The sequence below is a fragment of the Nonomuraea sp. NPDC003214 genome (assembly GCF_053590035.1).
Window position 1 is genome coordinate 111,819 of record NZ_JBSFSX010000011.1, and the last position, 108,584, is coordinate 220,402.

General features: G+C 72.8%; 115 protein-coding genes (2 of these 115 cut by a window edge). 61 read left to right on the top strand and 54 right to left on the bottom strand.

All coding sequences use genetic code 11. The features are described from left to right. Both ACWDXC_RS32770 and ACWDXC_RS32775 read left to right on the top strand, forming a co-directional pair. Positions 1-321 carry the end of an FAD-dependent monooxygenase gene (locus ACWDXC_RS32770; protein ID WP_449988350.1) on the top strand. 1,080 nt of this gene lie to the left of the window's left edge, so the window shows 321 of its 1,401 coding nt (coding positions 1,081-1,401); its start codon lies off the left edge, out of view; it ends in the stop codon at positions 319-321. Between the two features lie 358 nt (positions 322-679). Next, positions 680-1,519: an NAD(P)-binding domain-containing protein gene (locus ACWDXC_RS32775; RefSeq protein WP_449988353.1), complete on the top strand. Its 840-nt coding sequence runs from the start codon at positions 680-682 to the stop codon at positions 1,517-1,519. Here the strand turns inward: ACWDXC_RS32775 and ACWDXC_RS32780 are convergent. The 3 genes from ACWDXC_RS32780 to ACWDXC_RS32790 are packed head-to-tail and all read right to left on the bottom strand — an operon-like array spanning position 1,469 to position 3,609. Then, positions 1,469-2,071 (bottom strand): cadmium resistance transporter, encoded by a 603-nt coding sequence (locus ACWDXC_RS32780; RefSeq protein WP_449988356.1) that lies wholly within the window; start codon positions 2,069-2,071, stop codon positions 1,469-1,471. The genes ACWDXC_RS32775 and ACWDXC_RS32780 overlap by 51 nt on opposite strands. A 49-nt stretch (positions 2,072-2,120) precedes the next feature. Further along, positions 2,121-2,669, bottom strand: a complete 549-nt coding sequence (locus tag ACWDXC_RS32785; RefSeq protein ID WP_449988359.1) for a VOC family protein — start codon at positions 2,667-2,669, stop codon at positions 2,121-2,123. Positions 2,670-2,694: 25 nt separating this feature from the next. Next, the gene (locus ACWDXC_RS32790; protein WP_449988362.1) at positions 2,695-3,609 is read right to left on the bottom strand and encodes an NmrA/HSCARG family protein; all 915 of its coding nucleotides are present in this window, start codon (positions 3,607-3,609) and stop codon (positions 2,695-2,697) included. A gap of 94 nt (positions 3,610-3,703) precedes the next feature. Between ACWDXC_RS32790 and ACWDXC_RS32795 the strand changes: the two genes are divergently transcribed. Next, positions 3,704-4,261 (top strand): TetR/AcrR family transcriptional regulator, encoded by a 558-nt coding sequence (locus tag ACWDXC_RS32795; RefSeq protein WP_449988365.1) that lies wholly within the window; start codon positions 3,704-3,706, stop codon positions 4,259-4,261. A 56-nt stretch (positions 4,262-4,317) separates the two neighbouring features. On the opposite strand, the gene ACWDXC_RS32800 is transcribed toward ACWDXC_RS32795, so the two are convergent. Beyond that, positions 4,318-5,223 (bottom strand): oxidoreductase, encoded by a 906-nt coding sequence (locus ACWDXC_RS32800; RefSeq protein ID WP_449988368.1) that lies wholly within the window; start codon positions 5,221-5,223, stop codon positions 4,318-4,320. A gap of 159 nt (positions 5,224-5,382) precedes the next feature. Between ACWDXC_RS32800 and ACWDXC_RS32805 the strand changes: the two genes are divergently transcribed. After that, positions 5,383-6,258: a helix-turn-helix transcriptional regulator gene (locus ACWDXC_RS32805; protein ID WP_449988371.1), complete on the top strand. Its 876-nt coding sequence runs from the start codon at positions 5,383-5,385 to the stop codon at positions 6,256-6,258. A 93-nt stretch (positions 6,259-6,351) separates the two neighbouring features. Beyond that, entirely contained in the window at positions 6,352-7,362 is a 1,011-nt protein-coding gene (locus ACWDXC_RS32810) for an RNA polymerase subunit sigma-70 (protein WP_449988374.1), read from the top strand. A 49-nt stretch (positions 7,363-7,411) separates the two neighbouring features. Here the strand turns inward: ACWDXC_RS32810 and ACWDXC_RS32815 are convergent, their stop codons facing one another. The 3 genes from ACWDXC_RS32815 to ACWDXC_RS32825 all read right to left on the bottom strand — a co-directional run bounded on the left by ACWDXC_RS32815 (position 7,412) and on the right by ACWDXC_RS32825 (position 10,383). Then, a complete protein-coding gene (locus ACWDXC_RS32815) occupies positions 7,412-7,978 on the bottom strand; it encodes a dihydrofolate reductase family protein (protein ID WP_449988376.1) in 567 nt (188 codons plus the stop codon). Positions 7,979-8,137: 159 nt separating this feature from the next. After that, positions 8,138-8,947, bottom strand: coding sequence for an SDR family NAD(P)-dependent oxidoreductase (locus ACWDXC_RS32820; RefSeq protein WP_449988379.1), 810 nt, complete (start codon positions 8,945-8,947; stop codon positions 8,138-8,140). Further along, on the bottom strand, positions 8,944-10,383 hold the full coding sequence (locus ACWDXC_RS32825; protein ID WP_449988381.1) for a DHA2 family efflux MFS transporter permease subunit: 1,440 nt from the start codon (positions 10,381-10,383) through the stop codon (positions 8,944-8,946). The genes ACWDXC_RS32820 and ACWDXC_RS32825 overlap by 4 nt, the downstream gene beginning before the upstream one ends. Positions 10,384-10,460: 77 nt before the next feature. Between ACWDXC_RS32825 and ACWDXC_RS32830 the strand changes: the two genes are divergently transcribed. Both ACWDXC_RS32830 and ACWDXC_RS32835 read left to right on the top strand, forming a co-directional pair. Beyond that, entirely contained in the window at positions 10,461-11,075 is a 615-nt protein-coding gene (locus ACWDXC_RS32830) for a TetR/AcrR family transcriptional regulator (RefSeq protein WP_449988383.1), read from the top strand. Between the two features lie 69 nt (positions 11,076-11,144). Next, positions 11,145-11,342, top strand: coding sequence for a hypothetical protein (locus tag ACWDXC_RS32835; RefSeq protein ID WP_219509169.1), 198 nt, complete (start codon positions 11,145-11,147; stop codon positions 11,340-11,342). Positions 11,343-11,351: 9 nt separating this feature from the next. Here the strand turns inward: ACWDXC_RS32835 and ACWDXC_RS32840 are convergent, their stop codons facing one another. Together ACWDXC_RS32840 and ACWDXC_RS32845 are read right to left on the bottom strand one after the other, a co-directional pair. Next, complete coding sequence (locus ACWDXC_RS32840) at positions 11,352-12,128, bottom strand: endonuclease/exonuclease/phosphatase family protein (protein WP_449988386.1); 777 nt, start codon at positions 12,126-12,128, stop codon at positions 11,352-11,354. Next, positions 12,125-13,021, bottom strand: a complete 897-nt coding sequence (locus tag ACWDXC_RS32845; RefSeq protein ID WP_449988388.1) for a LysR family transcriptional regulator — start codon at positions 13,019-13,021, stop codon at positions 12,125-12,127. Before ACWDXC_RS32845 ends, ACWDXC_RS32840 begins: the two co-directional genes overlap by 4 nt. 312 nt (positions 13,022-13,333) lie before the next feature. On the opposite strand from ACWDXC_RS32845, the gene ACWDXC_RS32850 reads away from it, so the two are divergent. Both ACWDXC_RS32850 and ACWDXC_RS32855 read left to right on the top strand, forming a co-directional pair. Beyond that, the gene (locus ACWDXC_RS32850) at positions 13,334-14,908 is read left to right on the top strand and encodes an FAD-dependent monooxygenase (RefSeq protein WP_449988391.1); all 1,575 of its coding nucleotides are present in this window, start codon (positions 13,334-13,336) and stop codon (positions 14,906-14,908) included. Between the two features lie 15 nt (positions 14,909-14,923). Next, the gene (locus ACWDXC_RS32855) at positions 14,924-15,322 is read left to right on the top strand and encodes a VOC family protein (RefSeq protein ID WP_449988393.1); all 399 of its coding nucleotides are present in this window, start codon (positions 14,924-14,926) and stop codon (positions 15,320-15,322) included. Between the two features lie 67 nt (positions 15,323-15,389). Here ACWDXC_RS32855 and ACWDXC_RS32860 read toward each other — a convergent pair whose 3' ends face one another. Continuing rightward, positions 15,390-16,142, bottom strand: a complete 753-nt coding sequence (locus ACWDXC_RS32860; RefSeq protein ID WP_449988396.1) for an SDR family oxidoreductase — start codon at positions 16,140-16,142, stop codon at positions 15,390-15,392. 121 nt (positions 16,143-16,263) lie between these two features. Here ACWDXC_RS32860 and ACWDXC_RS32865 point away from each other — a divergent pair, with 121 nt between their 5' ends. Further along, positions 16,264-17,127: a LysR family transcriptional regulator gene (locus ACWDXC_RS32865; protein WP_449988399.1), complete on the top strand. Its 864-nt coding sequence runs from the start codon at positions 16,264-16,266 to the stop codon at positions 17,125-17,127. Between the two features lie 90 nt (positions 17,128-17,217). On the opposite strand, the gene ACWDXC_RS32870 is transcribed toward ACWDXC_RS32865, so the two are convergent. From ACWDXC_RS32870 to ACWDXC_RS32880, 3 genes are all read right to left on the bottom strand, one after another. Further along, positions 17,218-17,727, bottom strand: a complete 510-nt coding sequence (locus tag ACWDXC_RS32870) for a GNAT family N-acetyltransferase (RefSeq protein WP_449988400.1) — start codon at positions 17,725-17,727, stop codon at positions 17,218-17,220. A 44-nt stretch (positions 17,728-17,771) separates the two neighbouring features. After that, entirely contained in the window at positions 17,772-18,968 is a 1,197-nt protein-coding gene (locus ACWDXC_RS32875) for an MFS transporter (protein ID WP_449988403.1), read from the bottom strand. 67 nt (positions 18,969-19,035) lie between these two features. Further along, positions 19,036-19,818 carry a DUF899 domain-containing protein gene (locus ACWDXC_RS32880; RefSeq protein ID WP_449988406.1) on the bottom strand — a complete coding sequence of 261 codons (783 nt, stop codon included), beginning with the start codon at positions 19,816-19,818 and terminating at the stop codon, positions 19,036-19,038. Positions 19,819-19,915: 97 nt separating this feature from the next. On the opposite strand from ACWDXC_RS32880, the gene ACWDXC_RS32885 reads away from it, so the two are divergent. Together ACWDXC_RS32885 and fxlM are read left to right on the top strand one after the other, a co-directional pair. After that, on the top strand, positions 19,916-20,428 hold the full coding sequence (locus tag ACWDXC_RS32885) for a winged helix-turn-helix transcriptional regulator (RefSeq protein WP_449988409.1): 513 nt from the start codon (positions 19,916-19,918) through the stop codon (positions 20,426-20,428). 70 nt (positions 20,429-20,498) lie between these two features. Next, positions 20,499-21,728 (top strand): methyltransferase, FxLD system, encoded by a 1,230-nt coding sequence (gene fxlM / locus ACWDXC_RS32890; protein ID WP_449988412.1) that lies wholly within the window; start codon positions 20,499-20,501, stop codon positions 21,726-21,728. Positions 21,729-21,976: 248 nt separating this feature from the next. Here the strand turns inward: fxlM and ACWDXC_RS32895 are convergent, their stop codons facing one another. Beyond that, positions 21,977-22,630 carry a TetR/AcrR family transcriptional regulator gene (locus ACWDXC_RS32895; protein ID WP_449988415.1) on the bottom strand — a complete coding sequence of 218 codons (654 nt, stop codon included), beginning with the start codon at positions 22,628-22,630 and terminating at the stop codon, positions 21,977-21,979. 87 nt (positions 22,631-22,717) lie between these two features. On the opposite strand from ACWDXC_RS32895, the gene ACWDXC_RS32900 reads away from it, so the two are divergent. The 5 genes from ACWDXC_RS32900 (at position 22,718) to ACWDXC_RS32920 (ending at position 27,299) form a co-directional block, all read left to right on the top strand. After that, on the top strand, positions 22,718-23,554 hold the full coding sequence (locus tag ACWDXC_RS32900) for an NmrA/HSCARG family protein (protein WP_449988418.1): 837 nt from the start codon (positions 22,718-22,720) through the stop codon (positions 23,552-23,554). A 767-nt stretch (positions 23,555-24,321) separates the two neighbouring features. Continuing rightward, complete coding sequence (locus ACWDXC_RS32905) at positions 24,322-24,642, top strand: ArsR/SmtB family transcription factor (RefSeq protein ID WP_219509198.1); 321 nt, start codon at positions 24,322-24,324, stop codon at positions 24,640-24,642. Next, positions 24,639-25,823, top strand: a complete 1,185-nt coding sequence (locus ACWDXC_RS32910) for an MFS transporter (RefSeq protein WP_449988421.1) — start codon at positions 24,639-24,641, stop codon at positions 25,821-25,823. The genes ACWDXC_RS32905 and ACWDXC_RS32910 overlap by 4 nt, the downstream gene beginning before the upstream one ends. Positions 25,824-25,909: 86 nt before the next feature. After that, positions 25,910-26,485: a TetR/AcrR family transcriptional regulator gene (locus tag ACWDXC_RS32915; protein WP_449988423.1), complete on the top strand. Its 576-nt coding sequence runs from the start codon at positions 25,910-25,912 to the stop codon at positions 26,483-26,485. Between the two features lie 25 nt (positions 26,486-26,510). Next, positions 26,511-27,299, top strand: coding sequence for an SDR family oxidoreductase (locus ACWDXC_RS32920; protein ID WP_449988426.1), 789 nt, complete (start codon positions 26,511-26,513; stop codon positions 27,297-27,299). A 28-nt stretch (positions 27,300-27,327) separates the two neighbouring features. Here the strand turns inward: ACWDXC_RS32920 and ACWDXC_RS32925 are convergent, their stop codons facing one another. The 8 genes from ACWDXC_RS32925 to ACWDXC_RS32960 all read right to left on the bottom strand — a co-directional run bounded on the left by ACWDXC_RS32925 (position 27,328) and on the right by ACWDXC_RS32960 (position 35,552). Continuing rightward, positions 27,328-28,503 carry an FAD-dependent monooxygenase gene (locus tag ACWDXC_RS32925; protein WP_449988429.1) on the bottom strand — a complete coding sequence of 392 codons (1,176 nt, stop codon included), beginning with the start codon at positions 28,501-28,503 and terminating at the stop codon, positions 27,328-27,330. A 1-nt stretch (position 28,504) separates the two neighbouring features. Further along, entirely contained in the window at positions 28,505-29,077 is a 573-nt protein-coding gene (locus tag ACWDXC_RS32930) for a TetR/AcrR family transcriptional regulator (RefSeq protein ID WP_449988432.1), read from the bottom strand. A gap of 78 nt (positions 29,078-29,155) precedes the next feature. Next, the gene (locus ACWDXC_RS32935; protein ID WP_449988434.1) at positions 29,156-30,109 is read right to left on the bottom strand and encodes an endonuclease/exonuclease/phosphatase family protein; all 954 of its coding nucleotides are present in this window, start codon (positions 30,107-30,109) and stop codon (positions 29,156-29,158) included. Between the two features lie 32 nt (positions 30,110-30,141). Further along, positions 30,142-31,383 (bottom strand): Gfo/Idh/MocA family protein, encoded by a 1,242-nt coding sequence (locus ACWDXC_RS32940; RefSeq protein WP_449988437.1) that lies wholly within the window; start codon positions 31,381-31,383, stop codon positions 30,142-30,144. A 10-nt stretch (positions 31,384-31,393) separates the two neighbouring features. Beyond that, positions 31,394-32,581 (bottom strand): ROK family transcriptional regulator, encoded by a 1,188-nt coding sequence (locus ACWDXC_RS32945; RefSeq protein WP_364177729.1) that lies wholly within the window; start codon positions 32,579-32,581, stop codon positions 31,394-31,396. A 48-nt stretch (positions 32,582-32,629) separates the two neighbouring features. Next, positions 32,630-33,448, bottom strand: a complete 819-nt coding sequence (locus ACWDXC_RS32950) for a carbohydrate ABC transporter permease (protein ID WP_449988440.1) — start codon at positions 33,446-33,448, stop codon at positions 32,630-32,632. Beyond that, positions 33,445-34,287 carry a carbohydrate ABC transporter permease gene (locus tag ACWDXC_RS32955; protein ID WP_219509373.1) on the bottom strand — a complete coding sequence of 281 codons (843 nt, stop codon included), beginning with the start codon at positions 34,285-34,287 and terminating at the stop codon, positions 33,445-33,447. Before ACWDXC_RS32955 ends, ACWDXC_RS32950 begins: the two co-directional genes overlap by 4 nt. Continuing rightward, on the bottom strand, positions 34,284-35,552 hold the full coding sequence (locus ACWDXC_RS32960; protein WP_449988443.1) for an extracellular solute-binding protein: 1,269 nt from the start codon (positions 35,550-35,552) through the stop codon (positions 34,284-34,286). The genes ACWDXC_RS32955 and ACWDXC_RS32960 overlap by 4 nt, the downstream gene beginning before the upstream one ends. 145 nt (positions 35,553-35,697) lie before the next feature. On the opposite strand from ACWDXC_RS32960, the gene ACWDXC_RS32965 reads away from it, so the two are divergent. After that, on the top strand, positions 35,698-37,209 hold the full coding sequence (locus tag ACWDXC_RS32965; protein WP_449988446.1) for a phosphodiester glycosidase family protein: 1,512 nt from the start codon (positions 35,698-35,700) through the stop codon (positions 37,207-37,209). Between the two features lie 15 nt (positions 37,210-37,224). On the opposite strand, the gene ACWDXC_RS32970 is transcribed toward ACWDXC_RS32965, so the two are convergent. Then, a complete protein-coding gene (locus ACWDXC_RS32970; protein ID WP_449988449.1) occupies positions 37,225-38,448 on the bottom strand; it encodes a serine hydrolase domain-containing protein in 1,224 nt (407 codons plus the stop codon). Between the two features lie 122 nt (positions 38,449-38,570). On the opposite strand from ACWDXC_RS32970, the gene ACWDXC_RS32975 reads away from it, so the two are divergent. Next, positions 38,571-39,347 carry a MerR family transcriptional regulator gene (locus ACWDXC_RS32975; protein WP_449988452.1) on the top strand — a complete coding sequence of 259 codons (777 nt, stop codon included), beginning with the start codon at positions 38,571-38,573 and terminating at the stop codon, positions 39,345-39,347. 40 nt (positions 39,348-39,387) lie between these two features. Here ACWDXC_RS32975 and ACWDXC_RS32980 read toward each other — a convergent pair whose 3' ends face one another. Further along, the gene (locus ACWDXC_RS32980) at positions 39,388-40,233 is read right to left on the bottom strand and encodes an MBL fold metallo-hydrolase (RefSeq protein ID WP_449988455.1); all 846 of its coding nucleotides are present in this window, start codon (positions 40,231-40,233) and stop codon (positions 39,388-39,390) included. Positions 40,234-40,282: 49 nt separating this feature from the next. Then, positions 40,283-40,957 carry a winged helix-turn-helix transcriptional regulator gene (locus tag ACWDXC_RS32985; protein WP_449988458.1) on the bottom strand — a complete coding sequence of 225 codons (675 nt, stop codon included), beginning with the start codon at positions 40,955-40,957 and terminating at the stop codon, positions 40,283-40,285. 107 nt (positions 40,958-41,064) lie between these two features. On the opposite strand from ACWDXC_RS32985, the gene ACWDXC_RS32990 reads away from it, so the two are divergent. After that, complete coding sequence (locus ACWDXC_RS32990) at positions 41,065-41,472, top strand: tautomerase family protein (RefSeq protein ID WP_219509367.1); 408 nt, start codon at positions 41,065-41,067, stop codon at positions 41,470-41,472. Positions 41,473-41,623: 151 nt separating this feature from the next. Here the strand turns inward: ACWDXC_RS32990 and ACWDXC_RS32995 are convergent, their stop codons facing one another. The 3 genes from ACWDXC_RS32995 to ACWDXC_RS33005 are packed head-to-tail and all read right to left on the bottom strand — an operon-like array spanning position 41,624 to position 43,525. Further along, positions 41,624-41,971: a hypothetical protein gene (locus ACWDXC_RS32995; protein ID WP_449988461.1), complete on the bottom strand. Its 348-nt coding sequence runs from the start codon at positions 41,969-41,971 to the stop codon at positions 41,624-41,626. Positions 41,972-42,026: 55 nt separating this feature from the next. Beyond that, positions 42,027-42,962: a CU044_5270 family protein gene (locus ACWDXC_RS33000; protein ID WP_449988464.1), complete on the bottom strand. Its 936-nt coding sequence runs from the start codon at positions 42,960-42,962 to the stop codon at positions 42,027-42,029. After that, a complete protein-coding gene (locus ACWDXC_RS33005; RefSeq protein ID WP_357589234.1) occupies positions 42,962-43,525 on the bottom strand; it encodes an RNA polymerase sigma factor in 564 nt (187 codons plus the stop codon). Before ACWDXC_RS33005 ends, ACWDXC_RS33000 begins: the two co-directional genes overlap by 1 nt. Before the next feature lie 223 nt (positions 43,526-43,748). Between ACWDXC_RS33005 and ACWDXC_RS33010 the strand changes: the two genes are divergently transcribed. After that, positions 43,749-44,825, top strand: a complete 1,077-nt coding sequence (locus ACWDXC_RS33010) for a right-handed parallel beta-helix repeat-containing protein (RefSeq protein WP_449988468.1) — start codon at positions 43,749-43,751, stop codon at positions 44,823-44,825. 70 nt (positions 44,826-44,895) lie between these two features. Then, on the top strand, positions 44,896-45,486 hold the full coding sequence (locus tag ACWDXC_RS33015) for a hypothetical protein (protein ID WP_449988471.1): 591 nt from the start codon (positions 44,896-44,898) through the stop codon (positions 45,484-45,486). 9 nt (positions 45,487-45,495) lie between these two features. On the opposite strand, the gene ACWDXC_RS33020 is transcribed toward ACWDXC_RS33015, so the two are convergent. Beyond that, entirely contained in the window at positions 45,496-46,932 is a 1,437-nt protein-coding gene (locus ACWDXC_RS33020; RefSeq protein ID WP_449988474.1) for an aminotransferase-like domain-containing protein, read from the bottom strand. A gap of 97 nt (positions 46,933-47,029) precedes the next feature. Between ACWDXC_RS33020 and ACWDXC_RS33025 the strand changes: the two genes are divergently transcribed. After that, positions 47,030-47,899 carry a PhzF family phenazine biosynthesis protein gene (locus tag ACWDXC_RS33025; RefSeq protein ID WP_449988477.1) on the top strand — a complete coding sequence of 290 codons (870 nt, stop codon included), beginning with the start codon at positions 47,030-47,032 and terminating at the stop codon, positions 47,897-47,899. Between the two features lie 225 nt (positions 47,900-48,124). Beyond that, on the top strand, positions 48,125-48,571 hold the full coding sequence (locus ACWDXC_RS33030) for a hypothetical protein (RefSeq protein ID WP_449988480.1): 447 nt from the start codon (positions 48,125-48,127) through the stop codon (positions 48,569-48,571). Between the two features lie 34 nt (positions 48,572-48,605). Here the strand turns inward: ACWDXC_RS33030 and dnaE are convergent, their stop codons facing one another. Continuing rightward, positions 48,606-52,148 carry a DNA polymerase III subunit alpha gene (dnaE, locus tag ACWDXC_RS33035; protein ID WP_449988483.1) on the bottom strand — a complete coding sequence of 1,181 codons (3,543 nt, stop codon included), beginning with the start codon at positions 52,146-52,148 and terminating at the stop codon, positions 48,606-48,608. A 106-nt stretch (positions 52,149-52,254) separates the two neighbouring features. On the opposite strand from dnaE, the gene ACWDXC_RS33040 reads away from it, so the two are divergent. Both ACWDXC_RS33040 and ACWDXC_RS33045 read left to right on the top strand, forming a co-directional pair. Further along, entirely contained in the window at positions 52,255-53,199 is a 945-nt protein-coding gene (locus ACWDXC_RS33040) for a LysR family transcriptional regulator (RefSeq protein ID WP_449988485.1), read from the top strand. A gap of 74 nt (positions 53,200-53,273) precedes the next feature. Further along, positions 53,274-54,476 (top strand): cytochrome P450, encoded by a 1,203-nt coding sequence (locus tag ACWDXC_RS33045; protein ID WP_449988488.1) that lies wholly within the window; start codon positions 53,274-53,276, stop codon positions 54,474-54,476. A gap of 32 nt (positions 54,477-54,508) precedes the next feature. Here the strand turns inward: ACWDXC_RS33045 and ACWDXC_RS33050 are convergent, their stop codons facing one another. Continuing rightward, on the bottom strand, positions 54,509-54,925 hold the full coding sequence (locus ACWDXC_RS33050; RefSeq protein ID WP_449988490.1) for a RidA family protein: 417 nt from the start codon (positions 54,923-54,925) through the stop codon (positions 54,509-54,511). Positions 54,926-55,010: 85 nt separating this feature from the next. On the opposite strand from ACWDXC_RS33050, the gene ACWDXC_RS33055 reads away from it, so the two are divergent. From ACWDXC_RS33055 to ACWDXC_RS33070, 4 genes are all read left to right on the top strand, one after another. After that, positions 55,011-55,391 carry a winged helix-turn-helix transcriptional regulator gene (locus ACWDXC_RS33055; protein WP_449988493.1) on the top strand — a complete coding sequence of 127 codons (381 nt, stop codon included), beginning with the start codon at positions 55,011-55,013 and terminating at the stop codon, positions 55,389-55,391. 123 nt (positions 55,392-55,514) lie between these two features. After that, positions 55,515-55,847 carry an ArsR/SmtB family transcription factor gene (locus tag ACWDXC_RS33060; protein WP_357589253.1) on the top strand — a complete coding sequence of 111 codons (333 nt, stop codon included), beginning with the start codon at positions 55,515-55,517 and terminating at the stop codon, positions 55,845-55,847. Next, entirely contained in the window at positions 55,844-56,092 is a 249-nt protein-coding gene (locus tag ACWDXC_RS33065) for a hypothetical protein (protein ID WP_449988497.1), read from the top strand. The genes ACWDXC_RS33060 and ACWDXC_RS33065 overlap by 4 nt, the downstream gene beginning before the upstream one ends. 122 nt (positions 56,093-56,214) lie before the next feature. Continuing rightward, entirely contained in the window at positions 56,215-58,119 is a 1,905-nt protein-coding gene (locus ACWDXC_RS33070) for a serine hydrolase domain-containing protein (RefSeq protein ID WP_449988499.1), read from the top strand. Positions 58,120-58,156: 37 nt separating this feature from the next. On the opposite strand, the gene ACWDXC_RS33075 is transcribed toward ACWDXC_RS33070, so the two are convergent. Beyond that, on the bottom strand, positions 58,157-58,681 hold the full coding sequence (locus tag ACWDXC_RS33075; protein ID WP_449988502.1) for a hypothetical protein: 525 nt from the start codon (positions 58,679-58,681) through the stop codon (positions 58,157-58,159). A 170-nt stretch (positions 58,682-58,851) separates the two neighbouring features. Then, positions 58,852-60,279, bottom strand: a complete 1,428-nt coding sequence (locus ACWDXC_RS33080; protein WP_449988505.1) for an MFS transporter — start codon at positions 60,277-60,279, stop codon at positions 58,852-58,854. 72 nt (positions 60,280-60,351) lie between these two features. Between ACWDXC_RS33080 and ACWDXC_RS33085 the strand changes: the two genes are divergently transcribed. Further along, positions 60,352-61,107, top strand: a complete 756-nt coding sequence (locus ACWDXC_RS33085) for a TetR/AcrR family transcriptional regulator (RefSeq protein WP_449988507.1) — start codon at positions 60,352-60,354, stop codon at positions 61,105-61,107. 21 nt (positions 61,108-61,128) lie between these two features. On the opposite strand, the gene ACWDXC_RS33090 is transcribed toward ACWDXC_RS33085, so the two are convergent. The 3 genes from ACWDXC_RS33090 to ACWDXC_RS33100 all read right to left on the bottom strand — a co-directional run bounded on the left by ACWDXC_RS33090 (position 61,129) and on the right by ACWDXC_RS33100 (position 63,273). Continuing rightward, positions 61,129-62,067 carry a CU044_5270 family protein gene (locus ACWDXC_RS33090; protein ID WP_449988717.1) on the bottom strand — a complete coding sequence of 313 codons (939 nt, stop codon included), beginning with the start codon at positions 62,065-62,067 and terminating at the stop codon, positions 61,129-61,131. Further along, positions 62,067-62,600, bottom strand: coding sequence for an RNA polymerase sigma factor (locus tag ACWDXC_RS33095; RefSeq protein WP_449988509.1), 534 nt, complete (start codon positions 62,598-62,600; stop codon positions 62,067-62,069). The genes ACWDXC_RS33090 and ACWDXC_RS33095 overlap by 1 nt, the downstream gene beginning before the upstream one ends. 91 nt (positions 62,601-62,691) lie before the next feature. Next, positions 62,692-63,273 carry a TetR/AcrR family transcriptional regulator gene (locus ACWDXC_RS33100; protein WP_449988512.1) on the bottom strand — a complete coding sequence of 194 codons (582 nt, stop codon included), beginning with the start codon at positions 63,271-63,273 and terminating at the stop codon, positions 62,692-62,694. A 60-nt stretch (positions 63,274-63,333) separates the two neighbouring features. Here ACWDXC_RS33100 and ACWDXC_RS33105 point away from each other — a divergent pair, with 60 nt between their 5' ends. The 6 genes from ACWDXC_RS33105 to ACWDXC_RS33130 all read left to right on the top strand — a co-directional run bounded on the left by ACWDXC_RS33105 (position 63,334) and on the right by ACWDXC_RS33130 (position 66,136). Beyond that, positions 63,334-63,741 carry a nuclear transport factor 2 family protein gene (locus ACWDXC_RS33105; protein ID WP_449988515.1) on the top strand — a complete coding sequence of 136 codons (408 nt, stop codon included), beginning with the start codon at positions 63,334-63,336 and terminating at the stop codon, positions 63,739-63,741. 76 nt (positions 63,742-63,817) lie between these two features. Continuing rightward, entirely contained in the window at positions 63,818-64,252 is a 435-nt protein-coding gene (locus tag ACWDXC_RS33110) for an SRPBCC domain-containing protein (RefSeq protein ID WP_449988518.1), read from the top strand. 1 nt (position 64,253) lies between these two features. Next, positions 64,254-64,601 carry an ArsR/SmtB family transcription factor gene (locus tag ACWDXC_RS33115; protein ID WP_449988521.1) on the top strand — a complete coding sequence of 116 codons (348 nt, stop codon included), beginning with the start codon at positions 64,254-64,256 and terminating at the stop codon, positions 64,599-64,601. Further along, positions 64,598-64,981, top strand: coding sequence for a VOC family protein (locus ACWDXC_RS33120; protein WP_364177639.1), 384 nt, complete (start codon positions 64,598-64,600; stop codon positions 64,979-64,981). The genes ACWDXC_RS33115 and ACWDXC_RS33120 overlap by 4 nt, the downstream gene beginning before the upstream one ends. A 32-nt stretch (positions 64,982-65,013) precedes the next feature. After that, positions 65,014-65,778, top strand: a complete 765-nt coding sequence (locus ACWDXC_RS33125; protein WP_449988524.1) for a metalloregulator ArsR/SmtB family transcription factor — start codon at positions 65,014-65,016, stop codon at positions 65,776-65,778. Positions 65,779-65,842: 64 nt separating this feature from the next. After that, a complete protein-coding gene (locus ACWDXC_RS33130; protein WP_449988527.1) occupies positions 65,843-66,136 on the top strand; it encodes a hypothetical protein in 294 nt (97 codons plus the stop codon). Positions 66,137-66,148: 12 nt separating this feature from the next. Here ACWDXC_RS33130 and ACWDXC_RS33135 read toward each other — a convergent pair whose 3' ends face one another. Together ACWDXC_RS33135 and ACWDXC_RS33140 are read right to left on the bottom strand one after the other, a co-directional pair. Further along, positions 66,149-67,027 (bottom strand): M56 family metallopeptidase, encoded by an 879-nt coding sequence (locus ACWDXC_RS33135; RefSeq protein WP_449988530.1) that lies wholly within the window; start codon positions 67,025-67,027, stop codon positions 66,149-66,151. A 93-nt stretch (positions 67,028-67,120) separates the two neighbouring features. Beyond that, on the bottom strand, positions 67,121-67,504 hold the full coding sequence (locus ACWDXC_RS33140) for a BlaI/MecI/CopY family transcriptional regulator (RefSeq protein WP_449988532.1): 384 nt from the start codon (positions 67,502-67,504) through the stop codon (positions 67,121-67,123). 143 nt (positions 67,505-67,647) lie between these two features. On the opposite strand from ACWDXC_RS33140, the gene ACWDXC_RS33145 reads away from it, so the two are divergent. Further along, positions 67,648-68,418 (top strand): DsbA family protein, encoded by a 771-nt coding sequence (locus ACWDXC_RS33145; RefSeq protein WP_449988535.1) that lies wholly within the window; start codon positions 67,648-67,650, stop codon positions 68,416-68,418. Positions 68,419-68,424: 6 nt separating this feature from the next. Beyond that, positions 68,425-69,231 carry a cytochrome c biogenesis CcdA family protein gene (locus ACWDXC_RS33150; RefSeq protein WP_449988538.1) on the top strand — a complete coding sequence of 269 codons (807 nt, stop codon included), beginning with the start codon at positions 68,425-68,427 and terminating at the stop codon, positions 69,229-69,231. Here ACWDXC_RS33150 and ACWDXC_RS33155 read toward each other — a convergent pair. Both ACWDXC_RS33155 and ACWDXC_RS33160 read right to left on the bottom strand, forming a co-directional pair. Then, positions 69,221-69,598 (bottom strand): hypothetical protein, encoded by a 378-nt coding sequence (locus ACWDXC_RS33155; RefSeq protein WP_449988540.1) that lies wholly within the window; start codon positions 69,596-69,598, stop codon positions 69,221-69,223. The two genes, ACWDXC_RS33150 and ACWDXC_RS33155, sit on opposite strands and share 11 nt — an antisense overlap. A 68-nt stretch (positions 69,599-69,666) precedes the next feature. Then, the gene (locus tag ACWDXC_RS33160) at positions 69,667-71,607 is read right to left on the bottom strand and encodes a protein kinase domain-containing protein (protein WP_449988543.1); all 1,941 of its coding nucleotides are present in this window, start codon (positions 71,605-71,607) and stop codon (positions 69,667-69,669) included. Positions 71,608-71,714: 107 nt separating this feature from the next. Between ACWDXC_RS33160 and ACWDXC_RS33165 the strand changes: the two genes are divergently transcribed. After that, positions 71,715-72,542, top strand: a complete 828-nt coding sequence (locus tag ACWDXC_RS33165; RefSeq protein WP_449988545.1) for a hypothetical protein — start codon at positions 71,715-71,717, stop codon at positions 72,540-72,542. Here the strand turns inward: ACWDXC_RS33165 and ACWDXC_RS33170 are convergent. Further along, positions 72,460-72,888, bottom strand: a complete 429-nt coding sequence (locus ACWDXC_RS33170) for a DoxX family protein (RefSeq protein WP_449988548.1) — start codon at positions 72,886-72,888, stop codon at positions 72,460-72,462. The genes ACWDXC_RS33165 and ACWDXC_RS33170 overlap by 83 nt on opposite strands. Positions 72,889-72,978: 90 nt before the next feature. On the opposite strand from ACWDXC_RS33170, the gene ACWDXC_RS33175 reads away from it, so the two are divergent. Beyond that, positions 72,979-73,845, top strand: a complete 867-nt coding sequence (locus tag ACWDXC_RS33175; protein WP_449988550.1) for a sigma-70 family RNA polymerase sigma factor — start codon at positions 72,979-72,981, stop codon at positions 73,843-73,845. Between the two features lie 7 nt (positions 73,846-73,852). On the opposite strand, the gene ACWDXC_RS33180 is transcribed toward ACWDXC_RS33175, so the two are convergent. Genes ACWDXC_RS33180 through ACWDXC_RS33195 form a run of 4 tightly spaced genes read right to left on the bottom strand, consistent with a single transcriptional unit; the run spans position 73,853 to position 78,842 of the window. Beyond that, on the bottom strand, positions 73,853-75,748 hold the full coding sequence (locus tag ACWDXC_RS33180) for a CocE/NonD family hydrolase (protein ID WP_449988553.1): 1,896 nt from the start codon (positions 75,746-75,748) through the stop codon (positions 73,853-73,855). 3 nt (positions 75,749-75,751) lie between these two features. Next, the gene (locus tag ACWDXC_RS33185) at positions 75,752-77,329 is read right to left on the bottom strand and encodes an AMP-binding protein (protein ID WP_449988556.1); all 1,578 of its coding nucleotides are present in this window, start codon (positions 77,327-77,329) and stop codon (positions 75,752-75,754) included. Continuing rightward, positions 77,326-78,195 (bottom strand): amidohydrolase family protein, encoded by an 870-nt coding sequence (locus ACWDXC_RS33190; protein ID WP_449988559.1) that lies wholly within the window; start codon positions 78,193-78,195, stop codon positions 77,326-77,328. The genes ACWDXC_RS33185 and ACWDXC_RS33190 overlap by 4 nt, the downstream gene beginning before the upstream one ends. Then, a complete protein-coding gene (locus ACWDXC_RS33195; protein WP_449988561.1) occupies positions 78,192-78,842 on the bottom strand; it encodes a TetR/AcrR family transcriptional regulator in 651 nt (216 codons plus the stop codon). The genes ACWDXC_RS33190 and ACWDXC_RS33195 overlap by 4 nt, the downstream gene beginning before the upstream one ends. A gap of 241 nt (positions 78,843-79,083) precedes the next feature. Between ACWDXC_RS33195 and ACWDXC_RS33200 the strand changes: the two genes are divergently transcribed. From ACWDXC_RS33200 to ACWDXC_RS33210, 3 genes are read left to right on the top strand one after another with little or no spacing between them, the layout of a single operon-like run. Beyond that, positions 79,084-80,232, top strand: coding sequence for a cupin domain-containing protein (locus ACWDXC_RS33200; RefSeq protein ID WP_449988564.1), 1,149 nt, complete (start codon positions 79,084-79,086; stop codon positions 80,230-80,232). Positions 80,233-80,266: 34 nt separating this feature from the next. Continuing rightward, positions 80,267-80,986: a maleylpyruvate isomerase family mycothiol-dependent enzyme gene (locus ACWDXC_RS33205; protein ID WP_449988566.1), complete on the top strand. Its 720-nt coding sequence runs from the start codon at positions 80,267-80,269 to the stop codon at positions 80,984-80,986. 33 nt (positions 80,987-81,019) lie between these two features. After that, positions 81,020-82,255, top strand: coding sequence for an FAD-dependent monooxygenase (locus ACWDXC_RS33210; RefSeq protein ID WP_449988569.1), 1,236 nt, complete (start codon positions 81,020-81,022; stop codon positions 82,253-82,255). A 6-nt stretch (positions 82,256-82,261) separates the two neighbouring features. On the opposite strand, the gene ACWDXC_RS33215 is transcribed toward ACWDXC_RS33210, so the two are convergent. From ACWDXC_RS33215 to ACWDXC_RS33230, 4 genes are all read right to left on the bottom strand, one after another. Next, positions 82,262-83,854: an ABC transporter permease gene (locus ACWDXC_RS33215; RefSeq protein ID WP_449988571.1), complete on the bottom strand. Its 1,593-nt coding sequence runs from the start codon at positions 83,852-83,854 to the stop codon at positions 82,262-82,264. Next, the gene (locus ACWDXC_RS33220) at positions 83,851-84,780 is read right to left on the bottom strand and encodes an ATP-binding cassette domain-containing protein (RefSeq protein WP_449988574.1); all 930 of its coding nucleotides are present in this window, start codon (positions 84,778-84,780) and stop codon (positions 83,851-83,853) included. Before ACWDXC_RS33220 ends, ACWDXC_RS33215 begins: the two co-directional genes overlap by 4 nt. Before the next feature lie 91 nt (positions 84,781-84,871). Further along, positions 84,872-85,516: a TetR/AcrR family transcriptional regulator gene (locus ACWDXC_RS33225; RefSeq protein WP_449988577.1), complete on the bottom strand. Its 645-nt coding sequence runs from the start codon at positions 85,514-85,516 to the stop codon at positions 84,872-84,874. A 103-nt stretch (positions 85,517-85,619) separates the two neighbouring features. Continuing rightward, entirely contained in the window at positions 85,620-86,996 is a 1,377-nt protein-coding gene (locus tag ACWDXC_RS33230; protein ID WP_449988580.1) for a serine hydrolase domain-containing protein, read from the bottom strand. A gap of 179 nt (positions 86,997-87,175) precedes the next feature. Here ACWDXC_RS33230 and ACWDXC_RS33235 point away from each other — a divergent pair, with 179 nt between their 5' ends. The 5 genes from ACWDXC_RS33235 to ACWDXC_RS33255 are packed head-to-tail and all read left to right on the top strand — an operon-like array spanning position 87,176 to position 91,444. After that, the gene (locus ACWDXC_RS33235; RefSeq protein ID WP_449988583.1) at positions 87,176-87,568 is read left to right on the top strand and encodes a DUF1048 domain-containing protein; all 393 of its coding nucleotides are present in this window, start codon (positions 87,176-87,178) and stop codon (positions 87,566-87,568) included. Further along, positions 87,565-88,329 carry an ABC transporter ATP-binding protein gene (locus ACWDXC_RS33240; protein ID WP_449988586.1) on the top strand — a complete coding sequence of 255 codons (765 nt, stop codon included), beginning with the start codon at positions 87,565-87,567 and terminating at the stop codon, positions 88,327-88,329. Before ACWDXC_RS33235 ends, ACWDXC_RS33240 begins: the two co-directional genes overlap by 4 nt. Before the next feature lie 11 nt (positions 88,330-88,340). Further along, positions 88,341-89,102, top strand: coding sequence for an ABC transporter permease (locus ACWDXC_RS33245; protein ID WP_449988589.1), 762 nt, complete (start codon positions 88,341-88,343; stop codon positions 89,100-89,102). A gap of 10 nt (positions 89,103-89,112) precedes the next feature. Then, positions 89,113-90,243 carry a cytochrome P450 gene (locus tag ACWDXC_RS33250; protein ID WP_449988592.1) on the top strand — a complete coding sequence of 377 codons (1,131 nt, stop codon included), beginning with the start codon at positions 89,113-89,115 and terminating at the stop codon, positions 90,241-90,243. Positions 90,244-90,298: 55 nt separating this feature from the next. Beyond that, positions 90,299-91,444 (top strand): DUF418 domain-containing protein, encoded by a 1,146-nt coding sequence (locus ACWDXC_RS33255; protein ID WP_449988594.1) that lies wholly within the window; start codon positions 90,299-90,301, stop codon positions 91,442-91,444. Between the two features lie 88 nt (positions 91,445-91,532). On the opposite strand, the gene ACWDXC_RS33260 is transcribed toward ACWDXC_RS33255, so the two are convergent. Together ACWDXC_RS33260 and ACWDXC_RS33265 are read right to left on the bottom strand one after the other, a co-directional pair. Further along, a complete protein-coding gene (locus tag ACWDXC_RS33260; protein WP_449988596.1) occupies positions 91,533-91,976 on the bottom strand; it encodes a hypothetical protein in 444 nt (147 codons plus the stop codon). Positions 91,977-92,115: 139 nt separating this feature from the next. After that, a complete protein-coding gene (locus ACWDXC_RS33265; protein WP_449988599.1) occupies positions 92,116-92,319 on the bottom strand; it encodes a hypothetical protein in 204 nt (67 codons plus the stop codon). A gap of 158 nt (positions 92,320-92,477) precedes the next feature. Between ACWDXC_RS33265 and ACWDXC_RS33270 the strand changes: the two genes are divergently transcribed. The 4 genes from ACWDXC_RS33270 to ACWDXC_RS33285 all read left to right on the top strand — a co-directional run bounded on the left by ACWDXC_RS33270 (position 92,478) and on the right by ACWDXC_RS33285 (position 97,261). Further along, positions 92,478-94,073 (top strand): FAD-dependent oxidoreductase, encoded by a 1,596-nt coding sequence (locus ACWDXC_RS33270; RefSeq protein ID WP_449988601.1) that lies wholly within the window; start codon positions 92,478-92,480, stop codon positions 94,071-94,073. 20 nt (positions 94,074-94,093) lie between these two features. Continuing rightward, complete coding sequence (locus ACWDXC_RS33275; protein WP_449988604.1) at positions 94,094-95,329, top strand: cytochrome P450; 1,236 nt, start codon at positions 94,094-94,096, stop codon at positions 95,327-95,329. A 44-nt stretch (positions 95,330-95,373) separates the two neighbouring features. Further along, entirely contained in the window at positions 95,374-95,976 is a 603-nt protein-coding gene (locus ACWDXC_RS33280; RefSeq protein ID WP_449988607.1) for a TetR/AcrR family transcriptional regulator, read from the top strand. Between the two features lie 73 nt (positions 95,977-96,049). Further along, on the top strand, positions 96,050-97,261 hold the full coding sequence (locus ACWDXC_RS33285) for an MFS transporter (RefSeq protein ID WP_449988610.1): 1,212 nt from the start codon (positions 96,050-96,052) through the stop codon (positions 97,259-97,261). Positions 97,262-97,319: 58 nt separating this feature from the next. Here the strand turns inward: ACWDXC_RS33285 and ACWDXC_RS33290 are convergent, their stop codons facing one another. Beyond that, on the bottom strand, positions 97,320-98,672 hold the full coding sequence (locus ACWDXC_RS33290) for an MFS transporter (RefSeq protein WP_449988613.1): 1,353 nt from the start codon (positions 98,670-98,672) through the stop codon (positions 97,320-97,322). Between the two features lie 113 nt (positions 98,673-98,785). On the opposite strand from ACWDXC_RS33290, the gene ACWDXC_RS33295 reads away from it, so the two are divergent. Then, positions 98,786-101,422 carry an ATP-binding protein gene (locus ACWDXC_RS33295; RefSeq protein ID WP_449988616.1) on the top strand — a complete coding sequence of 879 codons (2,637 nt, stop codon included), beginning with the start codon at positions 98,786-98,788 and terminating at the stop codon, positions 101,420-101,422. Between the two features lie 25 nt (positions 101,423-101,447). On the opposite strand, the gene ACWDXC_RS33300 is transcribed toward ACWDXC_RS33295, so the two are convergent. Beyond that, positions 101,448-101,888, bottom strand: coding sequence for a DUF3592 domain-containing protein (locus ACWDXC_RS33300; RefSeq protein ID WP_449988720.1), 441 nt, complete (start codon positions 101,886-101,888; stop codon positions 101,448-101,450). Positions 101,889-101,957: 69 nt separating this feature from the next. Next, a complete protein-coding gene (locus ACWDXC_RS33305) occupies positions 101,958-102,854 on the bottom strand; it encodes an NAD(P)H-binding protein (RefSeq protein WP_449988619.1) in 897 nt (298 codons plus the stop codon). 104 nt (positions 102,855-102,958) lie between these two features. On the opposite strand from ACWDXC_RS33305, the gene ACWDXC_RS33310 reads away from it, so the two are divergent. From ACWDXC_RS33310 to chrA, 7 genes are all read left to right on the top strand, one after another. Further along, entirely contained in the window at positions 102,959-103,783 is an 825-nt protein-coding gene (locus ACWDXC_RS33310) for an alpha/beta fold hydrolase (RefSeq protein WP_449988622.1), read from the top strand. 23 nt (positions 103,784-103,806) lie between these two features. Then, positions 103,807-104,574, top strand: a complete 768-nt coding sequence (locus tag ACWDXC_RS33315; RefSeq protein WP_449988625.1) for a MerR family transcriptional regulator — start codon at positions 103,807-103,809, stop codon at positions 104,572-104,574. Positions 104,575-104,636: 62 nt separating this feature from the next. Then, entirely contained in the window at positions 104,637-106,067 is a 1,431-nt protein-coding gene (locus ACWDXC_RS33320) for an FAD-dependent monooxygenase (protein WP_449988627.1), read from the top strand. Then, on the top strand, positions 106,054-106,617 hold the full coding sequence (locus ACWDXC_RS33325) for a TetR/AcrR family transcriptional regulator (RefSeq protein ID WP_449988630.1): 564 nt from the start codon (positions 106,054-106,056) through the stop codon (positions 106,615-106,617). Before ACWDXC_RS33320 ends, ACWDXC_RS33325 begins: the two co-directional genes overlap by 14 nt. A gap of 71 nt (positions 106,618-106,688) precedes the next feature. Continuing rightward, positions 106,689-107,186, top strand: a complete 498-nt coding sequence (locus tag ACWDXC_RS33330; RefSeq protein ID WP_449988633.1) for a Chromate resistance protein ChrB — start codon at positions 106,689-106,691, stop codon at positions 107,184-107,186. Next, positions 107,183-107,614 (top strand): chromate resistance protein ChrB domain-containing protein, encoded by a 432-nt coding sequence (locus ACWDXC_RS33335; protein ID WP_375072720.1) that lies wholly within the window; start codon positions 107,183-107,185, stop codon positions 107,612-107,614. Before ACWDXC_RS33330 ends, ACWDXC_RS33335 begins: the two co-directional genes overlap by 4 nt. Then, positions 107,611-108,584: the 5' portion of a chromate efflux transporter gene (chrA, locus tag ACWDXC_RS33340; protein ID WP_449988636.1), read on the top strand. It continues 397 nt past the right edge of the window; 974 of the gene's 1,371 nt are visible here — the first part of the coding sequence; it begins with the start codon at positions 107,611-107,613; its stop codon lies off the right edge, out of view. Before ACWDXC_RS33335 ends, chrA begins: the two co-directional genes overlap by 4 nt.

Below are 108,584 nucleotides of genomic sequence, written 5' to 3' on the forward strand. Positions count from 1 at the left end.
CCCGGCGTGGCGGCCGAGCTGGCCGGCACGCTGACCGCGCTGGACGTCCGCTACCCGGGCGCCCATCCTCTGGCAGGGCGGCGCCTCCCGGCCACCCGCGAGCAGCTGCGCCTGCTGCGCGAGGGCCGCCCGGTGCTGCTGGCCCAGGAAGCCACCCCGGCGCTGAAGGACCTTGCCGTGAGCGCGGACCTCCAGCTGTACGAGACCGAGCTGCCCTGGCCCACGGCCGCCGTGCTGATGCGCCCCGACGGGCACGTGTGGGCCGCCGGAGACACTGCCGGGCAGCTGGCGGACGCCATGACAGAACTCCCCCTGGCCTGACGGGAAGCGGCACGGACGTACGCGGGAGGTGGGCGACCAGCCCGGCCTTGACCGCCCGCTCCGCCCGGGTGACGATGCCGATCGACTCCCCCGGGATGCCGGGCAGCTCCCGCGGCCAGGCGTCCTGGATGTCGTCGGCGACGTCCCGCGGCGTGCCGGCCCGGCCGGTGCCGGTCTGCGCGCCTCGCCCGGCCTCGGTTCAGCGCGCAAGATTCTTGCGTTGCGGGGCGGAAATTCTCCATCGGTTCGATCGGGGGTTCGACTAGCGTCGGCCGGGTCCGGATGCCTCCGACGAACAGGAGCAGGGTCATGCCGGTTTCAGTGTCCGCCGCTGACCCGTACGGAAGAAGGAGGCACGATGAGGCGCGTCGGCGTCATCGGGGTGGGTGAGATCGGCCGGGCGATCGTGACGGGCCTGTGCGAGGGGGCCGGCGACGCTCCCGAGGTGTTCCTCTCCCCTCGGGGAGCTCGCACGGCCGCCGAGCTGTCCGGGCGCTACGAGAGCGTACGGGTGTGCGCGGGCAACCAGGAGGTACTGGACCGCTCCGACATCGTGATCATCGCCGTGCGCCGCGACGATCGGCACGAAGCGCTGGCCGGCCTGACCGTGGGCGACGACAGGGTCGTGGTCAACGTGATGGCCGGGGTCGGCAACGACGACCTGCGCCGGACACTGGCCACCGGCGCCCCGCTGGTACGGGCCATCCCCCTGCCCGCCGTCCGCGAGCGCCGTTCCGTCACCGTGACGCACCCCGCGCACCCGGTCGTCGACGACCTGTTCGCGCGGCTGGGCGGGGTGCTCCCGGTCGAGGACGAGGCGGCCTTCAACGTCTTCTCCGCACTGACGGGAACGCTGACCGCCCACTACTCCTACCTCGCCACGATCGCGTCGTGGGCCACCGGCCACGGCATCGCCCCCGAGGACGCCGACAGCTACGTGCGCGGCCTCTTCCAGGGCGTCGGCCGCTCCCTGAGCGACCGGACCCGCTCCCTGAGCCAGCTCGCGGCCGACCACGAGACCCCGAACGGCAGCAACGAACGCGTCCGCACCACCTGGTTCACCCCGGCCAACGCCCATGCCCTCGGCCAGGCCCTCGACGACCTCCTCACCCGGCTCGACGGGCCATGGGACGGCGGCGCGCGGGACCTACAGGCCGAAGGCGCCGCCCTCGACGAGGATCGCCACGCCGATGCCTGACAGCACGAGCGGCAGCAGTACGTGACCCCACCGGCTCAGCGTCCGGGCGACGACCGGCCGGGTGGCGAAGAGCCGGCCGGCGGCACACCATACGGCGACCAGGGCCAGGAACACGACGATGTGGACGGTCGTCGAGCCGGCCCCGGCGGTGGTGAACACCGGCACGTACACGCCGATGTTGTCGCCGCCGTTGGCGAAGGTGACCGCGGCCACCTCCCATGCCCTCGGCCCGCCGGCCGGCGCCTCCCCGGGCCCCTCGTCCTCGCCGTCGCGGTGGCTCCGCCACGCCTGCCAGGCCGCCTTCAGGCCCAGGAGCAGCGGCAGCAGACCCAGATACGGCAGCACCGGCTCGGGCAGAAGGGCGGCGCCGAAGGCCGCGATCACGGCCACGACCAGGATGCCCAGGAACCCGAGATACTGGCCGGCCACCACCCGCGCCGCCGCACCCGGGCTCCCGGCGCCCCGGGCGAAGAACAACGCCAGGATCACGAGGTCGTCGACGTTCGTGATGGCGAACAGCCCGGCCGCCTGACCGACGACACCCACGTTCACGCCGGTTCTTCCCCTTCACCCGTGATGCGCCCCCGGCGACCCTACAAGGTCACTCCCCCGCCGACGAACGCCGGCCGGCTCGCGCTGGAGCGGCCAGCGTGGCCATCGCCTCGAGCAGCGTCGCGTACACGGGGCCGGGTTCGGCGGGCTCCTCCCAGCTCGGCTCCTCCCCGTCCGCCGGGCCGGTCTCCGCCGCCGGGAAGAACAGCCACCACAGGTTGTGCCAGGGGTCGAGGAACCGGGCGATGCCGTATCCGCCGTAGAAGGGGGAAACCGGCGTGACGACGGTCGCGCCGCGTGCGACCGCTCTGCGCAGCGTCTCCTCGGGGTCGGCGACGTACACCTGGGTCAGGGCCGGGGTGAACGGCCAGTCGGCCTTGCGGTCAGCGACCATGATCAACGAGTTGCCGATCTTGACTTCGGCGTGGATCAGCGTTCCGTCCGCGGCGTGGAAGTCAGGGGTGCGGGCCTCCTTCCGCTCCGTCGCGTCGAAGACCGCGACGAGGAAGTCGATGAAGGATTCGGCTCCGTCGACGACGACGAATCCGTTGACAGTGTTCTCGCCCCGGGGTTCGGGACCTTGCTCGGTCATCTCCATGCCCGGAGGCTAGGGACGATTGCGGTCAGGCTCCTGCCGCGATGACGGACCGCGCCCACTGGTGGAAGCCGGTCAGCGGAATCCCCAGGCCGGCGGCGAACTCAGGGCGCGCCGGTGCGGGATGTGCGCTCATGTACTGCTGCGCCTGGAAGAGCCCGGTCGCCAGGCCGTCCGCGAGGGCCTGCTCCGGGCCGGCCGGAAGCTCGATCGTGGTGTCGAGGGCCTCGGACAAGACCCGGGCGGCGGTGCGGAAGCTCAGCACGTCACCGGCGAGTTCGAGTTCGACGCCGTGAAACCGCCCGGGTTCCGCGAACGCCGCGGCGGCGGCCGCCCCGATGTCGCCGACCGCGACGAAGGGAAGCGGGACGTCGGGATCGACCCCGACGAGGAGCCGGTCCGAGGTCAGGTCCGCGAAATAGGACGACGGCCGGACGAAGTTCTCCATGAACGTGGCCGGGCGCAGGATCGTCCACCGGGGGAAGCCCGCGCCGCGTACGAGATCCTCGACCGCGGCCTTGCTGCGCAAGTAGTGCCGCATGTGCGCGCCCCAGCGCCGCTCGTCGAAGCGTTCGACGTCGACGGTGCCCGCGCCCGACACCGAGGTGTGCACCACGTGCTCGGCACCCGCCGCCCGGGCGGCCTCGACGAGGTTGCGCCCGTGCCGGACCTCGGCGTCACCCATCGGGTCGGCGGGATCATAGGTCTGCACCGAGAACACGGCGCGGGCGCCGTCGAGCGCCGCTTCCAGCGAGGCGACGTCGTCGAGGTCACCGCGCACGAGGACGGCGCCCAGAGCGCCGAGGGCGGTGGCACGCTCGGAGCCGGGGTCCCGCACCAGGGCGTGAACGGGGACGCCGTCGCGAAGCAGCGCGCGGGCCACGGCGCCTCCTTGCTTGCCGGTCGCTCCGGTGACCAGCACGAACGATGACGATTCAGGCACGGCACTCCTCCAGAGAGCGATATGGGGTGGCACCCCACTTCGCAATCCAACATATGGGGTGGCCCTCCGGTTGTCCAGATGAAAGGGTGTCCTCATGGCGAACCCCAAGGCCACGCCGCAGCGATCGGACTGGCAGCGCAACCACGAGCGGCTCGTCGCGACGGCCGCGGCTCTCGTCGCCCGCGAGGGGGCGCAGGTCTCCCTGGAGGAGATCGCCCGTGAGGCCGGTGTGGGCTCCGCGACCCTGCACCGGCACTTCGCCTCCCGCCAGGCGCTGCTCGAGGAGGTCTTCCGCGACGAGGTCGAGCGGCTTCGCCTGCGCGCCCGCGAGCTGGCCGCCGGCGACCCCCGGACGGGACTCGTGACCTGGCTGGAAGAGCTGACGATCTCCGCCGTGAACACCCGCGGCCTGCCCGCTTCGCTGGCCGCCGGGGCGGGCGCCGGCCCGTCGGCCGGCGACACCTGCCACGCCGTCATGCGCGAGGCGACCGTGACGCTGACGGATCACGCCCTCGCCGCAGCCGGCGTCCGCCCCGGAGTCTCCCCGGACGACCTGCTCGCCCTGGTGGAGGCGGTCGCCCAGGCCACCGAGGGCGATCCGCCGGCGGCACTCCGCCTGCTCCGCCTCGCCCTCGACGGCATCCGGCCCTGACCGTCCCCCACGACGCCCCGGCCTCGCGGGGCGCATTCGCCCGCGTATCGGCTGGTTCAGAGGTACGTGACACCCGTCAGCCGCCCGGCCGCCTCCCAGAGCCACCTGCCGACGGCCGGATCGGCCGCCTCGCGGCTGAGCCGGGCCTCGGCGACCGGGCCGCGGGTCTCCCAGGGCCCGGACGGCCCGAAGAACTGGCCGCCCCGCACCCCGGGGTCGGTCGCGGCGCGCAGTTGCGGCAGCGCGCCGCGTTCCACCGGCTGGGTGACCACCAGGCCGAGCCGCGCGATCACCTGCCCGAGCCGGCCGCGGTGCTCCCAGGCGCGCGGAGTGAGGTTGGTGCGGGTCAGGCCGGGGTGGGCCAGCGTGCTGATGATCGGCGATCCGGCGGCGCGCAGGCGGCGGTCCAGCTCGACGGCGAAGATCGTGGTGGCGAGCTTGGACCGGCCGTAGGCGGGAGCGGCTCGATAGTCACGTTCGAACATCAGGTCGTCGAGGTCGAGGTGGGCGTTCCTGTGGGTGATCGAGCTGAGGCTGACCACCCGCGGCCTTCCGGCCGCGGCCAGGTTGCCGAGGAGCAGGCCGGTCAGCGCGAAGTGGCCCAGCATGTTGGTGCCGAGGTGCAGCTCGAAGCCGTCGGCGGTGGTACGGCGCGGGCCGAGCAGCACCACGCCGGCGTTGTTGACCAGCAGGTCGATCGCCGGGTGGTCGGCGGCCAGCTTCGCGGCGAACGCGCGTACCGAGTCGAGGCGGGCCAGGTCCAGCTCGCGCACCTCGACGTCGCCGCCGATGCGGCGGGCGGCCTCCTGGCCGGCGGCGGTGTTACGGACGGCGAGCACGACACGGGCGCCGCGGCGGGCCAGCTCGGTGGCGGTGACCAGGCCGAGGCCCGAGTTGGCGCCGGTCACGACGGCGATCCGGCCGTGCTGGTCGGGGATGCGATCAGCGGTCCATCCGGTCATCTGCTGCTCCTGGAGGTCTCGGTGCGGTCGACCGCCGACGTCAGGCTCGGTGCGGTCGACCGCCGACGTTAGGGGCGACGCGGGCCGCCTCCGTCGTTCCCGGTTGCCTAGGACCGCGGGACCTACCTTGGGTGGCCGGTCAGGCGGCAGACTTGCGGCATGACCAACCTGTACGCCCGTGAGCTCGGGGACTTCCTGCGGGCCCGCCGCAACCGGCTGAGTCCGTACGACGTGGGCCTGGAGCCGGGCGGACGCCGCAAGGTCACCGGGCTGCGGCGCGAGGAGCTGGCCCTGCTGGCCGGGTTGAGCACCGACTACTACCAGCGGATGGAGCAGGGCCGCGAGGTGCGCCCGTCCGACGACGTCCTGGACGCGCTGGCCGGGGCGCTCGGCCTCGCCGACGAGGAGCGCCGGCACCTGTTCACCCTGGCCCGCGCCGCCCGCCGGCCCGCGCCCGCGCGGGTGGACCGGGGGCCGGAAAGGGTGCCGGACAGCACCCGGCGGCTGCTGCGGGTGATGGACACCCCGGCGGTCGTGCTCGGCCGGCACCTCGACCTGCTCGACTGGAACCCGATGGCCCAGGCGCTGCTCGGCGACCCGGGCGACTGCCCGCGCGACCGGCTCAACATGCTCCTGCTGATGTTCGACGACACGCTGACCGGCGGGCGGAGCTGCCCCGACTGGGAGCGGCAGGCCCTGGACTACATCGGCATGATGCGCGCCGCCGTCGCCACCGACCCCACCCATCCGCGCGCCACCGCGATCGTCGGTGAGCTGAGCATCCGCAGCGCCGAGTTCCGGCGGCTGTGGGTCCGGCACGACGTGCGCGAGTCGGTCAGCGGCGCCAAGACCTTCCGGGTCCCGGAGGTCGGCGACATCGTCCTGGACTGGGACACCTACCCGCTGCCCGGCAGCCCCGGCCCGGTCATGCTGGTCTACACCGCCGAGCCGGGCAGCGCCGACGCCGACCGGCTGCGGCTCCTGGCCTCGTTGCACGCGACCCGCTCGGCGCGCGCCGGCGAGCGCTCCGGCTAGGCGAGGGCCCGGCGGACGGCGACCGATCAGGAATCCGCCGCCACGTCGTCAGTCCTGGTAGCCCCTATCGCACCGGTGGAAGGATTGACGACCATGACCGACGCCAGACCGCTGGGCGCCGACGAGGCCGCGTTCATCGCGGCGGCCCGCTCAGGCGACACGACACGGTTCGCCCATGTCACGGAGCGCCACCGGCGTGAGCTGCAGGTGCACTGCTACCGGATGCTCGCGAACTACGAGGACGCCCAGGACCTGACGCAGGAGACGTTCCTGCGGGCGTGGCGCAAGCGGGAGTCGTTCAAGGGCGACGCCGCGCTGCGGACCTGGCTGTACCGGATCGCGACGAACGCCTGCCTCGACTTCCTCGACAGGCGCAACGCCCGCGTGCCCGTGCCGTCCGAGCTGCCGGACCCCGACTCCGAGGTGCTGTGCCTGCAGCCGTACCCGGACCGGATGCTCCCGGAGGACCCGCAGGAAGCGGTGGTGGCGCGGGAGACGATCGAGCTGGCGTTCATCGTCGCCGTCCAGCACCTGCCGCCGCGGCAGCGGGCGGTGTTCATCCTGCGCGACGTCCTCGGCCGGCCGGCGTCGGAGGCCGCCGGCGCCCTCGGGGTGACCGTCGCGTCGGTGACCAGCGCGCTGCAGCGGGCCCGCGTGACGATGCGCGAGCGGCTGCCCGGCCGCCGCCTCGACTGGCGGAGCCCCGCCACCCACGAGCTGTCGGACGACGAGCGCGGCGTGGTGAGGTCGTACCTGGACGCCCATGAGCGCAACGACCTGGACGGGCTGACGTCGCTGCTCCGTGACGACCTGCGCTTCGCGATGCTGCCCGACCCGGGCACCGTGGTCAGGTCGGCCAAGGAGGCGGTGGACGGCTGGGTCTCCAGCGGGCTCTTCCTGCGCGGCCACGACGACTGGCGCGGCATCGCCACGACGGTCAACCGCATGCCTGCCGCCGCGCTGTACCTGCGCGCCCCCGGCGACCCGGAGCACCGCTTGTTCGCCATCGCGGTCCTGCGCGTCGTCGACGGGAAGATCGCCGAGCTCACCGGATTCGACGCCACCGGCAAGCCGTGGCTGGGCCTGCCCCCGGCGCTGTCATAGGACGCGGGCCCAGCACACACCGTTCACGGGCCGAGGATCCGGCCCGTGCTCATCGCCTCGTCTCGTACCGGGTCAGCGTCACGCCGCCGGGGTACGTCCGGGTCTCCACCAGGTTCAGGTTCACCCAGCTGTCCAGCGCCGTGAAGAACGGCGTGCCGCCGCCCACCAGGACCGGGTAGGTGACCAGGACGTACTCGTCGATGAGCCCGGCCCGCATGGCCGCCCCGGCGAGCGTCGCGCCGCCGATGCCCATCTGGCCGCCGTCCTCGGCCCTGAGCCGGGCGATCTCGGTGACCGCGTCGCCGGTGACCAGGCGGGTGTTCCAGTCGACCTTGTCGATCGTCGAGGAGAACACCACCTTCGGCGTGTCCCGCCAGTTCCGCGCGTACTCGATCCGCGCCGGGGTGGCGTCGGGCTGCTGGTCGCCGGTCGGCCAGGCGGCGCTCATCGTCTCCCACAGCTTGCGCCCGTACAGCACCAGGTCGTTGGCCCGCTCGTGGTCGAGCCAGAACTGGAACAGCTCGTCGCTCGGCGGCCCGCTCCAGCCGATGTCGTCGCCGGTCGCGGCGATGTAGCCGTCCAGGCTCAGGTTCATGCCGAAGATCAGTTTCCGCATCGTGTCAGCCTCCTGTGAGTCGGTCTCACACGTACAGACGGGCGCGGCGCGGAAGCCTAATCGGCATGGGTCTCGGCCTCCGGCGGGCCCGTCAGAGCGCGCTCGGCTTCGTCGCGCCGGGTGTGCGGGTCCCAGAAGAGCTGGCAGACCTCCTCGGGGTCAGGTCTCCAGGGAGGCCAGCAGGCGACGGGTCAGGTCGTGCAGCCGGGCCGCGGCGTGGTGGTCGAAGGCGGGGCCGTCCAGGCTGATGGGGTCGAAGCGCGCGAACGCGGTCACCGGCGCCGCCGGCGGGGCGTCGACGCGGGCGATGATCGGCTGGATGCCGTCGCCGACCGGCCGGCCGTGCCTTTTGAGCTGGGCGACCTGGGCGGCGATGGGCGGGTCGTACTCCCCGGCGAAGCTGGAGGCCACCGGGCCGGGATTGATCAGCACGTACCGGGCGCCGCCGGTCGCGTGGCGGGCGGCGTAGGCGACCGCGAGCAGGTCGTTGGCCCGGCCCGCCTGCATCTGGGCGGCCATCCCGTCGTAGCCGCGTTCGAGCATGAGGTCGTCCCAGTGGATGCGGCCGATCGGGACGCCGGGCCCGGAGACGTTGACGATCACGCGCGGGGCGGCGGCTCGCGCGGTCAGGCCGTGGCTGAGGATGAACCGGCTCAGGTACTCCAGGGCGAAGACGCCCTCGACGCCCTCGGCGGTGACGAACCGGGTCGACCGGAAGTAGCGGGCGCACAGCACCAGCGCGTCCACGGCGGGGTGGCGGGCGTCGATCTCTTCGAGGACTCGCCTGTTCTCGCTGACCAGGCTCAGGTCCGCGGCGATGACGTGGGCTCCGGGGAGTGCGGCCGCCTTGGCGGCGTCGCGGCCGATGACCACGACGGTGTCGCCTCGTTCCAGGTAGGCGGCGGCCAGGGCGCGGCCCATGCCGTCGGTGCCGCCGCTGATCACGATGGTCTTCGGGGTGCTGGTCATGAGGACGCCTTCGCTGGGGTGACGGGTTCCGGGTGGGCGGTGGGGGCGGGATCGTGGCCGGGCAGCAGCAGGGTCGCGGCGAGCACGGCCGCGATAAGCGCGCTGACGAGCCAGAAGAGGCTGTGGAAGCCGGTGATCACGTCGCCGGAGGTCTGCAGGACGAGGGTGACCAGGGCGATGCCGAGTGCGGCGCCGAGCTGGTTGAGCATGTAGAGGACCGAGCTGCCCTGCGCGACGAGCGGTCCGGGCAGGGTCCGGTACAGCGAGCCCATCGTCGGCGCGCTGAAGCAGCCCATGCCGAGGCCGATGGTCAGGGCCGCCAGCACCGGCCACGCCTGGCCGGTGGCGGCGTCGATCCGGGTGAAGGACAGCGCGCTGAGCCCGGCCACGAGCGCGCCGGCGGCGGCCAGGCTCCGGGCGCCGATCCGGTCGGACAGCCGGCCCGCGAGCGGCATGGCGATCGCTCCTCCCAGGCCGGCCGGCGCCATCAGCAGCCCGGCGGCGAGCACTCCGTGGCCGTGCGCCTGCTGGTGGTACAGCGGGAGCGCGAACAGGGTGGCGAAGTTGGCCAGCCCGCCGAGTCCCATGATGGTGACCCCGGCGGTGAATCCCCGGCTGGTGAACAGGCGTACGTCGATCAGCGGTGGCGTGCGGCGGGAGCGGAGCGCGCGCAGCACGTAGCAGGTGATGAGGACGATGCCCGCGGCCAGCGGCAGCAGCGCCTGCCAGACGGTGAACGCCGCGTGCTCGGCCGTCTGCGACAGCGCCAGGACGAGCGCGGCGAAGCCCGGCGCGAGCAGGGCCAGCCCCAGGACGTCGAGCCGGACCGCCGGGCGCCGCCCGGGCGGCGGGTCGGCGGGCAGCACGCGGGCGGCCAGCAGGTAGGCGATCAGGCCGAGGGGCACGCTGAGCAGGAACATCCACCGCCACGACAGGCCGCCCAGCACGGCGCCGCCCGCGATCGGCCCGAGGACCGGGCCGAGTGACAGCACCACGCCCATCAGGCCCATGACGCGCCCGGCGCGCGCCGGCCCGGCCGCGCGGGCCAGCAGGATCAGCACGAGCGGGTCGAGGATCCCGGCGCCGACGCCCTGGAGGGTGCGGAAGGCGATCAGGCTGCCGGCGTTCCAGGCGAGCCCGGCCGCCAGCGATCCGGCGACGAACACCGCCAGGCCCGCGAGCCACAGCCGCCGTCCGCCGTAGCGGTCGACCGCCCAGGTGGTGAAGGGGATGGTGGCGGTGACGGCGAGCAGGAAGCCGGTGGAGGCCCAGCCGACCGTGGCGAGCGAGGCGTCCAGGGCGCTCGCCAGCGTGTTGGTGGCGACCGCGGCCATCGTGCTGCTGAGGATGCCCAGCAGGCCGCCGAGCAGGACGACACCGATCAGCGCCAGGAGGGGCCGGTCCAGGCGTCGGTCGGGAGCAGAAATTGAACTCACGGGTTCAAAGTAGTTATCTGACGCGTCCATCGCAACCCGTACGTTCATGCGGTTGAACTCAGGAGTACAATCGAGGCATGGTCACCACGCGCGGACGCATCGACAAACGGCAGGCCATCCTCGACGGCGCCTTCACCGTGTTCGCCCGTCAGGGCTACGCCCAGGCCTGCGTGCAGGAGATCGCCGACGAGGCCGGGGTGGCCAAACCCACGGTCTACAACCACCTCACGGACAAGGCGACCCTCTTCCGGCACGCGATCCAGGCCGCGGCCGAGAGCGTGCTGGACCAGCGGCTGGCCGCGCTGCGACCTCTCGCCGAGCCCGGCCCCGACCTTCGCGCCACCCTTGAGGAGGTCGGCCACCACCTGGTGCGCCTGCACGCCGACGACCGCTCCTGCGCACTGCGGCGGCTGCTGTACGCGGAGCTCACCCACTTCCCCGACATCCTCGACCTCGCCGTCGAGAGCGGTCCGCACCGTCTCAGCCAGGCCCTCGCCGACCGGCTGGCGCGGCTCATCCTCGCCGGCCGCCTCCGCGCCACCGACCCCGACCAGGCCGCCGAGCACTTCCTGGCCCTGCTCATCGGGCCACTGGAGGCGCGCTCCCACATGGGCACCCGGCAGATCGCCGACACGGACCTGCGGGAGCTCGCCCGCGCCGCCACCGACACCTTCCTCCGCGCCTTCGGCTGACAGATGTCATACGGTGCCGATGATCTACGCCTCTACTCCGGCCGCGGCCCCCGCGGAAGGATATGAGCCATGACGAACACGAAGAACTCCCCCAACTGGATCCTCGGTCTCTCCTGCGGCCTGGCCATCGGCATGGGGTTCGCCGCGGCCCTGACCGACCTCCTCCTGGGCATCTCGCTGTCCCTCTGCTTCGGCGTGGCCCTGTCGTACGCGCTCGGATCCCCACGGGTTCGCCGTCATGCTGAGCGCCTCCCCGATCACCCCTAGGACCGGTGACTACCGTGCCACCCACGCGTGCAGCGGCACGTGGTCCGACCAGCCCTTCCTGGCGTAGTCGACGAAGCACCGGCGCATGCGGCCGTCGCCGGCGAACACGTAGTCGATCTTCCGCTTGCGGGTGACGTAGGTCCACCGCTTGCGCGGGTCGCACTCGTCGCGGCCTCTGTAGGCGGTGGCGGCATCGCGCGGCACCAGGTTGAGGTCGCCGCCGACGACGCCCCGGCCGAGCTCGAACAGCTCGCGGAGCTGCTTGTGCCGGTAGGGCGCGCCCTTCTGCTTGTCGTCGTAGTGCGCGCCGGACGAGAAGTGCGCGGTGCACCACGCCCGGTCGGCCGTACAGACCGCGTACCTCCGGGCACTCCACGGCGGCGAGGTCAGCGCGTGCACGCCGAAGCGGGCGTTCCGCTCGGCCACGGCCAGGGTGACGCTCTGCGTCCCGCGCGGCCTGCCGTTCCGGTCCGGGTGGCACTGGTACGGGGAGCCGTCGGGGCGGGCCAGCCCGGCCGACTTGACGCTCCACGCCCTGCCGGTACGCGCCTCCAGCTCCCGCTTCAGGTCGCCGTCCGCGCCCGTGCAGAACTCCTGGAGGAAGATCACGTCCGCCTTGGTCGCCAGCACGGCGACGTGCCAGGCCAGCTCGGCGGTGGTGCGGCGGAAGAGGGGGCAGTTGCTGTTCGTGCCCGCGCAGAGGTTCCAGGTCATCACGTGGAGCGACGGGGCTTGGGCGGGCACGCTGAGGGGTAACAGCCCGGCGATCAGGAGGTGCCGGATCATGCCGGGACCGGCGGGAGGGGGCCCAGGTCGCGGATGATCCCGGCCAGGGCCCGGACGGGCTCGCTCTCGGCCTCGCTGCGCCACACCAGGGCATACGGCAGCGGCTCCAGATCTGTGACCGGCAGGTACGTGATGTCCGGTCGCGCCCAGTAGCGGGTGACGTGGGCGGGGAAGAGCACGACGAGCCCGTCCATGCTGGCGAGGGTCATGGCCTCCTCCGCGTCCCGCACCACGGGGCCGCGCTCGATCTGGCGGCCCCGCCGGGTCAGGCGCGGGGCGTAGGCGTCGTACCAGTAGCCGGGGCCGTTGTCGGCGTTCGGGTGCTGGAAGTCGGAGACCATCTCCAGGGAGACCGACGCGCGCGGGGCGAGCTGGTGGTCGACGGCGACGGCCAGCACGCGTTGCTCGGCGAACAGGACCGGCCCCACGGTGAGGTCGGGTTCGTCGACGGGGAGCCAGGTCACCAGGACGTCGATGTCTCCCCTTCGCAGCGCGGGAAAGGCTTCGCCCAGCTGGGTCTTGTGGATGCGCAGCTGCCATCGCGGGTGGCGGAGGCGGAAGACGTCCCAGTACGGGCGCAGGTCGTAGGCGTTGAGGGGAAGCATGCCGACGCGCAGCGTGCCGGTGATGCCCTGGCCGGCGAGCTGGGCGCGCTCCACGCTCTCCTTCAGCCCGGCGTAGAGGGGCCTGAGGTCGTCGCGGAGCTGCCGCCCGACCTGCGTCAGCCGGACCGTGCGGCTGGTGCGCTCGAACAGCTGGGCGCCGACCTGCCGTTCCTGCTTCTGGATCGCCTGGGTCACGCGAGCGGGCGACAGGCATAGCCGGGCGGCGGTGCGGCCGAAATGCAGCTCTTCGGCCAGGGTCAGGAAGATCTCGATGTCACGCAGCTCCACGCCTGACCTGCTCCGTTCACTCCCACTGAAGGTGATCTTCCGATGTTCGTCGTTGTTCCGGGTGTTCACCGTACTTGATCCTCGATTCGTACGAAATCGCCTGGTCGAGGGGGCGCGTGGGCCGGGCCCGCGCCATCACGGGTTCACCCCGACCGTGGTGGAACGCGCCCCGCGCCTGCGCCCGGGCGGGTACGCGATCCTCCGGGACGGCCGGGCCTGCCTGCCGGAAGGGCTCGACCGCACCACGGTGGCCCGCCCGGGATCTGGTGCGGCTCAAGGATACGTGTCACGCGACGAATCGAAAGGTCAGGGATGACAGAGCAACACCATGCCGCCCGGCTCGCGGAGGACGATCCGTCAGGGGACGCTGAGGTGGTCGTCGTGGGTGCCGGGCCGACCGGTCTCATGCTGGCCGCCGAGCTGCGCCTGGCCGGGGTGCGGCCGCTGGTGCTGGAGCGGCAGCCGCGGCGCCGCGACACCCCCAAGGCCGGCGGCCTCGGCGGCCAGATCCTCGAACTGCTGCGCTACCGGGGCCTGCTGGAACGCTTCGAAGCCGCCTGCACCGGCCCCGTCCCGGCTCCCCGTTTCCCGTTCGGCGGCGTGCACCTGGACTTCACCGAGCTGGCCGATCCCCCGATGCGCGCGCTGCCGCTCCCGCAACAGCACCTCGAGCGCCTGCTCGGCGAGGTGGCCGGCGAGCTTGGCGTCGACCTGCGCCGCGGGCACGAGGTGACCGGGATGAGCCAGGACGAGGCCGCCGTCACCGTGGACGTCCGCGGCCCGGACGGGCCGTACCAGGTCAGGGCCCGGTACGTGGTGGGCTGCGACGGCGCGCGCAGCCGGGTCCGCGCCTGGGCCGGCATCGGCTTCCCCGGCACCACGTACCCGGAGGTCAACCGGCTGGCCCAGGTCACCCTGCCCGGCACGGTCACCGTGCGCGGGGACGGCGGCCTCGACGTCCCCGGCTTCGGCGTCATCCACCCGGGTTTCACCCGGACGGATCATGGGCTCTTCGGCATCGGGGCCTCGCCTGGCTCCCAGGCCGTCTCGCTCTACACCGTCGAGGACGAGAGCGTCGAGTACGACGACGACACCCCGATGACCGTCACCGAGCTCCAGGACAGCCTCCGCCGCGTGCTCGGCGTGGACCTGCCCGTGGCCGAGGCGGTCCGGCTGTCGCGGTTCACGTTCAAGGCGCGGCAGGCCGACCGCTACCGCGAGGGGCGGATCCTGCTGGCCGGGGACGCGGCGCACCTGTTCCCGGCCACCGGCGTGGCGCTCAACGCCGGCATGCTGGACGCGGTCAACCTCGCCTGGAAGCTGGCCGCCGACCTGCGCGGCTGGGCCCCGGCCGGCCTGCTGGACACCTACCACGGCGAACGTCACCTCGCCGGCGCCCGCACCATGCTCCACACCCGGGCCCAGGTGGCGTTGCGGCGCGGGCACGACCCGGCCGCCGAAGCGCTGCGGGAGGTCGTACGGGAACTGCTCGCCGACGAGCAGCCGCTGCGCCGCATGGGCGCCCTCGTCGCCGGCTCCGACATCCGCTACCCGATGCCCGGCGCCGGCCGCCACCCGCTGACCGGCGCCTTCGCCCCCGACCTCACCCTGCACACCGAGCGGGGCCTGACGAGCGTGGCGGAGCTCATGCGCCCGGCCCGGCCCGTCCTCCTCGACCTCGCCGGCCGCCGGGACCTGCGCGAGACCGCCGGGGACTGGCAGCCGCGCGTCGGCGTCCACACCGCCAAGACCGGTGACCGGCCGGCCGACGCCCTGCTCATCCGCCCGGACGGCCACATCGCCTGGGCCGCCACCGTCGACGAACCCGAGGACAGCGCGGCGCCCTCGCTGCGTGAGGCACTGTCCGCCTGGTTCGGCACGCCCTGAGACCTGAGGAGAGACATGACCAGCAGATTCACCGAGCTGACCATCGACTGCCACGATCCGGAGAGACTCGCGGCCTTCTGGTGCGAGGTCCTGGACTTCACGGTGATCGACCGGAGGGAGGGCAAGGTCGAGATCGGCTCCTGGGAGCCGACCGTCGAGGAGGTGCTGACCCGCCAGATGCCGCCCACGCTGCAGTTCATCCAGGTGCCCGAGGGCAGGACCGTGAAGAACCGGCTTCACCTCGACGTGAGTCCGATCGACCGGAGCACCGGCGACGAGGTGGCCAGGCTGCTCGGCCTCGGCGCCGTCAAGAGGGACGTGGGCCAGGGCTGGGTGGTCATGGCCGACCCCGAGGGCAACGAGTTCTGCGTCCTGCGAACTCTGGCGGCGCCCGGCCCCGGGTCCTCGGCGTAGAGGCGACCGCTCCCCCGGTCACGTCGATCAGCCGGGGCGGACGGGGCCTTCGCCGGGCAGGATCGCGTCAGGCCTGCCGGGTGGGGTAGACGACGACCTGCGATAGGTTGACGTGCGCGGGACGCGAGGCGGTGAAGGCGACCACCTCGGCGACGTCGTGCGGGTCGAGCCAGGCGAACGCCTCGCGGGCCTGGGCGACCCAGGCGTTGACGCCCTCGTCGGTGACGTGTCCCTGGAGTTCGGTGGCGGTCATGGCGGGCTCCACCACGCTGACCCGTACGCCCTGGGGGCCGAGCTCGGTGCGCATGGTCCTCGACAGGTGGCTGACGGCGGCCTTGGTCGCGTTGTACACGGCCATGTAGGGGAAGACGACGTGCGAGGTCATCGAGGACATGGTGATCAGGTCGGCCGGGCGTCCGGCTCCCGCGGCGTCGAGGAGGCCGGGGAGGAAGGCGTCGACGACGTTGAGGACGCCGCTGACGTTGACGGCGACCTCGCGCCGCCAGTCCGCGGTGTTGCGGGCCTGGATGGCCGAGGGCAGCATCACGCCGGCGTTGCTCACGACGAGGTCGGCGGTGCCGTACGTGGCGCCGATCCGTGCGGCGGCGGCGGCGAGCGTGGCGGGATCGGTGATGTCGGCGGCGACGGCCAGCGCCTCTCCCCCGGCGGACTTGATCTCCTGGGCGAGCGCGTCGAGCCGGTCGAGGCGGCGGGCCAGGAGCGCCACCTTGGCCCCTCGGGCGGCCAGGAGGCGGGCGGTTGCGGCGCCGATGCCGCTGGAGGCTCCGGTGACGACGGCGATGCGGTGGTCGAGAGACATAGGTTGTGCTCCATGGTCGGTTGTTCGGTGGTTCCGACTCTGACGCACGGCTAATTCCGGAAAAACGCCCAATGCCGCAATAATCGGTCAGTCAGTGTGAACAGTCGCGGTGGAGGCGTGGATGGCCCTGGAACGCAGCGAGATCGAGACGTTCCTGACCCTCGCCCAGGAACTCCACTTCGGCCGCACCGCCGACCGCCTGCTCGTCTCGCGCGCCCACGTCACCCAGACCATCCAGAAACTGGAGCGCCGCATCGGCGTCCCGCTCTTCGAGCGGTCCACCCGGCAGGTACGGCTGACGCCCATCGGCGCGCAACTCCTTGACGGGCTCGGGCCCGCGTACGCCCAGATCCAGTCCACGGTCGCGACGGTCATCGAGGCGGCACGCGGCATCACCGGCTCGCTGACGGTCGGGTTCCTCACCGCGGCCACGGGGCAGATCGCGCTCGCGGCGGCCGAACGGTTCCGCGAGCGGCACCCCGACTGCGCGGTCCACGTCAGGGAGGTCCAGATCGGCACCGCCCTCGACCCGCTGCTCGACGGGCAGGTCGACGTGATGCTGATCTGCTTCCCCATCGAGGAGGAGGGGCTGACGCAGGGGCCGGTGCTGTTCACCGAGCCGATGGTGCTCGCCGTGCCGGCACGCCATCCGTTCGCCCGCCGTGCGGCCGTCTCGGTCGAGGACCTGACACGGGACAAGGTCATCCAGGTCCCGCCGTCGATCCCCGCCTACCTGCGCGCCGCCCGCCACCTGCACACCACGCCCTCGGGCATGGCCATACCGGAAGGCCCGACAGCCGGCACCTTCCAGGAGGTCCTGACCCTGGCAGCGCGGGCAAGGGCGTCTTTCCCTGCGGCGCGGCGGGGGTCCGCTACTACGCGCGGCCCGACGTGGCGTACGTCCCGGTCCACGACGGCCCGGCCCTGGAGTGGGGGCCGGCCTGGCGCACGAACGCGGCCACCTCCCGGGTCAAGGCCTTCGTGACGACCGCCCTCGACCTCGCCGGCCCCGTAACCAGCCCCCGCTGACCGGGGACAGGCGCCGTGTCGGCCGGGGACCGGCGCCTCCCGGAGATCAGAGATCCTTGCGCATGAGAACGCACGTGGTCTCATGGCGATGGACCGAGCCGTCCGGCGCTTCCTCGTCCCAGGCCTCCGGCTTGCGGCCATAGGCGACATAGCCCAGGCGTTCGTACAGGGCGCGAGCTCGAGGATTGTCCTCCTCGACGGCGAGTTCCGCCCTGCGCAGGCCCCGGTCACCGATGCGCTGTTCGGCGGCCTGGATCAGCAACGTTCCCAGACCACGGGACTGCAGCGCCGGGAGCACGGCGAGCTGCCACAGGGTCCCGGCCCCTTCGCTGAGCCGGTAGTCGACGCCGCCGATGGCCACCGGCAGGTCCACGGGGGTGCATACCGCCAGGTAGTCCACCTCTCCCTGCGCGGCGCGCGCCAACTCCCGCTCCACGAGGCGCAGGTGGCCGGCCGACCCCGACCATGCGCATGTCGGTAGATCGCGGGGAAGCAGGTCGCGCACGGTGACGGGGATGGCCACGGTGGCTCTGACGGGGCGATGGGCTTCGATCACCGTGATGAGGATGTCAAGCGGCGCAGCGGCATGGCAACGCGGGTCTAAGCGGTCGGAGCGGTCGTCGTGGCCGGGGGTGGTTTGAGGTAGCCGGTGGCCACGGAGGCCGCGATGCCGACCAGCGCGATGGCCAGGCCGGTGATCACCGGGGCGGAGGCGCTGCTGCTGAGCGCGATGCCGCCGGCGATCGGGCCCAGGGCGACGCCGAGGTTGATCGCGGAGGCGGGCAGCGCCTGCGCCAGCTCGCCGCCGGGACCGGCCAGGCTCACCACGCGGAGCTGGAGCGAGGGCACCATGACGAAGGCGAACAGGCCCCAGAGCAGCATCGTCAGCGCCACCAGGATCGGGTTGCCGCCGACGAGGTGGAGCATCAGCAGGGCGGCCGCCATGCCGGTGGTGCCGACGACCAGGGTGCGGGCGGCGTTCCTGTCGGCGAACCAGCCGCCGGAGAAGGAACCCACGGCCGTGGCCAGGCCGTAGACGAACAGGTACACGCTGACCATCGCGGCGGGGACGCCCGTGACGTCCCGCAGGAACGGCACGATGTAGGTCAGCGCCGCGTACAGCGAGGTGAACACCACCAGGTTCAGTCCCAGCACGGCGAGCACCCGCGGGGCGAGGGCGTACCTGGCCTGGCCGGCGGAGCCGCTGCCGCTGCCGGGCACGGACGGAACCAGCGCCAGGGTGGCGATCAGCACGATCACGCTGAGCACGATGATCGCGGTGAACGAGCCGCGCCAGCCGAGCGTCTGGCCGATCGCCGTGCCCAGCGGCAGCCCCAGGGCGGCCGAGACGGCGACGCCCGAGATGATCACGGAGATCGCCCGGCCCGCGCGCTCCGGCGGGGCGATCGAGGTGCCGACCCCGAACGCGACGGCGACGAACAGCCCCTGCGCCGCGCCGTCGACACCGCGCGCCACGACGAAGAGGGCGTAGTCGGTGATCAGCACCGGGGCCAGGTTGGCCAGGGCGAACAGGACGAGCGCGCCGGCGAGCACGGCACGCCTGTCCAGCCGGATCGTCAGCGCGGTCAGGATCGGGCCGCCGATCGCCAGGCCCAGCGCGTAGGAGGTCACCAGGGCGCCGGCCGCGGGAATGGAGACGCCGAGGTCGGCGGCGATCGGTTCGAGCAGGCCGACCACGAGCAGTTCGGCACAGCCCAGGGCGAACACGCCGAAGAACAGCGTGGCCAGCACGAGGTTCGTTCCGCCCCGGCTCGGCGTCGCTTGCGGGGTACTCATGTGCGCCTTTCTCGGTGGAGGATCCGCGCGGCACGGCACCCGCGCGGCGGTCGTGGGGTCGCCGTGGTCACCGTGGGCCGTGCGCCCCGCCGATGGCGGCCGGGTCGTACTCGTCGTGGCGGTGCAGCCAGCTCATGGCCGGGCCGTCGGCGCGGCCGGGCGGCTGCTCCCAGTCCTCCTGACGGCCGAGCGCGGTGAGGTCGAGCCAGTTGTACGTGCCGTTGAGCAGGTCGATGCCGCGCCCGTAGCACGAATAGGTGTGGAAGATGTCCCCGTCGCGGCGCAGGAAGGCGCTCACGCCCATCTCCTCGCCCGTGTACCCCTCCCAGCCCGGGTTCGCCCGCACGAGCTGGTCGTAGTCCTGGTAGTTCCATTCGACGGGCGTGATCGAGGCGTCGAAGCTGACGTGGAAGTCGTAGTTGAAGTCGCTGCCGAACGACGAGTACCACGGGAGCGTCCAGCCCATTCGGCGCTTGTAGCGCTGGAGCTTGTCCAGCGGCGCTCGCGAGACGGCCGCCAGCGTCGTGCCGCGGGCGTGCAGGTGGGTGAGGCGGCCCACGTTGTCGATCCAGAACGAGCAGGCCGGGCAGGCCGCGTCGGCGTCGGGAGCGAACATGACGTGGTAGATCAGCAGCTGGCTCCGGCCTTCGAACAGGTCGAGCAGGCTCACCTTCCCGTCCGGTCCGTCGAACGTGTACGGCTTGTCCACCCGGACCATCGGCAACCGGCGGCGCTCGGCGTTGACCTGGTCACGGGCCCGGGTGAGCTCCTTCTCCTTGGCCAGGAGCTCCTTGCGGGCGGCGAGCCACTCCTCGCGCGAAACCACCTCGGGCAGATTGTCCAGCGACATCTGAGCCTCCTCAGACTGCTCTCGTTTTGCAACTTGCTATGCGGCCCAACCTAGGCCACACTGATACGAACATGCAACCAGTTCCAAGGTGGGTGTGGTGCGGAAAGACACGCGGTCGAGGTGTCCGATCAACCTGTCGCTGGAGATCTTCGGCGACCGGTGGACCTTGCTGGTCCTGCGCGACGTGATCTACACCGGCGCCCGGCACTTCCGTGAACTGCTCAACGGCCCGGAGCGGATCTCCTCCAACATCCTCGCCGACCGGCTCGCCGTGCTCGTCGAGCACGGGCTGCTCACCAAGGCCGAGGACCCGTCGCACAAGCAGAAGGTCATCTACAGCCTGACCGAGCCGGCGATCCAGCTGGTGCCCGTCTTCGCCCAGCTCGGCGCCTGGGGAACGCGGCACCTCCCGGTCGCCGAGGAGTACGCGGCCCGCGGGCAGGTCCTCGCCGCCGGCGGCCCGTCGGCCCTGGAGGCGTTCATGGACGAACTCCGCGAAGCCCACCTCGGACCCGAGGCGCGCCACAAGCCCGCACCGGACGGCCCCACCATCACAGCGCGCATGCAGGACGCCTACGCAGCCGCACTCGACCACACACCCGGCACCTGACCGAACCGCCCCCGGCGCCCATCCCGCGAATCCCCGGCACGGACCGTTGCCCCTGACTATTCTCGCTGCGGTGGCCACCGACCCTCCGCCGTCGCAGTCCGCCGATCGCCTGCGAGCCGACATGGTCGCCGAGCTCAAGCAAGGCGCCTGGATCCGCTCCCCCGAGGTCGAAGCGGCCTTCGCCACTGTGCCGCGTGAGCGGTTCGCTCCGGAGGCGCCGCTCGGCATGATCTATTCGGTCCACGACGTCGTCGTCACCAAGCGCGATCGCAACGGCAGAGCCACGAGCTCGATCAGCGCGCCCTGGTTGCAGGCCGACATGCTCGAAGCGGCCCAGCTCCGCCCGGGCGCGCGTGTCCTGGAGATCGGCTCCGGCGGCTACAACGCGGCCCTGATCGCCGAGATCGTCGGACCCGACGGGCTGGTCGTCACCATCGACATCGACCCCTTCGTCACCGAGCGCGCCGGCCGCTTCCTGGCCCGCACCGGCCATGACCGGGTGCGGGTCGTCCTGGGCGACGCCGAACATGCCGCCGAGCGGCACACTCCCAGCGGCGGCTTCGACGCGATCATCGTCACCGTCGGCGTCTGGGATGTCCCGTGGACGCATCTGCTCGCCCCGGGCGGCCGGATGATCGTCCCGCTGCGCTTCTCCACCATCAGCCGCTCGTTCACCTTCGTCCGCGAGGGAGATCACTTCCTCGGGCTCAACCCGAAGGTCTGCGGTTTCGTCCCCTGCCAGGGCGCCGGCAAGCTGCCCGATCAGGAACCCGTCCTGGCCGGCGGCGCCGTCAGGCTGACCCTGGAAAGCGGCCCCGCACTCGACGCCGCCGAGCTCGACCAGGCGCTGGACGGCGACCGCACCGAGCTGTGGACCGGCGTCAGCGTCGCCGCTGGGCAGCCCTTCGATTCGATGCACCTGTGGATCGCCACCAGCGACGAGCGGTTCGGCATGTTCTGGCAGGACCCCGACCGCGACTGCGGCCTCATCCAACCGGCCATGCGCTGGTACTGCCCCGCGCTGATCACCCACGACAGCTTCGCCTACCTCACGCTCCGCGAGCCGTCCAGCGACAGGACCGGCACGTCACGCTGGGAGTTCGGCGCCTGCGGCTACGGCCGCGACGGCGCCGGGCTCGCCTGGCACCTGCACGATCACGTACGGACGTGGGACCGCTCCCGGCGGGACCACCCGGGCCCTGTTTTCACCCTCCACCCTGCGAGCGCCGTCCTGCCCGCCCCCGCTGTCGGCCGCATCTTCCGCAAGCGCCACACGCAGCTGGTCATGGCCTGGACCTGACCCCGGGCCGCCGAATCCTCCGGCGGTCCGGCTGTGCCTGTAATCCGTAGTTGGCGGTTGTGAACGACAGGTGGCGGACGTTGATGTCGGCGCACAGGCAGACGTACATAGGCAGTACGGGCAAACGCGCAGGGTGATGCGCGTGGTCGGCGATACCCGGAAGATCAATTGGTAGGGCCTGTCGGACCGGTCGGCGGCCGTGCGGGTGTTGTGATCGGGGAACGCTCGCCGTGGCGGGCATGCCGTCATCAGGGCTGTGTTCGTCTGGCGTCCCAGAGGGTCTGGTAGTGCTGCACACTGGATGGTTCGCCGGGCAGCGGGCCGGTGTTGTGGGCCTTCAAGCCGTCCAGGGCGATGGCCAGCAGCCGGGAGCGGATCTCTTCCTCGGCTCGTCCGGGCGGAGCTGGGGTGGTGCGGCTGAACTGGCCGATGAGCAGGGAGATGTCCATGGTGGTTACGTCGGTTCGGAGTACTCCGGCGCGGTGGGCACGGGCGGTGAGTTCGTCGGCCAAGTGCTGGGCTCGCTGGTTGGCCTGCTGCATCTCGGGCGTGACGTCGATGGCGCCGGCCAGCGGGGCCAGGATACCGAAGCCGAAGGCCACGCATTGCTGGATGTAGTGGGCCAGTCCCTGCCAGGGGTCCTCGTGAGCCAGGCCGCCCTGGGCAGCGGCCGCGACGCGTTCCATCGAGTCGACGCACAACCGTTGGAGGAGTTCTTCCTTGGTGCGGTAGCGGCGGTAGAGGCTGCCCATGCCCACGCCCGCATGCTCGGCGACGGCTGATACAGGCGCGTCGAAGCCCTGAGTGGTGAACACGTGGCGGGCGGCCTCGATCAGCGCCTGGTCGTTGCGGGCCGCCAAGGCCTGCGGGCCTCGTTTGCGGCGAGTCACGGGGTCGGACATGGATCCAGGATACCGATTGCGGAGCGTTCCGCTCCGGGCTACATTACTCGGAGCAAAACGCTCCGAGTAAGAGGCGGTTACCTGACCATGTCTGCTTCCCGAGTTGTTCTCGTCACCGGTGCCACCGGCAACCAGGGCGGAGCCACCGCCCGCCAACTGCGGGCCCGCGGCTGGACCGTCCGCGCGCTCGTCCGTGATCCGCGCAAGCCCGCAGCGCAAGCGCTGCGCGAGCAGGGCGCGGAGCTGGTTCAGGGCGAGTTCGACAACCCCGACTCCCTGCGCGAGGCGATGAGCGGCGTACACGGCGTGTTCAGCGTCCAGGCGCTGGCCTACGAGCCCGAGACCTTGGCCGCCGAGGTACGCCAAGGCAAGACCGTGGCCGACATCGCCCACAGCAGCGGCGTCGCCCACCTGGTCTACAGTTCCGTGGGCGGCGCCGAACGCGAGACCGGCATCGATCACTTCGAAAGCAAGGCCGAGATCGAGCGGCACATCCTGGCCCTCGGCGTGCCCGCCACCATCCTGCGGCCGGTGTTCTTCATGAACAATCTCCTGCACTACGCCAACGCCGACGGCGAGCGACTCCTGGCACTGCCGGTCAAGCCGGACAAGCCGATGCAGCTCATCGCCACCGACGACATCGGGATCTTCGCCGCCGATGCCTTCGACAACCCCGGACAGTTCATCGGCCGGCAGGTCGAACTAGCCGGCGACGAGCTCACCTTCCCCGAAGTCGCGGAGACCTATGAGCGTGTCACCGGCACTCCGACCAGGTTCGAGGCGCTGCCGATAGATGAGCGCATGTTCGAATGGTTCGCCGAAGAGGGCTACCGGGCCGACATCTCGGACCTGCGCCGACGGCATCCGGAACTGCTGACATTTGAGCAGTTCCTCACCCGGCGGCTGGGTCCGGCCCGATCCTGACCGTTCGCATGCCGCCGCCCCGGTCCACGCCCTCAGGGCGCGGCGACGCTCCAGCCAATCGCTGCGCCAGACTCTGCACATCTGCACGTGCTTGCCTCTGCACAATCACCTATACGCCGCCAATTGATCTCGGCTCGGAATCATCGACAGCGTAGGGGCCGCCGATTTCTGCACGACATGCTGTGCTTTGCCAGTGACTCTGCGCGACTCGGGGTTGGTGCGGTCGGATCGCTGTGGGCTGGATGAGTTGTTTCTGGCCTTCGGGGTCGGCGAGGCGGAGCGTGGCCGTCTGGCGTTGGGTTGCGGCCCGACCGGGCCCGGCGGTGGACGGGTGCTTGGCGGACTTCGGGTGTCGAGGCGGTGTGCGCGATCCGGGATCTGGGAGCGGTTCCGGTGGCGCGGTGTGAGCCGACAGGATCGCTCGTCCTCCGCCACCGCTTGAACCAGTACGCCACCGATCTCGGGGCACGATGCGACAGCGGCGCGGGACCGCTCTCACCGACCTGAGTTGCCCCAGCACGATCGGCCAGCGCTACCAGAGTCGATCAAGGTGACGTTGCAACAACCAACGTCCGCCACCTGTCGTTCACAGCCGCCAACTACGGATCACAGGCACACCGGCCAGGAGAGGTCATGAGCTTCGGCCGCCGCCTCGACGAGGAGCGAATCCTCCGCAAGGTAGGGGCGGTTTGCCGGGCGCAGGCCGATCGTGCGAGAATTCCCGCACAATCATTGTGCGACTATTTTCGAACGATAGGGGCCGCCCCATGCCTCCACGGACCTACGAGCACCCGGCGATCGACGAGATCGCGATCCCGCGCGTGCTCTTCGCCCTGAGCGAGCCGCTGCGGCTGAACATGGTGCGGATGCTCGCGGAGCGGGGCGAGGTCGACAGCATCGACCTCGGCCCGGACCTGCCGCGCTCAACGCTGACCCATCACACGAGCCTGCTGCGCGAGTCCGGGGTCGTGTTCGTACGCGCCGAGGGCCGCAAGTGCATGATCCGGCTCCGGGACGAGGATCTCGAAGCCCGGTTCCCCGGCCTGCTCGGCACCGTGCTCGCCGGCTACGAGGACGATGACGCATGATCCGCCGCGTCTGGCCGCTTGTCGCCGCCGCCGTCGCGCTCGGGATCGACGCCTACGTCCTGGCCGGGGTGCTTCCGTCCATCGCCGGCTCGCTGGGGGCCACGGTGGCGATGATCGGTCTGGGTGTCACCGCGTTCACCGCCGCCTACGCCGTTGCCGGGCCGCTGCTGTCGGGGCGCCTGACCCGGGGCAGCACGGCGCGGGCCATGCTGATCGCGCTCGGGGTGTTCAACCTGGGGAACCTCGTCACGACGGTCGCTCCGGGGATCGAGGTGTTCCTGGCCTCGCGCGTCGTCGCGGGTGCGGGCGCGGGCATCCTCACCGCGGTGGCGACGGCGACGGCCGCCGCGATGGTCGCCGGCCATGAGCGGGGCCGCGCCATGGCCATGGTGACCTTCGGGCTGTCCACGGGCACCGTGGCGGGCGTGCCGGTCGGGATGCTCATCGGCCAGGGCGCCGGCTGGCGCTGGACCATGGCCCTGGTGGTGCTCATCGGCGTGGTCAGCATGGCGGCTCTCGCCTTGCGCGCGAGGACGCTCCCGCGGCTCGACGCGGCGTCCGGCGAGCCCGTGTTCAAGGTCCTGCGCGCGGGGCGGACCAGCGCCGGCGTCGTGGCCGCCTTCCTGCTCGGCGTCGCGAGCCTGGGGCTCTACACGTACCTGCTGCCGATGGCGGAGGACCGCGGCTTGGGCGCGTGGGGCTTCGCCCTGGTGTGGGCGTGGGGCATCGGCGGCGTCACCGGGTCCGCGCTGATCGGCAGGCCGCTCGACCGCTACGGCCCCAAGCCGCTGCTGGTCGCGATGCCGGCCTTGCTGGCGCTGAGCTTCGCCGCGGCTTGGCTCTCGGCCTCGCCCGTGGCCTGGCTGGCCGCCGCGGCGGTCTGGGGCGCGGCCGGCTGGGCCAGTGTGCCGACGCTCCAGCAGGCGCTCACGGCGGACCGGCCCGCGCAGGCGATGCCGATCATCGCTTTCCAGATGGCGGCGATGTACCTGGGTTCCGCGGCCGGCGCGGCGCTCGGCGGCGGGCTTCTCACCGCCGGCACCGGCCCGGCCGACCTCGCGGCCTGGGCGCTCGTCCCCGCCGTGCTCGCGCTGGCGCTCACCGGGTGGATCGCGGTCAGGACGGCCGGGCGCGGGAGCCCGGGACCGGTGACGGCCCCGGCGTGCGAGACCGCCCGGTGACGCGGCTCGGCCGGCACCGGCAGACGGTTGCCGGATGTTATCCGCTCGGATAACGTTATCCGCATGGATAACAAACACGGTCAACCATGACCACCCATCACGAGGCGACCGCGGCTCGCAGGAAGCAGATCACCCGTGCCGCGATCACGCTCCTGGCCGAGGGCGGCTACCAGGCCGCCACGTTCGAGGCCATCTGCAAGGAGGCCGGGCTCAGCAGCAAGCGGCTGATCACGTACCACTTCTCCAGCAAGGACGAGCTGTTCGCGGCCGTCGCCGATCACGTCGTCGCCGACTCCGAGGCCTGCATGCGGGCCGCCCTTGACGGCGTGACCGGCGCCCGCGAACAGCTCGCCACCGTCATCCGGGCGAACGTGGCGTACATCGCGAGCCATTCGCCGCAGATGCGGGCGCTCCAGCAGATCCTCCTCAACGGCGGCGCAGGCGCCTGGGAGCATCACCACGTCGCATCGCAGAACCGGCTGGCCGGCCTGTTCGCCGAAGGGCAGCGCAGCGGCGCCTTCCGCCCGTTCGATCCGCAGGTCATGGCGGCGGCGCTGCGGGCCTCGATCGACAGCACGGCTCCGCCCCTCGCCGCCGGGCTCGCCCCCGAGCCGTGCGCCGATGAACTCGTCGAACTCTTCGACCGCGGCACGACCGCATGACGCCTACGACACACGAGGAGTGGCAATGACCTGTGCAGGGATCGCGGGACGGCGGTACGTGGTGACCGGCTCGGCCTCGGGCATCGGCGCGGTGACCGCAGCGATGCTCCGCGAGCGCGGCGCCGAGGTCATCGGTTGCGACCTCGCCGACGCCGACATCGAGGCCGACCTGTCCACGCCCGAGGGCCGCCGGTCGCTGGTCGGCCAGGTGACCGAGCGCGAGCCCGTCGACGCGGTGCTCGCCGTCGCCGGGGGCGGCAGGACGGGGCTCCTGGAGACGAACTACTTCGGCGCGGTGGCGACGCTCGAAGGGCTCCGGCCGCTGCTGGCGCGGAGCGAGGCGCCCCGCGCCGTGGCCGTGTCGTCGACCTCCTCGCTGGCGCCCGCGGACGAGCGCGTGGTGCAGGCGTGTCTCGACGGCGACGAAGCCGCGGCCGTCGCCTACGCCGCCGCGGCCCCGTCCGGCGGCGGCACTGCGGGCGCCTACGGCATCGCCAAGCGCGCGCTGAACCGCTGGGTGCGCAAGGCCGCCCCGACCCCCGCATGGGCGGGAGCCGGCATCGCCCTGAACGCCGTCGCGCCCGGCGTCGTCGACACGCCCGCGGCCTCCTGGATCCTCGCGAGCGAGGACGTGCGCACCGCCGTGGAAGCCGCGGCGCCGCAACCGTTCGGCGGCTTCCCCGGGCGGCCGGAGTGGGTCGGCGAGCTCATCTGCTGGCTCGCCGGCGCGGACAACCGCTTCGTCACCGGCCAGGTCATCTTCGCCGACGGGGGCGCGGAGTCGGCGCTGATCGGAGATCTCCACTGGCGCTGACGATCCGAGCATGACCCCCTCCCACGCCTCAGGCCGGGGAATGGCTCATGACGTCGGCGAGCCTGGTGTCCCTGCCCGCGAGGACCGAGCTGACGTAGCCCATGACGAGGGGCACCCGGCTCAGCCGGAGCATCAGGCGCCGGACCCGCAGGTCGGCCGGTGAGGAGGGCAGGAACCAGCGGGCCATCGACCGGGCGTTGCGCTGCTTGTCCTCGACCACGGGCCGCCACAGCCGCTCGAACCCGGCCGTGGCCCGCTCGATCTCCGGCTCGTGCGCGAGCCGGTCGGCGAGCAGGAAGGCGCCGGCGAGCCCGAGCGACGCGCCCTGCCCGGCGATCAGCGACACGGCGTGGGCGGCGTCCCCGACCAGGACGACCCGGCCGGTGCTCCACTCCGGGACCTCGATCTGCGCGACCTGGTCGTAGTAGATCTCCTCGGCCGGCGGGCACCGCTCCAGCGCGCGCGGCGTCACCCAGCCCAGGCCGGCGTAGGCCCGCCGGACGGCCGCCCGGGGGTCGTCCGGAGTCGCGGGGTCGGCGCTGCGGTGCACCGTGAACGCGGCGACCCGGCCGTCGCGGAGCGCGTAGAAGCCCATCTGCCGGTCGGCGGAGTCGGTGAGGCAGAACGCGTGCCTGACGGCGGCGTGCACGTCCGGCGCGTCGAAGACGAACGCCGCCGTGTGCAGGCCGAGGTAGCGCAGGTAGCGGTCCTCCGGCCCGAAGGCCAGCCGGCGGACGGTCGAGTGGATCCCGTCGGCGCCCACGAGCAGATCGGCGTCCAGGACACCGCCGTCGGCCAGCGTCACCGTCACGCCGCCCGGGCGGTTCGCCACGCCGGTCAGCGCCGTGCCGTAACGCAGGTCGACGCAGGCCGGAAGGGCGTCGGCCAGGACGGCTTCGAGGTCGGGGCGCAGCAGGCTCAGCAGCGGGCCGCGCGAGAAGCTCTTGGTCCGGAGCGTGGCGCGGCGGCGGCCGTCCCGGTCGACCAGCCGCCCCTCGTCGTAGTGGTAGGCCGCTCGTTCCAGCGCGGGCAGCAGGCCCATCGCCTCGGCCGCCTCCAGCCCGGGGCCGAAGAAGTCGATCATGTATCCCTGCGGGCGGGGCCCGGGGGCGCGCTCGACCACCACGACCTCGCCGCCCAGGGCGGCGAGCCGGTGGGCCAGGGCCAGGCCGCTGATCCCGGCCCCGCAGATCACCGTTCGCACGTCATCCCTCCTCGACCGGCGCGGGGACGAGCCTGCGGAGCACCGCCGAGAGATCGTCCGCCTTCAGGCCCAGGCCACGGTGCAGCAGGAGGCCGTCCACGGAGGCCGCCAGGACGGCGGCCGTCTCGAACGGGGCGGGCACCCCGTGCCGCTCCAGCCAGCCGCCGAACCGCTGCCGGAACTCGGCGACCAGCTCGGCGATCCGCCCGCGCAGCTCGTCGTCGCGGGTGCTCGCCAGGTACGCCTCGACGAACAGCAGCGAGCTCGCGTCGGCGCCGGTGTACTCCTCGGCCGACGCGAGCATCGTCCCGATCGCGTCGCCGGGCGACCGGGCGCCTTCGAGCAGCTCGTTCAGCCCGGCCAGCAGCTCCCTCATCCGGCCGGTCGCGGCCTCGCGCAGCAGGCTCGGCAGCGAGGGGAAGTGGTAGTGCACCACGCTCGGCGTCACCCCGGCGCGCTCGGCGAGGATCCGGGTGCTCACCGCCGCCCAGCCGCGCTCGGGGATGAGCTCCACCGCCGCGTTCAGCAGGCGTTTCCGCACGTCGCGTCCGCGCTCGGCCGCCGGGGATGTCATGGCTTCCTCCGATCAGGGCAGTCGTCCTGTACGACTGTCCTGATCGTATGTCCGGACGAGGCCACGGGCAAGGGCCGGTCAGTGTTCCCAGGCCGCCGCGCCGCGCAGCAGGTGGTGGTCCGACATGCCCGGCGTGCACGCCGCCGCGTCGCCGCGGACGGTCGTGAACCAGTAGTGGCTGAGGAAGACGTAATCGATCTTCCCGGGCTCGCTGACGTGGGGCGAGCACGGCAGCTTCGCCGTCGCCTCACCGCTCCTGCAGCGGTCCCGGGTCTGCGCGCACGCTGACCCGAAGTGCTCCTTGTCGTTCTCGTCGACCTCCTGGAACACGCCGTGCCCGCCGGTGTGGCCGTACAGCGGGTCAAGGGTGTCGTCCGTCGGGAGCACGTTGAAGTCGCCGCCCAGCACCACCGGCTCGCCCTGGGCCGCGTACCCCTCGGTCAGGGTCGCCACGCGCTCCACCTGGAGCCTGGCGGTCGCGTCGTCGGGGTCGATGTGGGTGTTGCAGGCCCGGACCTGGCGGCCGGTGACGGTGGCGCGGGCGCACAGCAGGATCCGGTTCTCGACGTCGCGCGCCTCGGGCAGCGGGTGGACGACGCGGGAGCCGTTGTCGATCGTCCCGGTCCCGCCCTTGGCGAAGATCACCAGGCCGAAGCGCAGGTCGTCGCCCCAGCGCGAGCAGCCGGGGGCGGACGGCAGGGCCGCCGCCCACACCGAGTCGTACCGGGGCTCGCCCGTACGGCCGCGCAGGTGGTCACGCAGCAGGGTCCACTGCCCGTAACAGACCTCCTGGAGCATCACGAGGTCGGCGTCCCAGGTGTCCAGGGCGCGCACGACCACGTCCCGCCACGCGATCGCGGAGTCCTCGTAGATCGGCGGGCAGTGGCTCGCGCCGCCGCAGACGTTGTAGCTGATGAACCGCGGGCGCGGCCAGTTCCCGGCGTCGGGCGCGTCCGCGCGGGCGGGCCCCGGGGCGAGCAGCGGGGCTAAACAGATGAGGGCGGAAAGGACCGTTCTGAGCGCTGCTCGCATGGGGCGAGCTCCTTCCTGTCGCGGTTCCGGCCTCACTCCACGGTGATGACCCGGTCGGTGAGCCTGGCCCGTTCGGCGGCGAAGACGGCCAGGTGGGAGGCGAGCGATTCGGCGGGGCCCGAGCGGATCAGGCCGCGGTCGCCGGTGGCGACGGCGCGGACGAACGCCTCCATGAGCCGCTCGTCGCCGCCCGCGTGGCCGCCGCCCGCCGTGGGGTCGCCGGTCGGCGTGACGGCGATGGTCGTGGAGTCGCCGGTGCGGAAGTCCTCGACGACGACGCTCCGGCCGTCGCACGACAGCTCGCCGTGGGTGCCGAAGATCCTGGTACGGCGATGCCCGCCGGTGTTGAAGCCGGTCATGGTGAACGTGCCGGTGGCTCCCCCGTCGAACTCCAGGGCGACGACCTGGTGGTCGACGACGTCGTTGTCGCAGTCGTAGACGCACCTGCCGTACGGCCCGTGCCGGAGGGCGCCGGTGAGGGCCTCCTCGGTGAAGGTGGGTGTGACGACGCTCAGCGGCCAGCCGTGCCGCCCCTCGCGCAGCCGTCCGAAGTACAGGCGCGTCGCGGAGTACGGGCAGCCGGGCTCGACCGCGCAGTCGAGGCAGCGTGAGGCCGCTCCCTCGGGGCGGTTCTCCGGGCGGAAGTGCTTGAGCCCGCCGAAGCTCGACACCCGCCGGACCGGGCGGCCGACCACGTACTGGAGCCAGTCGAGGTCGTGCGACGACTTGGCCAGCAGCATGAAGCTGGCCTGGTCGGACCTGCGCCAGTTGCCGCGCACGTAGGAGTGCGCCTGGTGCCAGAAGCCCACGGGTTCGAGGTGCTGGACGGAGACGATCTCGCCGATCCGGCCCGAGCTCAGCACGGATCGCACGGTGTCGGTGTACGGCGCGTACCGCAGCACGTGACAGACGGCGAAGATCACCCCCGTCCGCTGGACGGCCGAGACGATGGCGCGGCACTCGGCCTCGGTCGGCGCCAGCGGCTTCTCGACGAGCAGGTGGCAGCCGAGCCCGGCGAAGGTCCGGGCCGGGTCCGCGTGGTCGGAGTCCTGGGTGGCGATCACGACGGCGTCGGCGATCCGGCCCGCCTCGGCCAGCTGCCGCCAATCGGGGAAGACCCGGGCGCCGCTCGGGCGGGCCAGGGCCTGGGCCCGTTCCTCGGCCGGGTCGGCGACGGCCACGATCCGGGCCTGGTCAGGGTGCTCCAGCGCCCACCGGGCATATCCGCTGCCGCGGTCCCCGGCTCCGACGATGGCCAGCGACACAGGTGACATGCTTCTCTTCTCAGCCATTCAGGTTGTCCAGCAGGGAACTTTCGACGACGTCCAGAGCGGTGCGCAGGGCCCCGGCGGTGACGGCCCGGTCTCCGAGCGACGACACCTCCAGCCGGGGCGGGAGCGAGGTCATCTGCGGCAGCCTGCGGCGGATCGGCTCGGCGATCTGCTCTCCGGCGGCCGCCACGCCGCCTCCGATGACGATCAGCTCAGGGTTCAGGAGCAGGGCCAGCGTGCCGACCGCCCTGGCGATGCGGGCCAGGATCTGCTCGAGGACCTGCTGGGCCTCCTCGTCGCCGTCGCGGGCGGCGGCCATCAGGAGCGCGGCGTCGCCCGTCAGCCCCTCGGCCTGGCCGGCCGGCGGCTCGCCGTGCTCGCGCAGCCTGGCCACGACCTCCTTGCCGACATGGCTGGCCAGCGCGCCGATGCCCTCGGCTCCCGGGGTGTGCTCCAGCAGGCTGAGGAAGGCCATTTCACCGGCGCCCCCGTCGTGGCCGCGGAAGACCTGGCCGCCCGAGACAATGCCCGCGCCCAGCCGTTCGCCGGCCAGCACGTAGATGACGTCCTCGCTCGCGGCGGCCACGCCGCGCCAGCGCTCCCCCACCACGGCGAGGTTGGCGTCGTTGTCGGCCAGGACCGGCGCGCCGAACGAGCGGCCCAGCTCGGTCCTGAGGTTGAGGCCCTTCCAGTCGGGCAGCACGTCGCAGGCCAGCACCACCCCGGTTCGGGGGTCGACGACGCCGGGCGTGGCCGTGCACACCGCCAGGACGGCGGACCGGTCGACCCCGGCGGGCTTCAGCGCGGCTCGTACGGTCCTCCGAACACCGTCGAGCCGGGCCTTGCGGCCGAGTTCCTGCCCGAGCTGCCGGACCTCGGTGGCCAGGACGGCGCCGCGCAGGTCGGCCACCGAGACGACGCACTTGTGCACGCCGATGTCGATGCCGACGACGTAGCCCCGTTCCGCCCGCAGCCGGACGAGCCTGGCGGGACGGCCGCGGCGGCCGGCGGTGGCGTCCTCGGTCTCGGCGATCAGCCCGATCCTGCGCAGATCCTCGATCACCGCGTCGACCGTGGGCCTGGACAGGCCCGAGGCGTCGGCCAGCTCGGCGAGGCGGATCGTGTCGACCTCCCGCAGGACGGCCAGCGCCTTCTCGGCGTTCAGCCGGCGCAGCAGGGGAGCGGTCGCGGAAGACGTCATGGCAGCACTCTCTCGGGCAGACGGTGGGTTCCGGCGTGAGGCATGGTGTCACCCCTTCACGGCGCCGGAGGTGAGTCCGGCGACGATGCGGCGTTGGGCGAGCAGGACGAGGACGACCACCGGCACCGTCACCATCAGGGCGGCCGCGGCGATGGCGCCGTACGGCTGCTGGAACTCCGAGTCACCGGTGAAGAAGGCCAGCGCGGCGGGGACCGTGCGCGAGGCCTCGGTCGAGGTGAGCGAGATCGCGAACAGGAACTCGCCCCAGCAGCCCAGGAAGGTGAGCAGGAACGTGGTGACCACGCCGGGCACGGCCGCGGGCAGGACGACCCGGACCAGCGCCTGGAGCCGGGTGGCGCCGTCGACCTGCGCCGACTCCTCCAGCGCGCGCGGGATGGTGCGGAAGAAGGAGGTCAGCAGCCAGATCGCCAGCGGCAGCGAGAAGGAGACGTACGGGATGATGAGGCCGAGCCAGGTGTCGAACAGGCCGAGCTCGGTCCACAGCGTGAACAGCGGCCCGACCAGCGCGATCGCCGGGAACATCGTCAGGCACAGGGCCGTGCCGAGCACCAGCCCGCTGCCGCGGAAGGCCAGCCGCGCGATCGCGTAGGCCGCGAAGATGGCGACGATCACCGAGACGGTCGTGGCGATGAGCGAGATGCCCACGGAATTGCCCAGCGCGCTGGTGAACACCGGCTTGGTGAACAGCCCGGTGTAGTTGTCGAGCGTCGGCGAGGCGGGCAGGAAGCGGCCGTCGTTCTGCAGGGTGGCGGGCTTCAGCGACAGGCTCACGACCCAGGCGATCGGGGCCAGGGTCCAGACCGCGACGGTCAGGGTGACCAGGATGTCCGCGATGCGCCGTTTCATGATTCACCTCTGAACGCTCTGACGAATCCGGCCGCGATCATCGCCACGCAGACGAACAGCAGCACCGAGACGGCCGAGCCGAGGCCGACCTCCAGGTCCCTGATCAGAAAGCGGTAGCTCAGGAACGACAGGGTCTCGGTGCCGACGGCGCCCTGCGTCTGGATGTAGACGGTGTCGAAGATCCGGAACGCGTCGAGCGTGCGGAAGAGCAGCGCCACCATGATCGCCGATCGGATGGCCGGGATCGTCACCCGCCACAGGCGCTGCCAGGCGCCGGCGCCGTCGACCTTGGCCGCCTCGTGGACCTCGCCGGGCACCGTGACGAGCCCGGCCAGCAGCATGAGCGCCATGAACGGCGTCGTCTTCCACACCTCGGTCAGCACGATCACCGTGTACGCCGACCAGGTCTCGCCGAGCCAGTTGAAGTCGCCGCCCACGAAGCCCACCGACGGCTGGAAGGCGAAGCGGAAGGCGAACGCCGACACCACGGTGAGCACGGCGTACGGCACGAGCACGACGGTGCGCAGCAGCTGCCTGCCCCACAGGACCTTGTGCATGGCCAGCGCCAGGGCGAAGCCGAGCACGAACTCGATGCCCACGCTGGTGACCGTCAGGATGACCGTCGAGGACAGGTCGCGCCACCAGTCACCGCTGGTGAGGATCTCGCGGTAGTTGCCGAGCCCCGCGAACGCGCGCTCGCCGGGGGCGCTCAGGGAGTAGCTCTCCAGCGACAGCGCGACGGTCCGCAGGACGGGCACCACCGTCACCGCCGTCATGAGGAGCAGCGCCGGGCCGGCCATGAGCCAGCCCAGCCGCCGCTCGGTGCGGATCCGGTTCACTGTCCCACGGCCTCGGCGACGGCCGCATGGGCCTTGGCCGCGGTGTCAGGGGTCACCGACGCGGGCGGGTGGAAGGCGGTCTGGATCGCGGTCGACAGGGCGTTGTACTTGCGCACCATCGGACGGGGCTCCGCCTCGGCGATCGAGTCCCGCATGACGTCGGCGAACGGGAACGCGGCGCGTACCTCGGCGTCGTCGTAGACCGACGCGCGGGCGGCGGGGATGCCGGCGCCCATCATGAAGCCCTTCTGCGACTGCGCGGAGGTCAGGCAGGCGATGGCCGCGTAGGCGCTCTCGCGCTGGTCCTCCGGCGTGCCGGCGCCGATGGCGAGGTTGGAGCCGCCGAGCGGCGGGGCGCTGGGCCGGTCGGCGGCGACCCTCGGGTAGCGGGCCCAGCCGTAGTCGTCGAAGACCTTCTTGAACGCGGGCTCCTTCGCGGCGCGCTCGGCGGCCGCGGCGTAGACGTAGCCCCAGTTCGTCATGAACGACGCCTCGCCCTGCTCGAAGGCGGCGCGCATGGTCTCCTCGTCGAGCGTGCTCAGGCCCTTCAGTGCCGCCGGGCCGGTGGCCAGGGAGCCGATGACGGTGGCGGCGGCCCGCCCGGCGTCGCCGTCGAGTCCGGGACGGCCCTCGGCGTCGACGACCTGCCCGCCCGCCGAGGCGACGAGCGCGTTGACGAAGACCGTGTACCCCTCGTAGCGGTTGCCGGGCGTGGCCACCCCGCGCTCGCCCTCGGGCAGGCGGCCGGCCGCCGCCAGAAGCTGTTCCCAGGTCAGCTCGCCCTTGGCCGGGTCGATGCCCGCCTGCGCGGCTCGCGACTTGCGGTACCAGAGCAGCTGCGAGCCCGACAGCAGCGGCGCCGCGTAGAGTTCGCCCTTCCACGTGGCGGACTTGAGAGCGCCGTCGAGCGTGCCGTCGGTGACGGCCTTGGCGGTGGCGCCGGGCAGCGGCAGGATCCAGCCTGCCTCGGCGAACTCGGCCGTCCACACGACGTCCATGGTGATGAGGTTGACCGCCCGGTCCTTGGCCGACAGCCGCCGGACGAGCTGCTCGCGCTGCTTGTCGGAGCCTTCGGGGAGGGTCTCGACCTTGATCGTGTACTTGCCGTCGCGCGTGCAGGCGGCCACGGCTTCCCGCGTGGGCGTCTCGGCGTTCGGGCCCTGCCACCAGGTGAGCGCGACGGGGCCGTCGCTCCCGGCGGCGGCGCACGCGGTCAGCGGCAGGGCGGTGAGTGCGGCCGCCGCGAGCCGAAGCAGATTCCTCATGAGGGGGTCCTTGGGTCGGTGGGGTGCGGAGGGTTGCTCTTTTTTTCAGGGTCATTTATTAATTGACCCTGAAGAATAGGAGCCGCTCGATGCGCCGTCAAGACACGGGTCTCCGCCGGGCCGGCCACGAGAACGAAGGACGCACATGCCCAGCACAGCCTTAACGTCCCTGGTAGCGGCCTTGACCGTGCTGCTGCCCGCCACGGCCGGAGCGACCCCGCCCGGCCTGCCCCCGGGCGTCAGCCTGACCACGCTCTCGCTGGGCGCCCAGGACGCCGACGACCACTGGACGGTCCACGTCTACCTGCCCGCGACCCTCGACGGCCCCGCCGCCACGGCGGGCACCGCGCTCGGACCGAGGCAGATCGCCGACCGGATCGCCGCCGCCCTGCGCGAGAAGGGCTTCACCCCCCGCGTCGAGCGGGTCGACCTCCCGGACTTCGCCGACCGCCCGGCGGACGTCCTCGGGTGGACCGTACGGGTGGGCCGCTACGCCACCAGCGGCGAGGCGTCCGCCGAGCTGACCCGCATCAGGGCCGCGGGCTTCGCCGGCGGCACCCGCTACACCGCGCAGGACGGCGCCGACGCGAACGCGCCCCAGAAGGTGCACGTGCTGCGCGTCGACTTCCGCGAGTTCCGCGGCACTGTGGACACCGAGTTCGGGCAGGCGCTCAACGGCCCCGAGACGCTGACCGACCTCATGGCCGCGACCGGCGCCGCCGCCGGGATCAACGCCCAGTGGTTCTATAACCGGGCGCCCGGCGGCCTGTACGTCAAGAACGGCAAGCTCATCGGCTCCGCCACCCAGGGCCGCGGCGGCATCAAGATCACGCACGGCGGCCGCCGGGTCGACGTCGACGCGTTCACCGCGCGCGTGACGCTGCGCGCGGGCGGGGCGACGGCCGAGGTCGACGGCGTCAACCGGCTGCCCGGCGAGGTGTGGAACTGCGGCGGCGTCGGCGGCGACCAGCCCACCGAGAAGCCCCAGCACGACCTCAGGTGCACCGACTCCAGCGAACTGGTGCTCTTCACCCCCGAATGGGGCGTGCCACCCACGGGCGAGGGCGCCGAGGCCGTGCTCGACGCCGACGGCACCGTGCTCGCGGTCAACACCACGCGCGGCGCCGCCGTCCCGGCCGGCGGATCGGTCGTCCAGGCCATCGGCGACAGCGCCGCCTGGCTGCTCGGCCACGCCGCCCCGGGAAGCAAGCTGACCGTCACCGAGCGCGTCGAGGACAGCAGTGGCCACCGCGTACCCCTCACCCCCGACACCACGATCCTGCAGGTCGGGCCCACCCTCGTCCGTGACGGCAGGATCTCCGTCAACGCCGGCGCCGACGGGCTGATCCGGGAGGGCGCCGACCAGACGTTCACCTACAACTGGACACTGCGCGCCAACCCGCGATCCATGATCGGCATGGACGACCGCGGGCGCCTGATGCTCGTGGTCGTCGACGGCAGGCGGGCCGGATACAGCGAAGGGCTCGGCATCGCGCAGGCGGCCGAGCTGATGAAGCGGCTCGGCGCGGTGGAGGCGATGAACCTCGACGGCGGCGGCTCCAGCGTGCTCGCCACGTCCGGAGCGGGCATCGTCAACCGGCCCTCCGACGCCACGGGACAACGCTCCCTGGGCAACGCCATCCTGGTCAGACCGTAGCCGGCGCCCCGGCATTCAGCCGTCGAGGGCCTGGTAGAGGGTGGTCCAGAAGTCGTGGAACAGCCGCGCCGGGGCCGGGGTGGACATCCCGGTCTGGGTGAGCAGGATGCCCGTGAGCTGGTTGGCCGGGTCGGCGTGGACGGTGGTGCCGGTTCCGCCGTCCCAGCCGAACTGGCCGACGGGAGCGTAGTCGCTCCGGCGGGTGCGCACCGCCATGCCGTAGCCCCAGCCGCCGTGCAGCGCGAGCCCGGCCGACAGGTGCGCGATGTTCCGGTACATGGTGTCGCGGGCGGCCTGCTGCCCGGGCGTGAGGCAGTTGGTGGTCATCAGCTCGACGGCGGGCCGGGACAGGATCCGCCGTCCCTGGTGCACGCCGTGGTTCAGCAGCATGCGGAAGAAGGCGTGGAAGTCGTCGACGGTGGAGACCAGCGCGCAGCCCTCGAACACCGGGGGCCGGCTGACCCGTCCGCCCTCGGCCTCGTCCCACACGAGGAACTCCCCGGTTCGCGGGTCGGGCCCGTACAGGGGCGGCAGCCGGTCGATCTTGGCGGCGGGCACGTGGTGGCCGGTGTCGGTCATGCCCAGCGGGTCGAGGACGCGTTCGCGCAGGAACGTCCCGAACGGCCGGCCGGTGACCCTCGCCACGAGCACGCAGAGCACCTCGTGGCTGAGGTCGTACTGCCACCGCTGCCCGGGCTGGTACGACAGGGGCAGCTCGCCCAGGCGGCGCATCCACTCGTCCGGATCCGGCGCCGGTCCGGACGCCACGCCGTAGTCGGTCGCCTCGAAGAGCGCGGCCCTGATCGGGGCGTTCAGCAGCTCGAAGTCCATGCCGAGCCCGAGCGTCGAGGTGAGCAGGTCCCGTACGATGATCGGCCGGTCGGCCGGCACGGTGTCGTCCAGCGGCCCGTCGGGACGCTTCAGCACCTTCCGGCCGGCGAGCTCGGGCAGCCACTCGTCGACCGGGTCGTCCGGCCGCAGGCGGCACTCGTCGAGCAGGACCATCGCCGCGGCCATCGTGACCGGCTTGGACACCGACGCCATCCGGAAGATCGTGTCCCGGCGCATCGGCGCGCCGCCGTCGTGCCGCATCGTCCCGAGCGCTTCGACGTGGGTCCGGTCTCCCCTGCTGACGAGGGCGACCAGCCCGGGAATCTTCCCGGACTCGACATGGCGCGCCAGCACCTCGCGCAGTCTGCGCAGCCCCGCGTCGGAGAAGCCGCTGTTGCTCTGTCCCATCGTGAACCTCCTGGTGTACGCCCTTCCGAGGGGCCTTGCGGGGAGCGTGCACCCTGCCCTTAGGTCAACGTCAACCCGGTCGCGTCACCCGTGGACGCGAGGGCCGCCGGTACGCTGTGCCGATGGCAGACGGGCTCACGATCGGTCAGGCGGCGGCGTTCGTGGGCGTCACGATCAAGACCGTGCGGCACTATCACCGGCTCGGCCTGGTCGCGGAGCCGGAGCGGGACGGGTCGGGCTACCGGCGCTACCGGTCGACCGACCTGCTGCGGCTGGTCCAGGTCCGGACGCTGGCCGAGGCCGGTGTGCCGCTGGCCGAGATCGGTGACCTGCTCGACTCCGGCCCCGAGGAGTTCGCCGCGTCGCTGCACCACGTCGAGCGGCGGCTCACCCAGCGGATCGAGGAGCTGACCGCGCGCCGCGACACGCTGCACCGGCTCGCCCACGGTGACCGGGCCCTGCTGCCCGACCGGGCCTGCGCGGTCCTGGAGCGGCTCGCCGAACTCGGCTTCGGCCCTGACTACGTGGCCGCCCAGCGGGAGGCCCTGCTGCTGGCCCGGGCACTCGTCCCGGAGATCTTCGAGAGCTTCCTGACCCGGCTCGAACACTCGCTTGACGATCCCGAGCTCGTCGAGCTGACCAAGCGCGGCGTCGATGCGATGTCCTGGGATCCCGGCGACCCGCGGATCGAGGAGCTGGCGTCCGCGCTGGCCGACAGGCTGCTGGCCGACCGCGCGCTGCTGGCGCCGCCGCCCGCGTCCCGGAGCCGGTCCGACGCCGCCGCCCGCTACGGCCTGGTCAACCACCACCGGGAGGACGAAGCGCCGGGCATCGCCCGGTTGAACGCGCTGGTCGAGGCGAAACTACGCGCGGCGGGCATCGACGTCCCGCGCCAATGACCGGAGTTCGCGGTCGCTTGAGCACCGGAGCCGGCCGGGGTCACACCGCGACGAACGGCTCCGTCAGGTGCGGTGTCGCCAGGTGCAGCGTGGTGGCGGGTGCGCGGTCGAGCATTCGCTTCCTTGACCGCCTGGCCGCCCCGGGGTCGAGCTCGTGCGCGTAGGCGAGCTCGGGGTGGAGCACCTGGAGCGCGTGCACCAGGAGGTCGCCGGTGACGAGCACCAGCTCGCGGCCGTCGTCCACCACCACGCTCTGGTGCCCCGGCGTGTGACCGGGCGTCGCGACGATGCGCCCGGCGCGCAGCCGCGTGTCCCCGTCGAGAAGCCGGAGCCGGCCGGCCGCCTCCAGCGGGTCGGTCAGGGTCTCGCGAAGCTGTGGGTTGAGCGCGTCCAGGGCCTCGAACTCGGCCCGCTGGAGCAGGTAGTCGGCATTCGGGAAGTAGGGGCGACGGCCGCCGGGCGCGGGCGCGCCGTCCGCCGGCGGGACGGCCGCCTCGGTCACGACCGCCCACCCGACGTGGTCGGTGTGCAGATGCGTGAGCACCACGGTGTCGACCTCGGCCGGGTCGAGGCCCGCGGCCGCGAGTGAATCGGGGAGCCTGCCGGGCACGGGCGCCCACGAGCCGGCCGGGCTGTCCGCCGGGCCGATCCCGGCGTCCACGACGGTGAGGCCCTCGTCCCCGCGGATGGCGTACGCGCGGAACTGGAGCCGCCAGCGGCCCTCGGCGTCGACCGCGCCCGGGTCGTAGCGGTCGGCCTCGGCCCACTGGGCGGCCGTGGCCTCGGGGAAGGCCTCGGCGCGCGGGGAGAAGAACGGGCCTTCGGCGTCGGCCAGGGCGATGATCTCGGCCGAGCCGATCCGGAGTCGGGGAACACGCAGGGACATGGCCGCGATCCTGCCACGCGCTCCGCGCGGGGCGGTCACCCGCACGTGATCACTGAGGGCCGGGGAGCGGGGCCGGCTCGGGGAGCGGGAAGAGGCCGAGGAACCGTTCGGCCAGGTCCAGGGGGCCGTCGATCACCAGGTCGCCGGCCTTCAGCGCGTCGGCGACGGGCAGGCCCTCGTGCAGCAGCGCGGTCAGCGTGGCGGGATCGGCGCCGATGACCACGTCCGCGTGCTCCGGCTCCCCGCGGGCGGCGTCGAGCCGGCCGCCGGCGATCTCGACGCGGAAGCGCTGCTCGCCCATGTGGAGGGCGATGACGGCGTCGAGCCCGGCCGCGGCTTCCGGGGCGAACAGCGCCCTGAAGGACAGGACCAGCGAGTCGACGCCGATCGCGGCGTCGTGCCGGAGCCTCGGCGAGCGGCTGGCCCAGCGGCCCAGGTGCCGGACGATCGGTTCGAGCTGCATGCCCCATTCGGTCAGGTCGTACACCCAGGAGCCGGCCGGGGCGGGCAGCTTGCGCCGCTGCACGATGCCGGCCTCGGCCAGCTCGCGGAGTCGCTGGGTGAGCACGTCCGGGCTGACGCCCGGCAGGCCGGTGCGCAGGTCGGTGAAGCGTTTGGGGCCGAGAAGCAGCTCGCGCACCACCAGCAGCGTCCACCGCTCCCCGATCAGGTCGAGCCCGTGCGACACCGCGCATCCGTCGTCGTACTTCCGCTTGCCCGCCATGCCCCGAGTCTAGCAGCCGTAGTTCTGAAACTTACCTCTCTAGTTGTTTTTTCCAATCAACTAGTTGTACGGTCCAACCACACGGTCACCGAAAGAGGAGAACGGACATGCCGCAGTTCATCATCGAAGCCCCCACCGGGGTTCGAGCCGACGCCAAGCAGAAGATGATGAAGCAGATCACCGAGGCGATCGACGCCGCCTACCGCATCCCCGACGTGCGGATCTGGCTCCGCGAGTACGCGCCCGACCAGGTGGCCCAGGACGGCCGGATCGCCGCCGAGCCGATCCGGCCGTTGTGCTTCCTCGAGGCCCCGGAGCTGTCCAGCCTGGACGCCAAGCGGAGCATGACCGAGAGGATCCATGCCGCGATCGCCGAGGCGTACCAGGGCCTCGCCAACACCGACGAGACCCTGATCCTGATGAACCACTACCCGCTCGAGAACGCCGGCTGGGCCGGCCGCCTCCAGTCCGACGACCAGGAAGCCGTGCGAGCGATCGCCCAGCTGAACGGCTGACCCGGACAGTCCTTTGACCGGTGCCGCAGCAGCCCGTGCCTGCCCGGTTGCGGCATGGACTGCTGCGCACGGCACCGCCGGATACGCGAGCGAGATCGACGGCCAGCCACCGGCTGCCCGCTGGGCGACCAGGTCGGGCAGCCGTCCGGGCTCAGAGCGGGGCCACGGTGCCCACGCGGGCCTGGAGCGCGTCCAGCACGTCGACGTGCTCTGGCGGCACCGCCACGTCCAGCGTCAGGCTGCCGGCGGCGATGGAGAGGCCGAAGGTGAAGAAGGAGCAGCAGCCGTTCTCCCGGGCCGCCAGTTCGGCGGCCCGGGCGGCGTTGTCCGGGCTGAGGACGAGCTCCAGGCGCAGCCGGGTGCGCTCCGGCCGTGCCACGCCCCGCACCGCGTCGGCGAACAAGGCGTCGAACTCGGCCACGCGAAGCGGCTGCTCGGCGCTGGGCAGGGTGCAGGAGGAAGGCACCCAGCCCAGGCCGGGGGCGATGTCGTGGGTCATGCCTCGACGGTAGCCCGGCGGCCGGGCCCGCGTGCGGCCCGGGATGCCGCCGTGGTCAGGAGCGGCGGCCGGGCTGGTCCACGATCGTGGCTTCCAGCTGCGCCGTCAGGCCCACCGTGCCCGCCTTGAAGGTCTCCTTACTGCCATCGGCCCACTCGTAGGTCCGATCCTGCAGCCGCGTCGAGTTGGTGCCCAAATACCGGAAGGTCTGCGGGTCCAGGACGAGATAGCTCCGCGCCTCGGCCTCGGTGATGCTGAACGCGACGCCTCGCCGTCCGTCGGCGACGGGCACATCCTGGGTCACCGTGATGCCCTTGATCGTGGGCAGCGCGCGGAAAAGCGCGGCCCGCACCTCGGGGGCGAGCCACTGCTGGGAGATGAGCTGGTTGATCTCCATGAAGAGCATCACCGGCGGGACGTGGCCGTTCAGCTCCTGCGGCCCCCGGCGGTCCTCGTCGAGGATGGCCGCCTTGATCCTGGCGATCACCCCCGGCGGGGTGACAGGCGGTTCGGCCAGCTCAGCCGGGTTGAAGATCGCGCTGCCTTGGAACATCAGCTTGCCGCCCTGGTACCAGGCCGACCGCTTGCCGTCCACGCTCGTCCACCGTTCCCAGGTGTCACGCTGGTCTCGGTCGACGTCCCCTTCGACCCCGGTCAGCTGCAGTTCCTTGGTGTAGAGCCACTGTCCGGGGCCCGGCGCGGGCATCGGATCGTTCTCGGCCGCACGGGCGGCGCGCTCGCCCAGCTCGGTCACGCTGGCCACCGGTGCCATGCCCGGCTCGTCCCTGAGCGTCACGACGGTCCCGCCGACGACGAGGGCCAGAGCCGCCGCCACCGCGATCCGCCAGCCGAACCTTCTCGTGCGGGACGCGGCCGGCTTCGCCGCGACCTCCGGCTCGTGGATCGCCGTCATCAGCCGCGTCCTGGCCGCGGCCGCGGCTTCGTCGGTCATCGCCGGGGTGTTCCGGCGGAACTCCTTGATCACGTTCATCACAGCTCCTCGTCCCCGAGTACGTGCCTGGCCTTCTTCCGCGCGCGGTGCAGGCGTGACCGTACGGTCCCCACCGAGATGTCCAGCGCTCGCGCCACCTCCTCGTACGACATGTCCTCCCACGCCACCAGCAGCAGCACGTCCCGATGCCCACGGGGCAACGACGCCAGCGCCCCCGCCAGCTCACGCTCCCTGCCCTGCGCCGTCACCCGGCGCGTCACGGTGTCGGCCAGCGCCTCGGGCAGCGGGTCCACGCCGGTGCGGCTCAGCGCCCGCAGCAGCCGTTCCTCCTGCCGCCGGTGCCTGGCGATCAACGTCGTGGCGATCCCGTACAGCCACGGCCTGGCCAGCGCGCACGACGTGTCGTACGTGCCGCGCCTGCGGAAGGCCGCCAGGAACGTCTCGGCCACGATGTCGTCGGCAGCCTGTGTGCCGAGCCGCCGGGCCGCGTACAGATGGATCTGCTTGGCGTAGCGATCGAACAGCGCGGCGAACTGCTCTGGGTCGTGCGCCGAACGACGGATCAGCTCTCCGTCGTCGATCTCGACCGTCTCAGCGCTCAACGCCTCTCCTTCGTGAGTGGGTGTTTCACCGTGCTGTCTCCCGAAGGGCGTCACCGGGTTCCCGATGCCGTGCGACTTAATAAGGGTTCCTAACCTGTGGCCTGAATCAGATGGGACGTCTGCACCGAGGGCTTGCAGACGGGTGCCTTCCCGCTTACGCTCCGCGTTAAGTTAGGAAACTCTCCTAATGACTCCCCCGACACCCCCCATGTCAGGAGCGTCGATGCTACCTGTGGTGTACGAACCCGCTCGTCGCCGTCTGCTCGTGGCGGCCGGCGTCACCGCGCTCACCCTGGCCGCGCAGCCTGTCTGCGCTTCGGCCACCGTCACGACCGTGGACGTCTCCACCTCCGCCGGGCTGGTCGCCGCGCTGGCGGGCGCTCAGCCGGGGCAGACGATCCGGCTGGCGCCCGGCGAGTACCGGGGCGCCTTCGTGACCGAGCGCGACGGCACCGCGTCCGCGCCGATCACGCTGACCGGGCCCGCCACCGCCGTCCTGGTCAACGACGGCCCGTCGGGACAGGCGCCCGCGTGCCCCGTCCCCGGCAACGGCTGGGACTCCGGCTACGGCCTGTGGCTCTACGGCGCGCCCCACTGGAGGCTGACCGGCTTCACCGTCAAGGACTCCAAGAAGGGAATCGTCCTCGACGACTCCCGGCACGTGACCATCGACGGCGTCCACGTTCATCACATCGAGGAGGAGGCCGTGCACTTCCGCCGGTCGTCCTCCGACGGGGTCGTCATGAACTCCCGTATCGACAACACCGGCTCGGTCAAGCCCGGGTACGGCGAAGCCGTCTACATCGGCTCGGCCAGTTCGAACTGGTCCTGCCACGGCAACTCCGGCGGCGTGGACCGCAGCGACCGGGTGCAGGTGCTGGACAACGTCCTGGGGCCCGGCGTCGCCGCCGAGCACGTCGACGTCAAGGAGGGCACCCACGACGGCGTCATCCGGGGCAACACCTTCGACGGCCGGGGCCTGTCGGGGCAGAACTCGGCCGACTCCTGGATCGACGTGAAGGGCATCGGCTATCTGATCGAAGGGAACACCGGCACCTTCTCCTCGCCCGGCGTCCTCGCCAACGGTTACGAGACCCACAACCCGGCGACCAGCCCGTCGTTCGCCAACGGCTGCGGCAACGTGTGGCGGGGGAACCGCTCCGACCTGGGCGGCGTGGGCGCCTACGCCATCAAGATCACGTCCACCTCGAAATGCCGGGCCCGCCCCAACGTGGTGCACTCCTCCAACACCGTCACCAACGCCGTCTCCGGGCTGACGAACATCCCCGTCACCCCCTGAACCCCGCATGGCCGGAGCATCGCTCCTGGTGAGGCAAGTTAGGGAAGGAGAGCAAAAGGGGGATCTTGGCGTGCGAGAGACAAACGGTGAGCTCGTTCTGCGGCCCGATGCCAGGAAGGGGGCGATCTTCCTGGCCGCCGCACTGGTGGCCGCCGTGCTCATCGTCGCCGCCGTCCTGGCCGGCGACGCCCCGGCGGTGTTCGCCCCGATCGTGGGCGCCTTCTTCGCCGTGCCGATCCTCCTGGGGATCTGCGCCTTCGTCCGGGCCCGGATCGTCCTGACGTCGCGGGAGATCGTCCTGCGGGGACTGTTCTACCAGCGGCGCCGGTCACGGTCGCGCGTCGCGGAGGTGGTGCGGGCGACCCTCGTCGCGCCGCGGGGGTCGCCCGGCGACACCCTGTTCGTGCTCGACGCCGACCGCAGCCTGCTCCTGCGGGTGCCCGCCGGCGGCTACGCGCGTGCGGACATCGACCGGCTGGTGAACGCGCTCGGCGTGCCGTGCGGCGGCCCTGATCGCCCGGTCGACGCCGCCGAGCTGGCCAGGACGTACCCGGGCCTGGTGACCTGGCCCGAGCGTCATCCCTATCGGATCGCGTTCACCGTCGCCGGGGTCGTGCTCGCCGTCGTCATGACGGTGATCCTCGTGTCGGTCCTGGCGTGACCGGGCCGTTCACCGCGTGCCCGGCTCGTACAGGGCGGCGTGGGTCTCGATGAGCCTGTCTACGGCGGCGTCGAGCGCCTCCGGCGGGAGGGTGAAGGGAAGCCGCAGGTAGTGGCCCAGGGCGCCGTCGGGCGAGAAGTGAAAGCCCGGGGTGAGGAAGAGGTTGCGGGTGGCCGCGAGGGCGGCCAGCCGGCTGGAGTCGGCGTCGAGGAGTTCGAGCCACAGCGACAGGCCGCCCTGCGGCGTCCGGAAGCGGCACCACGGCAGCGCGGACAGGCGGGAGACCAGATGGTCGCGCTGGGCGCGCAGCTGGGCGCGCCGGCGATCGACGATCGTCTCCTGGCGTTCCATCAGCCGGGTCGCGAGGAGCCGGTCGAACGGTGAGGGGGCGAGGGCGGCCGCGAGAGGGAGCGCCGCCAGGCGGCGGACGACGTCGGGGTGGGCGCGGATCCATCCCACCCGCAGGCCCGGCCACAGGGACTTGCTCAGGGAGCCCACGTGGACGACGCCGCGATCGTCGGCCCGCGTGACGGCGCGAGGCGGCGGGGCGGCGCGCTCGCGCAGGTCGAGCTCCCGCATGGTCTCGTCGAAGACGACCATCGTGTCATGGCGGCGCAGGCGGCGCCGGAGCTCACCGCGCTCGTCCTCGCTCATCAGCAGGCCGGTGGGGTTGTGGAAGTCCGGGATCAGGTAGACGAGGGACGGCCGGGCCGCCTGGAGGGTGTGGTCGAGGGCCGGAATGTCCCAGCCGCCGGAGCCGAGGGGCTGCGCGACGAGCCTGGCGCCGGTGGAGCGGAACACGGCGAGCGCACCGGGATAGGTGGGAGAGTCCACCACGACCCTGCTGTTCGGGCGCAGGAAGGCCGCGCCGAGCAGGCTCAGCGCGGCGTCGGCGCCGCTGGTGAGCAGCACGTTCCCGGCGCGGGTCGCGAACCCCTGGGCGGTGTGGGCGTCGGCGATGGCGGTGTGCAGCGCTGACGGCCCGACGCCGCCGGCGCTGTCGTACAGCAGGACGGCGGGCAGGGCGTCGGCCGCCGCGTGCACCGCCTGGAGGAGCTCGTCGAACGGCGCGGCGGGCTCCGCTCTGGTCAGGTCGAGCTCCGCGCCGTCCCGGCCGGCCTGGCCTCGGTCACTGGCCCACGGCGACAGACGGTCGTGCAGCCGGGGCGGCAGGCAGGTGGTGCTGCCGGAGCCGGTCCGGGTGGTGATCAGCTGGGCGGCCCGCAGGAGGTGGTAGCACGCGGCCACGGTGCCCCTCGCCAGCCCGAGCTCGCCGGCGAGCAGGCGTTCGGCGGGCATCCGCACCCCCAGCGGCAGCCGGCCGTCCTGGACGGCCTTCTCCACGGCCACGGCCAGCCGCTCGGCGAGCGGCCCGTCGCCGGCGCGCCAGTCACCGAGCAGTCGCGGGAAGTGCGACGCCGGTACGCGCCGCACCAGGCCAGTCATGTGGGCCACTTTAACGGGATTGGACCATGACCGGGCAGGCCGTCCCCGCCTAGCGTCGAGGTGACCACCCGCCCTCGCGCCGACCCCGGGAACCCCGATGCCGCTGAGCTACCGCCATGTCGACGTGTTCGCCGCCAAGGCGTACACCGGCAACAGCCTTGCCGTCTTTCCCGGACACCCGGGCCTGTCCGGCGCCCAGATGCTCGCGATCACCCAGGAGCTCCGGCACTTCGAGACGATCTTCCTGAGCGAGCCAGGCGAGGCCGGAGAGGTCCGGGCCCGGGTGTTCGACCTGTTCGAGGAGCTGGACTTCGCCGGGCACCCCGTCCTCGGGGCGGCCGCCGTCCTGCACGAGCGCGACGGTGATCCCGGCCCGCGGCGGTGGCGGTTGCGCCTGCGCCACAGGACCGTCGTGGTGACCACCCACCGTACGGCCGCCGGGCACCACGCCGCGGTGGACCAGGGCAGGCCGGAGTTCCTCGCGACCGTGCCGGCCGGGGGCAGGCGGGAGATCGCCACGGCCCTGCGCCTGCCGGAGACCGCGCTCGCCGACCTTCCCCTGGAGGTCGTCTCCACCGGGCTGCGCTACCTCGTCGTCCCGGTGGTGGGAGGTCTGGCCGGGGCGAGGATCGTCCGCGACGACTTCGCGGATCTGCTCGCCCGTCATGGCGCGCAGTTCGCGTACCTGGTCGACGTCGAGGCCCTCGAAGGCCGCCACTGGAGCAACGACGGCGTCCTGGAGGACGTCGCGACCGGCAGCGCCGCAGGCTGCGTCGGCGCCTATCTGGCCAGGCACCGCCTCGTCCCGGCCGAGGCGGAGTTCGTGCTGCGGCAAGGGCGCTTCACCGGCCGGCCGAGCCTGCTCACCGTCCTGCCGCAGGGCCGGCCCGAAGACCTGCACAACGTCCGCGTCGGCGGGCACGTGACCGCGGTGGCCCGGGGAACCCTGGACACCCTGCCCGGATGAGGACTCCGCTCAAGCCAAGCTCATCGGCATCGGCCCGCAGGACCTCGCCGCCGCCGAGACCGCCCTCGCTCTCCTGGAACGAGGCCGACGGCGCGACAAGTAGGAGTCCCCGGTCTCGATCTGCCTGGTCAGCGGCTGTGCGGGCGTCACACTGATGTCTGCGGCCATCGGTTTGACGTGCGCATCACGCGATGGCCGCCCAGCCCGCTGACGAAAGAGGTTCGCATGCGCCGATCGTTCCAGACCCTGCTGACCGCCTCGGGCGCCGCCGCGCTGCTGGCGCTCACCCCGCTCACCGCCGACGCCGCGTCGTTCTCGGGCGGCAACTACGGCGCCTACGGGTTCGAGGGCCAGTACCCGACCGTCGGCGGCTGCGCCGGCACCTTCCGGCAGGTCGGGCCGACCAGGACCGCCGGCGGCATGGCCCTGAAGTACTTCTACTCCGACCGGTGCGGCTCGTTCGCCCGGATCGAGAACTCCCGCACCAACTGCGCCGCCGTCCTGGAACGCTCCAACTCCGGCGCCGCCCGCGCCGACGGCTGGGTCTCGGAGACCGTCGACCCGGGCGTCACCTACGCCTACACGAAGATCGGCAACAACCTTCACGGCCGCGTCTCGCGGGCCCTGCTGGCGTGCGACGGCCACGTCCTGACGAGCACCAGCTGGACGTGACCGCCGAAGCGCCACGCGTCGCGGAGCCGGTGGGTCAGCCCTGCCAGATCGCTCCTGGGCCGAGCAGGGCCTTGACGTCGCTGTAGAAGGCCGGCTCCGGGGCGACCCGGAAGGGCTGCAGGTTCAGCAGCAGCCCTTTGGCGCCCTGGCGGTGCAGGCGGACGTGGACGGGGGCGCGGCCGGGGTGGGCGGACAGGATGTGCTTGAGCTCCGAGACGACGCGCGCGTTCAGGCGGCTCTCCTGGATCGAGAGCACCACGGGCGGCTCGGCGTTCGCGTGTGACACGTCGAGGACCTTGATCTCCTCGCCGTACACGCTCAGCGTCTCGTCACGGACGTTGACCCGGCCCCGTACGGAGATCACCCGGTCCTCGGCCAGCGCTTCGCCGTACAGGGTGTAGGTCTTGGGGAAGACGAGGCACTCGACGGCGGCGTCATGGTCCTCAAGGGTGACGATTGCCCAGGGGCTGCCCTGTTTGGTGATCTTGCGTTGCAGGCCGGAGACGATGCCGCTGATGCGGACGGGCGCGTCCTGCCGGCCGGAGGCCTGCAGCTCGGCGATGGTGGTGTCGCGGTTGGCGTCGAGGACGTGTTCGGCGCCGTCGAGCGGATGGCTGCTGACGTACAGGCCGAGCATCTCGCGTTCGAAGGCGAGCAGGGTGGCGCGGTCCCACTCGCCCTCCGGGATCGCGGTCGAGAACGCGCTGCTCCGGCCGGGCTCGCCGAACAGCGAGTCCTGACCGTGGGCCTCGTTGCGCTTGAGGTCGACGACCGCGTCGACGGCCTGCTCGTGCACCGCGACGAGGGCCTGGCGGTGATGGCCCAGGCTGTCGAAGGCGCCGGCCTTGGCCAGGGACTCGATGACGCGCTTGTTGCAGACGACGGCGGGGACCTTGGTGAGGAAGTCGTTGAAGTCGGTGTAGTGCCCCTTGGCCTCCCGGGCGGTGACGATCGCGTCCACGACGCCCGTGCCCACGTTGCGGACGGCTCCCAGGCCGAAGCGGATGTCGGCGCCGACCGCGGCGAAGTCCTGCCGGCTGGCGTTGACGTCCGGGGGCAGGACCTTGATACCCGCGCGGCGGCAGTCGGCCAGGTAGACGGCCATCTTGTCCTTGTCGTCGCCGACGGAGGTGAGCAGCGCCGCCAGGTATTCACACGGGTGGTTGGCCTTGAGGTAGGCGGTCCAGTAGGAGACGAGGCCGTAGCCGGCGGTGTGCGACTTGTTGAAGCCGTAGCCGCTGAACGGCACCAGGACGTCCCACACCGCCTTGACGGCCTCCTCGGAGAAGCCCCGCCCGCGCATGCCCGCCGAGAAGCGGTCCCATTCGGCGTCCAGGACCTCCTTCTTCTTCTTGCCCATGGCCCGGCGCAGCATGTCGGCGGCGCCCAGTGAGTAGCCGGCGAGCTGCTGGGCGATGGCCATCACCTGCTCCTGGAAGACCACCAGGTGGTACGTGTCGCCGAGGATGGGCTCCAGCGCCTCCTCCAGCTCGGGGTGGATCGGCTCGACCGGTTGCCTGCCGGTCTTGCGCAGCGCGTAGTTGGTGTGGGCGTTCATCTCCATCGGGCCGGGCCGGTACAGCGCGTTCACCGCGGCGATGTCGGTGAACGTGGTCGGCTGCATCAGCTTCAGCAGCACCCGCATGCCGCCGCTGTCGAGCTGGAAGACGCCGAGCGTGTCGCCACGGGCCAGCAGCTCGTACGTCGCGGCGTCGTCGAGCGGGATCTCCAGGACGTCGAGCTCGACGCCCTTGTTGGCGCGGACGTTCGCGATGGCGTCGCCGATGACGGTGAGGTTGCGCAGGCCGAGGAAGTCCATCTTCAGCAGGCCCATCTCCTCGGCCTGGGTGAAGGGGAAGCCGGTGATGACGGGCCCGTCCGTCTTCGGCTTGACCAGGGGGATCACGTCGATGAGCGGCTCGCTGGAGAGGATCACGCCGGCGGCGTGGATGCCGGTCCCCCGGGTCAGGCCCTCGATGCCGGTGGCGGCGTCGATCACCCTGGTGACGTCGGGGTCCTGCTCGTACATCTGGCGCAGCTCGGCGGCCTCGCCGTAGCGGGGGTGGCCGGGGTCGTGGATGGCGGCCAGCGGGATCTCCTTGCCGCCGTCCGCCGCCGGGAAGGCCTTGGTGATGCGGTCGCCGAGCGCGTACGGCAGGCCCAGCACCCGGCACGAGTCCTTGATGGCGGCCTTGGCCTTGATGGTGCCGAACGTGACGATCTGGCAGACCCGGTCCTCGCCGTACCTGCGGGTGACGTAGTCGATCATCTCGTCCCGCCGGCGGTCGTCGAAGTCGAGGTCGACGTCCGGCATGGAGACGCGCTCGGGGTTGAGGAAGCGTTCGAAGATCAGTTTGTGCTCGATCGGGTCCAGCTGGGTGATGCCGGTGCAGTAGGCGACCATCGAGCCGGTGGCCGAGCCCCGGCCGGGGCCCAGGCCGATGCCGTGCTCGCGGGCGTACCGGCAGATGTCGGCGACGACCAGGAAGTAGCCGGGGAACCCCATCGCGTCGATGACCGACAGCTCGTAGTCGATCCGGTCCAGCACCTCCTGCGACGGCTGGCCGCCGTAGCGGCGGCGCGCCCCCTCCAGCGTCTCCTTGCGCAGCCAGCTCGACTCGCTCTCGCCTTCCGGTACGGGGAAGCGCGGCGTCAGGTCGCGGTGCGCGAACACCTCCCCGTAGTCGCCGACCCGCTCGGCCACCAGCAGCGTGTTGTCGCAGGCGCCCGGCACCTCGGCGTCCCACGACGCGCGCATCTCCTCGGCGGGCTTGACGTAGTAGCCGCTGCCGCTGAAGCGGAAGCGGTCGGTGTCGGCGAGCCGCTTGCCGGTGCCGACGCACAGCAGCGCGTCGTGGGCCTGGGCCTGGTTCTGCGTGACGTAGTGGGAGTCGTTGGTGGCCAGGGGCGGCAGGTCGAGCTCCTTGCCGAGCCTCAGCAGGTCGTCGCGGACCCGGCGCTCGATGGCGAGGCCGTGGTCCATCAGCTCCAGGAAGTAGTTGTCCGGGCCGAAGATGTCGCGGTAGCGGGCGGCGGCCGCGACGGCCTGGTCGTACTGGCCGAGCCGGAGCCGGGTCTGCACCTCGCCGGAGGGGCAGCCGGTCGTGGCGATGAGGTCCTGGCCGTGCTCGGCGAGCAGTTCGTCATCCATGCGCGGATATTTCTGGACGTGTCCTTCGAGCCAGGCCCGGGACTGCAACCGGAACAGGTTGCGCAGGCCCTGAGCGCCGGCCGCCCACATCGTCATGTGCGTGTACAGGCCGCGCCCGGAGACGTCCCCGCCCTCGCCGGTCTCGTCGTCGGAACGGCGCAGCGAGAGGTCGTCGCTGTAGTACACCGGCTTGCGGTGGTGCCTGGAGGCGGGGGCGACGTACGCCTCGATGCCGATGATCGGCTTGATGCCCGCCTTGCGCGCCTTCTGGTGGAACTCGTACGCCCCGTGCACGTTGCCGTGGTCGCTCATCGCCACGGCCGGCATGCCGAGCCGCGCCACCTCCTCCATCAGCAGGCCGACCTTGGCCGCGCCGTCGAGCATGCTGTACTCGGTGTGCACGTGGAGATGCACGAAGGACCGCATCGGTATCCACTCCCCCTGGTTGTAGGCTGCGGCGAAGACCCCGCATTCGACCCGAGAGGAAGCCGGGTTGTCCAACAACCGACACGCCGCCCGCCCACAACCGACGGTGGTACAGCCAGTTGATCTGGACCTCGCGGCGGTCCGTGCCTTCGTCGCCGTCACCGACGAGCGCTACTTCAGCGAGGCCGCCGCCACGCTCGGCATCAGCCAGCAGGCCGTCTCCAAACGCATCGCGAAGCTGGAGACGGACCTCGGCGTACGGCTGCTGTCCCGCACGCGCGTCGGCGCCGAGCCCACCCAGGACGGCCGGGCGTTCCTCAACCACGCCCGCGCCCTCGTCGGCCTGGCCGACCAGGCGGCCGAGATGCTGCGCAACCGGCGGCGGACCCTGCGCGTCGACGTCCTGGACACCCGGCTGGCCTCCATCGACGTGATCCGCGCCTTCCACCAGGTCACCGCGGACGCCGAGATCGACATCGTCACCTCCAACGGGCTGCGCTCCGCGCGCGACTCGCTGGCGAACGGATCCGTGGACGCGGCCTTCGCCCGGGCCTGCGGGCCGCTGGACGACGACCTGGTGTCCAGCCCCGCCTACCTGGAGCAGGCGCACCTGCTGGTGTGCCGCGACCATCCCCTGGCCGCTCTGCCGCAGGTGGAGACGGGGCGGCTGGCGGGCATGACCGTGTGGATGCCGGGCAACGCCGCCGGCAGCGAGTGGGCAGACTTCTGGAACCTGTTCGGCGCCGAGTTCGGCGTCCACATCGACGACTCGGGCCCCGACTTCGGCTGGGAGTACTACGTCGAGGGGATCGCCTCGGGCGAGCGCGTCGGCCTCGTCGGCGAGTGGTGCCGCCTGCCCAGCCATGCGCGCACCGTGCAGATCCCGGTGGTCGACCCGGTCCCCGTGTATCCCTGTTCGCTGCTCCGCCGGCGGCACGACGACCATCCGCTGCTGACGTCGCTCGCCCGCTTCGTCAGGGACCGGTTCCGCCCGTTCGACCCCGGACGCCAATGGCTGCCCGCCGCCGACCGCGCCGCGTTCCTTTCCTGAGGGCCGGCTGTCCGGGCGGACCTCTACTGACGTAGAGTCTCTACATCCATAGAGGCTCAATGAGGGAGCTGCCCATGTCCGAGGCTTCGCCGGCCCCTGTCACCTTTCCCACCGAGCGCCCTTCGCCGTTCGACCCTCCCGAGGTGCTCGGGCGCTGGCGGGAGGAGGCGCCCGTCCGCCCTCTGCGCTATCCCGACGGTCACCAGGGCTGGCTGGTGACCGGCTTCTCGGCGGCCAGGGCGGTGCTGACGGATTCGCGTTTCAGCAGCCTGCTGGAGAACCTGCACTGGCCGATCCGCTGGGAGGGACTCGAGCCGGAGAACTTCGCCCAGCCGCCCGGCTTCTTCATGCAGATGGATCCGCCCGATCACTCCCGCTTCAGGAAGCAGCTGGCCGCGGAGTTCACCGTTCGCAGGATGCGGCAGCTGGAGCCACGGATCGAGCAGATCACCGAGGAGACCCTGGACGCCATGGAGCGAGGCGGCGCTCCCGCGGATCTGGTCCAGGAGTTCGCCCTGCCGATCCCCTCGCTGGTGATCTGCGAGCTGCTCGGCGTGCCGTACGCCGACAGGGAGCGCTTCCAGCGCGACTCCGCGACCGCGCTGCGGGTCGGGTCGACCAAGGAGGAGGTCGGCGCGGCGACGGCGTCGATGATGGGCTACCTGTACGAGCTGGTGGCGCGCAAGCGGGCGGAACCGGCTGACGACCTGCTCAGCGGCCTCGTGACCGGCAGTGACCTCTCTCCTGAGGAGATCGCGGGAGCGGGGCTCCTGCTCCTGGTCGCCGGGCACGAGACCACGGCCAACATGCTCGGGCTCGGCACCTTCGCCCTGCTGAGCGACCCGGGACAGCTCGCGGCCCTGCGGTCGCGGCCGCACCTGATCGAGGGCGCCGTCGAGGAGCTGCTCCGCTACCTGGCCGTCACGCACCTCGGACCGCTCAGGGCCGCCCTCGAGGACGTCGAGATCGCCGGCCGGACGATCAGGAAGGGTCAGGTGGTCACCATCTCGGTGCCGGCGGCCAACCGCGACCCCGAGCGGTTCGCCGACCCGGAGACCTTCGACGTCACCCGGCCCCCCACCGCGGGCCACCTGACCTTCGGGCACGGCATCCACCAGTGCCTCGGCCAGCAGCTCGCCAGGATCGAGATGCGCGTCGCCTTCCCCGCCCTGTTCCGGCGCTTCCCGGGGCTGCGGCTGGCGGTGCCCGCCGAGGAGGTCCCGATGCGTACGGACATGAGCATCTACGGGGCGCACCGGCTGCCGGTCACCTGGTAGCCGGTCTCCCGGAGTCGCAGGCGCGACGCGGCTCAGTCGACGATCGCGGTGACCTCGGCCTCGACGAGGATGCCGGGCTCGAAGAGGATGTCGACGCCGATCAGCGCGGCCGGCGGCGTGGCGAGGTCGAACTCGCGCGCCGCCTGCTCGACGCCCGCGTTGAAGGCGTCGTACATCTCCCTCTTCCAGCCCGCGGCGTACCAGGTGAAACGGACGACGTCGTGGAACGTCGCCCCCGCCGCGCCGAGCCCCTTGGCGACGTTGCGGTAGACCTGGGCGACCTGCCCGGCCAGGTCGCCGGGCGCGACCAGCTCGCCGTTCTCGTCCCAGGCCACCTGACCGGCGAGGTGGACGTGCCTGCTCCCGGTCGCCACCGCGACGTGGTGGTAGAGCGGCACGCGGACGTGTCCTTCAGGGTTGATGAGCGTCACAGCCACAATCTTCTCCATCGATAGTTTCTTGCGGTTACTCAGGAACTGTAGGAGAGTGTGCGCTGACATGGAAGAACGCACTTTTCAGTGACTGGGGAACCTGATGGTGACCAAAGAGCTCAGCAACCTGTCCGACGATGCGGATCTGCGGCGCGCCGACTCCCTGGCGCGGGAGATCTTCTCGGACGTCGCCAACAAGTGGGCGTTGCTGATCATCGAAGCCCTCGGCGAGCGCACCCTGCGGTTCAGCGAACTGCGGACCGAGGTCGAGGGCATCAGCCACAAGATGCTCACGCAGAACCTGCGCATGCTGGAGCGCAACGGCCTGGCCGAGCGGAAGGTGTATCCGACGGTGCCGCCGCGGGTCGAGTACACGCTCACCGGGCCCGGCCAGGCGCTGCGCGCCACGGTGGACCTGCTCTGCGGCTGGACCCACGAGCACTTCGGGCACATCGAGTCCGCCCGGCGCCGCTTCGACGCCTGACGCCCGCCACGCCTCGGCGCTCGCCGGTGCCCGGAGTGCATGACCGAGCGCAACGTTTGACGCTCCATCTTCCACCTGTCAGACTCAACTAACAGGTGAAAACCGGCGCGCACTAAGGACGGCATGCTGACCAGTGAAGAGTTGCTCCAGCTGCTGGCCGCGTTCGGGCACCCGGTGCGGCTGCGCATCCTGGCCGAGCTCGCCGGAGAGCGGGTGCACGTCAGCGAGCTGGCGCGCCGCGTCGGCGTGTCCCGCCCGCTGCTCTACATGCACCTGGAGCGGCTGGAGAAGGCCCGGCTGGTCGAAGGGCAGCTGGAGCTGTCGGCCGACGGCAAGGCGATGAAGTACCTCCGGCTGCTGCCCTTCGAGCTCACCCTGAACATCGGCACCGTCCTCGCGGCCCTCCGCGCGGACGACGAGGAAGGACCCCACCACGTGCAGGAGACCCCGCAGTGATCGACGTCGGTTCCATCGTGATCCCCATCGCGGTCATGCTGATCCTGTTCGGGAGCATCACGGCCTGCCTGGCGTTCTACTTCCGCTTCGAACGGCATCGCACGGACGTCCTGGCGGCCGAAATGGCCAGGTACCGGGAGCTCGCCGAGCAGGCCGTACAGAAGCAGGACCAGGTGCAGACCAGGCTCGCGGAGCTGACCGAGAGGGTCACGGCGGTGGAGCGGATCCTGCGCAGCGTCGACTGAACCACCTGTGAACGAGGTCCGGGAGCGAGCGGCAACTCGCCCCCGGACAGCGGAAACCGCACGACCACGCCTGAACGGCGTGCCTTGACGCGTACGTGTTCCCTAGGAAAGGAGAGCAGCTCATGCTGCTCGAACGCAAACCATCCCGTCGGCGTGCCCTGGTGTGCGCACTGGGCGCCGCCGTCTCGTTCCTGAGCGTCACCGCCCCTGCCGCCGCCGAGAGCCCGGCGCAGTCCGTACGGGACTTCGCCGACACGTTCGTCACCCGGCAGCTGGCCGAACACCGGATTCCCGGCGCGGCCGTCACCGTGGTGGCCGGGGGCCGCCAGGTCTTCGCCCAGGGCTACGGCGTGGCCGAGGTGGAGACGCGCCGTCCCGTGGACGCCGCCGAGACCGTCTTCGCCCCCGCCTCGGTGGCCAAGCTGATCACCGCCACCGCCGTCATGCAGCTCGTCGAACGGGGCCGCATCGACCTGGACGCCGACGTCAACGAGTACCTCACGGACTTCAAGATCGAGGACGCCTACCCGGGCAAGCCGGTCACCACGGCCCACCTGCTCACCCACAGCGCGGGCTTCGCCGGCGGCGACTTCGGCACCGGCGCGGCCACCGCGCAGGACGTGCACCGGCTCGGCGAGCACCTCGCCGGCCACCAGCCCCGCCGCATCCGCCCGCCCGGCACCCGCGCGGTGTACTCCAACTACGGCATGGGCCTGGCCGGCCACCTGGTCGAGCTCCGCTCGGGCATGCCCTTCCACGAGTACGTCCAGCGGAACATCTTCGCCCCGCTGGGCATGACGCGCTCCACCCTGGCCCAGCCGGAGCCCGGCCCCATCGGCCGCGCCCTCGCGCCCGGCTACCGGCTGAGCGGCGACCGCCAGGTCAGGGCCACGGGAGCCAAGTACGGGCACATGCCGCCGCACGGCGCCGGGTTCCGTTCCACCGCGACCGACATGGCCGCCTTCATGCTGGCCCACCTGGACGACGGCGGGAAGATCCTCAAGCCGGAGACCGCGCGCCTGATGCACACCCGGCAGTTCGGCAACGCCGAAGGAACCTCCGGCATGGCGTACGGCTTCCAGGAGCACACCAGGAACGGCCGCCGCCTGCTCGTGCACCGGGCCAACATCCCCGGCTACTTCGCCGTCCTCGCGCTCGTCCCCGACCGTGACATCGGCATCTACGCCTCCTACAACGGCACCGGCAAGGGCGGCCCCGACTCCGCGTGGGCGCTGGTCAACGCCTTCGCCGACCGCTTCGCCGCCGCCCCGGCCCCCGCGGCGGAGCCCGCCGGCCCGCTGCCCGACCCGGCCGGGTACGCCGGTTCGTACCGCACCGCGCTGGCGGCCGACATGACCGACCTCGGCAAGATCAGCTCGCTCACCAACGTCACGACCGTGACCGCCGCCGCGGACGGAACGCTGACGACCACCGGCGCGACCGCGCTCGGGGCGCCGGAGACCCGGCAGTGGACGCAGATCGCGCCCGGCCTGTTCCGCGAGAAGAACGGCTACCGGACGATCCGGTTCGGCGCGGACGGGCTGCTCGCCACCGAGAACCCGGCCGGGCCGCTGGAACGGCTCGCCTGGTACCAGTCACCCTCGCTGCATCTCGGCCTGCTCGGCGTCAGCCTGACCGTCCTGGTGCTGTCGGCGGTGGGCTGGCCCGTCGCCTTCGCCGTCCGGCGGGCACGCCGCCGCTCCCCCGCGCCCGCGCCCCGGCCGGCCGGGCTGCCGGGCTGGCTCACCGCGGCGCTCGTCACGGCCTCGGCCGGCTCGCTCGCGGCGATGGTCGCCGACTTCGACGCCAACCAGGCCGACTTCTTCCTCGGCGGCAGCCCGCTGTTCACGGCCATCACCACCCTGCCCGTCCTGGCCGCGGTCGCGACCGCCGCCCAGGTGGTCACGGTCGCGCTCGCCTGGCGCAAGGGCTGGTGGACCCTGGCCGGACGGGCGCACCACAGCGTCGTCGCCCTGGCCGCGCTGGCCTACCTGAGCGTGGCGGCGGCGTACAACCTGATCGGCTGACGAGACATCCATCAGGTCGGCGACGAGCGACGGCAGGTCAGGGCCGCTCCGGCCGGTGGGCGCGCCAGCGGCGGGTGGCGGCGCAGGCGATGCCGCCGGTGATGAGCAGGGCCAGGAGGGCGGCCTCCCCGACGGTGTGGATCAGGTAGCGCTCCAGGTTCCGCTCGACCATCCACCAGGCGTCGACGGCGGAGTAGGCGAGCTGGGCGGCGCCGATGCCGGCGACCCAGCGGACGTGCGGGGTGGCGGCGGCGGTCACGTACGCGACCGACAGCGGCCAGATCCACCCGGCGGGGGACCATTCACCGGCGTGGTAGAACACCAGCACCGCGATCGACAGCAACAGCACGGTCATCGGCCGACGGCGGCGCAGGAACAGCAGGCCGCCGAGGGCCAGCGCCACCGGGATCACACCGGGCCACGGCTGCCAGGGCGAGGCCACGCCGGTGCCCAGCGCGACGGCGACGAACAGGACCACGGTGCCGGCGGCGAGCCCGGCGTCGGCGATCGTGTCGAAGTGGCGGACCAGGACAGGCGGGCGCAACGGCACCGAATCGGTCATCACTACCTCCACCGGGGGACGGACGGCGGAGACGACACCCTTCCCCGCGCCGAGCTGGAGACCCTGCCCGGCCTGGACCATTTCGGGCCGGAGAGGAAGACGGCCCGGGCGGTGGCCGAGCGCGTCCTGCGGTTCCTCCGCAGTCCTGACGCCGCCGGCTGATCCGGTCCTCATGCTCGCCCGCGCCGAGGGATGAGGGCCAGGACCAGCACCATCGTGATGATGGCCAGGCCCGCGCAACCGTAGAGCACCGCCGACGCGCCGGAGGCGACGGCGGCCTCGCGCGGTCCGGCGGTGAGGCCGGCGATGCGGGTGGTGTAGACGGCGCCGAGCACGGCGGTGCCGATCCCGGCGCCGATGGAGGCCAGGCTGGTGATCGTGCCGGAGACCATGCCGGCGCGCTGCCTGTCGGTGACGTTCATGGCGACGGCCATCACCGGCGCACCGGCGATGCCGCCGCCGACCCCCCAGACGAGCAGGGGGATGGTCAGCAGCCACGGCGAGGAGGCCGGGGTGAGGGCCAGGGCCAGCCACGTGGCGCTGACCGCCTTGCAGAGGTAGCCGGCGGCGATGACGTGCCCGGGAGCGAACCAGCTCAGGAGTTTGCCGCCGAGCAGACCGGCCGCCATCTGGGCCAGGAAGACGGGCGCCAGCAGCAGGCCGCTCTGCGTGGGGCTCAGGTGCAGCGCCTCCTGGAAGTACTGCACGAAGTAGACCGTGCCGCCGATGGACAGCACGCGTGAGATGAAGACCGCCGCGGCGGCCCCGGTGAAGGCGGGCTTGCGGAACAGCGCGAGGTCCAGGGTGGCGGCGCCGGACCTGGACTGGAGCAGGAGGAACGCGGCGAGCAGGACGGCCGCGATCACGAGCTGGGTCAGTGTCGCCGCCGACGCCCAGCCCTGCTCCTCGCCGCGGAGCAGCGCGAGGTCGCCCACGGCGAGCGCGGCGATCAGCAGTGCGGCGCCCGCCCAGTCGATCCGGCCGTGCGCGGCGGACCGGCCGGAGGCGTCGGCCGGGAGGACGCGCAGGCAGAGCAGCAACGCGGCCACGCCGATGGGGACATTGATCAGGAAGATCGCGCGCCAGCCGAAGGCGTCGACGAGGGTGCCGCCCAGGAGCGGGGCGATCAGGCCGGCGGCGGTCGCGGCACTCCCCCAGGTGGAGATGGCCAGGTTGCGGCGTTCCCCGTCCAGGTGGTCCGACAGCAGGGGCAGGGAGTTCACCATCAGGACCGCGCCGCCGATTCCCTGAAGGGCGCGGGCGAGGTCGAGCACCACCGGGGTGGGCGCGGCGCCGCAGGCGAGCGAGGCGAGGGTGAACAGGGCAATGCCGAGCAGGTACATGCGACGCCGGCCGATGCGATCGGACAGGCTGCCGGCGACCTGGGTCACCGCGCCCATGGTGATCATGTAGCCGACGATCAGCCATTGGACGCCGGCGAGTGTCGTGCCGAAGTCCGCCTGGATCGCGGGCAGGCCGATGGTCACGATCGTCATGTCGATGACGACCAGTGCGGTGCCGGCGATGACGAGGCCGAGGATCGCGCGGCCGCGAACGGCCGTCGCCCGGCCAGGGAGCTGGGGATTGGTAAGGCTCACCTAAGTGATCGTGATGCATGCCCCGGCTTAAAGTCAACACTGTGTGAAGTTCAACGTTGTTATGCTCGGACGGTGCCCGAAGATCCCGACACAGCCGGACCGGACCGGACCGGTCCCGCCGACGGCCCGCGCCGCCGCCGCAGGCCGCTGACGCGCAAGGGCCGGCCGACGCTCACCAAGGACCTCATCGCCCAGACGATGCTCGACCTCGCGGGCGTGCACGGGTTCCGCGCGGTGACCATGCGACTGCTCGCCGAGCATCTCGGCGTGACGGTCCGGGCCCTGTACAACTACGCCGAGGACCGCGACGAGCTCGTGGCCCGCGCGGTCGCCCTGTTCATCGAGCAGTGGCCGGCCCCGCGGCCGGACCCTGAGCAGTGGGAACGCAGCATCCGGGAGTACGGCGCCGCCCTGCGCGCGGTCTACCGGCGCTACCCGCGTGCCTTGCTGGTGTCGTTGGACGAGGACCTCGGCGACGTGGCGATCCACCCGAACCGCCTCGTCCACACCGACGCCTTCCTGGGCATGCTGCGGGCCATCGGGCTGAGCGTCACTCAGGCGCAGATCGTGCACCACGATCTGACGATGCGGGTGTTCGCGTTCGTCCTGCTCGTGGACCACCGCCAGGACCAGGGCGAGCCGGTCATGCACCACACTCCCGCCCCGCCCTCCTGGCTGCGCGCCCACCCCGGCCTGGCCGTCCCGCACCTTCGCGAGGCGGTCGCAGCCGCGCCGCTCATGACGGTGGACGAGGCGTTCGACCACGCCATGCAGGGGCTGATCGTGACCGCGCGCGACCTGCTGGCCGACGCGCGGCACCGTACGTGATCCTCGCCGGGCGGGCCGGCGTCACAAGAAGGTCGACTCCTTCGGGGCCGGGTCGTCGGTCCAGCCCAGCCGCTTGACCAGATAGGCCGAGGACCCGTCACTCTCCTGGATGGCGAGGAGCCGCCCGCTGTCCCGGTCGATGACGATCTGCTGACGGGCAGACGCCTCGCCGTACGTCAGCGCGACCCCGGTGCGGCCGTCGAGGTCGGTGACGCCGTCCTCCACCCGCACACCCGGCAGGCCGGCGAGCACCCGGTAGAGCGCGGCCCTGGTGGCAGGGGTGGTCTCGGCGTCGAGAAGGAGCCATGCGCTCGCCCCCCACAGCCACGCCTCCGGGGCCCGCCCGTCGGTGGCCCGCAGGATCTCGGCCTTGAGCGCCTCGGGTTCGGCGGGCAGCCGCGTCGCGGGCGTCGTCGTCAGCTTCAGCGGGGTGATGTAGATCTTTCCCGGCAGGCAGTCGTCGCACAGGTCGGGCGAGCCCGCGGCCTTCCACGCCTGCCGGTCGGCGGGCGTGAGCGGTTCGGCGGAGACGGGGCCGCGCTGGTGCCGGTAGCCGACCTTCCGGTCCCGGCTCGCCCACAGCACGTCCCTGGCCCGCTGCTCCACGGTGTAGGCCGCGGTCCGCACCCGCGACACCCGCACCATCTCCCGCCGCCACCACGCCCCGGTTCCCGGGGGCTGGGCGGCCAGCCGGCCGGCCGCCGCGTCGAGCACCGCGTCCGCGGCGTCCGCGGCAGGCACGGTTGCCGTCCGCACGCCCGTCCCGCCCAGGAGGGGCACGGCCACGAAGCCCCCGGCGATCACCGCGCTGACCGCGACCGCCGCGAGCGCCACCCTGGGCCAGACCGGCCGCCGCCGCCGGGCACCGCCCAGCACCCGGGCGCGCGCGGCCATCGCCGTCGCGTGGTCGGCGGGCGGCAGGTGCGGCATCACCTCGTCGATGAGCTGGAACTCCTTCATCACACCTCAACTCCCAACGCGTCACGAAGCTTGGTCCTGGCCCGGCTGAGCCGGGAGGCGACGGTGCCGTAGGCGACGCCGAGCGCCGCCGCCACCTCGTCGTAGGTCAGCTCGCCGTAGGCGACGAGCAGCACCACGTCCCGCTCACCGCGCGACAACCCCGCGAGCGCGGCGGACAGGTTCTGTACGGTCACCCGCGCGGTGACCTGGTCCACCACCCGCTGGTCATGGCCGTCGTCGGCCACGAGCGGCCCCGATCTGGCCAGCGCCCGGTATCGCCGCAGCTCGGCACGCCGGTGCCGGCCGATGAGCTTGGTGGCGACCCCGTACAGCCAGGGTCTGATGCCGCCTTTGGCGGCGTCGAAGCTGTCACGCCGGCGGAAGGCGATCAGGAAGGTCTCGGCCGCCAGGTCCTCGGCGACGTCGGGATCGAGCCGACGGCCGATGTAGCGGCGGATCTCCTCGTAATGGGCATCGAAGAGGACGGCGAATCGCTCGGGATCGGCGACCTCTCCGTCGAGGAACGTGGTCATGCATGGTCTCTCTCACCTGGAATGTCGGGACACTGGTGATTGCCCGGTCGCCGGGAACCCTTCCAGGTGAGTTTCGGGGCGCTCGGCCGGATCATGCCGGCGGGTCGCCGGTGAGGGCGGCGGTCACGGCGCCGATCAGGTGCTCCTCGGCGTCGGCGGCGCTCCTGCCCCGGTCGGCCGTCAGCTGCTCCCAGACGGGGATCGAGGTCATCGCCCAGGCCAGGTCGGCGGCGAGGTCCGGGGTCAGGCCGGGCCGCAGCCGCCCGGCGGCCCGCAGCCCGCGGGCGGCGGTGAGGAAGCCCTCGTGGAGCTCGCCCATCCGGTCGTTCCAGGCCGCGGCGGCGTCGGGGTCGTCGCGGCGGGAGGCCAGCAGCACCGAGGCCACCGGGTGGATCGTCGCCGCGTAGCCCAGCCAGACGCGCAGGAAGGCGCGGAACGCCTCGACGGGTTCCGGCCCGGTCAGGGCCTCCTCGCAGCGTGAGCGGATGCCGCTGCGCGCGTCCATGTTCCGCACGACGGCCACGAGCAGGCTGGCCCGGGAGCCGAAGTGGAGGTAGAGCGCCTGCCGGGAGATCCCTGCCGCGCGGGCCACCTCGGCCATCGAGACCTGGGGGCCCTGTTCGGTGACGAGCCGCTGGGCGGTCTCCAGGATGCGCGAGCGCGTGCTTGACATGTGTCAAGCGTAGACCTAGCTTGACACGCGTCAAGCAGTGGCCCCCGAGGAGGCACCCCGATGGACACCAACCACCCGGCGGCCGTCGCCGCGCTCACCGCGATGAGCGCGATCGGCGCCGGCGACCGGGACGCCTGGCTCGCCTGCTACGCGCCGGACGCCGTGCTCCACGACCCGGTCGGCGGCTCGCCGCTGGACCCCCACGGAGCCGGCCTGCGCGGCCGGGCCGCCCTCGAACGCTTCTGGGAGCTCACCGTCGCCCCCAACCAGGTGCGGTTCGAGGTCGCCGCGGTGCACCCGGCCGGGGCCGAGGCGGCGGTCGTGGCCTCGGTCTCGGCCCGCTTCGCCACCGGCGCCCGCGTCGGCTACGACGGCGTCTTCGTCTACCGCGTCGACGGCGACGGGCGGATCGTCTCGCTGCGCGCCTACTGGGACCTGGGACCCGTCCTGTCCGCGCTGACCGGTTGACGGGGTTTGCGGGACCCCTGTCGCAACCTGTAGGTTGCCCATGGATGGCAACCTACAGGTTGCGAAGGAGGTGGGCATGGACGCGGACGCGATCGAACGGGTGGTGGTGCTCCGGCACCCCGTCGAGCGGGTCTGGGCCGCACTGACCACCGCGGAAGGGCTCTCGCGGTGGTTCGGCTCGGTGGCGGAGATCGACCTGCGGCCCGGCGGGCGCGCGTTCTTCCGCTGGGACGACCTCGGCCAGGAATCCGTCGCCACCGTCGCGGTGGTCGACCCGCCGCGCCGTTTCGCCTTCAGGTGGGCGATCGAGGACCTGCCCGAGGACGACGCGGCCCGGACGCTGGTGGAGTTCACCCTGGAGCCGGTGCCGGAGGGCACGCGGCTGCGCCTGGTGGAGAGCGGGTTCGCCCAGGCCGCCGCCGACGTGGGCCGCTCCGCCCGCGCGGCCAACAGCCAGGGGTGGGACGCCGAACTCGCCGAGCTGGGGATCTACCTCGATGCCGCCGGGTGACGTGGAGAGCCAGGCACTCGCGGTGTTCGCGGCGCTCACCGACCCCACACGGCGGGCACTGCTGGACGAGCTCGCCCGCGCCGGGCCCGCGACCGTCACCGACCTGGCGCGGCGGCTGCCGATCAGCCGCCAGGCGGTCGCCAAGCACCTCGGCCAGCTCGCCGAAGCGGGGCTGATCAGCTCCGCCGGCCCGGCCGGCCGCCGCCATCCCTACCGGCTGGAACCAGCCGCCATCCGCACCGCCCAGACCTGGCTGGCCAGGCTCGCCCACAGATGGGACGACCGCCTGGCCGCGTTGGAAGACGCCCTGGACGCCACCGAGACGAACCGAGGAGACACACGACCATGACCGCTCCGACGTTCACCGCCGGCCTCAACATCGCCATGAAGATCCCCAAGGCGCAGTACGAGGCCACCGTGGCCTTCTACCGCGACACCCTGGGCTTCGACGTCAAGGAGGACGACGTCTCCTACGCCCCGACCGTCTCGCGCACCCATTCCGTGCGGTTCGGCCCCAACACGCTGTGGCTCGACTGCGTCGACAACTACAGCCGGCCCGACCTGTGGCTGCAGCTCCACACCGACGACCTGGACGCGGCCGTGAGCGAGCTGGCCGGCATCGGTGTCCACCCGTGCGACGAGGTCGAGCCCCTGGAGAACCTCGACTCCCGGACCCACTGGATCAAGAACCCGGCCGGCATCGTCCACCTGATCGCGGAGACCCGCTGACACCGTTAACTAAAGGGTGTACTGTTAGCCACATGGTGAACGATCCGTTCAGGGCTGTGGCACATCCGATCCGGCGCAGGATGATCGAACGGCTGGGCGACGGCCCCGCGACCGTCGGCGAGGTGACCTCGGACCTGGGCGTCTCCAAACCGGCGATCACCAAGCACCTGAAGATCCTCGAAGAGGCCGGGGTCGTCGTCCGCAAGGTCGTCGGCCGTACGCACCGGCTGGCCCTGAACCCGGCCGCGCTCGTCGACGCCGTCACCTGGGTCGACCGCCAGCGCGCCCTCTGGGAGCGGATGTTCGAGGCCGTCGAGGAACACCTGGCTGACAAGGAGCAGACACCCATGATCGAAACGACCTCGCAGTCGACCGCCGTCCGCATCGAACGCACCTACCGGGCCCCGGCGGACACCCTGTTCGACGCCTGGACGAACCCCGAAGTGATCAGGAAGTGGTGGCACGCCGGCCCCGACTGGGGGACCTCCGAGGCCGAGGTGGACCTGCGCGTCGGCGGGCGGCTGCGCGTCGTCATGCGCGACACCGACGGCGTCGAGTACACCGCCACCGGCGTCTACACCGTCGTCGAACGCCCCGCCCGCCTGGCCTGGATCTGGCACGGCGAGGAGGGCGAGGCGGGCACCGGATCGCGCTGCGACCTGGAGATCACCGAGCGGGACGGCCTCACCTCGGTCGTGCTGACCCACACGGGCCTGCCCGACCCGCAGGCGGCGGCCGAGCTCCGCGAGGGCTGGGACCTGTGCCTGGACAACCTCGACCGGGTCGTCGCCCGATGACCCGCCTCGCCGAGGCGGCGTTGCCGCAGGGCGACCTCCGCCTGCTGGAGACCGACGTCGCCCAGTGCGTCCCGGCATCGCCATCACCGTCGACGCCGCCACCACCCCGCCCTCGGCGCTCCTCGTCCGGGGGAACGCCGAGGTCACCGAGGTCGAGGGCATCGTCGAGGAGTACGCCGCCGCCCAGCGCCGCTACGCCGGCGAGGAGCAGGGCGCGGCGAACGTCGCCGCGGTCGACCGGCCCGGCACCACCATGGTCCGCATCGCCGTCCGGCCGGCCTGGGTGGGGGTGCTCGACTTCGTCACCCGCTTCCCCGGCGGAACGACGCCCGACGAGTTCGCCCGGCGAGGTCAGTAGCCAGGCATCGGCTCAGGCGCATCCGGTGAGCACGGCCAGCACGTACGGCACGTGAACGGCGGCGGCCAGCAGGGTGAGCGCGGTCAGGCAGCAGGCGGTGGCCACGGCGGCGATCGCGCCGGTCATACCGGTGTGGGGCCGGACCAGGTGGTGGATGCGGTTGGGGCCGAGCGCGTGCAGGGCCCCGGCCAGCGCCGCGCCCTGCGGCCGGCCGTTCTGGCCGAGAGCGAGCAGCGCGCCGGCCAGGGCGGGCGTCCCGGCCTGGCGGCGGGCGGTGTCGTCGGCGGCGATCTCCAGGTAGTGGCCGAGCGCGGCCTCGGCGGCGGCGATCAGCGGCACCCACCGCAGCCTGCGGGTCAGCGTGGCGACGACCGCGGTGATGAGGTGGTGGCGCTGGCGCAGGTGGGCGTGCTCGTGCGCGAGGACCGCCGCCAGCTCGCCGGGGTCCAGGACGTCGAGCGCGCCCGTGGAGATCACGATGCCGCCGTGGCGCCGTGGCAGGGTGAGCGCGAACGGGTGCGGGTCGTCGGCGACGAGCACCGCGTGGCCGTGCAGCCGGCGGGGCTCGCTGCGGGCCCGGAGCCGTCGCGCGGTGCGCAGGGTGCCGCGGTGCCGCCGCCGCGCCTCGACGATGATCGAGACGGCGTGCAGCAGCGCGCCCGCCGTGGGGAGCGCGAGCAGCGCCACGACCGGGACGACGGTGTCGACCGGGATGTCCGTGAACGGGTTGGCGGCGGCCAGGCAGCGCCGGCAGACCTGGGCCGCCCCGCTGGGCAGGACGTCGGGGCCGGAGACGACCCAGGCCAGCATCGGGCCGAGCGCGAGCAGCGCCAGCACCCAGGCCACGATGCCGCCGGTGAGCAGCCCGATCGCCGGTCTCGGCAGGCGCATCAAGCACCGGCGACGCGCGGCGCAGGGCCCACGGGCCGGCCACCGCGGTGAGGACCAGTCCCAGGATCAGCAGCGCGGCCAGGATCCGGGCCGTCATGACCGGTGTCCGTCGTCGCGCCGCCGCAGATATTCGCGCAGCAGGTCGAGGTCGCTGTCGGGGATGCTCTCCACGAAGTGCAGGATCGAGGCCGCGCGGTCCTTGCTGGTGCCGAGGGCGTGGTTCATCACCGACGCCACGTGCTCCTCGCGGGCGACGCGGGCCGCGTACAGGGTCGAGTGGTTCTGCTTGCGGGAGGTGACGAGGTCCTTGCGGTCCAGGTTGGCCAGCACGGTGGCGATCGTGGTGTAGGCGGGCTCGCCGGGGAGGCGGCCGATGATGCCCCGGATCGTGGCCGGCCCGTGATCCCACAGCACGTCCATCACCTGCGCCTCCAGCGCGCCCAGCCGGGGCGGCTCTCCGGGGGCGGCGGGGTTCATCGGACCGCCTCCCCGGCCGAGGCTGCCGGCGCCTGATCCGTCATCCGCGGGGACCACTCCATGCGTCCATCATGCCCTGTGTCGACTATGGTGCATAGTCGACTATGCGAGATAGTCGACTTGAGGAGAAGGAAGACCGACCTGTGAACTCCCCGGCATCGAGCTCAGCGGACGCGATGGCGGCCAGGCGCCGCCGCTCCACGACCTGGACCGTCGTGCTGAGCGCGGTGGTCGTGTTCCTCGCGATCGTGGTCACCGCCCAGCTCCTCCCCCAGCGCTCCCCCGGCGCGGCGCCACCTGCGGCGTCCCCGTCGTCCACGGCGGACCAGCGGGGGGACCACGGGGCGGGCCGGGGCCAGGAGCTGGAGTTCGTCCGCCGGGACGCCGGCGACCCGATGGCGATCGGCGACGTGAACGCCCCCGTGGTCCTGACCGAGTGGCTCGACCTGCGCTGCCCGTACTGCGCGGTGTTCAGCCGCGAGACCCTGCCGGCGCTGATCGGGAAGTACGTCGACACCGGCAAGGTGCGGATCGAGTTCCATGACGTGACGTTCTTCGGCGAGCAGTCCGAGAACGCCGCCGTCGCGGCCCGGGCGGCGGGCAGGCAGGACAGGTTCGTGGAGTTCGTGACGGCCGTCTACGCCGCCGCCCCCGACAAGGGGCACGCCGACCTTCCCCGCGACACGCTCGTCGGCCTGGCGAAGAAGGCGGGCGTTCCCGACATCAAGCGGTTCACCGCCGATCTCGACGATCCCGCGCTCCGGGCCGCCGCGCGGGCGAGCACGCAGTCCGCGCAGCAGCTCGGCGTCACCGCCGTGCCGTTCTTCGTCGCCGGCAACACCTCGCTGTCCGGGGCGCAGCCGGCGGAGGTCTTCCAGGGGTTCCTCGACCAGGCCCTGGACCAGGCGAAGTAGCCCGGCATGGACATCGGCCTGCTCGGCGCGTTCCTCGGCGGCGTGCTGACGCTGCTCAGCCCGTGCTCGGCGATGCTGCTGCCGGCGTTCTTCTCCTACGCGTTCGCCGGCCCGCGCGCCCTGCTCGCCCGTACCGGGGTGTTCTACCTCGGGCTGATCACCACCCTCGTCCCGCTCGGCGTGCTCGCCGGGACGCTCGGGGCGTTCGTGAACGAGCACCGCTTCACCTTCGTCACCGTCGCCTCGATCGTGGTGATCGCGCTCGGGGCGGTGATGCTGCTGAACGTCCCGGTCCCGTTCCTGTCCCGCGGCGCCGCCGCCGAGGGCACCTCCACCACGGCGGTGTACGTGCTCGGCACCGTCTACGGGCTGGCCGGGGTCTGCGCGGGCCCGCTGCTGGGCGCCGTGCTGACCGTCGCCGCGGTCTCCGGCAACGCGCTCGCCGGCGGGCTCGTCCTGGTGGTCTTCGCCGCCGGGATGGCCCTGCCGCTGCTGGTCCTCGCGCTGCTGTGGGGACGGGCCCCGTTCGTCAAGCGCCTCGTCCGGCCGCGTGAGGTCACGATCGGGCGCTGGCGCAACACCTGGACGGGGATCGTCGGGGGCGCGCTCACCGTCGCCGTCGGCGTCCTGCTGCTGACCACCGCCGGTACGACCGAGCTGACCGGCATCCTCGGCGCGACCGACCAGGCGGCGCTCGAAGGCGCCGTCCTGCGAGGAGCCGGCCAGGTCCCCGACCTTCTCGTCGCCGGCGTCGTCGTGACCGTCGCGCTGGCCGGCCGGCTCCTCGTCCGGGCCCGGAAGGTCACCCGGTGAAGCGGATCGTGGCTCCCTGGCTGGTGATGGCCAGGACGCGGAAGGACAGGGCGTTCTTGCCGTTGCTGCGGAAATCTCCCTCGGCGCCCTCGCCCAGGGAGGCGGTCAGGCCGGGCGCCCGCACCACGACCATGTCCGTGTTGAAGATGCCGCCGACGTACTCCTTCGACACGTACACCCTGGAGAAGCCGTAACGCTTCTTGGAGATGCGGAAGCTGACGGGATCGGAGAAGGTGAACTTGCACTTCCCGTCGTAGCAGCCGCGGTAGGAGGGCTTGGCGGTGGCGGCGGCGGGGGCGGCGGTCACCGCGGGCGCCATGACCACGGCGCACGCGAGGGCCAGGGCGGTGACGATCATCCTGGGCATGGGCTTCCCTTCGGCAGGCATGCCACGGTTGTACCGCCACCACGCCGGGAGGGGTCCCGAGATCCTGATCAGCGCGGGTCGATCGTGAAGTACGGGGCGACCTCCAGCTTGTCCGCCGACTCCAGCAGCCGGTGCACCAGCTTGCCGTCGAAGGCCACCACGCGTACCTCGTCCTCGGCGCCGTTGTCGTACTCCCAGCAGTACAGGTGCGCCTCGTCGTACCAGCCGAGCACCTTGTCGCAGTCGGAGGAGAACGTGCGCAGCCGCTTGCCGGTCCGCGAGTCCCACAGGCAGTGGTCGCCGTCGTCCTTGCCGGGGCAGTCGGTCACAAACATCCGGCCCGAGGGCGAGAAGACGTCGACGGTGCCGGACGCCAGCGGCCCGACGCCGGGGAGGTCGCGCGTGCGGTTGCCGGAGGCGTCGAAGAAGCGCAGCGCCTCGTCCTTCCCGGAGACGGCGATCACGCCGTCCTCCTCGGCGTCCCAGCCGAAGTCGCCGTCCCGGATGGAGTCGTCGGCCACCTCGACCACCTGGACCCGCGCCCGGGGCACGTCCAGGATGGCGAAGCCCAGGGTGGTCCAGACGTCCTTGCCCTGTTTGTCCTCGGTCTTCCTGTTGAGGTTGAGGAGGATCTTCGAGCTGTCCTTCGACCAGGCGCGGACGCTGGTGTCGAGCGGTTCGCGTACGGTCCTGACCCGGAAGCTCGAGCCCGCCTGCCGGTCGGTGATGAGGATCGAGTCGTAGCCGTCGGAGGTGTAGTCCTCCGGCCGGCCGGCGAGATAGCGGCCGTCGGGAGAGACCAGCGAGTCCACGTTGTCCGGGTACGCCTCGAACGTGCCCCGTAACGACTGCCTGGCGTAGTCGGCGTCGTCGACCTCGTACGCGGTCAGCGTGATCGGGTCGGACGGGCTCTCGTACAGCGTGATCGCGCCGCCGGGCAGCGGGACCTTGGCGGGGGCGGCCCGCGACGGCGCGGCAGCCGGCCCGGCGCTCCGGGCGTCGGCCGGCGTGGACAGCGTGCTCTGCTTGGTCGGCGAGGTCGGTGTGGCCGGTCGGAGCCAGCCGGGCACGACCAGCGCGGCCGCCACGGCCGCGACGGTGAGCACCACCCCGGCGGCGGCGAGCATCGGCGTGCGCGACGGCCTGGTGGGCCCGGCGTCCGGCGCCGCCTGCCTGGCCCCCTCCGTGAGCGGGTCGGCGCCCGGCTCCGGGTTCCGCACCAGGCGGGTGATGACGTCGATGGCCGTCGGCCGGTTCTGCGGCTCCTTGTCCAGGCACTGGCGGACCAGGTCGCCCAGCCGTCCGTCGAGCAGCCCCGGCTCGGGCCGCGTGTTGAGCACCCGGTGCATCACGGCGGGCGTCCCGTCGGTGCCGAACGGCGGCCGGCCGCAGGAGGCGTAGACCATCGTGCAGCCCCAGGAGAACATGTCCGCCCCGGGCCCCACGCCGCGGCCCAGGATCTGCTCGGGGGACATGTACGCGGGCGTCCCGATCTGCGTGCTGCTGGTCATGGTGGCCGGGCCGAGCGTGCGCGCGATGCCGAAGTCGATCACGCGGGGGCCGCCGACACCCATGATCACGTTGCCGGGCTTGAAGTCCCGGTGCACGACGCCGGCCTCGTGGATGGCGGCGAGCGCGGTGACGGTGCCGATGGCCAGCCGCTCCAGGTCCCCGCCCGTGAGCGGGCCGTCCTCCCTGACGACCCGGTCCAGCGAGCGGCCCTCGACGTACTCGCTGACGATGTACGGCCGCCCGTGCTCGACGCCCGTGCTCAGGACGGCCGCGGTGCAGAACGGCGCCACCCGCCGGGCGACCTCCGCCTCCCGCAGGAAGCGCTCGGTGCTCTCCTCGTCCTCGGCCGGATGCAGCCACTTGACGGCCACGCGCACGTCCATCGGGGTCCTGGCGAGGTAGACGACGCCCTGTCCCCCTTGGCCCAGCCGGCCGAGGAGATCCAGGCCGCCTATCCGCTCAGGGTCACCGGGCAGCAGCGGGGTGAAGTCGGCCATGCGTCATTGTGATGCCAGACAGCAGATCTTCCACAAGCTTACTGACGAGTAGTTCGGGTGTCAGGACCCGGTTGACTCACCCGGGGCGGGCGGGGAGGATCGGCGGCATGGCGGGGACGAGGCGCGGGGCCGCGAGCAAGGTGGACCTCCTGCCGCGGGACTCCGCGGACCTCCCCCCGGCCGTTCCCGGCACGCTGTACGTCCGGGGGGCCAAGGGCGGGATCCGGGTCGCGCCCGACGCCGGGTTCGAGGTGGTGTTCGGGCGCTGCGAGCCGGACGTCCACGTCTGCGTCGGCCCCGACGACCCGTACGTCAGCCGGCGGCAGGGGTCCATCAGCCGCCAGGACGGGCGGTGGGTGCTGCACAACCTCGGCAACCTGCCCATCCGCCTGCCGGGTGGGCGGCTGGTGCTCACCCGGCACCGGGTGACGTTGCCCGTGGCGTACACACCGCTGTTCGTCGTCGGCCCCGAACGCGAGCACCTGCTGGAGGTGCGGGTCGTCGCGGGGCCGCCGGCTCCGGCCGCGCCGGCCCGCCAGGAGGCCGACACCCGCGAACCGGCGGGACACCCCCTGAGCGCCGCCGAACGCCTGGTCCTGGTCTGCCTGGGTCAGCGCTATCTCCGGCCGGAGCCGTGGCCGCAGCCGCTGACCTGGGCCCAGGTCGCCGACGAACTCGCCCGCGTCCGTCCCGGCGAGCGGTGGACCGCCAAGCGCGCGGCCCACATCGTCACCCAGACGCGCAAGCGGCTCAGCGCCCGCGTGCCCGGACTCCTGGAGGAGGAGATCCCGCCGCCGCTGGGCAACACGCTCAACCACAACCTGATCATCGCGCTGCTGGCCTCCGCCACGATCACCCCGTCCGATCTCCGGCTTCTCGACGAGCCGGACCCGCCGCCTGAGGAGCCGGCGCCCGCCAGTGGGCGGGCCAGTTGACCAGCGCGATGACGCCCATGACGACGAGGTGGGTGGGGGCGGCCCAGCTCTCCACCGCCGGGTCGTGGTTGACGATGTGGGTGGTCACCGCCCCGGTGAGCACGAACATCAGCACCGTGGCCCCCAGGAAGCGCGTGCGCCGGTGGGGGATCACCAGCAGGACGGCGGCGACGCCCTCCAGGGCCCCGACCACGAACCGCATCCAGGACGGGTAGCCCCAGTCGGCGAACTTCACGGAGTACGCCGGACCGAAGATCGTGTCTCCGGGCCAGTACTTGGTCACGGCGCCCAGCGCGAACTGCAGGGCGATGAACCAGTACAGGGCGGTCTTCAGGTGTTTCGGCATGGTCGCCCCTTCCAGGGGAGCTCGGCTGTCACATCGGCGGCTGTCCGCCGGTCAATCGGTATGACAGGCCCGGACGGAGGAATGTGACGAATGGTCGAGCAGGACTGGCTGAGCGAACGGTTCGCCGAGCACCAGAGCCGCTTGCACGCGGTCGCCTACCGGATGCTCGGCTCCCCCGCCGAGGCCGAGGACGCGGTGCAGGAGGCGTGGCTGCGGGTCGGCCGCGCCGACACCGGCCAGGTGGAGAACCCGGGCGGGTGGCTGACCACGATCGTCGCCCGCGTCTGCCTGAACATGCTCGAAGCGCGCCGCGCCCGGCGTGAGGAGCCGGCCGGGGCGCTGCCGCCCGAGCCGGCCGCGCCGCCGCCGAGCGGCCACCCGGCCCGGGCCACCCCGGAGGACGAGACGCTGCTGGCCGACTCGGTCGGTGTCGCGCTGATGGTGGTGCTGGACACGCTGACTCCCGCCGAGCGGCTCGCGTTCGTGCTGCACGACGTCTTCGCCGTGTCGTTCGCCGAGATCGGCGCCGTCATCGACCGCTCCCCCGCCGCCGCCCGGCAGCTCGCCAGCCGGGCCCGGCGCCAGGTGCGGGGAACGGCGGACGCCTCCGGCGCGGCCCGGTCGGCGAAACGGGAGGTCGTCGAGGCGTTCCTGGCCGCGGCCCGGGGCGGGGACTTCGCCGCGCTGGTCGAGCTGCTCGATCCGGAGGCGGTGGCCGTCGAGATCCGCGGCGCCGAAGCGGTCGCGGCGTTCTTCGCCGGGCGGGCGCAGGCGGCCCGGCTCGCGCTGGTCGACGGCGTCCCGGCGGCCGTCTGGTCGCATCGTGGCCGCCCGAAGGCCGTCATCACGTTCACCGTCCACGACGGGAAGATCACGCACATCGCCATCGACACCGACGCCGACCGGCTGCGGGGCCGCCACATCGTCCACCTCGCCGGTGACAGGGAGCGGTGCTGACCTCCGCTCACGTTCGCGACGGCGTGTCCCAGGTGGCGGAGTGGTCGATGCCGTCGCCGGTGACGCGCAACGTGGCGGCCGACCCGTACGGGCTGATCTCGCAGGTGGCGTGGGCGCTCCGCAGGCTCCCGGCCGTGCCCGCGCTGATGTCGGTCCGCGTGCTGAGCCGCGTCGCCGAGGGGTCGTGGGCGCGTGCCGAGATCTCGTACGCGTGCAGGAGCTCCACGGGATCGCCCTCGAGCGTGCGGCCTGCCGACCGGTGACCGCCGCGCACGACGACCTCCGTGCCGTCCGGGCTCTCCTCGACGGTCACGGGCACGACCCGGTCGAGCATCCGATCGCCGCCTTCCACGGCGGCGGGCTCGGGCAGCTCGAACGGGGGCGTCTCGTCGGCCGTGGGGATCACGGGCAGGTGGAGCGCGCTGCCGTGCGGCGGGCCGACGAGCACGTCGTAGCCGCTGCCGGACAGGTGCGGCCAGTGCTCGGGGAAGGCCGCCGCGCTGAGCGTCAGCTGGAGGCGATGCCCGGGCCGGAGCCGGTAGCGGGTGGGGTCGAAGGCGAGCTCGGCCCGATGCCCGGCGTCCGCGGGCCGGGGCGTCCCGGTGTAGGGCGGCGGGTTGGACAGGCGCTGGAACGCGCGGGTGATCAGCGTGGCGCGGCCGTCCGGCGCGAGGTCGTTGAGGTTGGCGGCCACGTCCACGTCGAGGTGCGGGACGAGCAGCGAGAGGCTGACGCGCGGCTCCCCCGCGAGATCGAGGCTCGCGCCGAGCGCCTCGGAGGTGAAGACGGCGGAGCGGGCCGCGTCCCGCGCCTGGTCGCCGGGGGCCGCCGACATCCCCAGCCCGGCGGCGACTCCGACCGTCGCGTCGAAGCGGACGGAGACCCGGCCCGGCGTCGCGGGCGGGCCGGTGCGCAGGGCGCCGTCCGCGAGGTGGAGGACGTGATCGACGGGCGGCACGGCCGGATACCGCTCGGCGAACTCCCACCGCTCGGCGCCCATGACGTACGCCGACACGACCGGCGCCGGCGGGCCCTCGGGCCGGATGCCCCGTACGTGCTCGTCGAACCAGGCGATGGCCAGCGCCACGGAGTCGACCGGCGCCCGCTCCTGCCCTTCCGGCATGCCGTGCAGCCACGGCCCGCAGACGATGCGGCGGGGCGCCCCGATCGCCGCGAAGTCGCGCCACGCGCCGGCGACGTTGGTGTCGCGCCAGCCGGTGAAGAGGAGGGTCGGCACCTCGATGGCGGCGGGGTCGACCTCCCGGCCCCGCCAGTAGTGGTCCCGGTGCGGGTGCTCCGCCCACGCCTCGTGCCAGGGCCTGGCCGCCCGGAGCCGCGCGGAGAACGCCGACCGGGGCAGCCAGGGCGATTCGGGCGGCAGGGCGGTCAGCGCCAGCATCATCGCCGACCACTCGCCGATGATCATGGCCAGCCCGACGGCGCCCCTGCGCGCCACCTCGTCGGTGTAGGGGTCCGTCGATCCCTCGATCGCCACCACCGCGCGCAGCGACGAAGGCCCGCCGGCCGCCGCGCGCAGCGCCGTGATGCCGCCGTAGGACAGGCCCCAGACCGCGGCCCTCCCGTCGCACCACTCCTGTGCGGCGAGCTCCTCGACGACGTCGTGGATGTCGTCCTGCTCGACCCGCTCGAACGCGTCCTGCTTGACCCCTTCCGAGGCGCCGGTCCCGCGGAAGTCGACCACCGCGACCGCGTACCCGGCCCGGGTGAACCTCTCCAGGTGCGGGGCCGTCCGCGGGCCGAACCACACGTCCTTGGCGTACGGGTTCGCGGCCACGATCACCGGCGACCTGGCGGCGGAGTGGCCGCCGGGCAGGTGGACGTTCGCGTCGAGGCGTACGCCGTCGCGCATCGTCAGAGGGACGTGACGCAGGATCCGGGACATCGCTCAGTCTCCTGCCGGGTGCTGGTCATGGTCCGGCCGCGCCTGGCTGTCCCAGGTCGCCGGGGTGATCCCGGCCTGGCGCAGGCGGAACTTCTCGACCTTCTGCGTCGGCGTCCTCGGCAGGGCCGGCACGAGCTCGATGTAGCGGGGCACCATGAAGCCCGGCGCGGTGTCCACGCAGAACCGGTGCAGCTCCTCGGCGGTCAGGCTCGCGCCGGGCCGGACGACCACGACGGCCTTGACGTCCTCCTCCGTCAGCTCGCTGGGCACGCCGACGGCCGCCGCCTCCACGACCGCCGGGTGCCGGGTGAGGAGCTGTTCCACCTCGTAGGCGGAGATGTTCTCGCCCCGGCGGCGGATGGAGTCGCTGAGCCTGCCCTCGAAGGTCAGGTAGCCGTCGTCGTCGAGCGTGCCGAGGTCGCCGGTGTACAGCCAGCCGTCCCTCAGGACCCGCGCGGTGGCCTCGGGCATCGCGTGGTAGCCGTTCATCACCAGCCCCGGCTCGCGGCCCCGTACGATGATCTGACCGATCCGCCCCCTGGGCAGCGGGCGCCCGGCGTCGTCCACGATCCGGACGTCGAACTCCGGGATCACCCGGCCGCACGTGCCGGGCCTGCGCGGGCCCTCGACGGGGTCGTAGACGGGCACCCCTCCGTCGGTGAGCCCGTACACCTGCCGGAGCGGGATGCCGAACCGCTCCTCCCACTCCCGGTGCCACGCGGGCATGGGCACGCCCCACGCCAGCCTGACCCGGTGGTCGCGGTCCCTCTCGCCGGGTGGCCGCTTCCAGAGGATCGTCAGCGTCGCGCCCATGAAGTTGAACACGGACGCGTCGAAGTCGCGCACGTCGTCCCAGAACCGCGAGGCGCTGAAGCGGCGGCCGAGCGCGGCGGTGCCACGGCAGGCCAGGGCCGCCCCGACGGTCAGGGTGGCCGCGTCGATGTGGAACAGCGGGAAAGGGCAGTAGAGGACGTCGTCGCCGCGCAGGCCCAGGTTCGCGGCATGGAGCTGCGCCTGCCTGGCGAGGTACCGGTGCGACAGCACGCACGCCTTGGACACGCCGGTCGTGCCGGAGGTGAACAGCAGGGTGGCCGCGCCCAGCTCGTCCACCTCGGCCCGCGGAGCCCGGTCCGGGCAGTTCCGGTACGCGGCCAGGTCCTCGTACCGGGACTCGCCCGGCTGGCCGTTGACGACGACCCGCCTCAGCTCGGGCAGCCGATCGAGCACCGGCGCGACGACCGGCAGGAACTCGGCGTCCGCGACCAGCGCCGACGCCCCGGCCACCCGCAGCGCGTGCGTCAGCTGCTCGGCCAGCAGGGCGGTGTTGAGCGGCACGTGCACCGCGCCCAGCCGTGCCAGCGCGAACCAGACGACGACCTGGTCGAGGCTGTTGCCCATCAGCAGCGCGACGCGGGCGCCCGTGCCCACTCCCGCCCGGGCGAACGCCGCCGCGAGCCCGGCCGACCGCTCCTCGGTCTCGCGGTAGGTCAGATCTCCTTCACGCGTACGGAGGAAGACGCCGTCAGGGGTGTCGGCCGCCGCCCGGCCGAGCATGGCGGACAGCGTGACGCCGCCCGTCACCGGGCCGCCCCGCCGAACCCGAACAGGCGGGAGGCGTTGTCGTGGAAGAGCGCCCGCAGCGCCGCGTCCGGCAGCCCGGACTCCCGCCACTCGGCGAGGGCGCGGGCCGGAGCCATCATCGGCCAGTCGCTGCCGTAGAGCACCTGATCACGCAGGACGTTGCGCATCATGCCGAACAACGGATCCCAGCCGGTCCCGGCCCTGGCGACGTATCGCGGCGCCAGCGCGCCGAACTCCAGGTAGACCGTCGGGTGGCGGCGCGCCACGGCGCAGTACTCGGTCACCCACGGCCAGCCCGCGTGGCAGGCGATCAGCTTCAGGTCCGGGAAGTCGCAGGCCACCTGGTCCAGCAGCTCCGGCCGCTCGTGCCGCAGCGGGTGCATCCGGCTGTAGGTGATGCCCGTGTGCACCGCCACGATCAGGCCCAGCTCCTCGGCCCGCGAGTACAGGGGATACAGGCGGCGGTCGTCGATGTCCAGCCCGAAGAACGCCGGCTGCACCGTGACCCCCAGCAGGCCGAGACCGGCGATCGAGGCCGTCTGCCGGGCGATCCGCGTCGGCCGCGACTCGGCGACGTCGACGCACCCGATGCCCGCGAACCGGCCGGGATGGTCGGCCATGACCTGGCACAGCGCCTCGTTGAGCGCGTCCGCCGGCTCGCCGCCCTCGGACTCGGCGTGCATGACGGCCCGGCCGATGCCCTCGTCGTCCATGGCCTGCAGCAGATCGGCGAGGCGGCCAGCGTTCATCTTGTCCGTCAGCTGCAGGACCCTGTCGTACTGCTCGACCTGCTGGCGCGGGGCGGCGTACGCGGTGGCCGGGCGGAGCTCCTGCGGGAGCCGTACCCGGGCGTCGATGACGCTCACCCGGCCACCTCCGCGCGCTCGGCGACCGGCTCGCTCGCCAGCCGGACGGGAGCCGGAAGCTCCCCGGGGTCCCCCGGCCTCCGCACCGGCGCCCCCATGAGACGGCAGGCCAGCTCCACGAACTGGTCCTGCAGCTCGGCGACGCCCAGCCGGCCGTCGGGCCGGTACCAGTTGGCCACGCCGTTGCACATCTCCAGCAGGGCCAGGCGGGCGACACGCTGATCCGCGAGCCGGAAGACGCCCGTGCTCATGCCGTCCTCGATCACCCCGGCGAAGATCGACTCGTAGTCGTCGCGGAGCCCGACGAGCAGCCTGTGGTCATCGGCGGTCAGCGCCCGGATCTCCTGGTCGGTCACCTTCGCCGTCAGCGGGTTGAGCGCGCACAATCCCACATGCACCCGCACCAGACGAGCCAGCCGCACGGCCGGATCCGCCGACCCGCCCACCGCCTCGCGCGCCGACCGCAGCAGCTCCTCCAGGCACGCCCGCATGATGCCGGTGAGGATCTCCTCCTTGGACCCGGCGTAGTGGTACAGGGTCGCCGACGTGATGCCCGCGGCGCGCCCGAGCTCCCGGATGCCGGTCGCCGCATACCCCTTCTGCGCGAACAGGCTCACCGCCACCTGCTGGATCTCCGCAATCCCCATGAACAGCTTCCCTATCGATCGATTGACAGGTACTGAACCACGAGGGGCATCCCCGGTCAAGGGCCGCGCGTTTCCGGTCACCCCGTACGGGGCCGCCCAGGCAGCGGCCGAGATGGCGCAGCGCTGACCCGCCTGCGGGATCGCCGCTGGGGCGGGCGGATTCTTCACAGCAGAATCTGCTGTTCTCCTTCGCACCTCGCGGGACAAGCTGGGGTCCGCGTCGACCGACCAAGGAGCTGACATGACCGAGACAGCGGACTCCCCGGTTCGCCTGTCCGTGGTGGACTCCCCCGGCCAGCCGTCGCCGACGCCGGCGCTGGCGGAGTTGTACCGCGGCTTCGAGAAGGAGTTGCTGGTCCCGCTGTGGACCGAGATCGGCGACCTGATGCCGCCGCACCCCCGGTCGAAGGCGGTCCCGCACCTGTGGCGGTGGGAGAGCCTGCTGGCCCTGGCGGAGCGCTCGGGGCGCCTGGTGCCGGTCGGCCGGGGCGGGGAGCGGCGGGCGATCGCGCTGGCGAACCCGGCGCTCGGCGGGCGGCCGTTCGCGACGCCGACGCTGTGGGCGGCGATCCAGTACCTGATGCCGGGCGAGGACGCGCCGGAGCACCGGCACTCCCAGCACGCGTTCCGCTTCGTCGTCGAGGGTGAGGGCGTGTGGACGGTCGTCGGCGGCGATCCGGTGCCCATGCGCCGCGGCGACTTCCTGCCGCAGGCCGGCTGGAACTGGCACGCCCACCACAACGCCGCCGACCGGCCGATGGCGTGGATCGACGGGCTGGACATCCCGTTCCAGTACGTGACCGAGTCCCAGTTCTTCGAGCCCGGCCGTGACCGGATCGGCGCGGCCGAGCGCACCACCCCCCGGCGGTCCCGGTCGGAGCGGCTGTGGGGGCATCCGGGCCTGCGCCCGGTGGCGTTCCCCGGCTCCCGGCCCGCCACACCGCTGCTGGCCTACCGGTGGGCCGACACCGACCGGGCGCTGGCCGACCAGCTCGCGCTGGAGGCCGAGGGTCATGCGGCGACGGTCGAGCCCGGTCACGCGGCGGTCCGCTACGTCAACCCCACCACCGGCGGCGACGTGCTGCCGACCATCCGGGTCGAGATGCACCGGATCCGGCGCGGCGCGGAGACGACGCCCCGCCGGGAGACCGGCTCCTCGGTCTACCAGGTCTTCGACGGCAGCGGCCGGGTCACGGCCGGCGACGTGTCGTGGCCGGTCACCCGGGGCGACCTGTTCGTCGTGCCGTCCTGGACGCCGTTCTCGGCGCGGTCCGAAGCCTCGGCGTCCGACTCCGACTCGGGCGCGCTCGACCTCTTCCGGTTCAGCGACGGCCCGATCTTCGAGGCGCTGCGCCTGGACCGCTCCGACGTGGAAGGACCCAGCACGTGAAGCACGTCACCGGCGCAACCGCCGGGCCGGTCGCATGACGGCGGCGTACCGGAGCCGCGCCGACGCCCTGCGGTGGACGGCGCAGGGCGGGGCGATCCTCGGCAGGGCGCTGGCCGCGCTGCCGGACGATCGGCTCGACGGGCCGTCCCGGCTCCCCGGCTGGAGCGGCAAGCATCTGCTCGCGCACCTGGCGGCCAACGCCGACGCGCTGGTCAACCTGGCGCACTGGGCCCGCACCGGCGAGGAGCGGCCGATGTACCCCTCCCCCGAGCGGCGGAACGCCGCCATCGAGGCCGGCGCCGCGTTGCCGGCCGCCGAGCTGCGCGCCTGGCTCGCGCGAGCCGCGCGGACCCTGGACGCGCGGCTCGCCGAGCTGGACCGGTCGCAGTGGGAGCGGCACGTGCGCACCGCCCAGGGCCGCACGGTGACCGCCGGGGAGATCCCCTGGATGCGCGCCCGCGAGGTCATGGTGCACGCCGTCGACCTGGGCGCGGGCGTGGAGTTCGACGATCTGCCGGCCGATTTCCTCGCCGCCCTGATCGACGACATCACCGCCGGGCGGTCCGCCGCCGGGCCCGCGCTGGTCCTGACGGCCACCGGCCACGACGGCACGTGGACCGTGCCCGGCTCCGGCGAGCCCGCCCGGGTCACCGGCACCCTGGCCGGCCTGGCGGCCTACCTCTCCGGCCGCCGGTCGGACGGCGTCACCGCCCCCGGCGGCGGCCCGGCGCCCAGGCTCCCTCGCTGGCTCTAGTCCGGCACGCGTCGAGAAAGGCAATCACCGGTCATGTCTGTACGGGGCCACGACGTCGTGGTGGTGGGCGGCGGCATCGGCGGGCTGGCCAACGCCCTGGCGCTCACCCGCAAGGGCCTGCGGGTGCGGCTGCTGGAGCAGGCGCACGAGTTCGGCGAGGTCGGCGCCGGGCTGCAGATCGCGCCCAACTGCACCCGCATCCTGCACCACTGGGGGCTGCTCGACGAGGTCACGTCCCTCGGCGTGCTGCCCCGGAGCATCGTCATGAGGGACGCGCTCGACGGCGACGTCCTCACCGTGCTCGACCTGCGGGACGTCGAGCGACGCTACGGCTTCCCGTACCTGGTGATCCATCGCAGCGACCTGCACGGCGCGCTGCTGCGCGCCTGCCGGCGGGCCGGGGTGGAGCTCGTCAACGACGTCACCGTGACGGGGTACGAGCAGGCCGGAGGAGGGGCCTTCGCCGTTCACGACGGCGGGCGGGAGTTCGGCCGGGTCGTGCTCGCCGCCGACGGGCTGCACTCGGTGGCGCGCCGCATCATGAGCGACGACGCCCCCGTCAACTCGGCGTACGTCGCCTACCGCGGCGCCGTGCCCTTCGCCGAGGTCGCCCACCTGCCGACGCAGCCCGATGACGTGGTCGTCCACGTCGGCCCCCGGTGCCATTTCGTCCAGTACGCGCTGCGCAACGGCGAGATGTTCAACCAGGTCGCGGTGTTCGAGTCGCCGAAGGCGCTGGCGGGAGAGGCCGACTGGGGCACGCCGGACGAGCTCGACGCGGCGTTCACCGGCACGTGCGAGCAGGTGCGCGCCGGTCTGCCGCTGATGTGGCGCGACCGCTGGTGGCGGATGTTCGACCGCGACCCCCTCGCGAACTGGGTCCGCGGCCGGATCGCCCTCACCGGTGACGCGGCGCACCCGCCGCTGCAGTACCTGGCCCAGGGCGCCGTCATGGCGATCGAGGACGCGTGGGTGCTGGCCGAGCACGCGAGCGGCCGGGCGGAGAGGGTCCCCGCGGCCGGGGTCGGCTGGGACGCCGCGCTGGCCGCCTACAACGCCGTGCGCGTCCGGCACTGCCGCCGCGTGCAGACCACCGCCCGCGCCTGGGGCGAGCTGTGGCATCACGACGGGGAGAAGCGGACGTGGCGCAACGAGGTGCTCCGCGCCCGCGACCCCTACGACTACGGCCATGTGGACTGGCTCTTCGGCCCGACCGCGCTCACCCCGGAACAGCTGCCGCCGATGTTCGCCGGCTACGACGGCCGCTGACGCCGGCTATCCGTCCAGGTCACGGCGGCGGAACCCGTACAGGCCGAGCAGGGTCACCCCGGCCGCGAGGACGGTGAGCGTCACCAGCGGGGTGAGGGTGAAGCCCTCGATCGGCATCCGCGGGATGTGGTCGAACAGGGACAGGGCCTTCAGCGCCGCCGGCAGATCCGTCGCCCAGAACCGGACGAACCCGCCGTAGGCGAGCACCGCCCAGGCCACGGCGACGGCCCCGGGCGCGAACCCGTACAGCGCCAGCGTGATCGCCAGGAGCAGCAGGATCTCGGGGGCGCGGGCGAGGACCGCGCCGGTGAGCTCCCCCACGTAGCCGCCGTCGCCGAGCGAGAGCGCGGCGCCGGCCCCCAGGGCCAGGCCCGACAGGGCCAGCAGCGTCACCGCCGCGGCGGCGGTCACCAGCAGGGACGAGCCGAGCCAGGCCCATCGGCTGGTCGGCGTCGTCAGCAGCGGGGCGGCCCGCCCGCGCACCTCCTCCGTCCGCAGCCTGGTCACCGCGAGGATGGCGAAGATCCCCACGATGAACGACATGCCGACCACCATGAGGCTGAGGTAGCCGCTCAGGACGTCGGGCCCGGCGTCGAGGAAGTCCGTGGCGAGGCCGTCGCGCATCGACCCGGCGAGCGCGCCGAAGACCAGGCCGCCGGCGACCAGCGAGCCGCTCCACCACAGGATGGAGGAGCGCTGCAGGCGCAGGGACAGCGCCGCCGGCGAGCGCAGCCAGCCGGGCGCCGACGCCGGGCCGGGGCGCGTGGCGACCACTCCGGCGCCGAGGTCCCGCCGGGCCGCCAGCGCGTACGCGGCCGTCACGAGGACCGCGGTCAGCGCGGCGGACAGGCCCAGCGGCCACCAGCGCTCGTCCGCCAGCACACGGGTGAGCTGCGACCACCCCAGCGGGGAGAGCCAGGTGAGCCCGCCGCCCTCGGTGTCCTGGACGGCTCCCACTCCCCGGATCACCCACGCGACGCCCAGCACCCCGCCGGCGATGCCGGCCGCGGCCCGCGCGTGCTCGGTCAGCTGCACGCTCACCGCGGTCACCCCGGCGAAGACGAGCCCCGTCGCGGCCGTGGCCACGGCGAACAGCAGCGCGCTGCCGGCGGGCAGCCCCGCGCCGATCGCCGTGACGGTCATGAGCCCGGCCAGCACGGCGGTGGTGATGACGCTGAGGAGCAGGGCGGCCGTGAGCGGGGCGTGCCGTCCGACGACGGCGGCGCGGACCAGCTCGGCCCGGCCGCTCTGCTCCTCGGCGCGGGTGTGGCGGGTGATGAGCAGGATGTTCATCAGCGCGGCGCCCAGCAGGAACTCCACGAAGTAGACCGCGATCAGGTAGCGCTGGACCGTGAGGTCGCCCGTGCCGTACGAGGGGCCGGTGAACAGCCGCAGCATGGGCACGTCCATCATGTCCATCGTGCGGCGCAGGGCCTCGGGGGTCGGGTTGGTCCTGGCCGCCACGGTGGCGAAGTAGGGCACGAACAGGGCGGTGATCAGTGTCCAGGCCGGGAGCTTGATCCGGTCGCGGCGCAGGGCCAGCCCCAGCAGGATGCCGGTGCCGGTCAGCGCGCCGCCCCGGGTCATGGTCGCGCTCATGCCGCCGCCCCGTCGCCGTAGTGGCCTTCGTCGCCGTAGTGACCCTCGTTGCCATAATGACGGAGCATGAGCTCCTCCAGCGTCGGCGGATGGCTGGTCAGCGCCCGGATGCCGAACGCGCCCAGGTGCTTGACGGCGGCGTCGAGGTGTTCGGCGTCCACGCTGAAGCGCACCCGCGCGCCGGAGGCCGTCGCGTCGTGCACGCCGGGCAGGGCGGGCAGGCCGGTGACGGGGGCGGCGGTCTCGGCCTCCACGGTGGTGCGGGTCAGGTGCCGCAGCTCGGCCAGGGTGCCGGCCTGGACGATCCGGCCCTGCCTGATGATGCTGACCCGGTCGGCCAGCTTCTCGACCTGGGCGAGGATGTGGCTGGACAGCAGCACGGTCCGCCCGGCGTCCTTCAGGCCGGCGACGATCTCCTGGAAGACCGCCTCCATCAGCGGGTCCAGCCCGGAGGTCGGCTCGTCCAGGATCAGCAGCTCCACGTCGGAGGCGAAGGCGGCCACGAGGGCGACCTTCTGCCGGTTGCCCTTGGAGTAGGTGCGGCCCTTCTTGGTGGGGTCGAGCTGAAAGGCCGCGATCAGCTCGTCGCGCCGCTTCGCGTCGAGGCCGCCGCGCAGCCGGCCGAGCAGGTCGATGGCCTCGCCGCCGGTGAGGTTCGGCCACAGCTCCACGTCGCCGGGCACGTACGCCAGCCGCCGGTGCAGCGCGGTGGCGTCGCTCCAGGGGTCGCCGCCCAGGAGCGTGGCGCGCCCGGCGGTGGCCCGCATGAGGCCCAGCAGGATGCGGATGGTGGTGGACTTCCCTGCCCCGTTGGGGCCGAGGAAGCCGTGGATCTCGCCGCTGCCGACGGATAGGTCGAGTCCGTCGAGGGCGCGTACTGGCCCGAAGGTCTTGACGAGCCCGGAGGTTTCGATGGCAGGGGTCATGGTGTGCTCCGGTGGTGTGGATCAGGGGGGTGGTCCGATCGGGGCGCGATCGGACCATCCCTCCGGCGCGGTCCTACGGGGTACGCGCGCGTCAGGGTGAGGGGTCCCGGAGCTTTTCGAGGGCGTCGCGCAGCGAAGCCGCCGCCTCCGGGGTGAGGCTGGGGTGGGAGTAGAGGTCGAGCAGGACCAGGGCGAGCAGGTGTGAGCCCTCGGGCCCGTGGAGGTCGACGCCGAGCCCCCGGGAGATGTGCTGGTGCAGCACGGGGACGGCCAGGCTCATGGCGGTGCCGACGGTGGCGCGGGCCTTCCGGCTGGCGAAGGGCGGGTCGGGGCGGGCCTTGTCGGCCTCCTCCAGCCATTCCTCGGCCATCCGCACCATCTCGTCGAACACGGCCGCGGCGCGCCCTTCGGCCAGGGCGCGGGCGAGGTAGGGCTGGTACGCGCCGAACATCTGCTGGGCGGCGGCGACCGGGTTCGCCTGCCGGGGCGTCGGGTCGGCGCGGGTCTCGTCGTTGAGCCGGCGCAGCGACTTGACGAGGAACTGCTCGCACTCCTCGCGCAGCGCCTCCTTGGAGCCGAAGTGGTGGCGTACCAGCCCTGAGGACACGCCCGCCGCCTCGGCGATCCCGCGGATGGTCGCCCGTTCGAACCCGAGCTCGCCGAACTGCCGCAGCGCGGCGTCGCGGATGCGGGCACGCGCGGTCAGGTCCTCCGGGTCCGCTTCCACCCTCGCCATGACCAAGCCTCCTACTCCGCCGTGCATCTGGCTACACGGTCGGATCGTATACTACACACGTGTGTAGTCAAGGACGTGCCGAGGATCGGGTGCGGTCCGGTTCCTAGCTGCCTGTGAGGCGCAGTTCGCACCAGTGGCTGAGGAAGTTGCCGAGCAGGCCGCCCTGCTCGCCGTCCTTCAGCGCCCGGGCGGCGCCGGTCAGCACGCCGTCCCGCTCGTTCAGGTCCAGGTTGAGCAGCGGCGAGTCGGCCCGCGCGTCCGCCGTGGGGAGCTGCGCCGCGAACAGGGCGCGCAGGTCCCACTCCGGGGTGGCGGTGACCAGCTCGCCCGCCACCGGCTCGCCGCCGTCCAGCGAGACCTCCGCCTGCCCGTCCCGCACGCGCAGGACGAGCGGGGCGCCGCCCTCGTAGGTGTCGATACGCCCTTCCCAGGCGCCTGCGGGGACCGTCATCTCGCGGGCCGGGGCGTCAGCGGGCGGCGGCAGCGATGCCCGGGCGAATCCGGGCACCAGTTCGCCCATGAGATGGACGAGCACCGATTCGCGCACGGCCACGCCGGTGCGGTTGGTGAGCACGCAGGCGGCCAGCCGCAGCTCGGGCACCACCACGAGCATCGTGGCGACGCCGCCCATGCTGCCGCTGTGGCTCACGACGGTGTGAGCGCCCTGGCGCGAGACGAACCAGCCCAGCCCGTATCCCAGCCCGGGGCCGATCGGCAGGGCGTCCAGCATGGCCGCCCGCGAGTCCCGGCCCAGCACGCCGGGCGCGTCCGCGCAGGACAGCCCGAACATCGCCAGGTCGGTGGCGGTCGCCCAGGCCAGCGTGGCGCCCCGGTGGCTGGTGTCGCAGACCGGGTAGCGGCCGCCGTCGGCGGTGTGCCGCGCCGCCTCCTGGGCGGGGCCCCGGTACTCCGGGCCGATGTGGCAGCTCCGCAGCCCCAGGGGGGTGAAGACGCGATCCCTGACGAAGCCGGCGGGGTCCTGGCCGGTGACCGACCGCAGGACGAGGTCCAGGACGCCGTACCCGAGGTTGGAGTACTCGAAGCCGGAGCCCGGCTCGCGGTACAGCGTGCCGTAGCGCTCGACGGCCTGCCGCGCCGTCACGCTCTGGGCGGGCGCGTAGGCGAAGTCGTAGTGGCTGCCGAGCCCGGCCCGGTGCTGGAGCACCTCGCGCACGGTCGGCTCGCCGTGATCCCGGGGCCGGGTGAGCCGGAGTCCGTCCAGGTGCTTCTCCACCGGGTCGTCGAGGCCGAGCAGCCCTTCCTCCGCGGCCAGGCACACGGCGGTGGCCATCATCGGCTTGGTGATGGAGGCGAGCAGGTAGGCGGTGCCGGTGGTGGCGGGCCGACCTTCCTCCACGTCCGCCAGGCCGAACGCCTCGGCGTGGACCGGCGCGCCGTCCCGGGCGACGGCGACGGACACCGAGGCGGACGGGGTGGTCGTGAGGACGTGGGCGCAGTGGTCACCGAGCGACTCGAGCATCAGGCGAGACACCCCATCTGTTCGGTTATGTGGCCATCAAGCGTATCAATCACCCCAAATGCCGCTCCTGCGTGCCAGCTACTCGGTGTTGCTAGATAGCGGTAGTCAGTGTTACTTTGTACCGGTAGTCAGCGTCACCGAGTAGTCGTCGAACGGCTTCACGAAGGAGGCAGGCGGACATGGCCGACGAGCCGAAGAGCCGCGCCCTCCAGTACCTGGAGATCGTCACCGGGTCACTGGAGGACAAGAAGCGCTACCGGCAGTACAAGGCACGCGTCAAACAGCTCCCCCCGAACCACCGCGCCGCGGTCGAGGCGCTGGAGCGCTACCTGCTGCACTTCGGGCCGGTGGACGGCGCCGGCGCGATCACGATGTACGAGGACCTCGCCGACCTGTTCGAGCAGGCCGCGGCGGACGGCACCCCGATCCGCGACATCTTCGGGCAGGACCCGGTGGAGTTCGTGGAGGCGTTCATGGCCAACTACCCGCTCGGCCAGTACAGGGCCCGCGAGCGCGCCCGCTTCACCGGCGCCGTCGAGCGCGCCGCGCAGGAGGACAGGACCCCGCGATGACGACCCAGGAAACTCAGGCGATCCAGGTGCAGGGCCTGGAGAAGTCGTACAAGGATCTGCACGTGCTGCGCGGCGTGGACTTCACCGTGGCGCGGGGCAGCATCTTCGCCCTGCTCGGCTCCAACGGGGCGGGCAAGACCACCGCCGTGAAGATCCTGTCCACGCTGCTCAAGGCCGACGCCGGGACGGCCCGCGTCAACGGCTTCGACGTCGCCAGGCAGGCGCCGGACGTCCGCGAGTCGATCAGCCTCACCGGACAGTTCGCCGCGGTCGACGAGATCCTCACCGGGCGGGAGAACCTCGTGCTGGTCGCCCGCCTGCGTCACCTCAAGGACCCGGGCGGGATCGCCGACGACCTGCTCGCCCGGTTCTCGCTGACCGACGCCGGCAGGCGCAGGGTCGCCACCTACTCCGGCGGCATGCGCCGCCGCCTGGACATCGCGATGAGCCTGATCGGCCACCCGCCGGTCATCTTCCTCGACGAGCCGACGACCGGCCTCGACCCGCAGGCGCGGATCGAGGTGTGGCAGGCCGTCAGGGAGCTCGCCGCGGGCGGCACCACGGTGCTGCTCACCACCCAGTACCTGGACGAAGCCGAACAACTCGCCGACCGGATCGCGATCCTGCACGAGGGCCGCATCCTGGTCAACGGCACCCTGGAGGAGCTCAAGCGGCTGCTCCCGCCCGCCAAGGTCGAGTACGTCGAGAAGCAGCCGACCCTGGAGGACGTCTTCCTCAGCCTCGTCGGCACGAAAGCCTGAAGGGGACGACCATGAGCAAGCACTTCTTCGGCGACACCGCCGTCCTGCTGGGGCGCTCGCTGCGCCACATCGCGCGCAGCCCCGACACCATCATCACGACCGCGATCATGCCGATCGCCATGATGCTGATGTTCGTGTACGTGTTCGGCGGCGCGATCAGGACCGGCTCGGGCTCGTACGTCAACTACATGCTGCCCGGCATCCTGCTCATCACCGTCGCCTCGGGCATCGCCTACACCGCCTACCGGCTGTTCATGGACATGCAGGGCGGCATCTTCGAACGCTTCCAGTCGATGCCCACCGCGCGCTCGTCGGTGCTGTGGGCGCACGTGCTGACCTCGCTGGTCGCCAACCTGATCTCACTCGCGGTCGTGATGCTGGTGGCCCTGCTGATGGGCTTCCGCTCGGGGGCGGGAGTCCTGGCGTGGCTGGCGGTGGCCGGGATCCTGGTCCTGTTCACGCTGGCGCTGACCTGGATCGCCGTCATCCCGGGCCTGTCGGCCAGGACGATGGAGGGCGCGAGCGCGTTCTCCTACCCGCTGATCTTCCTGCCGTTCCTCAGCTCGGCGTTCGTGCCCACCGACACCATGCCGGGACCGGTGCGCTGGTTCGCCGAGAACCAGCCGGTCACCTCCGTCGTCAACGCCGTCCGCGCCCTGTTCGCCGGCCAGCCGGTCGGCACCGACCTGTGGGTGGCCCTGGCCTGGTGCGCCGGCATCCTCGTCGTCGCCTACGGCTTCGCCATGCGCACCTACCGCCGCAAGATCTCCTGAAGGAGCCGTCATGACCGAACACGCCCTGCCGGCGCTGCCGACCGAGCGCCGGCCCGGCTGCCCCTTCGACCCGCCCCAGGAGCTCGTCGAGGCGCGCGAGCAGAGCCCGATCAGCCGCCTGCCCTTCGCCGACGGGCACCAGGGCCTGCTGGTCACCGGCCACGACCTGGCCCGCTCGATCCTGGCCGACCCGCGCTTCAGCTCCCGCAAGGAGCTCATGAAGCACCACCCGACGATCGACTACGGCGACATCGAGGTCCCGCCCGCGCCGCCCGGCGAGTTCCTGCTGATGGACGAGCCGAGGCACAGCCGCTACCGCAAGCCGCTGGTCGGCAGGTTCACCGTCCGCCGGATGCGGCTGCTCACCGAGCGGGTACAGCAGATCACCGCCGAGCACCTGGACGCCATGGAGCAGGCCGGGCCGCCCGCCGACCTGGTGACCGCCTTCGCCAAGCCCATCCCCGCGATCATGATCTGCGAGTTGCTCGGGGTCCCGTACGAGGACCGCGGCTCCTTCCAGGACGACATCGACACGTTCATGAACGGGGAGACCAGCGACGAGGACCTGATCGCGGCCTACACCGCCGTCCAGGACTACCTCGCCGCCCTGGTGGCCGCCAAGCGCGCCCACCCCACCGACGACGTGCTCAGCGACCTGCTCGACAGTGACCTGACCGACGAGGAAGTGCGCGGGATGGCCCTGATCCTGCTGGCCGCCGGGCTCGACACCACCGCCAACATGCTCGCCCTGGGCACGTTCGCGCTGCTGGAGCACCCGGAGCAGCTCGCCGCGCTGCGCGCCGACCCCGCGCTCGCCGGCCCCGCCGTGGAGGAGCTGCTGCGCTACCTCAGCGTGGCCAAGCAGTTCGTGCGGGTCGCGCTGGAGGACGTAGAGCTGGGCGGCCACGCGATCAAGGCCGGGACGACGGTCATCCTGTCCCTCGGCACCGCCAACCGCGACCCCGAGCGCTTCCCCGACCCGCACAGGCTCGACCTGGTCGAGCTGCGCGTCGCGCTCCCGGCCCTGGTCCAGCGCTTCCCCACGCTGCGCCTGGCCGTGCCCGCCGGACAGGTCGACCTGCGCCCGGAGATCGCCGACATCTACGGCGTCAAGAGCCTGCCCGTCACCTGGGACGCCTGACCGCCGGCCGGACGACGCCGCGGTTCCCTTTCCTCCCCTCTCTCTGGAGTGACCCATGCCCACCGTCCCTTCGGGCAGCGTGCGGGCGCCGTCCCCGGCGCGAGCCCGCGCGCTCGCCCCGGACCTGGCGCGCGGCTTCATGCTGTTGCTGATCGCGCTGGCGCACGCGCCGGTCTTCATCAGCCACGCCGACCTCGGCCCGGCGGCGCTCAACGCCTTCGGCCGGTTCCTCAAGGTCTTCGCCGCCGACAACCTGGCGCGCTCGATGTTCGTGTTCCTGTTCGGCTACGGGCTCGGCCAGCTCGCCGCCGGCCGGTTCGCCAAGGGCGACGACTGGCTCTCGGTCCGCAAGCTGCTGCGCCGCCGGGGGTTCTGGCTGCTGGTCATCGGCTTCCTGCACGCGACGCTGCTGGTGCCGCTCGACATCGTCTCCACCTACGGCCTGGCGCTGCTGATCATGGCGCCGATCATGCGGGCCCGTGACTCGGTCCTGCTCTGGACCTCGGCGATCTCCCTGGTGCCCATGACGGGCCTGCTGGCCTGGCAGACCGTCCGGGCGCACGCCGCCGAGGTCGCCGGCCACCCCGAGACGCTGCCGTCGATGATGAAGGACGACTTCCCCAGCCAGGTGCTCCTGCACCTGCTGGTGTGGGCGGGGAAGGCTCCGGGGGTGGTCCTGCTCGTGGTGCCCGGCATCACGATCGGCATCTGGGCCGCCAGGCGCCGGATCCTCGACGACCCCGAGCGGCACGTGGCCCTGCTCCGCCGCGTCACCTTCACCTTCCTCGCCCTGGCCGTCGCCGGCCGGTTGCCGATGGCGCTGATCTCGGCGGGCGTCTGGAAGACGGACGCGACCTGGCTGCCCGCGATCGCGCACACGTTCACCGGTCACACCGGCGGCATCGCCCTGGCCGCCGCCGTCGCCCTGGCCGCCGTCAGGATCGGCGGCGCCCACGGCCCGGTCACGACCGCGCTGGCGGCGCTCGGCCGGCGCTCGCTGACCTTCTACCTCTTCCAGTCCGTCGTGTTCGTCGCCCTGTTCTACCCGTTCACGCTGGACCTGGCCGGCGACCTGGGCACCGCCGCCGTCATCGCCGTCGGCGTGGCGGTCTGGCTGGTCTCGATCGTGCTGGCCGACTGGATGCGCCGCATCGGCCACCGGGGCCCGTTCGAGATCGCCCTACGCCGGCTGTCCCGCTGATCCCCGCGGGCCGTCCGCACCCGGCCTGCTCGCCCCGGGAGGTGCGGGAGGTGTTCTCCCGCTACGCCTCCGGCAGGGCGGCCTGGCGTCACACGTGAAGCTCCGCGGCGAAGCCGAGGACGGCGGCGGCCCTGGTCAGGTCCAGCGGGACCGTGCGCCCGGGCAGCCGGCGGCGGAGCTCGGCCGTGGGGTGGAACCTGCGGAGCAGCTCCTCGGTGGGGTGGGAGACCAGGGTTTGCGGCGCGGCCACGGTGATGACGTGGAAGCCGTCCGGGCCGAGGCCGGCCAGGCACGCCCGCGCCGCGTCACGGGTCTCCAGGTAGGCCCACAGGCCGGGCGCGTGCAGGCCGGGGTCCAGCTCGCACCTTCGCGCGAAGTCGAGCAGGCGCTCGTCGAAGCCGCCGACGTACGGCAGGCGCAGGACGACCACCGACATGCCGAAGCGCCGCGCCATCGTCCGGGCGGTCAGCTCGTCGACCTGTTTCGACAGCGCGTAGGGGTCCTCGGACTGTGACGGCTGCTCCTCGTCCACCGGGACGTACGGCGGGTGGAGGGTGCTCGGCCGGCTGCCGCTTGGGGGTGGGGATCGCCGCGAGGTGGACGACGGCGTCGGCGCCGTCGAGCGCGCGGCACACCCCCGACGGCGCCTTCACCAACTGGTGATCTCGCCTCTACCCGGCCCTGCGGGCGCGGACGAGCACGAAGGTCGCGAGCCCGGCAGCCAGGAGGACCAGCGCCAGAACGGCGAGACCCTGCCCGCCGAGCACGTAGGCGGCGAGGGTGGCGACGCTCCAGAGCGTCACCCCGGCGACGCCGAGCGCCAGCGCCGCGATCCCGACGACCACGGGCGAGGGTGACGGGCTTCTGCGTGTCATGCCCCCATCATCCCCGGGCGGGGGCGGGGGCGGGGACGGCAAAGAGACGGGAAGGAACGGGGCCGGGCGGGCTACGGCCCGAGCGGGGCGGGGTAGGCCCTCACAGGCCGGGCCGCCACCGAGGAGCGGGGCGCGTGCCCGCTCAACGGGGAGTGCCTGTGAGAGTCGTCGTCGACCTGACGCGCTGCCAGGGATACGGGCAGTGCGCCTTCCTCGCGCCGGACGTCTTCAGCATGCGCGAAGAGGCGCTCCTGTACGACCTCGACCCCGGCGACGAACAGCGCGAGCACGTGCTGCGGGCGGCGGCCGCCTGCCCGGTCCAGGCCATCCATCTCGACTGGACCGAGACGTACGCCGCCCAGGGACGGTCCCGGCCGTCCGGCCGGAAGATGACCGACGGCCGCATCGTCATCGTCGGCGCGTCGCTGGCCGGGGCCAGGGCCGCGGGGGTGCTCAGGCGGGAGGGGTTCGCCGGTTCGCTCACGGTGATCGGCGACGAGCGGCAGGAGCCGTACGACCGGCCGCCCCTGTCCAAGCAGGTGCTCACCGGCCAGGTCGCGCCCGGCCACACGATGCTGCCCCACCTGCGCGAGGTCGACGCCGAATGGCTGTGGGGCACCCCGGCGGCCGGGCTCGACGTGGCCGGCAAGCAGGTGCGGCTGGCCGACGGCCGCGAGATCGGCTTCGACCGGGTGCTGCTGGCCACGGGCACCCGGGCCCGGCCCTGGCCGGACGAGGCGGAGGCCGCGCTGGAGGGCGTTTACACGCTGCGCACCACGGCCGACGCCGAGCGGCTGCGCGCCGCGCTGGCCGCCCGGCCCGGCCGGGTGCTCGTGCTCGGCGCCGGGTTCACCGGCAGCGAGATCGCCTCCGTCTGCCGCGAGCTGGACCTGCCGGTGACGGTCGTCGAACGCGGCCCCGCCCCGCTGGTCAACGCGCTCGGCGGCGTGATCGGCGACGTGGCGGCCGCGTTGCAGCGCGAGCACGGCGTGGACCTGCGGTGCGGCACGACGGTGACGGCGCTGGAAGGCGACGGGCAGGGCCGGTTGCGCGGGGCCCGCCTGTCCGACGGCAGCACCGTCGAGGCGGACGTGGCCGTCGTCGCGCTCGGCTCGATCCGCAACGTCGAGTGGCTGCGCGACTCCGGCCTGGCCGCCGGGGTGTGGGGGGTGGCCTGCGACGCGGGCTGCCGCGCCGTGGACACCAACGGCCTGGTCACCGACGACGTGTTCGTCGCCGGCGACATCGCCCGCTTCCCGCACCCGCTCTACGACTACCAGTTCATGACGCTGGAGCACTGGGGCAACGCGGTCGCCCAGGCGGAGATCGCCGCCCACAACATGGTCAGCGACCAGGCGCACCGGTGGCCGCACCTGTCGGTGCCGGTGTTCTGGTCCACCCAGTTCGGCGTCAACATCAAGTCGGTCGGCGTGCCGACGTTCGCCGACGAGGTCGTCATCACGCAGGGCTCTGTCGCCGCGCGCCGCTTCGCCGCCGTCTACGGCTACCGGGGCCGCGTCACCGCGGCGGTGACGTTCGACCAGGGGCTGTGGCTGGAGTTCTACCAGCGGCTGATCGAGTCGGCGGCGCCGTTCCCGCCGGAGTTCCGCCACGTCGACCAGGACGGCGACGGCGGGCCGGTGCCCGCGCGGGTGCCCGAACGGCTGGTCGCCACGGCGGGGGCCACCGTGGTGGTGACCGGCCACGACCCGGCCGAGCGCCGCGCCTCGCTGCTGCACGCGCCGCAGAGCTGATCGCCCCGGCAGGAGAAGACATGACCACGACCTCGTCCAGCGCCTTCGAGCGGATCCTCGACCCCTCGGGCCGCGCCGACCCCTATCCGCTGTTCGGCGAGCTGCGCCGCACTCCGGTCGCGCGCCAGCCCGACGGCACGTACGTCGTCAGCACGTACCGCGAGATCGTCGCGCTGCTGCACGACCCGAGGGTCAGCTCCGACCGCCGCAACCTCGGCGGCCCGGACGCGGACCCGGGCGCGAGCGGGAAGGAGGACGGCGCGATCTCGTTCATCGGGCTGGACCCGCCCGCGCACGACCGGCTGCGGCGGCTGGCCATGCGCCACTTCGGGCCGCCGCACTCCCCCGGCGTCGTGGACGGGCTGCGGCCGGCGATGCTGGCCATCACCACGGAGCTGATCGACGGCATCGCCGGCAAGACGCGGGCCGACCTCGTGGACGAGGTCGCCTACCCGCTGCCCGTGGCGGTGATCTGCCGGCTGCTGGGCGTCCCGCAGGAGGACGAGCCGCAGTTCCACGCCTGGGCCGACCAGATCGTGGAAACGCTCGGACCGGGCGAGGAGGACCGCGCCGAGCGCGAGCGCGAACGCCTGGCCGTGGCGCGCGACCTGGAGCGCTATCTCGGCGGGCTGGCCGAGCAGCGCCGCCGCCAGCCGGGCGACGACATGCTGTCCGGGTTCGTCACCTACCGGGGGTCCGAGGGCGGCATGTCGCCCGAGGAGGTCGTCTCCACCGCCGTGCTGCTGCTCATCGCGGGCCACGAGACCACGATCAACCTCATCGCCAACGGCATGCTCACCTTCCTGCGCGATCCCGGCCTGCTCGACCGCCTGCGCGCCGATCCCGGCCTCATCGTCCCCGCCGTGGAGGAGCTCCTGCGGTACGAGCCGCCGGTGCAGCTGGTGTCCTCGCGGATCGCCCTGGACGACATCGTGATCGCCGGCACGACGATTCCCGCCGGATCGCCGATCGTGCTCGCCCTGGCGGCGGGCAGCCGCGACCCCGGCCACGTGGCCGACCCGGACCGCTTCGACCCGTGCCGTGCCCGCAACGAGCACCTGGGCTTCGGCGGCGGCGTCCACTACTGCTTCGGCGCGCCGCTGGCCAGGCTGGAGGCGCAGATCGTGCTGGCCGAGCTCGTCCGCAGGCTGCGCGGGCCGCGCCTGGTCGCCGACCCGCCGCCGTACCGCCCGAGCGCCGTGCTGCGCGGGCCGCGCCACCTGCTGGTCGACTACGAGGGCGTCGCTCCCGCCTGAACCGTTTTGGATTTCAGAGTCCATTACGTGTTAGGGTGTCCGTCATGGGCAGGCCACGGATGTTCGACGAGGTCAAGGTGCTCGACGCCGCGGCGGGCGAGTTCCGGGTGCACGGGTTCGCCGGCACGTCGACCGAGCAGGTGTGCGAGGCGGCGGGCGTGCGGCGCAGCAGCCTCTACAACACCTTCGTCTCCAAGGACGAGCTCTACGTCCGCGCGCTGGAGCGCTACGTCGAGGTGACGGGCGCACGGCAGGCCGCGATCCTCACCGACCAGGGCGCGACCGGCGCCGAGCGGCTGCGCAGGCTCGTCGACGTGGTGGTCGCCGAGGAGCACGACGCCGCCGCCAGGGGCCACGCGGCCGGGTGCATGGTCGTGCACGGCTTCATGGACCCCGGCCTGCGGGGGCGGGACGAGCGCGTCGCCCGCCTGCTCGACCGCGATCTGCGCGAGCGGCGCGCCCTGGTGGGCGAGGCGATCCGCGCCGGGCAGCTCGACGGCAGCATCTCCCCCGGCGTCGACCCCGACGACGGCGCGCTGCTGGTCAGCACCGTCATCTCCGGCCTGCGGGTCACCGCGCAGGCCGGCACGGACCCCGAGACCCTGCGGCGGATCGCGCTGGCCGGGCTGCACGCCCTCCTGGGCTGACCCGCCGCCTCGGCCCGCGGGGCGCTTCCGCATGCCCTCATTTTGGATTCTCAATCACAGAAAGCCCGATGACATGGCCCGAACGGTTCCCCTGGTCGTCTACGTCCTGGCCGCCGGCATCTTCGCGATGGTGACCAGCGAGTTCGCCGTCGCCGGCCTCATGCCCCAGCTCGCCGAGGGACTCGGCACCGGCATCGAGCGGATCGGCTACCTGGTGACGATCTTCGCCGCGGCGATGGCGGTCGGCGGGCCGGTCCTGACGATGGCGCTGCTGCGCGTCCCGCCGAGGACCGCGCTGCTGGTCGTCATCGCCGTCTTCCTCGCCGGCAACGTCCTGGCCGCGCTCGCGGCCTCGTACCCGGTCATGGTGGTCGCGCGGGTCGTCAGCGGGGTGGCCTCGCAGGCGTTCTTCGGCATCGCCGTGTCGATGTGCGCCCGCGTGGTCGGCGAGCGGATGCGCGGCCGGGCGGTCGGCGTGGCGATGAGCGGGCTCATGCTCGGCACGCTGCTCGGGCTGCCCCTGGCGACGTTCGTCGGCGGGCGGCTCGGCTGGCAGGCGGCCTTCTGGACCATCTCGGCGCTCACCGTGATCGCCGCGATCCTCACCGTCGCCTACGTCCGCGACCCCGCTCGGCCCGACGCCGCGGCGGCTCCGCCGGCGTCGCTGCGCGACGAGCTCGCCGTGCTGCGCCGGCCGCAGTTCCTGCTGGCGATCGTCTCCAGCACGCTGATCATCGGCGCGACGTTCTCCGCGTTCAGCTTCTTCACCCCCGTCCTGACCCGGGTCACCGGCTTCGGCGAGGGCACGGTCCCGCTGCTCCTGCTCGCCTACGGCGCCGCCACGCTCATCGGCAACGCGGTCGTCGGCCGGCTGGCCGACCGGCGCACCGTCGCCACGCTGCTGACCGGCACCGCGCTCAACGCGGTCTCCCTGGCGGGGCTGGCGCTCTTCACCGACGTCCCGGCCGCGGCGGTGGCGTTCGTGCTCGGCATCGGCCTGACCGGCGTGACCATGAACCCCGCGATGGCCGTGCGGGTGCAGCGAGCCGGCAGCACCGCGCCGCTGGTCAACACCGTGCACGCCTCGTTCATCACGCTCGGGGTCGTCCTCGGCTCCGCGATCGGCTCGGCGCTCATCCCCGGCCACGGGCTCCGCGCCCCGATCGTGCTGGGCGTCGTGCTGGCCGTCCTGGCGATCCTCACGATCCTGCCCGCGCTCGCCAGCCGCCACCTGCGTACCGGCGACCGCGACGAGGCCGCCGAACCGGCCCTCTCCCCCGTGTGACGGCCGGGCCGGGGGCGAGGAGGCCGGTACGTCCGCGGCGGCCGTCCGGGCCGACGGGCTACGGCGTGCGGGAGGGCAGGGCGACGGCGGCGAAGAGGCCGAGCGCGGTGCCGGCGGCGGCGGCGTACACCGCGGCCGGCATCCCCCACGCGGCCGAGACCGCGACCAGGACCGCCAGGCCGGTGGCGATGCCCACCTGGAAGGCGGTCGACGCCATCCCGCTCGCCGTGCCCTGCTCGTGATCGGCCACCCCCGTGCCGGTGGCGGCGAACATGGCGGGGAAGACGATGCCCATCCCCAGCCCGTAGACGACCACGCCGGGAAGCAGCGCGACGAAGCCGGCCTGGGCCCCCATCGAGGCGGCGAGCAGGACGTTCCCGGCCACCCCGGCGAGCAGTCCGACGATCAGCGTCGTACGGGTGCCGAAGCGGTGCATGAGCCGCTCGGAGCAGAAGTCCCCGGCGGCGATGACCAGCGACATCACCAGGAACGCCAGCCCGGCCTGGAGCGCGGTGTAGGCGAGCACGTCCTGGAAGTACAGCGTGAGGAAGAACATGACCGTGTTCATGGCCGCCCCGAAGGGGACGATCACCAGGATGCCCGCACTGAGGTTGCGGTTGGCCAGCAGGCGCAGCGGCATCAGCGGCGAGCGGCTGCGCGCCTCGATCGCCACGAACCCGGCCAGCGACAGCACGGCGAGCACTCCCGCCACGGCCACCGTCGTGGTGAGCCCGGCCTCACCGGCCTGGGCGATGGCGAACACCAGCAGCGTGGCCCCGGCCGTCCCGGTGATCGCCCCGGGGATGTCGAACGCGCCGCGCGCCTGCGGGCGGTCGGCGTCGAGCAGCGTGAACGCGCCGATCAGCGCGGCGCCCACCAGTGGGAGGTTCACCCAGAACACGGCCTGCCAGCCGAAGGCGTGGGTGAGCAGCCCGCCCAGCAGCGCGCCCAGGCTGAGCCCGCCGGCCCCGGCCAGCGCCCACCACATCAGCGCCCGGTTGCGCTGCCTGCCCTCGGCGAACACGGTGTTCACCAGCGACAGCGTGGCGGGGAAGACGAGCGCCGCGCCGATCCCCTGCAACACCCGGGCGACGATCAGTGGCGCCGGGGAGGAGGCCAGGCCGCCGAGGACCGAGGCCGCGCCGAACAGGATCAATCCGGCGTTCAGCGTCCTGCGCCGCCCGAGCAGGTCGGCCAGCCGCCCGCCCAGCAGCAGGAACCCGCCGTAGAAGACGGCATAGGCGCTGACCACCCACTGCAGGCCGTGCGCGGTGAACCCCGCGTCCTGCCCGATGTGCGGGAGCGCGACATAGATGATGGTGAAGTCCAGCGACGTGATCAGATTGGCGAACGCCAGGAGGGCGAGGGTCAGCCCGGCCAGCCGGCCCGGCCTGCTTTGCGTGACAGTCATGATCCCGACCGTAGGAACCACACCCCATCCCCCGAATCGGTAAAAATTACGGAATTGCGGTTGGCCGGGCAGGGTTACGTATGGGTACTGACACACCTACGGACGGAGGGCCGGTGCTGTACGGGCGGGCAGCCGAGCAGGAAGCCGTCGAGGCGCTCCTGACCGCCGCCGCGAGCAGGCGCAGCGGCGCCGTGGTGATCCGCGGCGAGGCCGGCATCGGCAAGTCGGCGCTCGCCGACTGGACCGCCTCCGCCGCCGCCGCGCGCGGCTTCCGCATCCTGCGCGTGACCGGCGTCGAGAGCGAGGCCGACCTGGCGTACGCGGGCCTCGTCCAGCTGCTGTGGCCCGTCCAGGAGCACATCGCCGCCCTCCCCCGGCCCCAGGCCGACGCGCTCCGCGCGGTGCTGGGCACCGGCGGCGCCACCGGCGTGGACCGCTTCCTCAACGCCCTGGCCGTGCTCACCCTCCTCACCGAGCTCGCCGACCGGCAGCCGGTGCTCTGCCTCGTCGACGACGCCCACTGGGTCGACCGCGCCACGACGGAGGCGCTGCTGTTCACCGCCCGGCGCCTGGCCGCGGAGGGCGTCGTCATGGTGTTCTCGGCCCGCACCGGCTCCTTCGACGCCGCCGGCCTCGCCGAACTCCACCTGTCACGCCTGAGCGACGCCGACGCGGCGCGGGTCCTCGCCGCGCGCAACCTCCCGGCGGCCCTGGCGGAACGGATCATCGCCGAATCGGGCGGCAACCCCCTCGCGCTCGTCGAGTTCGCCGCCTCGCCCGCCCCTCAGCCGGACCCCGCGGCCCCGCTGCCGGTCCCCGACCGGCTCACCGGCCTGTTCCACGCGCAGATCGCCGGCCTCCCCCAGCGCACCCGCACCATGCTGTCCGTGGCCGCCGCCGAGGGCCGCGGCCACCTGCCCACTCTCGCCACGGCCGGGCGAGCGCTCGGCGCGAGCCTGAGCGACCTCGACAAGGCCGACCGCGCCGGGCTGATCTGCATCACGACGGACCGGGTCGTCTTCCGCCACCCGATGATCCGCAACGCCGCCTACCACGCCCTCGCGCCCAGCCGCCGGCTCGCCGTCCACGCCGCCCTGGCCGCCGCGATCGACGACCCCGACCTGCGCGTACGCCACCTGTCCGCCGCCACCACCGAGCCGCACGAGCCGACCGCCGCCGACCTCGCCGCAGCCGCGAGCCGGGCGCACGCCCGGGGCGCGTACGCCTCGGCCGCCCACCTGTACGAGCGGGCCGCCCGGCTCACCCCCGACCCGCGCCGCCGCGCCGAACGCCGGGCGCGAGCCGCCGAACAGGCCCTCGCCGCGGGAGACACCGACCACGCCGAGACCCTCGCGGCCGACGCCGCCACCACGACGGCCGACGGCCCCCACCGGGCCCGCGTCGCCCGGGTCCGCGCCACGGTCGCCTTCGAACGCGAGAACCCCGGCCACGCGGCCCTCCTGCTCATCGACGGCGCCACCGGGGCCGAGCCGGAGCACGCGGCCGAGATGCTCCGGCTCGCCGCGGGCTACGGCTGGTTCTCCGGCGACCCCGCCACCGTCCACACCGCCGCCGCGCGCCTCGACGCCCTCGGCCTGCCCGACGACACGGCGACCGGCATGGCGCTGCTCATCGAGCAGGACTACCCGGCCGGCGTGCGCCGGCTCGAACGCCACGTACGGCGCACCCTCTCGGCAGGCGGCGACCCCGAGCGCATCCACGCCATCTACGCCGCCGCCCTGCTCGGCGACGACGACGCCGTCCTGGAGCTCACCGCGGCCGAGATCGAGAAGTACCGCAGGCAGGGGCTCATCGGCCGCCTGCCGAAGGTCCTGCAGAACCGGTGCACCGCCCTCTTCCGGGCCGGCCGCCCCCAGGACGCCGCCGCGGCCGCCGCCGAGGCCGTCACGATCGCCCGCGACACCGGCCTGCGCCGCCGCATCGACGAGATCGAGGTGGCGCTCGCCTGGATCGCCGCCGCCGAAGGCGACGAAGCCCGCTGCCGCGAGCTCGTCGCCGACGCCAACGACACCAGCCGCGTGGCCGCGGCCTGCGCCCTCAGCCTCCTCGACCTCGGCCTCGGCCGCGACGAGGCCGCCCTGCGGCGGCTCGAAGCCGCCCACACCGGGCCGGGCCACCACGTCACCGTGCTCACCACGTCCATGCCGGACCTCGTCGAAGCCGCCGTCCGGATCGGCGCCGCCGAACGGGCCGAGGAGCCGCTGCGCCGCTTCGAGGCGTGGGCCCACGCGAGCCGACAGCCCTGGGCCGAAGCCGTCGCGCTGCGCTGCCGCGCCCTGCTCACCGGCTCCCCCGACCTGTACGCCGACGCGCTGGCCCTGCACGCCAAGGGCGGCAGGCCGTTCGAGCGGGCCAGGACCGCCCTGCTGTACGGCGAGCGGCTCCGCCGCGACCGCCGCGCCGCCGAGGCGCGCGAGCACCTCACCACGGCGCTGCGGATCTTCGAGGAGCTGCGCGCCCGCCCCTGGGCCGAACGCAGCCGCGGCGAGCTGCGCGCCATCGGCGCCCCGGCCGCCCCCGCCCGGCCGGCCGCGCCCAACCCCCTGGACCGGCTGACCCCGCAGGAGCTGCAGGTCACCCGGCTGGCCGCGGAGGGCCACACCAGCAGGGAGATCGCCGCCCGGCTGTTCCTCAGCCGTCGGACCGTCGAACACCACCTCTACCGGGCCTACCCGAAGCTCGGCGTGACCTCCCGCCGCGAGCTGGCCCGGCTCAGCATCTTCGGCTGAACCCACCGGCCTAGAAACCACCGGTCTAGAAACCACCGCCGCCGAACGAGCTGAAGAACTCGGAGAAGACGGCGAAGAACGCCAGACCGGCGACGGCCGCCACGAGCCCGAGGACGATGCCCCCGTAGCCGCCGCCGACGGCGCCGGCGGGCGCGGCGTGCGTCGGGTCCTGCGGGTCGTACAGGACCTCGACCTCCCGGCCGACCCCCAGGTCCGACACCGCCCACGACTCGGTGGTCACCTCCCGCCCCTCCGCGGTCGTGAACGTCAGCACCGGCCGCCGGCTCGCCCGCAGATGCTCACCCCGCCCGGCGAACGTCGTCCGCACGTCGGCGACCACGCCCGGCACCCGCCGCGCCCCGCGCACGAACCGCCTGCCGTTCACGATCCCTCTGACCGACCCCCACGCGATCACCGCGCCGAAGGCCACGAACAGCAACGGAAAATACGCGAAGACCTGCTCCACCAAGGTTCCCCCTGAGCTCGACACACCCTGACAACGATCAACGACCCCGCGAAGTTCGCACGGCGCGGCTCAGCTGGTCAGACCGAGGGCGGGGCGCAGCTCGGCCCACGCCCACGCCCCGAGCGTCGTGTCGGTCGTCGTCACCGCGGTCCGCGGCTGCTCGGGCACGAAGCCGTCACGCAACCCGGTCGACATGCCCATCACGGCCTCCACCCGCGCCGGCGACAGCCCCGCGCCCGTCAGCGCCGCCCGCATGTCCTCGTCGGCCACCCGGCGGACCGTGACCGTACGCCCCACGACCTCCCCGACCACGGCCACCGCCTCCTCCCACGACAGGTCCCCCGGCCCGTGCACCGCCTGCACCCGCCGCCCCGACCAGTCACGGCTCAGCAGCAGCGACGCGCCCACCGCCGCGATGTCCGCCGGAGCCACCCACGCGAACGGCATACCGGTCGGCAGCAGCACGGACACCTCCCCCGCCCGGATGCCGTCGAGCTCGTACAGCAGATTGCTGTAGAAGAAGCCGCACCGCAGGTGGGTGACGGCCAGACCCGCCTCCCCCACGACGACGCGGTCCAGCGTCTCCTCCACCCGCGCCAGCCCGTCGATCTCCCCGGCGCCCTCCCGCAGCTCCGCCCCCACGCTGCTCTGCAGCACCGTACGCGGCACCCCGTTGCCGGCCACCGCGGCCGCCACGACCTCCCCCACCTCGGCGTACGCGGCCACCGGATCGTCGCCGTCATCCGGCGGCACGACCAGGAACAGCGCGTCCACGCCCCGCGTAGCCTGCGACACGGCCCCGGCGTCCCGCAGATCGACCTCACGCGCGTCGACGAGGTCACCCCAGGCCGCGCGCAGCCGCTCAGGATGACGGCTCAGCAGCCGGGGGCGGACCCCGGCACGGACCAGATGCCCGACCAGAAAACGACCGACGTTTCCGGCCGGTGCAGTAACAGCGATCTCCATACCGCCACCGTACGAACAGATCCGGCCGGATCCTGGCCGCAACTCACCCTCCGACCGGGGGACGGTTTGCCCCTGACGCTGGGTCAAGCTTTCAGCATGGTGGCATGACCGATGAGAAGCGGGCGAAGAGAGACGACACGACCATGCGGCACTTCACCATCCAGAACGACGGCGTCACGATCCCGGTGTCCCAAGGGGGCCGGGGACGGCCGCTGGTCCTGTGCCCCGGGCTGAACTCCACCCAGGCCGACCTGCGCGAGCTGGCCGAGCTGCTGCGACGCGACCACGAGGTGGTGACCTTCGACCTGCGCGGCCACGGCCTCGCCTCCGCCGCCGGCCGCTACTCCTTAGAGGCGTTCCTCGGCGATCTCGACGCGGTGATGGCGGAGCTGGGACGGCGCGGCCTGGCCGAGGCGCCCGTGCTGGCGGGCTATTCGCTGGGCGCCGACCTCGCCGTGCACTACGCCTGCGAGCGTCCCGGCGCCGTCGCCGGGCTCGTCCTCGTCGACGGGGCGAACCCGGTGCCGGAACCGTTCGTCACCGAGGCCCTGCTGCCGCAGTTCCGCGCCATGTGGGAGGGCCTGGCGGCCCAGCAGGAGGCCCTGCGGGGCACCGCGCGCCAGGTGCTGCTTACCGCCCGGGAGATCGCCGACGTGAACCTCGAGATCGACGTGATCCGGGCCGGGATCCTCGACCGGTACGGGAAGATCGACCGGCCCGTCACCATGATCATGTCGACCTCGATGGCCGGCGGCGACGGCGAGGGACCCGCGGCGGGCTTCAACCGGAACTGGCAGGCGGGCGTCGAACGGCTTGCCGGCGCGTACCCGCACATCACCACGACCTGGCTCGACGCCGACCACCAGCTGGTCTTCACCCATGCCCAGGAGATCGCCCGGATCATCGGCAGGGCGACGGCGAGCTTCTGAAGCGATTCTTGGAGAGTGCTCTGATGCTGACCATCGGCGAACTGGCGTCGTACGCGGGAGTGACGGTCCGCGCGGTGCGGCACTACCACGCCAAGGGGCTGCTGCCCGAGCCGGAACGGGACCACTCCGGCTACCGCAGGTACGACGGCGGCGCCGTGGTCGAGCTGATCAGGATCCGGACCCTGGCCGAGGCCGGGGTCCCGCTGGCGCGGGTGCGGGAGCTGCTGCGGGCCGGTGAGGAGGAGTTCGCCGCGGCGATCGCGGACATCGACCGGAGGCTGCGGGCGGAGATCCGCGAGCGGCAGCGGCATCGCGAGCGGATCGCCCGCCTGGCCGCCGGGGAACTGCTGGTGCTGCCCCCGGAGGTGGTCGCGTATCTGGACCGGCTGCGGGAGCTCGGGGTCGACGAGCGGATCGTCCAGGCCGAGCGCGAGGGCTGGATCCCCTTGGCGGCCCACTCCCCGGGGCGGGTGCCGGAGTGGATGGCGCGCAAGCGGGAGCAGCTCGGCGACCCGCAGTTCGTCGACTTCCTCCTCACGCTGAGCCAGGCGCTGGACCGGGCCGACGACGACCCCCTGCTGGCCGGGCTGGCGGACAGGCTGGCCGCCTACCTGACGCGGCTGGCCGACGAGCGCGGCGAGGACTACGTCGACGACACCGGCATCGAGCTGCCGCTCGCCGCGCTGATGGACACGCTGGCGTTCGCGACGGTGCCGCCGGCGCGGCGGCTGATCGAGCTCCTGAGGCAGCGCGGCTGGACGGGCTGGACCAGGCTCGAACGCCTGCGTTGACGCGACCGGCACGCTATGCGCTATAAATGTAGCGATACAAATGTAGCGAATGGAGTCGAGTCATGCACGACGTCCTCATCGTGGGAGCCGGCCCCACCGGGCTGATGGCCGCCTGCGAGCTCGCGCTGGCGGGCGTGTCCTGCACGATCCTGGACAAGCGCGGCAGCGCGTCCAACGTCACCCGCGCCTTCGGCCTGCACGCCCGGGCCCTGGAACTGCTCGACGCCCGCGGCCTGGGCGACGCCCTCGTCCGGGCGGGGAACCCGCTCCGCACGGTGCACCCCGCCTACGCCTCACGGGTCGACTTCGGACGGCTCGACACGCGCTACCCGATGCTGCTGCTCGTCCCCCAGAACGGCACCGAGAAGCTCCTTCAGGACCGGGCCGACGAGCTCGGCGTACGGATCCGCCGCGACGCCCGGGTGACCGGCCTGACCCAGGACGCCGACTCGGCACGGCTGACGCTCAAGGACGGGGACGAGCTGGAGGCCCGGTACGTCATCGGCGCCGACGGCGCCCACAGCACGGTCCGCGACCTGGCCGGCGTGGGCTTCGCCGGCGCGGCCTACAGCCTGCCCATGCTGCTGGCCGACGTCCGCATCCCCACCGCCGAGCCGCCGCCCATCACGCAGGTCGGCACGCAGGGCGTGGTGGTGACCCTCCCCTTCGGCGACGGCTGGTACCGGGTCGGCGCATGGCTGCGCGCAGAGGAGAAGGACGCCGGCTTCGCCCGGATCCGCGAGGCCTTCCACCACATCGCCGGCACCGACTACGGCATGAGCGAGCCGCGCTGGTTCTCCCGCTTCACCGCCGAACGCCGCCAGGCCCGCAGCTACCGATCAGGACGCGTGTTCCTCGCCGGGGACGCCGCCCACGTCAACTCCCCCATCGGCGGCCAGGGCATGAACACCGGCATCCAGGACGCCGCCAACCTGGGCTGGAAGCTCGCCGCCACCCTGCACGGCTGGGCCCCGCCCTGGCTGCTCGACACCTACCACGCCGAGCGGCACCCCGTCGGCTCCGCCGTCCTGGCCATGACCGACCACCTCACCGGGCTGGTGCTCAGCGGCTCACGAGCGCGCCTGGAGATCAACCGGCGCGTCATGGCGACCCTGCTTCACACCACGCCCGGCCGCCGCCGCATCCTCGGCAGGCTGTCCGGCCTGGAGTTCGCCTACCCGCCCCGCGAGCCGGACGCCCACCCGCTGGCCGGCCGCCGCGCCGCCGACGGCCCGACGGACGCGGGCCGCCTGTACGAGGTGCTGCGCGCCGGCGCCTTCGTCCTGCTCTCCGACCACGGCGTCCCCGCCCCGTGGCGCACCCGCGTCCGGCACGCCAGGCCCCTGACCAGCACCAGGCCCGAGGCGACGCTGATCCGCCCCGACGGGTACGTGGCCTGGGCCGGGGACCACACCGGCGTCGAAGCGGCTCTGGTGAAATGGTGCGGTCCGGCCGGCCACCCCACCAGGGAAGGAAACCATGCCACCGCCTAACCCCCAGCGCCGCGACCACCTGGCCGACGCGGCCATCACCGTGCTGGCCGAGCAGGGGTCACGCGGGCTGACCCACCGAGCCGTCGACACCGCCGCCGCCGTGCCGGCCGGCACCGCCTCGCGCTACTTCCGCACCCGCGACGCGCTGCTCGACGGGGTCGTCGAGCGCATCACCCACCGGCTCGGCGAACGCGTCGACTCCTACACCGTCCGGCCGATCTCGCCGGCCGACCTGGAGGAGGCGCTGGTCGGCGTCCTGACCACGATGCTGAGCGACCGGCACGACCCGCTCGCCCTGTTCGAGCTGCACCTGGAGAGCACCAGGAACCCCCGGCTGCGGCGCGTGCTGACCGACGCCCTGCACAGCCGGAGCGACCTCCTCGTCCGCCAGTGCCGCGCCGCCGGGATCGACATCGGCCAGGACGAGGCCATGCTCCTGGAGATGAGCGTGCTCGGCATCCTGTTCACCGCCCTCACCACCGGCGTGCCCGAGTCCCCGAGCGAGCCGATCCGCACCGCCGTACGGGCTCTCCTGGCCTGGACCGGCTGATCGCTTCCGCCGGCGGCCAACCGTTGTGCAACCGTGGTTACTGTAACTATGGTTGCACCGGGAGGTGAGGCATGGCCGAGCAGTGGGTGTTGCTGGCGTACCGGATCCCGCGCCAGCCGTCGACGCTGCGGATCACGATCTGGCGCAAGCTGGACCGGCTCGGGGTGGCCCGGCTGGGTGACGGGCTGGTCGCACTGCCCGCCGACGCCCGGACCCGGGAGCAGATCGACTGGATCGCCGAGGAGATCGGCGAGATGGGCGGCAGCTCCACCGTGTGGCTGGCCACCGCCGGCAGCGCCGCGCAGGAGAAGGCGATCGCCGCCGAGATGCGCGCCGCGCGGGCGGCCGAGTACCGGGCGGTGATCGAGCAGGCCGCGACGGCGGCCGGGTCACGGGCGGGCGAGCGCAGCCGCGCCCTGAAACGGCTGCAGGCCGAGCTGCGCAGGATCGGCAGGCGCGACTACTTCCCGCCCGCCGAGCGCGAGGCCGCCCAGCAAGCGGTACGGGCCCTGGCCGAGGCCGAGGCCGGCACCGAGGCCGGCACTCGTACGAGCGGGGGTGCGCGATGAGGTGGGTCACACGCGCCGGCGTGCACATCGACCGGGCGGCGTGCGCCTGGCTGATCCGGCGGCACCTCGACCCCGAGCCGGAGTTCGTGTTCGTCGACGACCCGGCGCTGGCGCCTGCGGACGCGACGCCGTTCGACATGCGCGGGGCCGAGCTGTCCCATCACGGCGACGACTGCAGCTTCGAGACCGTCCTGCGCCGCTACGAACTCGACGACCCGGTGCTGTGGAAGCTGGCCGAGATCGTGCACGAGGCCGACCTCGACGACGGCCGCTTCGACGCCCCCGAGGCGCCCGGCGTGGACGTGATCCTGCGCGGGCTGTCCATGATCTGCGACGACGAGCGCGTCCTGGAGGTCACCGGGCCGGTCTTCGACGGCCTGTACGAGTTCCACCGGCGGGCGCTGCTGCTGGGACGGGAGCCGGCATGACGACCGAGGCGACCCGGGACGTGATCCCCTTCCGGCAGGCCGTGCGCGCCTGGTTCCTCATCTCGCTGCAGACGTTCGGCGGCCCGGCCGGGCAGATCGCCGTCATGCAGCGCACACTCGTCGAGGAGAAGCGCTGGATCGGCCAGCGCCGCTTCAACCACGCCCTCAACTACTGCATGCTGCTGCCTGGCCCGGAGGCGCAGCAGCTCGCCATCTATGTCGGCTGGCTGCTGAACGGCACCCGGGGCGGCCTGGTGGCCGGGACGCTGTTCGTGCTCCCCGGCATGCTGGCGCTGCTCGCACTGTCGGCGGTCTACGTCCTGTGGCAGGACACCACGGTGGTGACCGCGCTGTTCGCGGGCATCGCCCCGGCCGTGCTCGCCATCGTGGCCCAGGCCGTCATCCGGGTCGCCAGGCGCTCGCTCACCCATCCCTTCTTCGTCGCCCTGGCCGTGGCCGCCTTCCTCGCGCTCGCGCTGTTCGGGGTGCCGTTCCCGCTCGTGGTGGCCGCCGCGGGCCTCGCCGGGTGGCTGGCGCACCGGCTGGCCCCGCAGGTGTTCGACGCGGGCAACGGGCACGGCGGCGACGGCGGACCGGCGCCGCTGATCCCGGACGACGCCCTGCACCATGCCCGGCCGAGCCGGCGCTCGGCCGCCAGGATCCTGGCGATCGGTCTGGTCGTCTGGTGGGTGCCGGTCGCGGCGGTGGCGATCTTCCTCGGCACCGACAGCGTGTTCACCACGCAAGGGTTGTTCTTCTCCGGCACCGCGCTGGTCACCTTCGGCGGCGCCTACGCGGTGCTGGCGTTCGTCGCCCAGCGGGCCGTGGAGGTCTACGGCTGGCTGACCCCGGCGGAGATGGTCCGCGGGCTCGCACTGGCCGAGACCACCCCGGGGCCGCTGATCATGGTGGTGCAGTTCGTGGCCTTCCTCGGTGCCTACCGCGACCCCGGCGCGCTCACGCCGTGGGC

Coding starts and splice junctions, on each gene's coding strand:
- ACWDXC_RS32775 (WP_449988353.1), top strand. CDS start 680: ATGAGGCGCGTCGGCGTCATCGGGGTGGGTGAGATCGGCCGGGCGATC.
- ACWDXC_RS32785 (WP_449988359.1), bottom strand. CDS start 2,669: ATGGAGATGACCGAGCAAGGTCCCGAACCCCGGGGCGAGAACACTGTC.
- ACWDXC_RS32795 (WP_449988365.1), top strand. CDS start 3,704: ATGGCGAACCCCAAGGCCACGCCGCAGCGATCGGACTGGCAGCGCAAC.
- ACWDXC_RS32800 (WP_449988368.1), bottom strand. CDS start 5,223: ATGACCGGATGGACCGCTGATCGCATCCCCGACCAGCACGGCCGGATC.
- ACWDXC_RS32805 (WP_449988371.1), top strand. CDS start 5,383: ATGACCAACCTGTACGCCCGTGAGCTCGGGGACTTCCTGCGGGCCCGC.
- ACWDXC_RS32810 (WP_449988374.1), top strand. CDS start 6,352: ATGACCGACGCCAGACCGCTGGGCGCCGACGAGGCCGCGTTCATCGCG.
- ACWDXC_RS32815 (WP_449988376.1), bottom strand. CDS start 7,978: ATGCGGAAACTGATCTTCGGCATGAACCTGAGCCTGGACGGCTACATC.
- ACWDXC_RS32820 (WP_449988379.1), bottom strand. CDS start 8,947: ATGACCAGCACCCCGAAGACCATCGTGATCAGCGGCGGCACCGACGGC.
- ACWDXC_RS32830 (WP_449988383.1), top strand. CDS start 10,461: ATGGTCACCACGCGCGGACGCATCGACAAACGGCAGGCCATCCTCGAC.
- ACWDXC_RS32835 (WP_219509169.1), top strand. CDS start 11,145: ATGACGAACACGAAGAACTCCCCCAACTGGATCCTCGGTCTCTCCTGC.
- ACWDXC_RS32840 (WP_449988386.1), bottom strand. CDS start 12,128: ATGATCCGGCACCTCCTGATCGCCGGGCTGTTACCCCTCAGCGTGCCC.
- ACWDXC_RS32850 (WP_449988391.1), top strand. CDS start 13,334: ATGACAGAGCAACACCATGCCGCCCGGCTCGCGGAGGACGATCCGTCA.
- ACWDXC_RS32855 (WP_449988393.1), top strand. CDS start 14,924: ATGACCAGCAGATTCACCGAGCTGACCATCGACTGCCACGATCCGGAG.
- ACWDXC_RS32860 (WP_449988396.1), bottom strand. CDS start 16,142: ATGTCTCTCGACCACCGCATCGCCGTCGTCACCGGAGCCTCCAGCGGC.
- ACWDXC_RS32865 (WP_449988399.1), top strand. CDS start 16,264: ATGGCCCTGGAACGCAGCGAGATCGAGACGTTCCTGACCCTCGCCCAG.
- ACWDXC_RS32875 (WP_449988403.1), bottom strand. CDS start 18,968: ATGAGTACCCCGCAAGCGACGCCGAGCCGGGGCGGAACGAACCTCGTG.
- ACWDXC_RS32880 (WP_449988406.1), bottom strand. CDS start 19,818: ATGTCGCTGGACAATCTGCCCGAGGTGGTTTCGCGCGAGGAGTGGCTC.
- ACWDXC_RS32895 (WP_449988415.1), bottom strand. CDS start 22,630: ATGTCCGACCCCGTGACTCGCCGCAAACGAGGCCCGCAGGCCTTGGCG.
- ACWDXC_RS32900 (WP_449988418.1), top strand. CDS start 22,718: ATGTCTGCTTCCCGAGTTGTTCTCGTCACCGGTGCCACCGGCAACCAG.
- ACWDXC_RS32905 (WP_219509198.1), top strand. CDS start 24,322: ATGCCTCCACGGACCTACGAGCACCCGGCGATCGACGAGATCGCGATC.
- ACWDXC_RS32910 (WP_449988421.1), top strand. CDS start 24,639: ATGATCCGCCGCGTCTGGCCGCTTGTCGCCGCCGCCGTCGCGCTCGGG.
- ACWDXC_RS32915 (WP_449988423.1), top strand. CDS start 25,910: ATGACCACCCATCACGAGGCGACCGCGGCTCGCAGGAAGCAGATCACC.
- ACWDXC_RS32920 (WP_449988426.1), top strand. CDS start 26,511: ATGACCTGTGCAGGGATCGCGGGACGGCGGTACGTGGTGACCGGCTCG.
- ACWDXC_RS32930 (WP_449988432.1), bottom strand. CDS start 29,077: ATGACATCCCCGGCGGCCGAGCGCGGACGCGACGTGCGGAAACGCCTG.
- ACWDXC_RS32935 (WP_449988434.1), bottom strand. CDS start 30,109: ATGCGAGCAGCGCTCAGAACGGTCCTTTCCGCCCTCATCTGTTTAGCC.
- ACWDXC_RS32940 (WP_449988437.1), bottom strand. CDS start 31,383: ATGTCACCTGTGTCGCTGGCCATCGTCGGAGCCGGGGACCGCGGCAGC.
- ACWDXC_RS32945 (WP_364177729.1), bottom strand. CDS start 32,581: ATGACGTCTTCCGCGACCGCTCCCCTGCTGCGCCGGCTGAACGCCGAG.
- ACWDXC_RS32950 (WP_449988440.1), bottom strand. CDS start 33,448: ATGAAACGGCGCATCGCGGACATCCTGGTCACCCTGACCGTCGCGGTC.
- ACWDXC_RS32960 (WP_449988443.1), bottom strand. CDS start 35,552: ATGAGGAATCTGCTTCGGCTCGCGGCGGCCGCACTCACCGCCCTGCCG.
- ACWDXC_RS32965 (WP_449988446.1), top strand. CDS start 35,698: ATGCCCAGCACAGCCTTAACGTCCCTGGTAGCGGCCTTGACCGTGCTG.
- ACWDXC_RS32970 (WP_449988449.1), bottom strand. CDS start 38,448: ATGGGACAGAGCAACAGCGGCTTCTCCGACGCGGGGCTGCGCAGACTG.
- ACWDXC_RS32975 (WP_449988452.1), top strand. CDS start 38,571: ATGGCAGACGGGCTCACGATCGGTCAGGCGGCGGCGTTCGTGGGCGTC.
- ACWDXC_RS32980 (WP_449988455.1), bottom strand. CDS start 40,233: ATGTCCCTGCGTGTTCCCCGACTCCGGATCGGCTCGGCCGAGATCATC.
- ACWDXC_RS32985 (WP_449988458.1), bottom strand. CDS start 40,957: ATGGCGGGCAAGCGGAAGTACGACGACGGATGCGCGGTGTCGCACGGG.
- ACWDXC_RS32990 (WP_219509367.1), top strand. CDS start 41,065: ATGCCGCAGTTCATCATCGAAGCCCCCACCGGGGTTCGAGCCGACGCC.
- ACWDXC_RS32995 (WP_449988461.1), bottom strand. CDS start 41,971: ATGACCCACGACATCGCCCCCGGCCTGGGCTGGGTGCCTTCCTCCTGC.
- ACWDXC_RS33000 (WP_449988464.1), bottom strand. CDS start 42,962: ATGAACGTGATCAAGGAGTTCCGCCGGAACACCCCGGCGATGACCGAC.
- ACWDXC_RS33010 (WP_449988468.1), top strand. CDS start 43,749: ATGCTACCTGTGGTGTACGAACCCGCTCGTCGCCGTCTGCTCGTGGCG.
- ACWDXC_RS33020 (WP_449988474.1), bottom strand. CDS start 46,932: ATGACTGGCCTGGTGCGGCGCGTACCGGCGTCGCACTTCCCGCGACTG.
- ACWDXC_RS33025 (WP_449988477.1), top strand. CDS start 47,030: ATGCCGCTGAGCTACCGCCATGTCGACGTGTTCGCCGCCAAGGCGTAC.
- ACWDXC_RS33030 (WP_449988480.1), top strand. CDS start 48,125: ATGCGCCGATCGTTCCAGACCCTGCTGACCGCCTCGGGCGCCGCCGCG.
- dnaE (WP_449988483.1), bottom strand. CDS start 52,148: ATGCGGTCCTTCGTGCATCTCCACGTGCACACCGAGTACAGCATGCTC.
- ACWDXC_RS33045 (WP_449988488.1), top strand. CDS start 53,274: ATGTCCGAGGCTTCGCCGGCCCCTGTCACCTTTCCCACCGAGCGCCCT.
- ACWDXC_RS33050 (WP_449988490.1), bottom strand. CDS start 54,925: ATGGAGAAGATTGTGGCTGTGACGCTCATCAACCCTGAAGGACACGTC.
- ACWDXC_RS33055 (WP_449988493.1), top strand. CDS start 55,011: ATGGTGACCAAAGAGCTCAGCAACCTGTCCGACGATGCGGATCTGCGG.
- ACWDXC_RS33060 (WP_357589253.1), top strand. CDS start 55,515: ATGCTGACCAGTGAAGAGTTGCTCCAGCTGCTGGCCGCGTTCGGGCAC.
- ACWDXC_RS33070 (WP_449988499.1), top strand. CDS start 56,215: ATGCTGCTCGAACGCAAACCATCCCGTCGGCGTGCCCTGGTGTGCGCA.
- ACWDXC_RS33075 (WP_449988502.1), bottom strand. CDS start 58,681: ATGACCGATTCGGTGCCGTTGCGCCCGCCTGTCCTGGTCCGCCACTTC.
- ACWDXC_RS33090 (WP_449988717.1), bottom strand. CDS start 62,067: ATGAAGGAGTTCCAGCTCATCGACGAGGTGATGCCGCACCTGCCGCCC.
- ACWDXC_RS33095 (WP_449988509.1), bottom strand. CDS start 62,600: ATGACCACGTTCCTCGACGGAGAGGTCGCCGATCCCGAGCGATTCGCC.
- ACWDXC_RS33100 (WP_449988512.1), bottom strand. CDS start 63,273: ATGTCAAGCACGCGCTCGCGCATCCTGGAGACCGCCCAGCGGCTCGTC.
- ACWDXC_RS33105 (WP_449988515.1), top strand. CDS start 63,334: ATGGACACCAACCACCCGGCGGCCGTCGCCGCGCTCACCGCGATGAGC.
- ACWDXC_RS33110 (WP_449988518.1), top strand. CDS start 63,818: ATGGACGCGGACGCGATCGAACGGGTGGTGGTGCTCCGGCACCCCGTC.
- ACWDXC_RS33120 (WP_364177639.1), top strand. CDS start 64,598: ATGACCGCTCCGACGTTCACCGCCGGCCTCAACATCGCCATGAAGATC.
- ACWDXC_RS33125 (WP_449988524.1), top strand. CDS start 65,014: ATGGTGAACGATCCGTTCAGGGCTGTGGCACATCCGATCCGGCGCAGG.
- ACWDXC_RS33135 (WP_449988530.1), bottom strand. CDS start 67,027: ATGCGCCTGCCGAGACCGGCGATCGGGCTGCTCACCGGCGGCATCGTG.
- ACWDXC_RS33140 (WP_449988532.1), bottom strand. CDS start 67,504: ATGAACCCCGCCGCCCCCGGAGAGCCGCCCCGGCTGGGCGCGCTGGAG.
- ACWDXC_RS33150 (WP_449988538.1), top strand. CDS start 68,425: ATGGACATCGGCCTGCTCGGCGCGTTCCTCGGCGGCGTGCTGACGCTG.
- ACWDXC_RS33155 (WP_449988540.1), bottom strand. CDS start 69,598: ATGCCCAGGATGATCGTCACCGCCCTGGCCCTCGCGTGCGCCGTGGTC.
- ACWDXC_RS33160 (WP_449988543.1), bottom strand. CDS start 71,607: ATGGCCGACTTCACCCCGCTGCTGCCCGGTGACCCTGAGCGGATAGGC.
- ACWDXC_RS33165 (WP_449988545.1), top strand. CDS start 71,715: ATGGCGGGGACGAGGCGCGGGGCCGCGAGCAAGGTGGACCTCCTGCCG.
- ACWDXC_RS33170 (WP_449988548.1), bottom strand. CDS start 72,888: ATGCCGAAACACCTGAAGACCGCCCTGTACTGGTTCATCGCCCTGCAG.
- ACWDXC_RS33175 (WP_449988550.1), top strand. CDS start 72,979: ATGGTCGAGCAGGACTGGCTGAGCGAACGGTTCGCCGAGCACCAGAGC.
- ACWDXC_RS33180 (WP_449988553.1), bottom strand. CDS start 75,748: ATGTCCCGGATCCTGCGTCACGTCCCTCTGACGATGCGCGACGGCGTA.
- ACWDXC_RS33195 (WP_449988561.1), bottom strand. CDS start 78,842: ATGGGGATTGCGGAGATCCAGCAGGTGGCGGTGAGCCTGTTCGCGCAG.
- ACWDXC_RS33200 (WP_449988564.1), top strand. CDS start 79,084: ATGACCGAGACAGCGGACTCCCCGGTTCGCCTGTCCGTGGTGGACTCC.
- ACWDXC_RS33205 (WP_449988566.1), top strand. CDS start 80,267: ATGACGGCGGCGTACCGGAGCCGCGCCGACGCCCTGCGGTGGACGGCG.
- ACWDXC_RS33210 (WP_449988569.1), top strand. CDS start 81,020: ATGTCTGTACGGGGCCACGACGTCGTGGTGGTGGGCGGCGGCATCGGC.
- ACWDXC_RS33215 (WP_449988571.1), bottom strand. CDS start 83,854: ATGAGCGCGACCATGACCCGGGGCGGCGCGCTGACCGGCACCGGCATC.
- ACWDXC_RS33220 (WP_449988574.1), bottom strand. CDS start 84,780: ATGACCCCTGCCATCGAAACCTCCGGGCTCGTCAAGACCTTCGGGCCA.
- ACWDXC_RS33225 (WP_449988577.1), bottom strand. CDS start 85,516: ATGGCGAGGGTGGAAGCGGACCCGGAGGACCTGACCGCGCGTGCCCGC.
- ACWDXC_RS33230 (WP_449988580.1), bottom strand. CDS start 86,996: ATGCTCGAGTCGCTCGGTGACCACTGCGCCCACGTCCTCACGACCACC.
- ACWDXC_RS33235 (WP_449988583.1), top strand. CDS start 87,176: ATGGCCGACGAGCCGAAGAGCCGCGCCCTCCAGTACCTGGAGATCGTC.
- ACWDXC_RS33240 (WP_449988586.1), top strand. CDS start 87,565: ATGACGACCCAGGAAACTCAGGCGATCCAGGTGCAGGGCCTGGAGAAG.
- ACWDXC_RS33245 (WP_449988589.1), top strand. CDS start 88,341: ATGAGCAAGCACTTCTTCGGCGACACCGCCGTCCTGCTGGGGCGCTCG.
- ACWDXC_RS33250 (WP_449988592.1), top strand. CDS start 89,113: ATGACCGAACACGCCCTGCCGGCGCTGCCGACCGAGCGCCGGCCCGGC.
- ACWDXC_RS33255 (WP_449988594.1), top strand. CDS start 90,299: ATGCCCACCGTCCCTTCGGGCAGCGTGCGGGCGCCGTCCCCGGCGCGA.
- ACWDXC_RS33265 (WP_449988599.1), bottom strand. CDS start 92,319: ATGACACGCAGAAGCCCGTCACCCTCGCCCGTGGTCGTCGGGATCGCG.
- ACWDXC_RS33275 (WP_449988604.1), top strand. CDS start 94,094: ATGACCACGACCTCGTCCAGCGCCTTCGAGCGGATCCTCGACCCCTCG.
- ACWDXC_RS33280 (WP_449988607.1), top strand. CDS start 95,374: ATGGGCAGGCCACGGATGTTCGACGAGGTCAAGGTGCTCGACGCCGCG.
- ACWDXC_RS33285 (WP_449988610.1), top strand. CDS start 96,050: ATGGCCCGAACGGTTCCCCTGGTCGTCTACGTCCTGGCCGCCGGCATC.
- ACWDXC_RS33290 (WP_449988613.1), bottom strand. CDS start 98,672: ATGACTGTCACGCAAAGCAGGCCGGGCCGGCTGGCCGGGCTGACCCTC.
- ACWDXC_RS33305 (WP_449988619.1), bottom strand. CDS start 102,854: ATGGAGATCGCTGTTACTGCACCGGCCGGAAACGTCGGTCGTTTTCTG.
- ACWDXC_RS33310 (WP_449988622.1), top strand. CDS start 102,959: ATGACCGATGAGAAGCGGGCGAAGAGAGACGACACGACCATGCGGCAC.
- ACWDXC_RS33315 (WP_449988625.1), top strand. CDS start 103,807: ATGCTGACCATCGGCGAACTGGCGTCGTACGCGGGAGTGACGGTCCGC.
- ACWDXC_RS33320 (WP_449988627.1), top strand. CDS start 104,637: ATGCACGACGTCCTCATCGTGGGAGCCGGCCCCACCGGGCTGATGGCC.
- ACWDXC_RS33325 (WP_449988630.1), top strand. CDS start 106,054: ATGCCACCGCCTAACCCCCAGCGCCGCGACCACCTGGCCGACGCGGCC.
- ACWDXC_RS33330 (WP_449988633.1), top strand. CDS start 106,689: ATGGCCGAGCAGTGGGTGTTGCTGGCGTACCGGATCCCGCGCCAGCCG.
- ACWDXC_RS33335 (WP_375072720.1), top strand. CDS start 107,183: ATGAGGTGGGTCACACGCGCCGGCGTGCACATCGACCGGGCGGCGTGC.